Origin of the sequence: Bradyrhizobium sp. Cp5.3, from assembly GCF_000426265.1 — a bacterium.
Lineage (GTDB): Bacteria > Pseudomonadota > Alphaproteobacteria > Rhizobiales > Xanthobacteraceae > Bradyrhizobium > Bradyrhizobium neotropicale.
On sequence record NZ_KE384515.1, the window covers coordinates 1 to 100,703 of the forward strand.

A 100,703-nucleotide genomic window follows, 5' to 3' on the forward strand; every position below is an offset into this window, starting at 1 on the left:
CTGCGCGCCGAGCGCGACGGCACCGTGAAGAAGGTCCACGCCAGCGCCGGCGCGACGCTCGCGGTGGACGCGTTGATTTTGGAGTTTGAATAGTCGCTTCCACTGCACGACCAATCGGCGGTCAAACCCGACGATCTCAACGATAGCGAGGGCTCTTCGGGCCCTCGTCTTTTTACGATTCGATCGCGGCTGAATCGGAGAGCTGCTCGCCAGACGACACGGGATTGCGTTGGCGTTCATCTCTGGATTTGCCGATACGATCTATCCCGAGGTTTGGGCATTCGTGAAGGCAGCGCGCTTACTGTCTTCCGATCATGTCTTGTACAGGGCGTAGAGACTGGACTCGAAGCTCGCCTCTGCGACCCTGAACCAGGTCACGATGTCCTCGGGAAATTTCAGCCATTCGCCGTAGATTTTGCGGAAGTCGGGATTTTTCTCGGCTTCTTCGGCGTAGAGCGAGAATGCCGCGCGATATCCGCCTTCCATGATCTCGCGCGAGAACGGTCTGAGCTCGGTGCCGTTCGCGATCAGCCGGCGCAGCGGAGCCATGTTGCTCGCGTCGTAATGCGAGAGCATGTCCCACGAGGCCTCCGCGGCCGCCACTTCGAACACGCGTTGGTAATGCGGCGGCAGCGCGGACCATGCCTTCGCACCCACATAGAAGGCCAACTGACCCGTGCAGTCCCACCAGCCTGGGTAATAATAGCATTTGGCGACCTTGTTGAAGCTTCCGGCGTCAGCTGCGATACCAGCTTGCCAGATTCCAGGTGGTGACGTCCCACCCGGAGATGTCGGCCATGAGGTTGTTGGCGCCAGCGCCGACGATGTTGCGCGAGAGGAGCGGCAGGAACACGTGGGCCTCGCAGAAGGTCTCGTCGACCTTGATCAGCAGTGCGGCGCGCCTGACCGGATCGAGCTCCCTCTGCGCGGCCTTGTAGGCCTTGTCGGCCTCGGGATCGGACCAGCGCGAGACGTTCCGGCCCAGCCACTTGTTGTCCTTGGTCGCTATCTCCCAGGAGACGCACTGGTTCAAAAACCGCTCGGGATCGGGCTGCGGCTGCGTCGTGTTGTACATCTCCATGTCGGCATAGAATTTCGAGTAAGTGTCGGGGTTGCCGACGTCCGACGAGAAGAACACCGACGCAGTGACTGACTTGAGCTCGATCTCGATCCCGGCGCGCTGACAGGCCTGCTTGATGATGGCCTGCGTCTTCTGACGTGGAGCATTGGTCGAGGTCTGGAAGACGTATTTGAGCTTCTTGCCGTCCTTCTCGCGGATGCCGTCCGCGCCCGTCTTCCAGCCGGCCTCGTCGAGGATCTTGTTGGCCTTGTCGACGTCGAACGCGTATTTGAGCTTGCCCGACTTGAACTGCGCGGGCTGGTTGACGAAGCTCGCCGTCGCGATGCCGCCGCGGCCGTAGATGAATTTTTGGATCGCCTCGCGATCGATCAGGAGGTTGATCGCCTGGCGAACGGCGGGATCGGACAGCGTCGGGTGCCTGGTCTTGATGCTCGAACGCTCGCCGTCGACCTCGGTCCAGGGGTCCGTCGTGTTGAGGATGATGAACTCGACGTTCCCGGACGGCGTGACATCGACCTTGCCTTTTCCGCTGGCCTCCATGCGCTTGAGAACTTCCTCCTCAACCAGCAGGTTCCAGGCATAGTCGTATTCGCCGGTCTGCAGCACGGTGCGCGCCGCGGAGACCGCGTCGCCGCCACCCTTGACCTCGAGCGTGTCGAAATGCGGCTGGTTCCTGACGTGATAGTCGGGGTTGCGCTCGGCTCTGATCAAGTCGCCCGGTTTGAACTCGACGAACCTGTACGGCCCGGTGCCGACCGGCTTCAGATTGCCCGGCGCGTCGCGCGACTTCGCGCCGACATAGTCGCCGAAATGGTGCTTTGGCAGGATCTGGCCCACCGAGCCGACGAAGGGGTCGGCCCAGAACGGCGTCGGATTCTTGAAGTTCACCTTGACGGTGTGGTCGTCGATCTTCTCGACGTTGATATCCTTGTAGGATCCCGTGGTGTACGCCGCGGTGGCGAGATCTGCGGCGTATGTCCAGGTAAAGACGACGTCGTCGGCGGTGAAGGGCTTGCCATCATGCCACTTCACGCCCTGCTTCAGCTTCCAGATAACGCTCATGCCGTCCGCCGAGAGGCCGCCGTTCTTCCTGGTCGGGACTTCAGCGGCGAGGCAGGGGATGAGGTTACCTTCCTTGTCCCAGCCGGCGAGCGGCTCGAAGAAGATGCGCGAGGCGATCTGATCCTTGGTGCCGAGCGCGAAATGTGGATTGAGCAGGGTGGGAGCCTGCCAGAGCAGGATCTTGAGCGGGCCGCCGCTGCCAGCTTTGGTCGGCTTGTATTGCAGCGTGGCATCCGCCATCGCCACGTCGTTCCAGATCAGGATCTGGCTCGCGACCGGCGCGGCAATTCCGATCGCAGCCACCCTCTGGATGAACGAGCGTCGCGATAGCGCGCCTTCCTTCACCTCCGCGATCAAACCGCGGATGTCGTCTTCGTTCATCGGATGACCTCCACCTTCTCAAAGAAAAGTTGTCACCGGCTACAATTTACATGCACTCTAACTTGCGACGTCGGCCCCAGTGGAGTCAAAGGCAGTCTTCGACGTCAGCGCTCGATCCACACAGTCATCCCCGGCTCGAGATTTGCAGGCGACTTCTCGGGATCCAGGCGCAGGCGCAGCGTGTTGCGATCGTGATCGCCGATGACCCGTTCGGCCTGCCAGGTGGCGAACACGCCGAGCGGCCGCAGCTCGGTGACCACCGCCTTCGTGACGCCATCCGTCCCGTTCCGCACCACGCTCACCGTGTCGCTCATCGCGACGCGACCGAGGTGATCCTCGCGCACGTTGAATGAGAGCCATTGCCGGCCCGCGGCCTCGACCATCAGGATCGGTTGGCCGGCGCGGATGTTCTCGCCCACCTCCGCGGCAATGACGCTGACCGTGCCGTCAGCCGGGGCGCGCAGCACCATCTTGTCGAGCCGGCGCTCGAGCACGGTGACGGCCGCGGCCGCGGCCTGCACCTGCGCATCGGCAACGGCCCGCTCCTCCCGGGTCGGACCCGCCACCGCCGCATCGTAATTGGCCTGGGCCTCCGCGACGTCGGCACGTGCGGCCGCCACGTCGTTTTCGGCCTGGTCGAGCGTCTGCTGCGATTCGAAGCTCTGCCGGGCAAGCGTGCTGGTGCGTGTGAGCTGGGCCTGCACATAGTCGAGGCGGGCGTTCGCCTTGGCGATGGCGGCCTTCAGGGAATCGACCTGTTCGCGGCGGACGCCGGCATAGACGTTGTTGCGGCTTGCGACGGCAGACGCGAGCGCGGCACGCGCCTGGTCCGCCTGCGCCGTCAATTCCACTGCCGAGAGCCGCGCCACGACGTCGCCCTCCTTCACAGAGGCACCCTTCTCGACCGCGATCGAGACGAGCTGGCCGTTGACCTCCGGCTCGACCCTGACCTCAGTTGCGCGCACCACGCCGACGATGGCCGTGGACGGTGCCGAGTGGCGGATGACATAGAGCAGCGCTCCCGCAGCGACCAGCGCAAGCGGAATTGCGAGGAAGGCGGCAGGTCTAACGTTGCGCATGTCCCTGTCCTCTCTTGACGGCAAATGCCGAGATCACCGCGAGCGCAAAATAGCCGAGCGCCAGACTCCACAGGATCCGCCAGTCATGCGCGACCTCCCAGATGCTGGCCCCCATCTGGTTGATGCGCACGAGGCCATCAATCGCAGAGTCGGCCGGGAACAGCCGGCCGAACGCGAGGGCCACGTCGGGGATCGCTTCGCGCGGCCACGCAAAGCCGGCCAGGAAGAACTGCGGCAGGCTCGTCGCCAGTAGCAGGATGGTCGCGTTCTCGGGCCGCGTGAACCAGGCCCCGACAGCCTGTCCCATGAAGCTCGTCGCCAGCAGAAAGACAGTCGCCAGTGCGAGGATCTGCGGAAGATGGCCGAGCGTCGAAAAACCGTAGATGCGCGGCAGCACGATGACATAAAGGGCGAGGGCAGGAAGATAGATGGTCAAATGAGCAACGCCGCGGCCGAGCACGCCGGCAAACGCTCCGCCTCCCGCCGCCAGCGCGGTGCCGGTCAACATCGCCGCACCGATCAGCAGGGTCTGCTGCAGGATCAGGATGAATGCCGCCGGAACGACGTAGCTCGCATAACCGCCCACCGGGTTGAAGATCGGCTGCAGCAGAACATCGGCCGGGCTCGAACTCGCAAGCTTGGCCTTGACGAGGCTTCCATCCGAGCGCGCGCCGCGCGAAACGAGCTCGGACGTCAAGGTTCCGATCGCGGTGGCGATCCCGCTGGCGCTCGATCTGAAGACGAACAGATAGGTTGCATCAGCGTAGACAGGGATGTGGGCAGTGATGCCCTTGAGTACATCGCGCTCGGTGTTGGGCGGAATCTCGATGGCGGCAAAGGCCTGCCCGCGATCGATTGCGATGCGCGCTTCGGCAAGCGTTCGGGCGCGAACCACGACACTCAAAGCACCGCTCGCATCCAGCGTCTCGACGATCTGCCGGCTGAGATCGCTGAGATCATTGTCGACGACTGCTATGGGAAGCTTGCGCAGGATCTGGTTCAGATAGGGTTGCGGATAATAGATGCCGTAGACCAGGGGCGCGAGAAACAGGATGCTGAAGGCACTCCGCGTTCCCAGTACCCGCCGCCATTCCGCCGTGAAGGCGCCGCCGATGCCGCGCGGTGTGTGGCTGACCTCGGAGGGCTCGGCAGGCCGCGCCGTTGCAAACCAGCCCCGGCGCGTAAGGCTCGCCATGCGCAGCAGCGCAAGACCGGCAAAGAGCAGCGCCAGACCCGCAAGCGCCGCGAAGGGAATAGCGGAATCGGCGACCGGCAATCCCCGCGCCGCCTGTCCCAGCAGGACGGCCATATACCAGCGCAGCGGCAGGATCGCGCTCCAGGTGTGCGCAAAGGCATTCATGCCGATGGTGGGAAAGCCGACGCCGGCATAGCCGAACGCGGGCGAGGCAATAAGGCCTGCAAGTCCGAGCCCGGTGGCGAGATCACCGACCAGAAGCTGGAGCAGAGCTCCGAGCGACAGATAGGCAATGATCAGCAGCGAAGCCGCAGCGATCATCAACGGCAGGTCGCCCCTGAAGGGGATATCCAGCACGCCCTCCAGGAACAGCGGCTCGGCCAGCATGACCAGGAAGAAGATGCAGAACAGCGGCGCGAGCTTGCCGGCCAGCGCGACGAGCGGATCGCCGCCGGCGCTCTCGAGCCAGGCCCGCGCGTCGCGACGGCGGAATTCGGAGCCGACGGAATAGCCGGCGGCAAGCGTGATCACCACATGGATGATGGTTGGCAGCAGCGCGCGCAGCAGGAACTGCGCATAGTTCTTCTGCGGATTGACCAGTGCCATGGTCTCCGCCTTGAGCGCTCCCAAGGACGCCGGCGCAGGCGCAGCGCGACTGGCGGGAGCGGCCACGGCCGCCGCGGCGGAAAGCGAATCGCTCAGGCCCGAGGACGCGATGCCGGAGGGGGTCAGGAACTGCTGGTTATAGAATCCGACGACCTGCGGGCGCCGCGCGGCCTTCAGGTCGCGCTCGAAATCCGGCGGGATATAAACGGCCGAAATCGACTTCCCGGAGCGTATGTCCTCAACGGCCGTGGACAGCGTGCCGGACCGGTCGACGATCTTCAGGCTCGGAGATGCCGCGACATATTCCACAAGGGCGCGAGAGGCCTCCGACTTGTCTTCGTCGACGACCGTCACGCCGAGTCCGCGAATGACCGGATGGCTGAAGACCGTCGTGAGGACCACGAATGCGAACAGCGGCACGCCGAAGATCAGCAGCAGCGCCACGCGATCACCGAGTAGCCAGCGGCACTCGCGCCGCGCGACCAGCCAGAATCCAGGCTTTGGCGCCGGCCTCATTGCCGCGACCGCCAATCGAGATAGGCGCTCATGCCCGGCCGCAGCTCGGGCACCGGCGTCACGGGATAGGCGCGGATCGAGAACGTCCGCAGATCGAAATCGCCGGAGGCGCGCGTGGCGCGCCAGCTCGCATACTCGCCCTTGGTAGCAATGAGCTTGACCTCGACCGTGACGCGGCGATCGTCGAGCGCGGGGATGCGAACGTCGAAGCGGTCGCCGACCTTCAGGGTCTTGACGAGATCCTCGCGGAGATCGAAGTGAACCCAGACGTCGCCAAGGTCTATCAGGGTCACCAGCGGCACGCCGGGGGACACATATTCGCCCGGCTCGATGTTGCGTTGGTAGACCTGCGAGGCGACCGGCGCATAGACGACGAGCTGGTCGATAATGGATTGGACGCTCTGGGTATCGGCATCGGCCTTTTCGACGTTTGCCTTTGCGATCGCGCGTTCTTCCTTCGTGTAGCCGTTGACTGCCTGCTCGTAGGCCGATTTGGCCTGATCGACCGCGCGCTCGCTTTCGTGCAGGGCATCGGTCACCTGGTCCAGGCGGGCCTGTGGCGCGTTGCCCTGCTCGGTCAGGGTCCGGGTGCGGTCGAAGGTCTTTTGCGCCAGCACCACCGCCGCCTGCGCGCGCTCCATTTCCGCCTTGCGCGCGGCGATGGTCTCCACGCGTGTTCCGACCAGAACGTTGGCGAGCTGGGCGTCCGCAACGACCTTTGCCGCTCGCATCTGGTCGTGCTTCGCCAGTGTCTCGGGATTGTCGATCCGCACCAGGATGGCGCCCGCAGCAATGTTCTGGCCACGCTGGACGGGGATTTCCTTGACCCTGCCGTCGACACGCGCGGCGATATCCAGCCGCGTCGTGTCGACCTCGCCCTGGACGAGCAGCGGCTCCGGTCGCAGTAGATAGAAGATGGAGAGCGCGGCGACGGCGGCTGCCACGATAGTGACAATGATGGCAGGTGCGCGCGTCGCATTGCGCGGGCTCTTCTTGGGTCCTTCGCTGGAAGCATCGGGCGTCGCTTGAATGTTCTTGTCGGAGGTCGGCATGTCCATATCCTGATCCCCTTGGCTCATCACCGGGATAGCCGCTTTCCATGTCGTGTTTGTAAAGCCGCGTCCGCCTCGATGGCTGGCGCCGGACAGCGCCACTCATCGAGAAAGAAAACTAACACGCGGTGCCGTAAACGCCTAGGATGGCTTCTCGCGGCCAACCTCCGGCATCTCCATTCTCCATCGTCTGGCTGGGCGCCGCCTGAAGTGCGACCGAGAGATCGCTGTCCAGCGATCCAAACCCCAGCACCGCCTGTGCAGCTTGGAAGCTCTTGCTGCAATTGGGCTGGAATTGCGGTCTTGGCTGTCTCGATCCACGTGCGGTGCGCTGCTGCCAGCTCATTCGACGTGGTCTGACGATCAGTTTCGTCGGGCGGTCCAGTATCCGGAGCAACGCGCGGTGCCGGAATAGCCGCTCCAGCGTCCCTGGCCGGTGTTGCCGGACAGTCGGCCGGCGCCGGACGCGTATTTGTCCTGAACGGTGACCGAGGCGCGGACTGCGCCGGATCTTGCGACGTAGCCTCTGAACCTGACCAGGTTCGGATGTGTCACGATCCCGTTGGAAATGTTGACGGAGAAGCTGTAGCTCGGATCGCATGCACCTCTCTGCGTCACAAAGACGAGGTCCCAGGCGCCGTCGTAGATCGAATGAGCCTCAGCGCTCGAGCTCAAGGCGACGAGACAAGCTGCCGCCGCCCAACAAACGCGCTTTTTCATCACGAGTTCTCCGGGGTTGGGGTTCCGTATTCCCCGCCACAGCCCTGACAGGCTGATTAGCCGAGGTATCTGATGTTAGGATTGTCGAGATTTCCGGGGCAAGCGCAAGCACGGCGACGAACATACGGTCCGGATACGCGGTCACAGCGATTTCTGGTAGGCGGACGAGAAGCGTTCAAACAGCATGCGCGGGAGGATAAGTCCCACGGTCATGGCCATGATGATCAAAAAGGCGGTGACGCCGCTCGCCGCGATGGCCGTCAGCAGGGTCGCCGGCGCGCTCGGCCCGATTTCCACCAGCTCGACGAGGCCGGCCGCGGCGTTGAACAGGAAGAAGCCGGGCATCATCGAGACAACGGCGGAAAAGGCGAGGGCCGCAAAAGGCAGATGCAGGCGATCGGCGACCGGCGTGACGATGGTGCCGACCAGCATGCAGGCGACGAGCGCCCCGGTCCCGGCACTCTCGCCTGCGACGACGACCAGCGCCCAGCGTACGGCGTGCGCGAGCATGCCGACCGCGATTGGGAACGGCAGGAGACGCCACGGCATCGAGAAGAAGGTGCCAAAGGAGGCGACGGCGCATCCCGCCGCAATCACGTCGACGGCCAATGGCACCGGCGGGGCCGATCCGGCGGTCGCGAGCTTTGCGCCGACGGCTGCGAACCCAAACAGCAGCCCGGCGCAGATCAAGACCACGATGACGGCGGCATAGGCGAGACGCGCGACGCCCAGTGCCATGCGGGTACGGGCGAGATCGATGGCGCCGTTGAGGATATGCGGGCCGGGCACCAGCACCATGCAGGGACAGAAGGCAATCAGCGATATCGCAGTCGACAGGCCGAAGCGGCTTGCGGCTGCAGCAACGATACCTGCGATCAGCGCGGCGCAAAGTGGCTGGATCAGCGGGTTGGCGCTGAAGCCGGACAGCCAGCGCCGCACGAGCGCTCCAATCGCGGCGCTGGCCGCGATCAGCAGCAGGCTCGTCGCCTCGAGAGCGCCGAACAGGACGCCCAGCGAGGCCGCGCCGATTGCCACGAACAACGTGAAGCGCGCCGTGGAAGCCGGAGGCAGGCGACTTGCCGCGATCAGCGCAGAATGGGCTGCATCGGGCGGCAGCGTACCGTCACAGACCTGATCGATGACTGTCGTGACGGCCAACACCCTGCCCATGTCGACGCCAAGCGGCTTGGCAGCAACGATCTGCGAGATCGGCGTGCCCTCGATCTCGACGGTGATCTCGCCCCAGTAAGGTAGCACTCTGACGGTCAAGCCGAACGCGCGCCCGAGGCGCTCGGCGGCGGTCACCGTCCGTTCCGTGGTCTGCCCGTGAGCAAACAGCAGTGTCGCCGCCAGCGCGGTGGTCTTCAGTGCAGCCTCGCGGCGCGACGAATCCTGATTCGATGTTTCCATTTTGAGATCGGTCCTCGGCGTCGTTCGGCTGAATAGCCGGCTTCGAAGTATCGCGATCTACGCGATGCCGTCATCCCTGAGTTCCAGACATCGATGATCGGTTGCCCCACGGGAAAGCGCCTCATTATACTGTGTCCCGATGATTGCGACGAGGCGGGCCCGCACGCCGCTCCAGCGACAAAGGAACACGCGATGAACGAGACAATTGGCTTCCCCGATCCGGGCCTCGACCTGTCCGACGGCTTCAAGCCGCACACCTCGCACTGGGGCGTGTTCTCGGCGCGGAACAGCGAGGCCGGGCTCGAGGTCAGGCATTATGCGGGGGATCCTGATCCGAACGGCATCATCGACAATTTTCCCGGTGCGCTCCGCAACCAAGCGCGCATCGCGCAGCCGGCGATCCGCCGTGGCTGGCTCGAGCGCGGGCCCGGCCCGGACGATCGCCGCGGCCGCGATGAATTCGTCTCCGTCAGCTGGGAGAAGGCACTCGACCTTTTGGGCGGCGAGCTGTCGCGCATCCGCGATACGCGCGGGCCCGGTGCCGTGTTCGGCGGCTCCTATGGCTGGTCGAGCGCGGGCCGCTTCCATCACGCTCAGAGCCAGGTTCACCGTTTCCTCAACATCGCGATGGGCGGCTATGTGCGCTCGGTCAACACCTATTCCTCGGGCGCGTCCTCGGTGCTGCTGCCCCAGATTTTGGCGGGCTACGAAGACATCACCAAGCGAAACGTCACGTGGGAGCAGATCGCGACCGAGAGCGAGATCGTGCTGGCATTCGGCGGTATGGCGCTGAAGAACTCCATGGTGGCGGGAGGCTCGATCAGCAAGCATGTCGAGCGCGGCGCCATGGCGGCTGCGCGCCGGCGCGGCTGCGAGTTCATTCTGGTCAGCCCGCTGCGCGAGGATCTTCCCGCGGAGGCCGGCGCCGAATGGATGACCTGCGTGCCTGGCACCGACACGGCCCTGATGCTCGGCATCGTCCACACGCTGGTCGCCGAAGGCCTGCACGATCAGGCTTTCCTCGATCGCTACGCCGAGGGATGGCCGGTCTTCCTGCGCTATCTGACCGGCGAGAGCGATGGGCAAGCCAGGAGCGCCGAATGGGCCGCATCGATCTGCGGCGTCGATGCACAGACGATTCGAAAGCTCGCGTGTCGCCTTGCCGGCAAAAGGGCGCTCATCACCGTCTCGCATTCGCTCCAGCGCGCCGAGCATGGCGAGCAGCCGGTTTGGATGGGCATGGTGCTGGCGGCGGCGCTCGGCCAGATCGGCCTTCCAGGTGGCGGCTACGCCTATTCGCTCGGCGCGATCGGCTATTACGGTCGCCGTGTCAACGACGTGCCGGGGCCGACGCTCGGGCAGGGCCGCAATGGCGTCGCCGATTTCATTCCGGTGGCGCGTATCGCCGACATGCTGCTCAATCCCGGCGCCACCTATCGCTACAATGGAGAGACGCGTACTTATCCGGACATCCGTCTCGTCTACTGGGCGGGCGGCAATCCCTTCCATCATCACCAGGATATTAACCGTCTGCGCAAGGCCTTCGCCCAGCTCGATACGCTGGTCGTGCACGAACTCGCGTGGACCGCCACGGCGCGGCACGCCGACATCGTGCTGCCTTCGACAATGACGCTCGAGCGCGAGGACATCGGCTATTCCACCAACGATCCTCTCATGGTCGCCATGCACCAAATCGCCGAGCCGTTTGGGCTGGCGCGCGACGACTATGAGATCTTTGCCGATCTCGCCGAATGTCTCGGTGCTCGCGAGCCCTTCACCGAAGGCCGCACATCGCGGCAATGGCTGGCACATCTCTACGAGCCGACCCGAGCCTCGCTGGAGGCGCGCGGCCTTGAGGCACCGAGCTTCGAGGAGTTCTGGCAGCGCGGCAGCCTCGTCGTGCCGCAACAGCCCGATGACGGCGGCAGGCTGCGCCGCTTCCGCGACGATCCCGTCAATCATGCCCTGCCGACGCCGAGCGGACGCATCGAGATATTCTCCGCGAAGATCGCTGGCCATGGCGATGCGGACTGCCCGGGCCACCCGGTCTGGCTCGAGAAGACCGATGTGCCGAAGCCGGGTGCGCCGTGCTTCCTCGTTGCCAATCAGCCGGTGACGCGTCTGCACAGCCAGCTCGACTTCGGCGGACATTCGCTTCAAGCAAAACATCGCGGCCGCGAGGTCGCTCGCATGAATCCGTGCGATGCGGGCGCGCGCGGCATCAAGGATGGCGACATTATCCGCCTTTTCAACGAACGCGGCGCCTGCCTTGCCGCGGTGCATGTCACCGACGGCATAGCGCCCGGCATCGTGCAGTTGCCGACCGGCGCCTGGTACGATCCGATGGATCCCGAGGACGAGGCGCCTCTCTGCGTTCACGGTAATCCGAACGTTCTCACCCGTGACATCGGCACCTCATCCCTCGCGCAAGGCTGCACCGGTCAGCTCACCACGGTCGAGGTCGAGCGCTTCACCGGCAATCTGCCGCCGATCCGCGCCTTCGATCCGGTGTAGCGGATACGATGCGCCGCTTGTCGGAAGGAACGTTGATGAGTTGGTTCGGTGAAAATAAGCCGGTGCGGATCACCAACCGGGTGCGCGGACAGTTGCAGGTCGTGGCCTGTTCGCCGTTTCCTGACGCGGCCGGCGAGATGGTTCTCCATCCCAAATGCGAGATCGACGGCGTGATCACCGCAGAGCGACTCGCAGCAATTGCCGTGCAGTACAGCGGCTACGACGTGCCCAAGCCGAAATGGCCCCGCCCCGGATTGCTGCTCCCCGTCACCGTGGACCTCGCCGATCCCAACCGGTTCAGGATCGAATGGGATGAGGTGCCGACCGGGCGCAAGGCCGCCGAAGGACTCGCCGCGAGTTTGCGCGGCGAGCAGCAAGCGTCCGACGACCACGTATTTCCCCGCGCCTGGCGTGAGGTGGAGCATTCCGCCTCGTCGCCGACGCTGGTCAACGGCCTCACGCCGCAGCAGACGGAGATCGCGCTCGCCGGCGGTGCCGGCGCGCTCGGACTCGTTCCGACCACGGCAAAAGTGTTGTCTGCGCAGGAGGCAGGCCCGAGCAGCGCGCCGGGCGGGACATGGGACATAACTTTGCGAGTGAGCGACCCGAGCGGTGGACCGCCCTGGCAGGCGGTGACGCGCATGTCCTTCAGTAGCCCTGAGCGCAGGGAAATGCGTACCACAACGGGTTGCGAATTGCCCGTCCTCGTCGACTCCGACAATCACAATCGCATCATCATCGATATCCCGCGTGTGTCCTGAGTGGCGCGACCGTCGGCAACCGCGTGCCGACGCGCGCTTGCTTACGCCAAAATCGGCCAAGAGATGCCGCATGAGGTGATGCCCTTCGTCGATGCTGGCGGAGAGCCGGCGGTTATCGAGCTACGACAGCTTGCGGTGTAGGCGCGTGCAAAAGCTCAACGAGAGATGCGTGTATTTGCGTCCGAGGCAGTATCGGGAAAAAGTAGCAAGCGTGTGAACCGGCTCATATTTGAATCGACTCCTTTAGAACAAACATTCTCCCGTCTGATCGTCGTGCCCGGAGCAGCCTGCTCGCGCGCACGCCAATGCCGGCGACGCCTTTTGCTCACCCGCCGCACGGATATTTCGAAAGTTGGAATGTAGCGCATCGCGAATGGCGCCGGTCCCGCAGCCTCTTTCGGGCTCGGCCGGTAGGCAGCTACTTACTTAGTAGGAGTATCCCATGAAGATAAGCAATGCGGTCTTCAGCGCATTATCGGTAACAAAGCACAGCGGCAATCTTCGGATCCCCCGTTCCGGTCTGATCAAATCCGCCCATCTGCTTGAGAGGCTCGGCCTCGCAGCTGTTGGGGGCTCTTGCGGCCTCTACGTGGGTGCCATCCTGCTCCGTTACGAAAGCGGATTGTCAGAGAGCGGCTGGATCGTGTTGCTGACGATGCTCTACGGAGCCCTGAGCTACTATGTCGGGATCGATCTGGCCGGCAACAAGGCTCGGAAATCGAGTTTGAGCATCTCCGAAGAATGGGATGGCTCCGATGCGCCCGAGATCATCAGTGCAGCCGGAACGTTCGGCGCGGCGATTGCCGCAGCTCTGTCCGTCAGCATCATTGTCCTTGATCAATACGTCCCCAGCGGAGTGATCGCCGTTGTCGTCGGCTGTTGGTTCTTGGGGTCTTCGCTTCAAGTTGTCGCGGGCACCATGGCTCGCAACAATGACGCCGCCGACAAGAAGTCGTGAAAGCTGCGCTCACGATAAGGAGTTACGCAAGTGCATCGTGGCGTGAACGCAAGGCTACCTCATTGAGGTCGGCTCGCGGTCAGAAGCCGGAGACCGGCAATCATTCAACCTCGGTTTCCGGACGCTGCGCCGACAAGTTTGACGTTGCAACAGTACGCGTCGGCGAGTCCTGCTTGGAAGCGGCATCGGTACTGAGCAACCTATATTGTTATGGTCGCAAACAACGCGTGCCATGATGTCGACGTTGGGATATCGTCCCCGCACGCCGTGATCCAAAATTCTGCTAACTGCCAACCAGCGTATTGGTGGAGCCTATGCAGCAGATTGCGGAGTGGCTCGAGAACCTTGGACTTGGGCAATACGCACAGCGTTTTGCTCAAAATGGGATTGATGTAGGCGTCCTTCCCGAGCTGATGGACGATGATTTCGAAAAGCTCGGGGTTCTGCTTGGCCATCGTCGCAGAATGCTGCGCGCCATCGCCGAGCTCGATCCGGCCGCATTGATCGCATCGCCTGCTCCCCCGCACGGCGCTGAGCGGCGTCACCTCACAGTGATGTTCTGCGATCTGGTCGGCTCGACTGCGCTTTCCGCGCGTCTCGATCCCGAGGACATGTGGGAAGTGATCCGGGCCTATCGCGCGGCTTGCGCGAATGTGATCGCCGCCTATGACGGCATGATCGCCCGGTTCGTGGGCGACGGAATCCTGATCTATTTCGGCTACCCCCGCGCACACGAGGATGATGCGGAGCGCGCAGTCCGCGCGGGACTGGACGTCATCACCGCTGTCAGGCAGCTCAAAACACGCGAGCAGGTCGAAATGCGGATCGCAATCGCGACCGGGCTTGTGGTGGTCGGCGATCTCGTCAGCGGAACCGCATCCGAGGAGCAGGCGACGGTCGGTGAGACGTTGAACCTCGCTGCCCGCCTGCAGGGCCTGGCGGAGCCCGGCGCGGTCGTCGTCGCGGCATCGACGCGCCGGCTCCTTGGCGATCTCTTCGCCTTCCGCAATCTCGGCCGACGCGATGTCAAGGGTATCTCCGAACCCATCGCGGTCTGGGCGGTCGAAGGTGCGTCCGCATCGGAGAGCAGATTCGAGGCGGTCCGTGCGGCGCGCTCGATCGGTTTCGTCGGTCGCAAGGAGGAGATCGATTTCGCGCTCTCGCGCCAGCGGCTGGCCTGGCAGGGGCAAGGCCAGATGATGTTGATTTGCGGCGAAGCGGGTATCGGCAAATCGCGGATGGTTGCAACGCTGTCGGAAAGCCCCGCGTTGGGCGTGCACTGCCGGGTACGGTATCAATGCTCGCCCTACCACACCAACAGTGCGCTTCATCCCTTCGTCGCGCAGCTCGAGCGTGCCGCCGGCATCCGGCCGCTCGACGCGCCCGCGCAAAAGCTAGACAAGCTCGAGGCAATGCTGGCACTTGGAACCCAGGCAGTGGCGCAGGTGGCGCCACTCATCGCGGCTCTGCTTTCGATTCCCACCGGCGACCGCTATCCGACGCTCGGCCTCAGCCCGGCGCAGCAGCGGCGACGGACATTTGCCGCCCTTCTCGATCAGGTCGAGGGGTTGGCGCGGCAGCAGCCCGTGCTGATTATCTGCGAAGACGCGCATTGGGCCGATGCCACGACACTAGAGTTGCTTGATCTCGCGGTCGACCGAATCCGGGGACTGCCGATACTCGTGCTCGTGACGTCCCGTCCCGAGTTCGAGCCATCCTGGGTCGGCCTCGCCAATGTCAGCCTGTTGCGGCTCGACCGGCTTGACCGACAGGATACGCGCGCCCTGGTCGAGCAGGTGGCCGTCGGCCGCCAGCTGCCGCGCGAAATGATGAAGCAAATCATCGACAAGACCGATGGAATCCCGCTCTTCGTCGAGGAATTGACCAAGATGGTGCTGGAATCCGGGCTGCTCGTCGAAGACGCCGGGCGCTATCGACTCGAAAGTCCGCTTCCGCCACTCGCCATTCCCGCGACACTGCAGGATTCCCTCATGGCGCGGCTCGACCGGCTGGCTCCCGTCAAGGAGGTGGCGCAGATCGGTGCTGCGATCGGCCGCGATTTCTCCTACGCATTGCTGAGATATGTGGCGGGACGCGATGATCTGACGCTGAGCGCCGCGCTGCGGCAGCTCGAAGAGGCAGAGTTGCTGGTATGCCGCGGAGTCCCTCCGGAAGCAAACTACAGTTTCAAGCATGCACTCGTTCAGGAAGCCGCTTACGAGAGCCTGCTCAAGAGCCGACGGCAGGTGCTGCACAAGCAGATCGGCGATGTCCTGCGCGACAAATTTCCAGTCGTTGCGGCGACCGAGCCGGAAATTCTTGCACACCACTTCACGGAGGCGGGCCTCAGCGAGGTCGCCCTCGAATGGTGGCGCAAGGCGGGCCAAGAGGCTCTGAAACGCTCGGCCTATTCCGAAGCGATTGCGCATCTTCGCAAAGCGATTGCCATCGCCGATGAGCTCCCTGATCAGCCCGGCCGGATGATGAGCCGTCTACACCTCCAGATCGCATATGGCCGCGCATTGCGGGGCAGCCTCGGGCACAGCGCGCCCGAAACGGTCGCGGCATGGACGCGCGCCCGGCAGCTCGCCGCCGACATCAATGATCCGGTTGAACTTGCGCCGATCCATTCGGGCCTCTTCAACGCCTGCCTGACGCATGGCGAGATCGCTCCGATGCGGGAGTTGGCGACTGCCATCACGAGTGCCGCCGAGCGGCGGGCGGAATCGCCGGTGGCCGCTGTCCTCGCGCATTGGACGAGCGGGGTAACCTGCTGGTTCGGAGGCAATTATTTGAACGCGAGAACGCATCTCGAGCGGGCACTCGCGATCTATGATGCCGAGCCGGATCCGGCGACCTTCAAGGCGTCGGCGCTGGATCTCCCGTTCGTCATCATGAGGTTCCTTGCGCTCGTGCTTTGGCCGCTTGGAAAGATCGACCGCGCGCGTCGGCTCGCCGCAGACGCGGTGAGTGCGCCAGGAGAGAAGCGTGCGCTTTCCCAGGCGAATGCGCTCGTGCATAGGGCTGTCTTCGACGGACTATGCGGCGGAATGTTGCAGCAGACAGAGACGATCCTTGCGCTTGGACTGGCTCGCGACCACACGATGCCCTTGTATGTGGCCGCCGGGACCTACCTGAATGGCCTCGCAAAGTGGCGGGCAGGCGACCGCATGGCGGGGCTCGCGGACATGCGCCTGGGCTTGACCTCGCTGCACGAGAACGACTGCTACCTCTGTGAACCCTTCTGGGGCATGCATGTTGCCATGGCGGAAGCGGAGGCCGGTCAAGTCGAAACCGGTTTGGAGATGCTGAGAGAGTTGATCGGATGGACCGAGCATTCCGGTCAGCGTTGGCTCGATGCCGAACTGCATCGCGTGCGGGGTGAACTCCTGTTGCGGCATGATCCTCCGAGCCTTTCCAGTGCGGAAGATGCCTTCGACAGGGCTCTGGAAATCGCCCGACGCCAGCAGACCAAGACTTTCGAGCTCCGCAGCGCACTGGGACTTGCACGCATGCGCAGTTCAAAGGGCCGGGCGGCATGCGAGGGGCTCGCTGCGGTCCTTGCTGAGTTTGATACAGAGCGAGGTCTCCCCGAAATCGAAGAAGCGGAAAGGCTGCTCGGGAGTGGGCGGTAGCGCGGTCATGCTCACCGCGTCGCGCGAAACGCCAGCTCGCGCAGCCGCGGCAGGGCGGTGTTGCGGTTGTCGCTGCGCCAGATCGCGTGCAACTCGGCGAACACCGATGGTCCGAGCCTGATCGGGCGAAACACGACATTGTCGAAGCAGGCATTGCGGGTTTCGTCCGGCACGATCGCAAGGCCGAGACCTGCGCTGACCAGGGACAGGATGGCCTGTGCTTGGCTCATCGATTGCACCACTTGCGGCCGGACGCCGTTCGCGTCAAACGCCGCCGTCAACAGTGCGCGCATGTAAGGTCCGCCCGGAGAATACATGATGAAGGGCTGTCCCTCGAGATGCGACAGCTCGGGTCGGCGGCGAATCGCGAGCGGATGGTTGAGTGGCAGCGCAAGGGCAAGTCCTTCGCGGAAGACGGCCGCGCTCCTGATCGGCTCCTCAGTCTCGATCGGCCGGACCAATCCGAGATCGATCCGCCCCGATCTCAGCGCATCGAGTTGCTGGCGCGATGTCAGCTCCTCGAACGTGATCTCGATATTCGGCAACTCGTCGCGCACGCGGGTCGCGAGCCAGGGGAGATAGCCGTAGGTCGTCGCGCCGACGAAGCCGATCGACAGCGCGCCGCCTGTCAGCGATGCGGCTTGCCGGGCGGACTTCACCGCGTGCTCGCGCTGCTGAAGCAGCGTGCGGGCTTCGCTGAGGAAGGCGCGCCCGGCCGCGGTCAGCCTGACCGATCGACTGGTGCGCTCGAGGAGTTTGACGCCGAGCGTTCCCTCCAGAAGCTGGATCTGCCGGCTGAGCGGCGGCTGCGTCATGTTCAGCCGCTTGGCCGCGCGGCCGAAATTCAGCTCATCGGCGACCGCCACGAATGCCCGCACTTGGCCGAACTCGATCATTGATACCTTTTCTGGATCAATTAAATCCAAAAATGAGTTTAGACCTGAATTGATCGCTGATCTAGCTTTCTCGTGTCCGAGCGCCGCTGGCGCTTTCGGACATCCACGGTCGCGGAAGGTCGACCGGGCAAAACAAAACGGGAAAGGGCGGAGCAGCGTGACCACGGAGCAGAGGCCGTCCACACGGACGCATTATCGTTTCGTCACCTTGGCATTGATCACCATCCTGCTCGCGCTCAGCAGCGGTGATCGTGCGACGTTGTCGATTGCCGGGCCCAACATGACGAAGGCGCTAGGCATCACGCCGGTCGAGCTCGGCTGGATGTTCTCGGCCTTCGCCTGGGCCTATGTGCTGGCGCATCTCCCGGCGGGGTGGATCGCAGACCGGTTAGGTGCAAAGCAAACCATTTTGGGCGGATTGATTCTGTGGTCGCTCGTCACATTCCTGATGAGCTGCGTCGGCTGGGCCAGCTATCCGTTCCTGGTGATGCTGATCCTGCGCTTCATGCTCGGGGTCTTCGAGTCGCCTGTCGGCCCTGCGGCAGGGCGCATCATCGCTGCTTGGTTTCCCTCCGCGGAGCGGGGTATCGCCGGCGCCATCTTCAACAGCGCTCAATATGTCTCGCTCGTCATCTTCACGCCGCTAATGGGCTTCCTCGATCACCGCTTCGGCTGGGAGCACATCTTCGCCGTAATGGGCGTACTCGGCTTCCTGCTCGCTGCGGTCTGGGCCGTCGCTTACTATCCGCCGACCCGCCATCCGAGGATTGGTGCCGCGGAGCTCGATCATCTGCGTGATGGAGGTGCGCTGGTCGATCTCGGCGGTGCTTCGCCGGCAGCAATCGAGGCGCAAGGGCCGCGCAGGTCCGACCTCGCCGAGCTGTTCAAGAGCCGCATGCTCGTCGGCATTTTCCTTGCGCAATACGGCATCTCGTCCATCACCTGGTTCTTCGTCTCCTGGTTTCCGACCTATCTCGTCAAGGCGCGGGGCCTGTCGGTGCTCGATGCGAGCCTGATCGCGACCGTCCCCGCCATCTGCGGCTTCGTTGGCGGTGTCGCGACCGGCTTCTTCACCGACTGGCTGTTCAAGCGCACCGGTTCGTTCGGCATCGCACGCAAGACCCCGATCACGATCGGCCTTGTCATGACGGTGCTGATCATCGGCTGCAACTACACTGACTCCACCCTGCTGATCACGGTGCTGATGAGTGCAGCCTTCTTCGGCAAGGGCTTTGGCTCGCTCGGCTGGACCGTCGTCGCCGATACGGCGCCGAAGGAAGTGATCGGGCTTACCGGCGGCGTCTTCAACGCGATCGGCAACACCGCCGGAATCGTGACGCCGGTTGCGATCGGCTACATCCTCTCCGCCACCGGATCGTTCAACGGCGCGCTGCTCTATGTCGGTCTGCACGGGCTGCTGGCCGTGCTCTGCTACTGGGTCATCGTCGGGCCGATCGAGCGCCTCGTCATCCGCGAAGGCGGCGGGCTGATCCGCGCCGCGCCAGTTGCGGCCGAATGACCTCATCATTTCGAAATCAACTTCACGGGAGAAAGCCATGAACGTCCACACACCGGCCAATGCACGCATTATCGCCAATCCGCTCGCAGCAGGCCTTGCCGCCGGCGAAGCGACCACCGACCGCATTGCCTGGGTGCGAACCTCGCTCGTCTTCCTGCCGCTGGCGCAGGCCATCAGCGACGCCAAGGTTCTCACCGGTCGGCAGAAGCCGCTCACCGAGATCGGCTTCCTGTTTGCGGAGATCGAGACCGAGAACGGCCATAGCGGCATCGGATACAGCTATTCGAAACGCGCCGGCGGTCCGGGTCAGTTCGCGCACGCCAAGGAGATCGCCGGCGAGCTGATCGGCGAGGATCCGAGCGATATCGCGCGTCTCTGGGACAAGCTAGTCTGGGCCGGCGCCTCGGTCGGCCGCAGCGGAATGTCGACGCAGGCGATCGCCGCATTCGACATCGCGCTGTGGGACCTCAAGGCAAAGCGCGCAAAGCTGCCGCTCGCCAAGCTGCTAGGCGCCCATCGCGACTCCGTGCGCTGCTACAACACCTCGGGCGGATACCTCTCGATGCCGATCGAGGAGGTGAAGGAGCGTATCACCATGGCGCTCGAAAAGGGCATCGGTGCCATCAAGCTGAAGGTTGGACAGCCCGATCCGATGGTCGATCTCAAGCGCATCGAGGCGGTCCGCAATCACATCGGCGACATTCCCCTGGCGATCGACGCGAACCAGCAATGGGACCGCACCACGGCCTTGCGCTTCGGCCGTATTGCGGAGCAGTTCAACTTGACCTGGATCGAGGAGCCGCTCGACGCCTATGACTACGAAGGCCACGCCGCACTTGCGGCTGAGCTTGCGACGCCCATCGCCACCGGCGAGATGCTGACCAGCGTCGACGAGCATTACGAGTTGATCCGCAACAACTCGGTCGATTTCATCCAGCCGGATGCACCGCGGGTCGGTGGTATCACGCCGTTCCTCAAGATCATGGCGCTCGCCGATCATAGGAAGCTTCAGCTCGCTCCGCATTATTGCATGGAGATCCATCTGCACCTGACGGCAGCCTATGCGCGTGAGCCTTGGGTCGAGCACTTCGAATGGTCTGAGGCGATGTTCAACGAGAAGCTCGAGGTCGTGAACGGCCGCATGATCGTGCCGAACAGGCCAGGTCTCGGCTTCAGCCTGTCGGAGCAGGCGCGTGCCTGGGCTCGTGAGGTCCACGAGGTCGGCAAGCGCCCCTGACAGAAGACATGATCGTTGGCCTTGCGATCGGAGCGCATCGGTCCCGCTCCGATCGCGGGCGGCCTCACAACACCAGCGAGATTGCCATGTACGAACCAAAGACGAAGCTTAGTCCCCTCGATCCTGCCGTCGTTCGCCGGCTGAAGGATGTCTCCAGCGGTTCCCTGACTACCGAGCTGTTCAAGAAAGGGCTGCGCCAATGTTTCCTGGTCGGGCTCCTCCCGATGAACAAGGACGCGGTTCGCTTTGCCGGCGAAGCCTTCACCATGCGCATGATCCCGGCGCGCGAGGATCTCGACACGATCGAGACCCTCACGCCGCATCCGAACCCCGACAATCTGCAATGGGAGGCCGTTGAGAACATCCCGCCCGGCCATGTGCTGGTGATCGACAGTCGCAACGATCCGCGCGCCGCCTCAGCGGGCGCCATGCTGCCGACGCGCATGAAGGTGCGTGGTGCAGCCGCGATCGTGACCGACGGGGCGTTTCGTGATGGCCACGAGCTGGCCCGGCTCGATTTCCCCGCCTATGCGCGGCAGGTCACGGCATCGACACGACTGTCCTATCATCGGGTTGCCGACCTCAATATCCCCATCGCTTGCGCCGATGTGGCTGTCTATCCGGGCGACGTCATCGTTGGCGATGGCGATGGCATCACCGTCGTGCCGCGGCATCTCGCCGCCGAAATGGCCGACCTCTGCGAGAGGCGGGACGAGCTCGAAAAGTACCTGTCGTATCGCATTGGAGCCGGCGAGCCGCTCTACGGCGTCTATCCGCCGACACCAGCCGTGCGCGCCGATTTCAAGGCGTGGAAGAAGGCCGGAGCGGATCCGGCAAAGGCAATGACGATCCGGGCGGGAGCATGAGATGAGCAAGATATCGCCCGCAGCCATGGAAGCGGCGATCCGTCGCTATTTCGACGCCTGCAACGCCGCCGACTACGATGCCCTGATGGCCTGCTTCACGGCAGATGCGGTCCACTATTTTCCGCCCGGCCTGCCGGACATTCCATGGCGCAGCGCCGACATCATCGCGCGCAAGTGGATCTGGTGCGTCGAAAATCTCGGCTCGAAGTGGACGATCGAGAAGATCCTATGCTCCTCGACGGCGCCGGAGGCCGTGATTGAATGGACCCACTGGAAGCGGGCGCAGAACAGGGCGCTCCGCGGCGACGAATGGTATGTGTTCGATGAGGCGACCGGACGCATCAGGGAGATCAGGGCCTATTACGCGGCGCCCGCCGATCCCATGGCCCGGATCTGCGAGCTCGTCGACTTCGACTATCGCGGACGCGGGTATCACCTCTCTCACGAGTAGCGCCGGGCAGGCAGGTCTGAAAGCGGCCGGCGTCTGCTAGCCGCGCCCGGTGCGGGGCTTCAGCCATGCCATGATTACGGCGCACGGTGTGCGGCGGCTGCGCGGCAGCTTGTGTCGCTCGATGGCGTCTGCCGCAAAGGCGAGCGCCTGTTGTGCGGACTGTCGCTGCGTTGGGGCAAGCGCCATCCACTCGCGGATGACTGCGCGTCGTATCCTCGACTTCGTCACGTGATTGGTCTCCGGGAAGCGGCTAATCCGGCGGCTGTGCGATCGGCGCGCTTACGCCGCCTTCTGCAGTGGATAGGCTTGCGAACGTCGCGCCAGCAGCGCGCTGCCGCAGGGATGTTCGGCGCCTTGCAGGACGACGAAGCCGTGCTTCGTCACCGCGGCGCGAAGAGTCTCCTTCGCAGCCGGCTTCTGTGCATCGAGCCAGATCACCAGCACGGCGCGGAGGCTGAGGAAATCATCAAGCCATTCCATCGTCGCGTCGAGCGCGCCCAGCGTGCGCCGCCGCCAATCCACCAGCGCGACCTCGTATTGCCCAGCGGGACGGCCGCAATTGCCGGCCGCAGCGGCCAGCAGATATCCGCGCCGCTGCAACTCCATCATCAAGTCCATGCTCTTCGCGCCGACCACGACGATGCGTTGCCGCGTCGAGCAGCCTGCGAGCGCCATCATCGGATCGATGATCCTGTCGCTGATGTGAGGGATAGACATAGTTTCACCGGTTCGGTTGTTGTTGCCTGGCAGGACGCTGAATCCGACGGAGACAAGGAGTGGCGACGCGTGCATGCCGCCACTCCGATCGCCTGTCCTGCGATGTGTCACGCAGCTTTGCGTGACCGGGCCGATATGAACCGGTTGCGATATGATTTCGAGATTGGCACAGCCCCGATTGTATATGAACGGCATAGGACCAGCTTCGACCACTATGCCGCCGCTACAAACGGGCGACGCGATTCCCATCGAATTCAAATGCTGCTGGCGTCATCTTTCGGACCAGTGAGTGTCACTATGCCTTGGAGACCAGGATGACGGCTTATCGTGCATTTCTCGTGGGACGGCATGACCGCCCGATCAAGGTAGTGCAGTTCGATTGCAGCGACGATGAATCGGCGATCTCGTGCGCCGAGAGGCTGGTCGAGGGCCACGATGTGGAGCTTTGGCAGCTCGATCGGCCCGTCGCGAGGTTCGATGCGCGGTCCGGTCAGATGCGCAGAAAATGATCTTCTAGCCCGCGTCGCGGTCGGATGACGCCAGCGGACGGCTTCGCTTGAATGCCGCCTTGGTGCGCTCGCGCAGGCGCTGGAAGATCACGTAGAGCATCGGCACCAGGAAGATTCCGATCGAACTTGCAGCGAGCATGCCGGCGAATACCGCCGTGCCCACCGCTCGACGGCTGAGTGCGGCGGCGCCGGTCGCGATCACGAGCGGCAAGAGGCCGAGGATGAAGGCGACCGACGTCATCATGACCGCGCGGAAGCGCATATGGGCGCCCTGGACCGCGGCCTCATTGAGCGCCACGCCCGCCTCGCGCTGCTCCTTCGCGAACTCGACGATCAAAATGCCATTCTTGGCGGCGAGGGCGATCAGTACCACCAGTCCGATCTGGCCATAGAGATCGAGATTGAGGCCAGCGATCTTGATGCCGAGATAGGATCCGAGCACGCCGACGACGACCGACAGCAGCACCGGGATCGGGATCACCATGCTCTCATAAAGTGCGACCAGGAACAGGTAAGCGAACAACACGGCCAGCGCGAGCACGATGCCGGTCTGACCGGCGGCGCTCTGTTCCTGATAGGCGGTGCCGGTCCAGGCGAAGCTGTAACCCGTGGGCAGCACGGTATCGGAGATCTGCGCCATTGCGGCCAGCGCGGTGCCGGAGGAGATTCCGGGCGCAGGGCTGCCGTTCACCGTCACCGAGCGATAATTGTTAAAGCGGGTGATGACCTGCGGTCCGGTCACGATCTTGATGGCGGCCAGTGACCGTATCGGCACCATCTCGCCGGTGCTGTTGCGCACATAGATCCGCCAGATATCCGATACGTCGGCGCGATCGAATGCCTCGCCCTGGACGTTGACCTGCCAGGTGCGCCCGAACAGGTTGAAGTTGTTGACGTAGATGCCGCCGAGCGTCGCTTGCAAAGCGGTGAAGATGTCGTTGACCGCGACGCCCAGCGCCTGGGCCTTGCGGCGGTCGATGTCGAGATAGAGCGACGGGTTGGTCGCGGTAAAGGTCGAGAACACGCGCGCAAGCCGCGGATCGGCATTGGCGGCGCTGATCAGCGCGTTGGTGACGCTCGAAATCGCGGCCGGACTCTGTCCCTCCAAAGCCTGAAGCTGATATTCGAATCCGCCGCCGGTGGAGAGGCCGATGATCGGCGGCAGGTTGAACGGCAGCACGTTGGCCTGCCGGACCTGCGCGCCGGCCGCGAAGGTCTTGGCGATCAGCGCTTGTGCCGAATCCGCGGCCGCTGTCCGGTCGGAAAATGGCTTCAGCCGCGCCACCACCAGCGCACTGTTCGGCTCGGAGGCGCCGTCGAGCAGGGAAAAGCCGATGATCGCCAGCACGTGATCGACGGCCGGCATCCGTTTCAGGGTATCCTCGATCTGCCGCGCGACCTCGCTGGTCCGCGCCACCGACGCGCCGTCGGGCAGCTGCACCGAGGTGAAGAAGGCGCCCTGGTCCTCCTCTGGCAGAAACCCCGTCGGAGTGATCCGCGACATTCCGAAAATGCCGGCGGCAAAGACAGCCACCAGCAGGAGCGACAGGGCAGCCCCGCGCACGAGGTAGCCGACGCCGCCGCTGTAGCGATCGCGCACCCAGTCAATGCCGGCGAGCACGCTGCCCATAATGCCGCGCCGCGGTCCGCCGTGGCGCAGCAACAGCGCGCACAGCGCCGGCGACAGCGTCAGGGCGTTCAACGCCGAGATCATCATGGCTGCGCTGATCGTCACGGCGAACTGGCGAAACAGCGTGCCGGAGATGCCGGGGATGAACGCGACCGGCACGAACACCGAGAGCAGCACCAGCGTGATCGCGATGATCGGCGCGGTGATCTGGGTCATGGCCTTTTTGGCCGCCTCGGCCGGAGGCAGGTAGGGCTCCTCCTCCATGACGCGCTCGACATTCTCCACCACGACGATGGCGTCGTCCACGACGATGCCGATGGCGAGCACCATCGCGAGCAGCGATACCGTATTGGCCGAATAGCCGAATACGAGCAGGACAGCGAAGGTGCCGATCAGGCTCACCGGCACGGCGACCGCCGGAATCACCGTGGCGCGGAGATTGCCGAGGAACAGATAGACCACGAGCACCACCAGGACGAAAGCCTCGCCCAGCGTCCGCAGCACCTCCGCGATCGTGTCGCGCACGAAGCTCGTGGAATCGTATTGCACGAGATAGCTCAACCCTGGCGGAAATCGCCCGGACAGCCGTTGCATCGTGTCCGCGACCGCCCGCGCGGTCGTCACCGCGTTGGCGCCCGGCGCGAGATAGATCGCAATCGGAACGGCGGCCCGTCCGTCGATCCGCGCTTCGCTGTCGAGATTTTGCGCGCCCATCTCGACGCGGGCGACGTCCTTCACCAGCAGCGAGGAGCCATCCGGATTGGCCCGCAGCACGATGTTGGCAAATTGATCGACGCTGGCGAGCCGGCCTAAGGTCTGCACGTTGAACTGGAACTGCTGATCGTCGCTGATCGGCCGCGCGCCGATGCGGCCGACGGCAGCCTGGACGCTTTGGGTGCGGATCGCGGCGATCACGTCGGATGGGGTGAGGTTGAGGCTGGTGAGCCGCTGCGAATCGAACCAGATCCGCATCGAATAGTTCATCTTCGCGAATAGATTCGCCTGGCCCACGCCCGGTGTGCTCGCGATCGCATCTAGCACGTTGATGATGGCGTAGTTGGTGATGAAGAGCGGGTCCTGCCGACCATCGGCGCTGTAGAGAACCAGGAATTGCAGGATCGACGAGGATCGCTTCTGCACCGTCACGCCCTGCTGTTGCACCTCCGTCGGCAACTGGGACAGGGCGCTCTGCACGCGGTTGTTGACGTTGACGGTGTTGATGTCGGCATTGGTGCCGAGCGCGAACGAAACCGTCAGCGTGTAGCTGCCGTCGTTGCCGCTGGTTGATTTCATGTAGAGCGCGCGGTCGACGCCGATCACCTGCGCCTCGAGCGGCTGGGCGACGCTGCTCTCCACGACTTCGGCGGAGGCGCCTGGGAAGGTCGCGGCTACGGTGACCTGCGGTGGCACGATGTCCGGAAATTGCGCCACCGGAATCTGCATGAGTGCGAGCGCGCCGGCGATGGTGATGATGAAAGCGATCACCATCGAAAGCCGCGGACGGTCGACGAACACGCCCGATATCATGGGCTGCCGTCCGCCGGGCGCGTCGGAACTGGGCGATTGGCTGGCGGCGCCGTGTCGCTCGCCGCGCCCTTCATGCTCGACAGAATGAGTGCGCTTGCCGGATCCGGAGCGACGGTCTGGCCGGCGCGAACCCGCTGCAGCCCTTCGGCGATCACCTTGTCGCCGGCCGAAAGGCCGCTGATGACCGAGGCGATTGTAGTCGTCGATTGCCCGAGCTGAATGCGCCGCTGCTCGGCCTTGTTGTCCGTGCCGACCACGAGAACGTAATCGCCCCGCTGGTCGGACAATACCGCCGAGCGCGGGATCGCCAGCACCTCGACCGGCTGTACGCCTTCGAGTACGACCGTGACGAACTCGCCGTCGGTCAGCTCGTGGACGGTGACGCCTGCCGCAGACGGCGCGCGCAGGATCGGGTTATTGATCTCGCCCCGCACCGTGATCGTGTCGGTGTTCTGCGCGATGGTGTTGTCGACGAAATTCAGCTTGCCGGACTGGCCATACATGCGACCGTCGGGCAGCCGTAATCTGATCATCACCGCTTCAAGGCCGCCTTGCGGGCCGTATCGTTCGCGCAGCTCGAGCGCCTGGCGGAGCGGCACCGGAAATGTGACGTACATCGGATCCTGGCTGACGATCGTGGTCAGAACGCCGGAGGAGGGGCCGACGATGTTGCCTTCCGTCACCGCCGTGCGCCCGATCTTGCCGTCGATCGGCGCGCTGATCACGGTGTAGTCGAGGTTGATTTGCGAGGCCTGGACCTGGGCCTGCGCGGCCTGCACCTGAGCCTCGAGGCTGCGCTGGTTCGCGAGCGCGGCGTCGTAGGTCGACTGCTGCCCGGCCGGTCCTCCGAGCAGGGTGCGTGCGCGCTCCGTCGTCAGCCTGGCGTTCTCAAGTGTTGCCTCGAGCTGCGCCACCTGCGCCTGCTTGGCTGCCAGATCGGCTTCGAATGGACCGCGCTCCAGGCGATAGAGCTGGTCGCCCTTTTTGATCTCGGCCCCCTCGTTGAACAACCGCTGTTCCAGAAATGCGGTGACGCGGGCAGCAACGTTGACCCGATTGATCGCCTCGATCCGGCCAAGAAATTCGCTGGCCTCGGTGATCGGCCGCCGCGCCGCCTCGACGACGCCGACCGCAGGCGCCGACGGTGCGGGCTGCGTCCGCGCGCCCACGCCGGTCAACACCGTGATGAGGCTTGCCGCCAGCAGTCTAGTCGGAACGTCGGCAAGGTTCATTGTCCGCTCCTTGCTCCGGGCTCAGAACCGCCGCCGGCGTCAATGCTATGGCGTGCCTAGCGCCAACGCCATCCGCAATGACGGCGGCCGCGATGCCACCAGCACACCCAACGGCGGCGCCGGCGCGGCGGCGCCGGACGCGGCGGCGGGGCGCCCCAGCCCGGGCTGCCCCACCCGGGACCGGGCGACGGTCCCCATTGCGCCGGCATCACCGGGGCCGCTGACTCGCCGGCCCGCCCAAGATCGGGATCGACGGGCATCGCCTCAGCGACGCCAATGAGGCGAACTCCTGCGGCGCCGATCGCGGCGGTGGCAATGGCACTCGTTGCAAGGCCGAGGAAGGCACGGCGGCTGGGAGCATGCATTGCGATTGTCTCCTTAGGTCATGCGGTCGTTCGCAGCGATTGCAACGCGTAGAGCAACCATGCGAGGCCATGCGAGATCAAATCGACGCCGAGCAGGAAGCCGAGCACCCAGACGCTGATGTCGGGGAAGCCGAACAGGATGAGCACCCCGGCGACGACGGCGAAGATTCCGGAGATCAGCATCATCCAGCCATTCTGCCGCCAGTAGGCGAAACTCAGCACGCAGCGAATGACGCCCGATGCGAACAGCACGGCGCCGAGAAAATAAGTCAGGATCAGCGCGCCTGAGGCCGGCTGGGTGAGCAGGATGAGGCCGAAGGCGAGGTAGAGCGCACCGAGAACGATCCGCCACAGGAAACCGCCCCATCCCTTGGTCCAGAACGCGTGTGCGACCTCGAACCCGCCGGCAGCGATCGCGGTGAGTCCGATGAACTTGACACTGATGATGGTGGCGAAGGCGAGGTCGCCGAGCGCGAAGAGGCCGGCGGCGATCAGGACGACGCCGAGCAGTGCGCAAGCCCACAGCGGCGGACTACCGAAGGCGTCGACGGTTCCGCGGCTGTCATACACGGTCATGCGATCCTCCTGGGCGGCCAAGGCTCGATCACATCGGATCGTAACGTTGAACCCTCGGGTCCGACATCGGACGAAACCCTGAGCCGCAGGGCGGGAATGTTCTCATCTTCGCCCCATGCGCGGGGTCGCGGACGAGAGCGGTCGGATCGTGCGGGACCTCATTGCAGGAACTGCCGGAAGCGACGGAGGGACAGGAAGAACAATGAGCCGCCGATCACCAACAGGGCGGCAAGCTGCGGCCACACGACCGCTAACCCGGCGCCGCGAAACAGGACGGCCTGGGCCAGGATCACGAAATGGGTGTTCGGCGCAGCGAGCATGATGTTCTGAATGATTTCGGGCATGCTCTCTCTCGGTGTCGTGGCGCCCGACAACATTTGAAGAGGCATCAGCACCAGCATCAGGAGCAGACCGAACTGCGGCATCGTGCCAGCGGAGGTCGCGAGAAAGATGCCCATGCTGGTGGTGGCGAAGAGGTAGAGCGCCGTGCCGAACAGGAACAGCGGGACCGAACCGCCGATCCGGACCGCGAGAAGTCCCTGCACGATGAAGATCAGCGATATGCTTGCCGCGACGAGGACGACGAGGCCCATCGACCAGATCTTGCTCGCCATCACCTCGAACGGCGTCACCGGCATGACCAGAAGATGCTCGATCGTGCCGTGCTCGCGCTCTCGGATCAGCGCCGCGCCGGTCAGGATGATCGACAGCATCGTGACCGAGGAGATGATGTTGTTGATGGCTCCGAACCAGCTCTTGTTGAGCTCGGGGTTGAAGCGGGCGCGCCGCGCCAGATCGATCGGCAGCGGGGCGGCCGAGCGATAGCGGGACAGGAACTCGCTGACCTCGTCGCCGACGATCGACTGGATATAGCCGCTCCCCGTGAATGCCTGCGACATCCGGGTCGCATCCACGTTGAGCTGGATGGCGGGCGATCGCCGCGCCAAGAGGTCGCGCTGGAAGTTGGGCGGGATATTGAGCGCGAAAGTGTCGAGGCCGGCATCCATGCGGGACATCATCTCCGATTGCGAGATCAGCCGGGGCACCGTGAAAAAGGGCGGGCTGAACGCCGTGATGATGCGCGTCGCGGCGGGCGACCTGTCCTCGTCGACAATGGCGAGCGCTGCTTGGTTCAGGGTCTCCGGCTGGGCCTTGGACGCGGTATAGATCGAGACCGTGAAGGCATAGACGATCAGCACGAGCATCATGGGATCGCGGAACAGGCCACGAAGCTCCTTGATGCCGAGCTGGACGATATTGCCCGTGCGCATCTAACTCGCCTGCTTCTTGAGGAGCGCGACACCGAGCGCGAGCAGCACGGGGATCGTGACGATCAGGGCCAGGAAAGGTCCGGACAGATCGCCGAAGTCGAGCCCTTTGGAGAAGGTGCCGCGCGTGATGGTGACGAAATGGGCCGTCGGGTAGATCCGTCCGATAACGGCGCCGGCGCCCTGGAGCGAGGAAACCGGATCGACCAGCCCCGAATATTGCGTGGCCGGGATCATGGTGAGCAGTGCGGTCGCGAAGATCGCGGCAATCTGGCTCGTCATGAACGACGAGATCACGAGGCCCATCGCGGTGGTGATGATGACATACAGCAACGCGGCCGATGTGAATGCGATGAAGCTGCCCGTGAAGGGGACCCGGAATGCGAACACGGCAAAAGCGGTCAGCAGGAAGAAGTTCAGCATGGCGAGCGCGACATAGGGGAGCTGCTTGCCGATGAGGAACTCGAGCCGCGTGACCGGCGTGACGTAGAAATTGATGATCGAGCCGAGCTCCTTCTCGCGCACGACGCTCAGCGTCGCCAGGATCGCCGGGATGATCAGGAGCAGGATCGGGATCACGGCCGGCGCCATCGCGACGATGCTTCTGATGTCGGGATTGTAGAGGAACCGAACCTCGAGCTGGTAGTCGCCGGTGGTGGCGGCGTTGCCATAGAGCTGCCGGGCGCGCTGCGTCAACCATGTCGCGTGCATCGCCTGCACGTAGCTGCGCACCGTCTCCGCGCGCGACGGCATCGCGCCGTCGACCCATGCGCCGATCTGAACGTTGCTGCCGCGCGCCACGTCGCGTCCGAAGCCGGGCGGGATTTCGATGGCAAGGCTGAGCTCGCCGCTGCGCATGCGACGATCGAGATCCTCATAGTCGGTGATCGGTGCGAGCTCCGTGAAGTAGCGCGAGCCCGCGATCTGGAGGACGTAGTCGCGGCTGATCGTGGTGTCGTCGCGATCCATGACGGCGAAGGAGAGGTCCTCGACGTCCATGTTGATGCCGTAGCCCATCACGAACATCAGGATGAGACTGCCGAGGATCGCAAGGGTGGCGCGGATCGGATCGCGCTTGAGCTCGAGGGCCTCGCGCTGCGTGTAGGCGAACATGCGGCGCGGGTCGAAGAAGCTCAATGCGCTGTGCATCGCGCCGTGCGTCTTCGCGGCGGCAGCGGTGGTCGCGATGTGCGGCATGGGGGCCGCCTTCGTCGTGTCCGTCGCGGCGATTGCGTCCTTGAGGTAGGCAACGAAAGCCTCTTCGAGGCTGCCGCCGCCGCGCCGTGCCGCGATCTGCTCCGGGGTATCGCTGATCATGACCTTGCCGGCATGCATCAGCGAGATGCGGTCGCAGCGCTCTGCCTCGTTCATGAAGTGGGTGGAGACGAAGATCGTGACGTTGTCCTGTCGCGACAGGTCGGACAGGATTTGCCAGAAACCGTCGCGCGCCACTGGATCGACGCCGGACGTCGGCTCGTCCAGGATCAGGATATCGGGCGCGTGGATCATGGCGACGGCAAGCGACAGGCGCTGGCGGACGCCGAGCGGCAGCGCGTCCGGCAACGCGTCGATGACATTGGCGAGGTCGAAGCGCCCAACCATGTCGCGGACCCGACCGTCGATCGTATCGGGTGCGAGCCGGAACAGGCGTGCGTGCAGCTCCAGGTTCTGGCGGACGGTCAGCTCGGAATAGAGCGAGAACGCCTGCGACATGTAGCCGACGCGGCGCCGGACATCCATGTCACGGGGATCGACCTCGCGTCCGAACAACCGGGCTTCGCCTTCGCTGGCCGGCAGGAGCCCGGTCAGCACCTTCATGGTCGTGGTCTTGCCGCACCCGTTGGAGCCGAGAAAGCCGAAGATCTCGCCGCGAGCGATTCGGAACGTCACGTGATCGACAGCCGTGAAGTCGCCGAATTTGACGGTGAGATCCCTGGCCTCTATCGCGACGTCGCCGCCCTGGTCGCTCCGGCGGGGCGGGATCACCACCTCCTTGTGCGCCCGTCGTTTCTCCTCAGGCAACAGGGCGATGAAAGCGGCATCGAGATTGTCCGTACCGGTCTGCCGCAGCAGCTCGGGCGGCGTGCCGGTGGCGAGCACCCGTCCGTCATCCATCGCAACGAGCCAGTCGAAGCGTGCGGCTTCCTCCATATAGGCGGTGGCGACGATGACGCTCATGCCGGGACGATCCTTGCGGATCGTCTCGATCAGCTCCCAGAACTGGCGGCGCGAGAGCGGATCGACGCCGGTGGTCGGCTCATCGAGGATCAGCAGATCGGGATCGTGGATCAGCGCGCAGCAGAGCCCGAGCTTCTGCTTCATGCCGCCCGACAGCTTGCCCGCGGGCCGGTCTGCGAATGGCGCGAGACCGGTATCCCCGAGGAGCTGTTGAATCCTCTCCTCGCGCTCGCGCCGGTCATGACCGAACAGACGGCCGAAGAAATCGACATTCTCGAACACGGAGAGCGTCGGGTAGAGATTCTTGCCGAGGCCCTGCGGCATGTAGGCGATCTGCGGGCAGGTCCGCCGCCGGTGGGCGGCGTCGGCCATGTCGCCGCCAAGCACGTGAACGTGGCCGTCCTGGATCGCGCGAGCTCCGGCGATCAGCGAGAGCAGGCTGGATTTACCGACGCCGTCAGGTCCGATCAATCCCACCATGCGGCTTGCGGGAATGTCGAGCGTGATGCCATCGAGTGCGCACATCGTGCCGTAGGACAGCCCGACCGCCTCGAGGCGTATCACCGGCGCAGAGGCGGAGGGGGTGGGCCCGTGCGGCGAGTCGCTCATTTGACCAGATTTTCCGTGAGCTGCGCCGGCCACTCGGCGTCGGAATCGAGGCGAACGAAGGCGCGACCGGGTAGCCCGGTCTTGACCTGTTCGATGTTTCTCCGCAGCAGCTCCGGCGAAATATGCGCCCTGACGCGGAACATCAGCTTCTGGCGCTCCTCCTCGGTCTCGACCGTCTTGGGTGTGAATTGAGCAACACTGGCGACGAACGTCGCCTTGGCCGGGATGACCCATTGCGGCGCGGCGTCGAGCACGAGGCGGACCTCCGAGCCGATGGCCACGCGACCGGCCTGCGCCGTCGGCAGGAAGAAGGTCATGTAGACGTCGCCGAGGTCGACGAGGTTGAGCACGCGTCCGCCGGCGCTGAGGACTTCGCCCGGCTGTGCCACGCGGAATTGAACGCGACCATCGCGCGGCGCGCGCAGCGTCGAGTCGTTGAGGTCGGCCTTGATGCTCTCGATCGCGGCCTTCGCTGCCTCGACGGCAGCTTCCGCGTCGACCACCTGTGCCTTGGCCGCGCTGATCGCGGCTTCCGAGCCGGCGAGCTGGGCTTCGGACGCGGCTACGGCTGCGCGCGCGCCGTTGGCGGCCGCCCGGTCGTCGTCGAGCACCTGCTGGGACACGGCGTTGGTGAGGATCAGTTGCTCGGAACGCTGGAGCTTGCGATCGGCCGCATCGTACTGGGCGCTGCGCTGCGCGATCACGGCGGTCGCGGTCTTCTTCTCGGCCTCGCGTTGGGTCACGAGGCTCTTGGCGGTCTCGATACCGATCGTAGCACGCCGCAATTGCGCCTGGGCCTGACGGTACTGCGCCTCGAGCTGCACCGTATCCATCTGCGCCAACGCCTGTCCCGCGGTGACCAGATCGCCTTCTCGCACCAGGATGTCCCGGATTCGCCCCGGCGTCTTGGTGGCGATATCGATCTCGACGGCCTCGATGCGGCCGTTGCCACTGGCGAATCCGCTCGGAAGGCTGTCGCCCCCGAGCCTCTGCCAGGCGAAGTAACCGCCTGCGCCGAGAGCCGCGATGAGGATGGCGATCAGCCAGCGTTTTCGATTGTGTGTCATGGTTTGGGTCGTTTTCATTGAACAGCGCGCTCGCCGCGCGGTCCCAAGGTCAGATGAGTCACGCCGGCGGCGAGATTGAGCCCGATCGACCGCTCGACCGAGATCGGCTGCAGCACGATGCTCCTCCGCGAACCGCCGACCAGGACGTTGGCGCCGAGGCCGGGGCCGAGCGCGACATTGCCGCTCGCGCCGACATAGCTGCCGCGCAACGTACCGGGACCTATTCGCGAGTTCCGGGCGAAGACGGCCCAGGACAGCGTGCCGGCGCTGGTTACGCCGAGATCAAGCCCGACGCGCCTGATCCGTCCCTCGTAGACGTACTGCCGGGGCGGGCGCAGCCCGTTGAACACGCAGCGCATCGCCTGCGTCGACCCAAGCACCAATCCGACGCGTGGCTCCGAGAAGCACAGCAGCCTGCCGATCCTGAATCTCTCGGCACGCGCGGACGAGGTCACAGCGCAGAGAACAGCTATTGCGCCGATGGCTGCAAGATATCGCAATGGTCGCATTCAAGCCTCCTCCTGGTGTTTGGTTTCGGTCGATCGGGCCCGGGGGCGGCGGTCCTGGCGCAGCCAGAACGAGATGGCGAGGCCGATCAGCAGCACGGCGCCGAGCAGGAAGAAGAAGATGGACTGCTTCAGCCAGGAAATCGCCGGAACGGCCGCGCCCATCGCAAGGCCGAGAAAGGCAATCTGCAGCGACAAGAGACTCACGCCCGCGAGGAACGTGCCGAGCGCCAGCAGCGTCAGCAGCACGAGGCCGGTCGCTGGCATCGGAAGCAGCTGCTGAACCCCGGAGACCAGCATGATGTTCATCGTGACCAGGACCGCGATCCAGTGCAGCGCCTGGGTCCAGATCAGACGGATCTTTCCCTCCCGGCCTTCGGTCTCCGGCCATTTGGTGACGACGCAGACCACGCCGATGGCAAGCGCCAGAAATTCCCAATATCCGACCAGCGGCTGGTGCGAGACGTTGGTATAGGCGACGCCTGCGATGGCGAGCAGCAGCGCGACGATATAGGGAAGCTGTTGCCACAGGACGTGAGCCATCGTCGAAGGTGTTACGGGAGGCTCATGGGCGTTGCTTTGATGCGCATCAATCTCACTCATGGCTGCTCACTCACGATTGTTCGCTGCCGGCTCGAGACCGTCGCCGAGATAATCCTCGACGTAGAACCTGATGATTGCGACCCGGCCGATCGCGACGAGCGGCATCGCAAGCGCGATGCCCATGACGCCAAACAGGGCACCGAGCAGGACGATCGCAACCAGCGTCCAGGCCGGTGGTGTCTCGACCGCCTGCCGCTGGATCAGTGGGCCGATGACGTAGCCCTCGATCGACTGGATGATGGTGTAGACGACGACGGCCCAGATCAGCAGCGAGGCGCCGAGCGGCATCGCCACGAGCGCGATCGGAATCGCGGCAACGATCGGCCCGAGATAGGGGATGAAGTTCGACAGGCCCGCCTGCAGCCCAAGCACGAACGGCCCTGGCAGCCCGATCAGATAGAGCGCGAGCCAGACGCACAGCGTCATCAGGATGATGCGGATCAGTTGGCCGACGAACCACAGCCGCATGACGTTGCCCATTTCGTCCAACACCGCGCGCGTGCGGGCGCGGTAGGATTGCCTGACAAGCACGACCAGGCTCTCGCGATAGCTCGTGGGATCGAAGGCAAAGAGGATTCCGAGGAACAGGATCACGAGCACGCTGGTCAGAAGGCTCGAGGCGCCGCCCAGCAGGAATTGCGCGTGGCTGAGAAAGCGGCCCTGATCGGCGAACAGCCATTGTGCGAAGTCGCGCCCCCATTCCGGGCCGAGCAGATCGACGCCATAGGACAACAGGTGTGCCTGCAGGATATCGACTTGGGCATCCATGACCTTGAGCAGAAGGCGCGTCTGCTCCGGCAGCTTGCCCGCGCCCCAAACCAGTCCGAGGCCCGACAGGGCGCCGAGCAGCAGAAGAACGAGTGTCAGGCGCCAGACGCGACCGAGAGGGAGGACCGGCGCCAGAGCCCGCGCGGCGGCGTCCAGCAGGGCCGCGAACAGCACGCCCGCGAACACGATGAGGAGGCTGGACACCGTTTGCCACACCAGGAACAGGGCGACGCCTGCGGCGAGCAGGCTGAGACCGGTCGCGAGCAGGCTCCGCCGTCCGATATCTCCGCCATGGTCGGCGGGGCTCTCGTGCAGAACGACCTCGCGCACTCGCTCCGGTCCCATCCTGGATTCGCTCATCGGCCGGTCCATCGGCGGGAGTGGTCACGTCTCAGGTGCGAACGCGACGGCTGCCATAGTGTGGATGCGTGCCGCCGCGATGACGCCAGTACCGGTGCTTGGCCGGATTCGTGTTGGTGTTGGGCGTGGCCTTGCTTGGCGCGGCTGCGCCGGTCTCTTTCGGCGCCGCCGCGGTGTCCTTCGGCTGGGCCAGGGAGAGGGACGATGGCGTCGCGACTGCCACCAGTCCGCCCAGGATCAGGGTGCGACACACGGTCTGGATATTCATACACGCCTCCATGCGGTCAGCGACAACTGGTCAGATCGAGATGGCTCCGACAGCCAGCCCATAGATCCCGGCGCACGCGGCTATGGCGATCGCCCCGAACAGGACGGACTCGACAGGCTTGAAGAGTCTCTCCTTGCGCTCGCGCTTGGCGATCAGGAACAGCACTGTTCCGGGTGCATAGAGGATCGCGGACAGCAGGAGAAATTTTGGCCCGCCGGCATAAATCATGCCGGCTGCATAGAGCGTCGCAACGGCCGCGCCGATTCCATCGGTGGTGCGGGCGCGCTCGCCGGGATCATAGGCCTCGCCGGTCGATGCGAGCTTCAAGCCGTACGCGGCGACGAGAAAGTACGGGACCAGCGTCATTGCGCTGGTCATCTTCAGGGCGAGCGTGAAGGCATATTCGGCGAACCAGCTCACGATGAGAAACGTCTGTATCACGCAGTTGGTGAGCCAGAGCGCGCCGACAGGGACCTTGCGCGCGTTCTCGCTGGCGAGAAAGGCGGGCATGGTGCGCTGGATCGCCGCCGAGTGCAGGATCTCGGCCGCTAGCAAGGACCACGACAAATAGTTGCCGAGGATCGAGATCAGCAAGGCCACGCTGATGAACACATTGCCCCAGCGGCCGACCATCGCTTCCATCACGCCCGCCATCGACGGCGTCGGCAGATCCGCAAGTTCACGTCGCGGCACGACGCCATAGGACAACAGAGTCACGAGCACGAGAAGGCAGAGGACGGTCAGAAAGCCGGTGACCGTCGCGATGCCGATGTCGGCGCGATTCCTCGCGTAGCGCGAATACACGCTCGCGCCCTCGATGCCGACGAAGACGAACACGGTAAGCAGCATCGTGCTGCGGACCTGGCTCAACACGTCCCGGACGTCCGGCTGCTCCGTTCCCCAGAAATTCGCGGAGAATAGCCCGCCGTTCAGGGCGATCGCGGCCACGACAATGAACAGCACGATCGGGATGATTTTTGCGAAAGTCGTGGCCGTGTTGAGCGCGGCCGCGCCCTTGATGCCGCGCAGCACCAGAACATGCACGCTCCACAGCAGCAGTGACGCCGAAGCGATCGCGGTCGGCGTCGTGCCGTCGCCGAAAATGGGGAAAAATTGCCCGAGCGTGGCCTTGATCAAAATGAGGCAGGCGACGTCGGCGAGGCAACAGCCGATCCAATAGCCGGCGGCGGACGCAAAGCCGATATAGTCACCGAAGCCGGCCTTGGCGTAGGCGTAAATGCCGGCATCGAGCTCTGGCTTGCGCCGGGACAGCGACTGGAACACGAAGGCCAGCGTCAGCATGCCGGTGCCCGCAATCATCCAGGCGATGATCGCACCGAGAGCGCCGGTGGTTCGTCCGAACTGGGCCGGCAATGCAAAGATGCCGGAGCCGACCATCGATCCGATCACAAGCGCAATCAGTGCGTTGCGCGAAAGTCTCTGATCGGCCTCGTTCGCCGAAGCAGCCATGATGGATGGCCTTCCAATCCGAGGCGGCCGCACATCCGGCCGACCCCGGCGAAGACCTTAGAGGTCCGCCCCGCGGGCGCACATCAGGGTTTCTCTGTAGGCAGCAGGGCAGGAAATCGGCGGGCGCGCGGGGCCTCAGGGCTTTGGAAGCGATGCGGTCGCGCTGTCCTCGTTCGCGCAGCGGGAGGCGGATACCGCACTCTGCGCGACAAGAACGAAACTGCCACGGAAGAATTCGCCGGACTTGGCAAGCTCGGCGGCGAGGCGCCTGGCATGCTGGACAGCTGCGTCCTGCCCGGCGTATTCGCATCCGATCCCGTCGGCCGAGAGGCCGTATTTGTCGGCGATGTGGAAGAAAAAGCGCATGCCTGCCGAATAGGCCGGCCCGCGACCGCCCTCCAGTGACAAAGGTGTAAGGTGCCTCAGCCAAAGGGCGTAGGGCGCTGAGAAGGTTACCGGCTTGCGGATTGGTAACGCGATGCTGCGGCCGCTCGGGCGCCGCCGGCGACTGCATCTGAAGAGGGTGGTTTTCACCGCGCGAGTTCGGGTGATTGTCCTATGTTCCCTCACGGGCGGGCAGCCTAGCGTGGCCTCGCAGGGCGGGCACCAGAGGAGGCAAGCGATGTCGAATTACGATCACAATTTGACGGCCGCGGATACCGCCAGCCGCCAGATCGCGGTGGACGCCGGACTGCGCGACTACATGCTGCGAATCTACACCTACATGGCCTCAGGCGTAGGCTTGACCGCCGTCGTCGCCGGGGTGACTTATCAAGTCATGGGTCCTGCACTGCTGCAGAGCCCGCTGATGTGGGTTTTCATCCTGGCGCCGCTCGCGCTGGTGTTCTTCATCGGCACGCGCATCAACACGCTGTCGGTGTCGACGGCGCGGCTGGTGTTCTTCCTTTATGCAGCACTGGTCGGCATATCGCTCTCGATATTGCTGCACATCTATACCAGCTCGTCGATCACCCGCGTCTTCTTCATCGCAGCCGCGACGTTCGGGGCGCTCAGTCTCCTCGGCTACACCACCCGGCGCGACCTCTCGGGATTTGGCACCTTCCTGTTCATGGGCCTGATCGGAATCATCATTGCGAGCTTGGTCAACCTGTTCCTGCAGTCGACCGGGCTGGACTGGCTGATCTCGATCGTGGGCGTCGGCGTGTTTGCGGGACTTACAGCCTACGATACGCAGCGGATCAAGGCGATGTACGACAGCACGGATGACCACACCACAGCAGGCCGCAAGTCGGTCATTGCCGCGCTGTCGCTCTATCTCAATTTCCTCAACCTGTTCCTGATGCTGCTGCGTCTTGCAGGCGGCCGCCGCTGAGACCGGAGGTGCGGCGGCTCACGCCGCCGGCCGCTCCACCGCGCTGGCGAGTGCGTCGCGCAGCATCTTTTCCTTGGTCTCATCAAACGATGTCTTGAGCACGACGCCGCCGGCGTCCTTGATCTCGTTGATCACCTTGTCTGCGGTCATGTGCTTGATCAGGACGAAAAGGGCCGCGCTGCCGGGCTGGAGGCTGGCTGACAGGCTCTTCATGAAGGAATCGTCGATGCCGAAGTCCGTCAGCGCGCCGCCCAGCGCACCCGACGCCGCGCCCACGGCGACCCCGAGAATCGGATTGAGAAAGAGGACACCGATGAGGAGGCCCCAGAAGCTTCCTGTCATCGCGCCCATGGCGGTCGTGTTGACGAGCTGATTGAGCTTGATGCCGCCCTGATCCGTTTTCACGGCGATCACGGCGTCGCTGATCGTGATCAGATATTCCTTCTGCAGCTTGAGCAATCGCTGGCGTACTTCTTCTGCTTTCGCCTCGGACGGATATACGATCGCGACCAGATCGGACATGGAGACCTCCCGTTGGGTCGAGAAAAGGCGGATCGGAACATTCTCTCGCTGACGGTACCGAGCAAGCGGCACTTCCGCGATCGGAGGAAACCCTTGGCCGTCGCGGATGAATGTCCCAATGCACGAATGCGCAGAAATCCCTTGGTTCCACGGGCTCGGTCGAGGTGTCCTCAATTCACCGCCAACATCAATGCGGCGAGCAGCAACGCCACGACGAGCAGGGAGATGCCCGCCATGGGCCACTGACGAAGGACGTCGTCACTTCGTTCGACAAGCCTGCCGAATTCAATACCGGCGCGCCGCAACGGACGGGCTGCGCTCGCGAGCGCCTTCCAGGTCGTTGAAGATGCGAGCGGATGCGGCCAGGGACTGAGCAGAATCGCCAGCACCGCGCCCCCGAGGACAGGCAACAGCAGTTTGGAGAGCGATTCGATGCCGAAGACCTTCGGTGCCGTAGCAAACGGAACGGGCAGATACGGGTCCCAAGGCACGAGGCCGAGCAAAAGCGAGCAGAGCGCCAGGGCAAGCGCCGCCAGGTCCTGATTGCGCGATGCCGGACCTGTCACGGCAATTGACACGTCCGAAGCCGCCAGCGCGTGCGCCAGAACCAGCACGACATAAGCGGCCGTAAACATCCCGCCCGCCTGGAGCACGACCGCCCACCACCACTGCCCGCTCTCCTCTGCTGCCTGGAGCAACAGATCCTTCGCAAGGGAAGCACCACTCGGAGGTACGCCCATCAGCGCGATTCCTCCCAGCGCAAAGGCCAGCAAGCTCATAGGCCGTGCTCGCGCGATGCCGCGCAACTCCGTGATGCGATCGTGACCCAGTGCCACGTAGATCGATCCGACGGCCATGAACATCGCCGCTTTTGCGGTGGCATGGGAGACAGCCTGCAGCAGACCGCCTGCCAAGGCTTCGTCACTCTCGAGCCTCCCCGAGGCATCGAATGCAAGTGGGAACATCAAGAAGAGATATCCGATCTGCGCCAATGTCGAATACGCGATGAGGAGCTTCAAGCGTTCTTGCCACAGAGCGACAACGCTCCCGAATACGATTGCTGCCGTTCCCAGCGTCGCGAGCAATTGCGTGGCGGCGAAGCCGGGCAAGGCGGGCATAACGTTGAACCAGAGCCGTATGATGATGAAGAAGGATCCCTTCACGACCAGGCCAGACAAGATCGCGCTCGCCGCCGCCGGTGCACCGGCGTGAGCGGGCGGCAGCCAAAGATGCAGCGGAAAGAGCGCGGTCTTGGCGAGAAGACCCGTTGTCATCAATGCCGCCGCGACGAGTGCGGCCGCCTCCGCACTGACGCGCCGCGACAACAGCACGATGTCAAGTGTGCCGTAGAGACCATAGAGCAGTGCCGTACCCAGCAAGTAGAGAACGGAACCGAGCAGCGCGAAGATCAGATATCGCAGCGCTGCTCGCAGCGTCTCGGCGCGGCCATCGAGCGAGACCAGCGGCACGGCGGCAAACGTCAGCAGTTCGAGGGCAACATAGAGCGTGAAGAGGTCCCCGCCGATGAAGATCGTGTTCAACGCCCCCCAGATCGCCAGCAGCAGGACCCAGAATGCGAACGGCGCGCGTGTTTCGGCTGCCGCTGGACAAAAATCGGTCGTGGCAAAAACGGCAATCGCTGAGATTACGAGTGCCGTCGTCGCGAGCATCACAGCTGACAAGCCGTCCCCGCGCAGCGCCACACCCAGCGGCGGCGGCCAGGCGCCGAGCAGGTAGACGAGGGGGCCATCGCTCTGCGGGAGGATCGCGAGGGTGGCTGCGGCAATCGCCAATCCAAGCGGAACGACTGCGAACGCGACCAGCCGGACGTAACGGTCGCCGAGAACGAAGGCCAGCAAAACGCCTGACACCGGGACCACGATCGATAGCACCAGCAGGAAACCGCCCGTAGTTGTTGCCGCCTCCAGTGCTGTGGGATGGAGTAGCATCAGTCACCGGATGGATCGGGGCCAGCCCCCGTAGGTGCGCCACTGCGCAGCGTCGTGGAGCCAGCGGTCTGGAACAACCGCAGCAACAAGGCGATCGCCAAAGCCGTCGCAGAAAACGCGACGACGACGCCGGTAATCACCAGAGCCTGTGGCACCGGATCATTGCCAAAGCCCGCTGCCGCGCCCCGCCGTCCTATGATTCCGAACAGAAGGAATACGCCGCTGCCCAGCAGGTTGAATGCGATGATCTTGCGAAGCGGCTGCGGATTTGTAATCAGGCCATATAGCCCAAGCCCGACCGCGGCGGCAGCGCACAATCCGAATACCGTCACGCTGCTCATCGTTGCTCGCTCCGTTCCGGTGCGCCGGCGAGCAGCAGGCCAAGCGTTGCCGCGATCGTCAGGATCATGGCGACCTCGATACCGAGAATCAGGGGCTTGGCTAGCGCGAGCGGATAGGCAAGGAACGCCGGACCAAGACAAAGCCCTCCGATGCCAACGACAAGGAACAGGCCAGGTCCGGCCACCAGGATGAACCGTAGCCGCCGACTGCTCACCGGTGGCGTGTCCGTCAATCCGGCCATGACGACGAGAAGCCACATGGACGCGAGAATCGCGCCACCCTGAAAAGCTCCGCCGGGGTGGTCGGCTCCCGTCCAAAAGATATAGATGCCGACGACGATACCGACTGACGGCAACAGGCGCGCAAGAAAGGCGAGAACGCCATGGGGATCGGCCTCGTGGCGCGGCCCCGGACGGCCTCCCCAGGCCGGGTCCGACGCAAGCGACCAAACACCGACGATGGCCAGCAGGAGCACGACTTTCTCGAGCATGGTATCCATCGCGCGGAATGCCATGAGCACGTTGGTCACGGGGTTGGCCAGTCCTGTCGCCCATGCTTTCGCGACGGCGGCCGGAGCAAGCGTTGGTGCCGGATCGGGCAGGAGCAATATCGCGGCGGCGAGTGCCGCCGCGATCAACGAGGACAGTGCGGCCGCGCACAGGCGCACCAACTTGCACGGCGTTTCCACGGCTGTCGGATCGGCATTCCGCAGCCGTGCGGCTGCGCCCAACAGCAGTACGCCACCCAAGCCTCCGCCAATTGCGGCCTCCGTCAGCGCGACATCGACGGCGTCGAGACGCACCCAGATCAGCGCGACCAGCAATCCGTAGGCAACGAAACCGACCGTTGCCGAATAGGTTTCGGGGACGGCGATAGTCCAGATGGCGAGGCCCAGTACCACGGCGGCGAGCACGATCTCGAAGACCGTCGCGATGCTCATGGTGCCGGCCCGCCTTGACGCGCGGTGCGTGCGATCAGTTGGGAGACCGTCGCGCCCGCGAGGAGTCCGAGCAGCCAGATGCTGATCAATTTCAACCCGCCGCGGAGACTCCCTGCTTGCGGCAGCAGCCCAAGCACGACAAGACCCAGGCCGAGATTGTCCGCTTTGGTGAGTGCGTGCAGACGAGTAAGCGTATTGGGGAAGCGAAGCAGGCCGACGGTGCCGGCCAGAAAGAAGAACGCGCCGGCCGACACTGCCACAATCGTCATCATGTCGCGTGCGAGGCTCATTTGTCCTCCGTTGATCCGGCTCCATCGGCTTCGAAGCGGGAAAGCCCCTTCTTGACGAACGCGATGGACGCGAAGGTGGCGAGGAGTGCCAAAGTCAACGCCACGTCGATTGCAGCGGGTACGCCCGCTATGGTGCCGAGCAGAAGCAGTACGGCAATACCTGCGGTCCCGATCAGCTGCGCGGCCATCATGCGGTCAGCGTCTCCCGGACCACGGAGGATCGACACGAGCCCTAGAGCCAGCATTGCCAGAATGAAACCGACTGCGGCAGTGAGGAACTCAGTCATTGTAGAGCGCTCGGATCAAGGCCGCTTCCTCTGCAGCAAGCTCTGTCATCACCGGCTGTTCAATGTCGAGGCAGTGATAGATGAGGTGATCGTTCTCCTCTCCGGTTGGCACAGTGCCGGGCAGCAGGCTGGTGAGCGTTGCGAACACGTTGCGACGTACGCCGCGTGAAAGACGGGTTGGATAGGCCGCAAATCCCGGCCGCAGGGGCAATCGAGGATCGAGCGCGCGCCTTGCGACGTCTGCTCCGGCAACGACGGAGTGGTACAGGAAAAGCAACGTCAGTCGAGCGATGGCGCGAGGTGAGCGCCGCGAGGTGCTGGGCTCCAGCAGGTACAAGCTAGTCCAGGTCGCTGCGACAACGGCGGCTGCGGCGGCAGGAATATCTCCGAAATTGGCGCCAGCTAGCACGAGCCAGAGGCACAGGAACCACGCCGCTCGGAAAGTCGCGCTCGCCCACAATGACCCCATGGATCTCCCACTCCATTTCCAGGGACGGGACTATCTCGCGCCTGGCGCTCAGCGCAAATTCCGTGGTCAGCTCCGCCGATGACATAAGGCATCATCTGCGCGCGGCTGGCATTGCCTCGCGGCATCGCTTCACTTGAAGATCGAACCGTGCGCTTTCGATGTGACCGGGGATATCGGGTGATTGCCTGATCACGCATCGGGAATCCCCTGAGCGGCTGACCACGATTGCATCCGGCCGCACTGGGTAGATTTACTGATGTCTGCGCCCGCCCCCTTCGGTAAAAATACCCGGGACGATACCGGGAAACTGTAATCTCCGGAAAGGCTCACCTGCCTGGCAACGTGTCCGGAACGCGGAGGGGCTGACGATGATTATGCGCGGCAGGCGAAGGCCGTCTCGACAGCTCTCGATATTGGCACTTGCCGCAGCGGCAACCTCGCTGCTGCTGGCAGCCTGTGGAAGGGAGGCCGAAACGAACGCCGCACCTTCGCCACGCCCGGTTCGGACCGCGACTATCGAGAAGCGCGAGTCGTCAACGCCGCTGACGTTTACAGGCCGGATCGAAGCCGAGGACGAAGTGAGTCTCGCGTTCCGGATTTCCGGACGCGTCCACGAAAATGCGACCAAGATTGGCGATCGGGTCAAGGCCGGGCAGGTGCTGGCGCGACTGGAGTCCCAAAACGAACTCAACACGCTGCGGCAGGCGCAGGCGGCACTTGCGGCTGCTCAGGGCCAGTTGACGCAGGCCCGCAATCATTTCGATCGCCAGGAGACATTGCTGGCACAGGGATGGACCACGCGCGCCAACTACGATGCCGCAACTCAGGCCCGACAGACCGCGCAGTCGCAGGTGGACGCCGCCGAGGCGCAACTCAACTCGGCGCATGATCTCGTCAGTTTCACCGAGCTCATGGCCGACGCGCCGGGTGTGATCACCGCGACGGGCCCAAGCGCTGGCGAAGTCGTCCAGGCCGGGCAGATGATAGCCAAGATCGCCCGGCAGGACGGCCGCGATGCCGTCTTTGATGTTCCCGCTCAACTGATCCGATCCGGGTCGGTTGATCCGAAGGTCACAGTCAATCTGGTGGATGATTCGAAAATAGCAGCTCAAGGACGGATCCGGGAGGTCGCTGCGCAAGCCAGCCCCGTCACCCGGACCTTCGAGGTGAAGGTCGGGTTGACGGACCCTCCCGTGGCGATGCGACTTGGTGCGACCGTTGTGGGGCGGGTCGAAACCAATGCCGGACCGATGATCGACATTCCGTCAACGGCCCTGACCAAGATGAATCAACAGCCGGCCGTCTGGATTGTCGATCCATCGACCAGCACGGTGTCGATCCGCAATGTTGATGTGTTGCGGTTCGATGAGGCGCAAGCGACTATCTCCCAGGGACTGGATACCGGCGAAGTCATCGTCACAGCGGGAGTCCAGACACTTCATCCGGGACAGAAAGTCCGCGTGCTCGGGTCGACGCCATGATCGGAGCGAACCTTTCCGATTGGGCCCTCAAGCACCGCTCGCTCGTCGTCTACATGATGATCGTTGCGGTGGTTGCGGGCGCGCTGTCCTATTTCCGGCTTGGCCGGAACGAGGATCCCGCCTTCATCATCAAGACCATGGTCGTCCAGGCGGCTTGGCCGGGCGCATCCGTGGACGAGACGATGAAGCAGGTAACGGAGCGGCTCGAACGCCAGCTTCAGGAAACGCCTCATCTGGACTTTCTGCGCAGCTTCACCCGGGCAGGCGTTACGACCATCTTTGTCAACTTGAAGGGGAGTGCCAGCGCCAAGGAGGTCTCCGACACCTGGTATGAGGTTCGAAAGACGGTTGGCGACATGAGGCACACGTTGCCCGCGGGAGTTATCGGACCCGGCTTCAACGATGATTTCGGCGATACGTTCGGCATCATCTATGGCTTTACCAGCGACGGCTTTACACAGCGCGAACTGCGTGACCGCGTCGAGGATATCCGCTCCAGGCTGCTCTTGGTGCCCGACGTGTCGAAGATCGAGCTGCTGGGAGCGCAAGACGAGGTGATCTTCGTCGAATTCTCCAAGCAGCAGCTCGCGACTCTCGGGATAGACCGGTCGGCTCTGATCGGTGCACTGCAGGCGCAAAACATCGTGCGTCCGGCCGGAACGATTGAGACCGGTTCCGAAAGCATTTCGCTTCGGGTGTCGGGAGGTTTTTCGTCCGAGCAAGATATCGCCAACATCAACTTTGCCGCCGGCGGGAAAATGCTCCGGCTGAGCGATATCGCCCGGGTACGACGCGGTTACGCCGACCCGCCCCAGCCGATGTTCCGCGTCAACGGCCAGCCGGCAATCGGGCTTGCGATTGCAATGCGGGAAGGCGGCGACATTCTCGCGCTCGGCGCAAACATCAAGAATGTGATGGCGCAGATCACGGCAGACCTGCCGATCGGGATCGAGCCGAGCCTCGTCGCAGATCAATCCGTCGTCGTGCGCACGGCGATCGGCGAGTTCATGACGTCGCTGCTGCAGGCGATCGCGATCATACTCGCCGTGAGCTTCATCAGTCTCGGCGTTCGTCCCGGCCTCATTATCGCGCTCGCCATACCATTGACCCTCGCGATCGTGTTTCCGGTCATGGAGATCGCCCGCATCGATATGCAGCGAATATCCCTGGGCGCATTGATCATCGCCCTTGCATTGCTCGTCGACGACGCGATGACGACCACGGACGCGACGCTCACCCGTCTGGCGCAGGGCGCCAGCAAGGTCGAGGCGGCGACCTACGCTTTCCAGACCCACGCCTTCGCCATGCTCGCGGGGACGCTGGTGACGATCGCCGGGTTCATTCCGGTCGGGTTTGCGGCCAGCTCGGCGGGCGAATATACGTTCTCGCTGTTTGCCGTGGTCGCCATCGCGCTGCTCGTGTCCTGGTTCGTCGCGGTCATCTTCACGCCGTTGCTCGGAGCCGTCATTCTGGCTCCGCCAAAGCAGAAGAGCGACGATGCTCCCGGGAGGATCTACCGCCTCTATCGGAGTTTCCTCACATTTGCGATGCGCGCAAAATGGCTGACGATTCTTGTTTCGCTGGCACTCTTTATTGCATCTCTTCTCGCGCTGCCTCTCATCCCGCGCCAGTTCTTTCCGTCGTCCGATCGACCGGAGCTGCTCGTCGATCTTAGTCTGCCGCAGAATTCATCCATCTATGCAACCGAAACGGCCGCCAAGCGCCTGGACGCGAAGTTGACCGGCGATCCGGATATCGCGCACTGGAGCAGTTATGTGGGGCGCGGCGCAATTCGCTTCTATCTGCCGCTCAACGTCCAGCTGCCCAACGATTTCTTCATGCAGGCGGTTGTCGTTGCAAAGGATGTTGCGGCCCGCGAGCGGTTGCATGCGAAGCTGGATAAATTCCTGGCAGAGGAGTTTCCGGACGCCATTTCATCTGTTTCTCCACTCGAGCTCGGGCCGCCGGTTGGCTGGCCGGTGCAGTATCGGGTCAGCGGTCCCGACATAGGGCGAGTGCGTGAAATTGCGCTCAAGGTCGCGCAGATCGTTTCCGGTTATCCCGGGGCCAAGCAGGTGAATTTCGACTGGATGGAGCCCGACCGCCAGGTGCGCGTTCGCGTCGACCAGGATGAAGCGCGCCTTCTCGGATTGAGTTCGCAGGCGATAGCCAGCGTCCTGAACACGGTCATATCGGGCACCCCGGTCACCCAGGTTCGCGACGATATCTATCTGGTCAACGTCGTGGCACGCGCAACCGACGAACAGCGTGTCTCGATCGCCACGCTCCGCACCTTGCAGGTGCCGCTGCCGAGCGGACAGACGGTCCCGCTCAACCAGTTTGCATCCTTCGAGTATGCACAGGAATTTCCCCTGATCTGGCGGCGTGACCGCGTTCCAACTCTCACGGTCCAGGCTGCCATCGCCGGCGACACTCTGCCGGAAGCGGTGGTGGGCGCGCTCTCGCCTGCCATCGAGGATCTGAAAAAGACCCTGCCAGCATCGTACAATGTAGTTGTCGGCGGCACGGTGGAAGAGAGCAGGAGGTCGCAAGCGTCCGTTCTGGCCGTGGTGCCCATGATGCTATTCGTCATGTTCACGGTTCTCATGATTCAGCTGCAGAGCTTCCCGCGATTGTTCATGGTCGTGAGCGTGGCGCCGCTCGGTCTGATCGGCGTGATTGCGGCGCTGATGCTGTCCGGCAGACCATTGGGGTTCGTTGCCATCCTCGGCGTTCTGGCGCTGCTCGGCATGATCAGCAAGAACGCGGTGATCCTGATTGGCCAGATCGAAGCCGAGCGCGCGCAAGGAAAGGAAGCCTGGGAGGCCGCGGTGGACGCCAGCAGTTCTCGCTTCCGTCCGATCATGCTGACGGCCGTGTCGACCGTTCTCGGCATGATCCCCATCGCCCCGACAGTGTTCTGGGGACCGATGGCCTTTGCGATCATGGGCGGCTTGTTGGTCGCGACCGTTCTGACCCTGGTCTTCCTGCCTACATTGTATGTGGCCTGGTTCGGAGGAAAAGAGCGTACCGACGCACGCGCTGCATCCGGCCAGGCGTGATGGCGGGGGCGTGCGGGGGATTCCCGATCCTCGACTAGGTAATCACCCGATATTCCGGGCCATTCCGCAGGCGCATGGTTCAAAGCGCGGGACGAGCTGACTGGTCGAGATGTTGCTCTCCGCTTGTGGATCGAGGCCTTTCCATGACTGGGACGTCATCGCCCCAAAAGCTTTCATTGTTTGCACTGACGGCAATGGTGGTCGGCTCCATGGTCGGCTCGGGTATTTTTTCGCTGCCGCGAACGTTCGGCATCGCAACCGGCCCGTTCGGCGCCATCTTCGCCTGGTGCATCGCAGGCGGCGGCATGTACACGATGGCGCGCGTGTTTCAGTCTCTGGCCGAGCGAAAACCGGATCTCGACGCCGGTGTCTATGCCTATGCGAAGGCAGGTTTTGGCGATTATCCCGGCTTCCTGTCGGCGCTTGGCTACTGGACGGGCAGCTGCATCGGTAACGTTTCCTACTGGGTCCTCATCAAATCGACGTTGGGTGCGTTCTTTCCCGTGTTTGGTGACGGCAATACGGTCATCGCGATCATCGTTGCCTCGATCGGGATCTGGCTGTTCCATTTCATGATCCTGCGTGGCGTGCAACAGGCCGCGGCGATCAACACCGTCGTCACCATCGCTAAGATCGTGCCGATCCTGATCTTCATCGGCATCCTGATCTTCGCCTTCAAGGCCGACCTGTTCCGCGCCAACTTCTGGGGCGGCGAGGGTATGCCGGACAAGAGTCTCTTCGAGCAGATCCGCGCGACCATGCTGGTCACGGTGTTCGTGTTTCTCGGGATCGAGGGGGCCAGCGTCTATTCCCGCTATGCCAAGGAGCGATCCGACGTCGGTGCCGCGACGATCCTGGGCTTCGTGACCGTCACGAGCCTGATGGTGCTCGTCACCATGCTGCCCTATGCCGTACTGCCGCGCGCGGAGATCGCCGACATGCGACAGCCGTCGATGGCGACGGTGCTGGAGGCAGTGGTCGGACATTGGGGCGCCGTCTTCGTCAGCATCGGACTTCTGATCTCGGTGCTAGGCGCCTATCTCGCCTGGTCGCTGATCTGCGCCGAGGTGCTCTCCGCCGCCGGACGGACCAGGGACATGCCGCGCGTGTTCGGCACCGAAAACGCCAACAAGGTGCCGGCTGCCGCGCTCTGGCTGACCAATATCGTCGTACAGCTGTTCGTCATCAGCACCTATTGGTCCCGGGATGCCTTCGCCTTTATGCTCAATCTGACGAGCGTCATGAATCTCATTCCGTTTTTCCTGGTCGCCGCCTACGGGTTCTTGCTGGTCAAGCGAGGCGAGACCTATGAAAAGCGCCCGGACGAGCGCAGACGCGACCTGATCTTTACCGGCATCGCCGTCATCTACACGCTCTTCCTGATCTATGCGGCCGGGATGAAATACCTGCTATTGGCCGCAATCCTCTATGCCCCCGGCACAGCGCTGTATCTCTGGGCGCGCCTCGAACAGAAGGCGAAGATATTCACTCCGATCGAGTGGGTCATCTTCATCGTGGCCGCGATCGGCGCAGTGGTCGGGGTTCATGGATTGGCCACCGGCTACATCACCATCTAGGTAAGACCATCGAGCAAGGCATCTCCCATGACGACAAAGCAGACGTCGGAAGCCCCGATACCGTTCGGTGTTCATTCGGAAGTCGGCCAGCTGCGCAAGGTGATGGTCTGCGCGCCGGGTCGCGCGCATCAGCGCCTCACGCCCTCGAACTGCGACACCTTGCTGTTCGACGACGTGCTGTGGGTCGACAACGCCAAGCGCGATCATTTCGATTTCGTGCAGAAGATGCGCGACCGCGGCATCGACGTGGTCGAGATGCACAATCTGCTCGCCGACACCGTGGCCATTCCGGAGGCGAAGAAGTGGATTCTCGACAATCAGGTGGTTCCCAATCAGGTCGGGCTCGGCCTGATCGACGAGCTGCGCGGTTATCTTGAAAGTCTCAAGCCGCGTGAGCTGGCGGAGACCCTGATCGGCGGATTGTCGACCCACGATTTCCCCGAAGCACACGGCGGTGAGACGCTCAGGCTGATCCGCGAGGCGGCGGGCATGACCGAATATCTGCTGCCGCCGCTTCCGAACACGCTGTACACGCGGGACACCACCTGCTGGATCTATGGCGGCGTGACGCTGAATTCGCTGTTCTGGCCGGCGCGCCACGAAGAGCCGATCCTTGCCACGGCCATCTACAAGTTTCATCCGGATTTCGCCGGCAAGGTCAATGTCTGGTGGGGCGATCCAACGCAGGATCACGGCCTCGCCACGCTGGAAGGCGGCGACGTGATGCCGATCGGCAAGGGCAACGTCCTGATCGGATTGAGCGAGCGCACGTCGCGACAGGCAATCAGCCAGCTTGCCGCGACCCTGTTCAGGAAGAAGGCGGCCGAGCGCGTGATCGTGGCCGCCATGCCCAAGCTCCGCGCGGCGATGCATCTCGATACCGTCTTCACCTTCGCCGACCGGGATTGCGTGCTGATCTATCCTGATATCGTCAACAGTATCACCGCATTTTCCTATCGGCCGGCCGACAATTCCTCTGGCATCGAGCTGCGCAAGGACGAGAAGCCCTTCGTGGACGTCGTCAAGGAAGCGCTTGGCCTGAAGAAGCTCCGCGTCGTGGAAACCGGCGGAAGCGCCTATTTGCGCGAGCGGACCCAGTGGGACAGCGGTGCGAACCTCGTCTGCGCCTCTCCCGGCGTCGTGTTCGCTTATGACCGCAACACCTACGCCAACACGCTGCTGCGCAAGGAGGGCATCGAGGTGATCACCATCGTCGGCGCGGAACTCGGACGAGGTCGCGGCGGCGGTCACTGCATGACATGCCCGATCACCAGGGACGCGGTCGATTACTAAGTGTCTCGGCGGAACCCCGGGGCCTTTACGAAACGCCGATTGATCGCATCAACCAGTGATTTAGAACAAGAACATTAACACGCCATAATCGCCGCGCAGCCTCGAGCGAATCCCGGTGTGCGTAGCAGCATCGGAGGGGGCGCGATGCGAGGGTCTGGATTTCTTCTGCCGATCGTCGGCTTGCTCGGCGCGGGTACGGCCGGGGCGGCCGACGTTGATCTCACCGAGTTCAAGACGACCGCGAGCGTCCCGCCATATTACTCCGCTCGGTCGTATTCCGCTTCGTCCTGGAGCGTCGTCGGCTCCATCTCGCCGACCTTCACCGACAATGCCCTCTTCACCCGCGACAACCGCAGGCCGGATGTCTACTACGAGCCCGACGTGAGCGTCAGGCTGGACGGAAACCTCACCAATGATCTGTCATACCGGCTCTATGCGCGGGCCCAGTACGAAGCCTTTTCGAGAGAGAAGAACAGCAACTTCTCTGTCGCGCGCATGGGCGCGCGTTTGACAGAGAATTGGGACGGCTGGCGCTTCTCCGCCATCTATGAACACCGATATGATTTCGACGGTATCTACCGCGACGTCGCCTTCGTCTCCGATGACGTGATGGGCTCGGTGGCGCGCGACTTCCACGTCAACAACGCGGCATTTTCGCCGCTATTGCTCCTGACCTATCGATTCTCCGATCTGCCGGAAGCGCGCCGCTGGCGCTTTGACGCCGTGCTCGGGATCGAAGTCAAGCTCGATCCCAGATGGTCGATCGTGAGCACGCCGCTGTTCGAGGCCTACTGGTTTACCGACGGGCTCAATACCGGCCGTCGCGATCAGCTCTATTCGGTCGACCTGGGGCTGAAGTATAATTTCGCCAGCAACGTGTCGCTCACGACCACCGTACTTTACGAGGCGCGGACGTCGAACGTTCCGCTGCGGCGATACAGGGACCTTCGTATCGGCCCTCGCCTGGACTTCGCCTTTTGAGAGGTGCCTGAAAGATGCCAGCAAGACGCCTCTTGATGCTGACGTGCATCGTCATCGGAAGTATGGCGGCATCCGTCGCGCTGGCCGATCCGCGCGATGCGGTCGATCGTGGTCAGCGTCTGGATACCGATGCGCTGCGGGACGATGCCGCAACGCATCGTCTGCGGCAGCCATCTCATCCTCTCGATATTGCACCGCATCGGCCCGCACCAAACGCGAAGGCGACAAAGAAGAAGTCGGGCATGAGCAGCAGCCGCTAGCCCGGTCGGGCGTGTCGACGGCTGCAATGAGTTGCCAATAGCGCCGCTGATACGCGATCGACGCGTGCCGAGCAGAAGTGCAACCTCGTTGGCTCAATCGTCCTGTGGAATCCGAATTGTGTTTTTAGTCTTTGTTACATCAGATTTGAGCGTCGCCGGCGTGGCACAAACTGCATATCGGGCGTCGCCGGAGTGCGCCTCACGAATTCGAGATTTTATTTGCGCAATATTACTACCTGATGGTGTGGGCGTGTCGCGGGGTGTATGATTGGTCAGCCCCAGAGGCGCGCGTCTTCCGGATCCGGTGGTGGATGTCTCGCCGGCGGGGTGGGGAGGGGACTCTCGATATTGTCATCGTCACCAATATCGGGCGTCGCCGGAATAGAGTGAGTGCGTACCGTGAAGCCACGTGGCTCTCCCGCCAGCGTGTCCGATCGAACCAGTCTCGGGAACTGGCTGCGAATAGGTTCGCAAGACACGATCGACGGACTCTATTGGATGTGTTCGGCGGATCTTCTCTTCGCCGTGCGCCCGTCCTTCCGCGGACACTTCGCCTTTGAAGGGATCAATCCGGCATTCGAGTCTCGGCTCGGCCTGTCGTCGGAAGACATCCGCGACATCGATATCTTTGATTGCATGAGTGGGGACGACGCCAGATCAATCTGCGAGGCGCTTCGGGCGGGCCTTGCGGAAGGCGCAGAGGTCAGGATCCGTCAGCGTCTCGCCCTGGGCGGTCCGGCCCGGGCGATGGAAACGACGGTGACGCCGATCGTGGACCCTGTGATCGGCTCGGTGGTCCGGTTGATCGGCTGTCACCGAGAAATGCGCAACACCCTCTTCGAGAACACGGCCAAAGGGGGCGAAGGGCTCGATACCAACCTCGGCCTGGCGTCCATTCAGGAGGGAATCCAGCAACGTATCGCCTCCGATCTCCACGATTCCACCTGTCAGCATCTGATTGCCGCCAGCCTTGGCCTGATGCGGATTCGAAGCAGCCTGGGCGATCCAGCCTCGGCCGAGCGCCTCTGCGATGACATCGATGCGTCGATCGATGAAGCCCTCCGGGAACTCCGCGCTTTTGCCTATCTCTTGCACCCACGGAATCTCGCGGGCGAGGGATTGAAGGCCACGATCGAGCGGTACGCCGAGGGATTCTCGGCGCGCACGTCGCTGCGCGTGACCGTCGACATCGTGCCGGATGTCGATCGGCTGCCGTATGAGACGAAGCGCTCGCTGCTGCGTGTCGTTCAGGAAGCCCTGACGAACGTGTTCCGTCATGCGAAGGCGACGGAGGTGGCTATCGCCTTCGAAATCGCCGACGGCCGTTTCCAGCTGACGATCAGCGACAATGGACGCGGCCTTCCCGCCCCCGGCAAGCGCGGCACTAAGGCTGCGTCGATCGGGGTCGGAATTCCCGCGATGCGGGCGAGACTGTGCGAAATCGGGGGTACGCTCGACATTCGGTCAGATCGCACGGCGCCGCATACCGGCACCGTATTGTGCGCCGTGTTTCCGCATTCTCTCGCGGCGAACCGGCGCAATCGGCGCAGGACCACGACGGTCATGAGGGCCAATGCAGGCACACAGTCAGCGAAAGAACACTAGCCCGCGGCGGCAGGCCGAAAGGTGGCCGAACAGCGGCGAAGAATTTGGAGTGTGCTGCCATGAAACGAATTCTCATAGCCGACGATCACGAAGCGGTGCGGTCAGGCTTGCGGGCGGTGCTCGAGCAGCGGGCGGACTGGGAGGTGGTGGCCGAGGCCACTGACGGCGGCAAGGCCGTCGCCGCGGCGATCGAGAGCCGGCCTCACGTCGCCATCCTCGACTTCTCGATGCCGCGCATGACCGGCGTGGAGGTGGCGCGGCGGATCAGGGACTATCCGCTGCAGACCGAGGTCCTGATTTTCACGGTGCACAATTCGGGGCTGATCGCGCAGCAGGCATTTGAGGCCGGGGCGCGCGCATTCCTGGTCAAGTCGGACGCGAACAAGTTGCTGCTTGCGGCGGTCGAGGCGCTGCTGCTGCACCGGCCGTTCTGCACGCAAAGCTGTGTGACCGAATTCGATAGCGGGTCGCGCGCCGACGGCGAGAGGCACCATGAGCTCACGGCCCGCGAGCAGCTCGTGGTCAAGCTGGTCGCCGAGGGCTACAGCAACAAGGGCATCAGCGCGATCCTCGACCTCAGCGTCAAGACGACCGAGGCACATCGGGCGGCTGCAATGCGTAAGCTGGAGGTGAACTCGACGGCGGGCTTGGTCCGATACGCAATCCGGGCGGGATTGGTCGAGGCCTGAACGGTGACATCGGCGGGCCGCGGGGCGTCAGTACCTTCGCCGGGATTTCTCAGGGTTTTGTTGGATAACCCTTCCCGCCGGGCGCCGTATGATCGGCCGAATTTGCGGCCGGTCACCGCCGTTGTCCGCCCGGTCGGGCGGGGGCCGGCAAACGGGAACGACGCCGTGAAACGCATCTTGATTGCGGATGATCATGAAATCGTGCGTTCCGGGCTTCGCGCGATCGTTGAAACGCGCTCCAACTGGATCGTGAGCGGAGAGGCGACCAATGGCGAGCAGGCGGTCGCGCTGGCGCTCGAGACCAGACCGGACATCATGATCGTCGACTACTCGATGCCGATCATGAACGGTCTGGAGGTCAGCCGCCGCCTCAAGGCGCTGCACGTGAAAACCGAAGTGCTGATCCTCACGATGCACGAAAGCGAGGAGCTCCTCACGGAGGCCATCCTGGCCGGGATCCGCGGCTTCCTGTTCAAGTCCGATGCCCGCAAGCATCTGATCTCCGCCGTCGAAGCCTTGCTCGACGGCAGGCCCTACTTCACCAGCGTGCTGCTGGAGAAGCTTCTCCACGACTACCAGGCGAACAAGCAGAACCGGGCCGACATGCTGCTGACCTCGCGCGAGCAGAGCGTGGTCCAGCTGATCGCGGAGGGCCACACCAACAGGTCGATCAGCGCGATCCTGAAGCTGAGCGTGAAGACCGTCGAGACCCACCGCGCCTCCGCCATGCGCAAGCTCAGGATGTCGTCTACCGCCGAGCTGGTTCGCTATGCCGTACGCAAGAAGCTGGTTTCGCCGTAGCGGATGCTTAGCGCAACGAAGCATCCCCTTCTTGCACAATGATGGCAATGGAACTCGGTATTGCGATGGCTGTTCCATCCATAGGCGCGAAGATCGGGAGAATCGCATGGGCGATGGAGCAGACTATTTCGCAAAACTGCTGGGGCGCGCCGCCATGGAGGTGTGGGGCGACATGCCCCGCGATATCCAGGAGGCGCTGTTCGAGGCCGCCATGAAGGGGCGAGACACCGAGCGCGAAGATCTCGCGCGGCTGCTGCACGAGCGCCATCCGCGCACGCTGCATCCGGCGAGACCGGGTTGACAGGGGAGATCATTATACCGCGCTGACTTGCCAGCATCCAGGAACGTTTGCAGAGGCACCCGGTTGGAAATCTGTGCGCGGGCCAACGCTGACCAAGATGCGAATGAGCGCCGCGCTCAACTGGTTCAACGACGTGAGTTGTCAGCGTGAGCGACATGAATATCGGAAAATGGTACGATCCGATCACACAGCGATGGATTGTACCGCGCGAAGCGAATCCAATCGCGATCTTCTCGCAAGCGAACACTGAGAAGGGAATGGACCGCCACGAGAGTGCGGAGGCTCAGCGCATCTGGGAGCTGCTGGTCGATTGCTGTGGGCGCGGATAACGCGCCTGAAATTCCCAGCGATTGGCCGGAAGGCTATCGCGAGGTCGGGCACAGGATGTGCCCTGATATCACCGCCCGCGGGCGAGATTGACCGCGGCCTCTACCGCGTCCTCCAGGATCTCCTCCGACAATTGTCTGTCATTGACCGCGCGCGACAATTGCAGCGCACCGACCATGGTCGCGTAGATCGCGATCGCCTTGCGTCGTCGCTCGCCTGACGAGCCCTGCCGGATCTGCGCTGCCATCAGTGCGATGATATCCGAAATCTTTCCGGTGAAGGCGTCGCGCGTCGTCTTCGGATGCCGTGCGACCTCGGCGACGAGCGCCGCGGTCGGGCAGCCGGTGCCGGCGCGGTCACGATGGCGCGGCGAGAGGTATTCGCGGATCGTCGTCACGAGCTCGACACCATTTTCGAGATTGTCCTTGTGGCGCTCTTCGCGCCGGGACAGCGCGTCGAGCAGGACCTCGCGCACCAGATCCTCTTTGGACTCAAAGTGGGTGTAGAAGGCGCCATTGGTCAGGCCGGCCTCCGACATGATCCCGGCGAGGCCGACCGCCGCGATGCCGCTCTCGTGAAACTGTGCGGAGGCGACGTCCAGGATGTGACGGCGCGTCTCGTCCTTATGTCCCTTCTCGTAGCGCACCAATTGTTGCCTCCTGCCAACCGGCCGCGAGCCCGGCCACAAAATCGTGAGGGTTGACCCATTGCATTACGATCATAATAATGAATTATGAGCATAATGCAATGGGGCGGCCGAAGGCGGCGGTCCTTTTGACTTGAGAGGATTGCACGCATGTCAGTCGAGGACGCCGCTCCGCCGGCCCCGTCCGCCACGCAAAGCGCAGCCCGCGCCATTGCTCCGCTTCGCCGGGCGGCCCCGTCCGACCAGAGCGCGAGCGAGCGGAGGCGCGCCGCGCTCCTCGTCGCGCCGATCCTGCCGACGCTGGTCAAGCTCGCGCTCCCGACCGTGACCGTCCTGGTGGCGCAGACCGCGGTCAATATCGCGGAAGCCTACTATGTCGGCTTCCTCGGTACGGATGCGCTGGCGGGCGCCGCGCTGGTATTCCCGATCTTCATGCTGATGACGATGATGTCGAACGGTGGGTTCGGCAGCGGCGTGGCGTCTTCGGTGGCACGTGCAGTCGGCGCCGGCCGCCGCGACGACGCCGATGCCGCCTTGTTTCACGCCGTGGTGCTTGCCATCGTGGCGGGCGCCTTGTTTACGCTCGGCGCGGCTCTCGGCGGTCCACATCTGTTTCGCGCCCTTGGCGGCCGGGACGGGGCGCTCGCTGCCGCCGTCACTTATTCCAACTATCTCTTCGCCGGTGCCATTCCGGTCTGGATCGTCAATCTCCAGGCGGCGGCACTGCGCGGCTCCGGCAACGTCAAGGTGCCCGCGCTGGTGACCTTGATCGGCGCGATCGTGACCATCCCGGTCTCGCCGGTGCTGATCTTCGGCTTCGGTCCGTTTCCGCAACTCGGTATCGGCGGCGCCGGCGTTGCGTTCGGCCTTTATTACGGCGCCGCGATGCTATTTCTGCTGCGCTACATGGCCTCCGGCCGATCCGGCCTCAACTTGCACATCGTGCGGCTGCGGGCGGCGATCTTCGCCGACATGCTGAAGGTCGGCATTCCCACCGCGCTCAATGCGGTGCTCACCAACCTCACCGTCATCCTGGTCACCGCCGCCGTCGGCCTGTTCGGCACCTCCGCGCTTGCGGGCTACGGCATCTCCTCGCGGCTCGACTACATCATGATCCCGCTGCTGTTCGGCATCAGCACGGCGACCTTGACCATGGTCGGCGTCAACATGGGGGCAGGTCAGATGGCGCGGGCGCGGAGGATCGGCTGGATCAGTGGCGTCCTCGGTATGGTCATGACCGGCACGATCGGTATCCTGGTTGCGATCTTCCCGACCGGCTGGCTCCATCTCTTCAGCCACGACACGGAGGTGGTGCGCGAGGGCATGACCTATTTGCGCATTGTTGCTCCGGCCTATGCCGCGCTCGGCTTCGGCTTCGTTGCGTCCTTTGCCGTCCAGGGCACCGGCCGCGCGATGGGGCCGCTCGCCTCATCGATCGCGCGAATCCTGATCGCGGCCGGCGGCGGCTGGATAGCCGTGACCAGCTTTGGTGCGGGGATGGCGGGGGTCGCCGGCATGGTCACGGTATCGCTGATAGCCTATGCGGTGATCTGTGCCTTGATCATGCTGTGGCCGTCGACGTGGCGGCCCGAGTGACCATGCCAAGGCTTTCCATTTCCCGATTGGCCACGCGGAGAGAAGCAGCGTCCCGCCGCGGGGCCAAATTTGAATTTCCATTTCATTGATTTCGCGCCACGTACGGGAGAAGACGACATAGGTTATTGCCGGTTCCATGGAGACCAAGATGTCGTTTCGCCTCCCCCTGATCCTCTCAACCTTGCTCGCCGTCTGGTCGGTGGGAGCCGCGGCCGAGACCATCAAGATCGGCGTGACGCCGGGCCCGCATGCGCAGATTCTCGAGGCGGTGAAGCCGATCGCGGCGAAGAACGGGCTCGATATCCAGCTCATCGAGTTCTCCGACTACGTCGTGCCGAACGCCGCGCTCGATGCTGGCGACATCCAGGCCAATTCCTTCCAGAACCAGCCCTATCTCGACAACCAGAAGGCCGACCGCGGCTACAAGATCGAGTCCGTCGGGCTGACCGTGAACTTCCCGATCGGGGTCTATTCGAAGAAGCACAAGAGCTGGGCCGACATTCCCGACGGCGGCAAGGTCTCGATCCCGAACGATCCGACCAATGGCGGGCGCGTGCTGCTGCTCCTGCGCGACAAGGGCGTGATCAAGCTGAAGGACGGCGTCGGCTTCAAGCCGACCGTGCTCGACATCGCCGAGAACCCCAAGAAGCTGAAGTTCGTCGAGGTCGACGCGGCGCAGGCGCCGCGCGCGCTCGACGACGTCGATGCCGCCGCGATCAATACCAATTACGCAACCCAGGCCGGACTCGACCCCGTCAAAGACCCGATCCTGCGCGAGGATCCGAAGGGCCCCTACGTCAACCTGATCGCGGTCCGGACCGCCGACAAGGACAAGCCCTGGGTCAAGATCCTCGTAGACAGCTATCACACACCCGAGGTCAAGGAGTTCGTCCTGACCAAGTTCAAGGGCGCAGTGCTGCCGAGCTGGTAGGCAAACTGCCAAAACTCCGGCGGAGGACCCGGCGACGTGGCAGCCTTGCGCGCCGCTGGCTTGCCTCGGGCCGCGGCAACCGACATCATCGGGGCCGTGGCAATCCTCGCCCGACAGGGGTCGTATGAAACGCTTTGCAAACCTGAAACGACTGGGGTTCTTCACGCGGCTTCTCGATGAGGCACCCCCGGCGGACCGATACCGCTTCGCGGCGGAGCAGATCGTGCGCGCGGAAAAGGCGGGTCTCGATTCCGCGTGGATCGCGCAGCATCATTTTCACGAGCGCGAGGGCGGGCTGCCTTCGCCCTTTACCTTCCTCGGCTACGTTGCGGCGCAGACCTCGCGCATTCGCCTCGGCACCGGCATCGTCACCCTCCCGCTGGAGAACGCGGTGAGGGTGGCGGAGGATGCTGCTGTCCTCGATCTTCTTTGCGACGGCCGGTTCGAGCTCGGCGTCGGCACCGGCGGCAATCCGTCGGCCTTTGCCGCCTTCGGCCTCGACAGTGGCCAGCGCAACGAGATTTTCGCACGTAATCTGGACGTCGTCCGGACCGCGCTGGCCGGCAAGCCGCTCACCGGCGGCGACACGCTCTATCCGCTGCGGCCGCAATTGTGCGACCGGATATGGCAGGCGACATTCTCGGTGGCCGGTGGCGCGCGCGCCGGCAAGGCGGGTGACGGTCTCCTGTTGTCGCGTACCCAGCCTCGTACCAAGGAAGCGTCGCGCGCGACGCTCGCCGAGATCCAGAATCCGATCATCGACGCTTATCTTGAGGCGCTGCCGCCGGGATGCGAGCCGCGGATCATGGCATCGCGCAGCGTCTTCGTCGCCGAGGATCGCGCTGAGGCGATGCACCTCGCCGACATCGGGCTGCGGCGCGCACTCCCACAGTTCATGAAGGGCGGCCACGCCAAACCGGGCGAGACGCTGGAGGAGATGATCACGGCATTCGATACGCATGTCGGCGCGGCCGACGACGTCATTGCCTCGCTCCGCGCCGACGCCACGCTGGAGCGGGTGACTGATCTCGTCTTCCAGGCGCATTCGGTTGATCCGCCGCATCGCTACATCCTGCGATCGATCGAGCTGGTCGCAGAGAAGGTTGCGCCCGCCCTGGGCTGGACCCGGACCGCTACGGCTGACGTCGCGCTGGCGGGCTAGCCGAACATTGCACGAGGCTGAATGATGAGCACGACGGATATCATCGACACGCTTGCCGGGATCGAACCCGGATCGAGCCTGGACGCCATTCGCGCGAAGCGCGCGCAGGCGCGCGAGAACGCACAGAAGAGCTATCTCGCGCTGTTCGAGCCGGTTGACGCCAGCGATTTCCCTCTCGCGGAGCGCGCGACGGTCGCGCTCTTCGTGATCGGCCTCCATGGCGAACCCAACGTGACCGCGTTCTATCGGGCGAAGCTCGCTGCAACCGACGGAGCGGGCCTGGTCGAAACGATCGAGGCCGAAGTCACCCGGGGCAGGACGTCTGGTCCCTATGGCGCCTTTCCGGCCGGGCCGCTGTCGATCGAGGACAAGGCCGGCCTGGTCTACCGCGTGAGTGCAGATCGCAAGTCCGCCCTCGGCACGCGCCTCGCCGCGGCGCTCGAACATGCGCATCTCCTGGTATTCCGGCCGCGCGATGCGGCATCGGCGGATATGAAGGCGCTGCTGGGCGCCGGCTGGTCGAACACCGGCATCGTCACCTTGTCCCAGCTCGTCGCTTTCCTGTCGTTCCAGGTGCGCGTCGTGAGCGGCTTGCGCACGCTTGGCGCGGCGAGCGCGTAGGAGACCGCAATCATGAGCGCTGCAAACACCGTCAATCCGCCGGTCGTGTTCACCCAGGACGAACTGGGTTGGGTGGCATGGATCGATCCGCTGCCCGAGACTGAGCTGACCGAGCGGCATTTTGCGGGCCTCGTCGATCGCGCCCGCGCCAAGTCCGAATATTTCCGCCTCCTGGTGCGCGATCCCGAAGTGCTGGAAGCCCGGACCAAGACCGACAAGGACATCTTCTACAATACCGCTGACGGCCTGCCGCGCGCCGAGCGCGAGCTCGCGGCGGCAGCGACCTCGCGCTACAATGGCTGCATCTATTGCGCCTCCGTGCATGCGCGCTTTGCCAGCACCTATTCCAAGCGCCGCGACGACGTGCAGCGCCTGCTCGACGAAGGCATAGGTGCGGATCTCGGCGAGCGCTGGAACGCGGTGGTCAAGGCGTCGGTGGCGCTCGCCGCAACGCCGATCGCGTTCGATCAGGATAACATCGAGGAGCTGCGCCGCGCTGGGCTCGACGATGCCGAAATCGTCGACGTCATCAACGGCGCGTCATTCTTCAACTGGGCCAACAGGCTGATGCTCTCGCTCGGCGAGCCGACGAAATAGGCATCTTCACTGGCACGGAACTTGCGACAAATATCCAACATCTGAGCGGATGGAGCCGAGCTTGAGCAACATGGATCGTCGTACCCTGGTGAGGGGTTCACTTGCCGCCATGATGGCGGGAGCGGCCTTCTCCCGCGCCGCCTTCGCGCAATCGTCCGAGCCGATCCTGCTCGGCGTCAGCGGTCCCCTGACCGGGCCGAACGCGCAATACGGCACGCAATGGAAGCAAGGTTTTGATCTCGCGCTCGACGAGATCCAGGCCGCCGGCGGCATCAACGGGCGTAAGCTCGCGTACAGCTTCGAGGACAGCCAGAGCGACCCGCGCCAGTCGGTGGCGATCGCCCAGAAGTTCGTTTCCGACTCCAGGATCGTCATGGAGCTCGGCGACTTCTCGAGCCCGGCCTCGATGGCGGCGTCTCCGATCTATCAGCGGGGAGGGCTGGTGCAGTTCGGCTTCACCAACTCGCATCCCGATTTCACCAAGGGCGGCGACTTCATGTGGAGCACCTCCGTCAGCCAGGCCGACGAGCAGCCGCTGCTGGCGCAATATGCTGTCAAGCGCCTCGGCCTCAAGAAGCTCGCAGTGTTGCACCTCAACACCGATTGGGGCCGCACCAGCCGCGACTATTTCGTCAAGGCGGCCAAGGAATACGGCGCAGACGTCGCGATCACCGAAGGATACATTGCGGAAGAGCGCGACTTCCGCTCGACGCTGGTGCGGGTGCGCGATGCCAATCCGGACGGACTGATCCTGATCTCCTACTACTCCGACGGCGCGCTGATCGCGCGCCAGGCACGCCAGGTCGGGCTGAAGCAGACGATCTGCGCCGCAAGCTCGGTGTACTCGCCGAAATTCTTGGAGCTCGGCGGCGAGGCGGTCGAAGACGTCCATCTCGGCACGCGCTATTTCCCGGAAGATCCGCGGCCCGAGGTGCAGAAGTTCATTGCCGGCTTCAAGAATAAATACAACGGGCAGGAGCCCGACGCCTTCAACGCCTATGCCTATGACGCGATGAACATGGCGGCCGCGGTCGTGAAGATCGGCGGCACCGACCGGCGCGCGATCCGTGACGCCTTCACGAAAGTGAAGGATGTCTCGAGCGTCATTTTCGGGACGGCGACGTTCGACGTCGAGACCCGCCGCGTCAAGGGCGCCATGAATGCCGAGCTTGTCGTGCGCAAGGGCCAGTTCGCCCTTTGGGACGGCAAGCCGACCTGACATCATGGCCGAAGTAATCGCTCCGGCCGCTTTCCTCTCATTGGGACCATCGCGTGGCTTCCTGGCTCGACTACACGATCAACGGGCTGATCGTCGGCAATGTGTACGCGCTCGTTGCGGTCGGGCTCGCGCTGATCTTCGGCGTCAGCCGCCTGATCAACTTTGCCCAGGGTTCGATCTATCTCGTCGGCGCCTATATCGGCTGGGTGGCGGTGGTGCAGTTGCACACGCCGCTGCCCCTCACCATTGTCGTGGTCGCAGTCGCCGCCGCGCTGGTCGGACTGATCATCGAGCGGTTCGGCCTGCGACCGCTGCAGAACTCGGCGCGCATCGCGCCGCTGCTCGCGACGATCGGCATCAGCTTCGTGCTCGATCAGCTCGTGATGCTCACCTTCTCGCCCAACCCGCGCGCGCTGCCGAGCCAGTTGCCTGACGTGCGCTTCCAGGTCGGCAACGGGACGATCGGCCCGCTCGACCTCCTGATCGCCGGCGTCGGCCTCACCAGCGCGCTGCTTCTCTTTGTGTTCCTGCGCTACAGCAAGCTCGGCTGGGCGGTGCGCGCCACCGCGCAGGACCGCGACGCGGCGATGCAGATGGGCGTCGACGTCAATCGCGTCAATCAGGCCGTATTCGGCATCGCCGCGGCGCTCGGCGGCGTGTCCGGCATGCTGGTCGGCATGTACTACAACCAGATCGACACGGCGATGAGCCTGCAGGCGACGCTCAAGGGCGTCGTCGCCGAAGTCGTCGGCGGCGCCGGCAACGTGCCCGGCGCCGTGGTCGGCAGCCTGCTGCTGGGACTCGTTGAAAGCTACGGCGTTGCGGTGTTCGGCACCAGCTATCGCAATTTGTTCGCGTTCCTGCTGCTGGTGCTGGTTCTCGTGCTGCGGCCGAACGGCCTGTTCGCGAGCGCGCGGCAGGCACCGCCCGAGCCGCTCACCGGCACCTTCATCGCGCCGAGTCGCCCGTTGCGCATTCCCCGCTGGGCCTTGGCTGTCGCAGTCGGCGGCTTTGCCATCCTGCCGCTGTTTCCGGTCTCGTTCTACGTGCTCCAGACGCTGATCAACGCCTGGCTGCTCGGCATGCTCGCGCTCAGCCTGACGCTGGTTGCGGGCACGATCGGGCAGGTCTCGCTCGGGCATGCCGCACTGCTGGCGATCGGTGCCTATACCTCGGCGCTGTTGTCGCTGAGCCTGTCCGTTCCCGTCGGTCTCGCCGTCATTGCCGGAGGCCTGATGAGTGCGGCGCTGGGCACGACCCTGATCTCGCCGTCGTTCCGCCTGCGTGGGCATTACGTGTCGATCGCGACGCTCGCGATCGGCGAGATCGTGTCGCTGGTGATCCTGAACTGGGAGAGCGTGACGCGTGGCCCGATCGGCATCTCGGGGATTCCGCCTTTGTCACTGTTCGGCTACGACCTGATCAGCGCATCGTCGGTCTACTGGTTCAGCTTTGCGGTGATGGTCGTGCTGGCGCTGCTGCAGGGGCGGTTGCTCACATCGCATCTCGGTCGCAGCTTCCGCGCCATTCGCGACGACGACATCGCCGCGCGCGCCTATGGCCTCAGCCTGAACCGCTACAAGTCGCTCGCCTTCATCTTCGGCGGCTTCGCCGCCGGCGTCAGCGGCGCCATCGCCGCGCATCTCTACTCCTACATCAATCACGAGACCTTCAACACGCAGCAATCGATCCTGGCGCTGACCGTCGTGATCCTCGGCGGCCTCGGCAATGTCGTCGGCGCGATTCTCGGATCGGTCGCGCTGGTCGGCTTGCCCGAAGTCTTCCGCATTGCTGCGGAGTACCGCATCCTGATCTACGGCATCGTGCTTCTGCTCCTAGTGCGGTTCAGGCCGCAGGGCCTGTTGGGGACGATCTGATGGCCGAGCAGAACGCACCCATGTTGTCCGTTCGCGGCCTGACGCGGCGCTTTGGCGGCCTCACTGCCGTCGATGCCATCGATCTCGATCTCGCGAGGGGTGAGCTCGTCAGCATCATCGGCCCGAACGGCGCCGGCAAGACGACCCTGTTCAACCTCGTGACCGGGCACGATAGGCCCGATGCCGGCGAGGTTCGTCTCGAAGGGCGCGACATCACTGGCCTGGTGCCGGAAACGCTGGCAGGGCAGGGGATTGCGCGCACCTTCCAGCTCGGCCGCGTCTTCGGTAATCTCAGCGTCATGGACAACGTCCTGATCGGCGCGCACACGCGGCTGCGTGCGGTCAAGCCGGCCGTGCCGGTGATCGGCCCGCTGCTGGAGCTGGGGCTGGCGCTGCTGCGTCCCGCAAGCGTCAGGGCCGAGGAGGAGCGGCTGCGCGAGGAGGTGAAGGTCATTCTCGCGCGCTTCGGCGAGCGGCTGCTGCCGCGGATCGACCAGCCGGCCTACAGCCTGTCCTATGCCAACCGCCGCCGCGTCGAGATCGCGCGCGCGCTCGCGCTGAAGCCGCGCCTGTTGCTGCTCGACGAGCCCACCGCCGGCATGAATCCGACCGAGACCGCGGAGATGCAGGCGCTCGTCGCCGAGCTGAAGGCGGAAGGCCCGACCATCCTCCTGATCGAGCACAAGCTCGAGATGGTCATGCGCCTCTCCGACCGCGTCATGGTCATGGACGAGGGCAAGAAGATCGCGGAAGGCTTGGGCGAAGACGTGCGCAACGATCCCAAGGTCATCGAGGCCTATCTCGGCCACGGCCTGTCGCGGTCCGAGGATGAGCAGGAGACTGCGGCATGACGAGCACCGCACCCGGTCCTCTCCTCGTGCTGTCGAACGTCAACACCTTCTACGGCCAGGCGCAGGTGCATTTCGATCTGTCGATCAGCATCGGGCGCGGTCATATCGTCTGCCTGCTCGGCGGCAATGCCAGCGGCAAATCGACGACGATGAAGATCATCCTGGGCCTCGTGAAGCCGCGTTCGGGCGAGGTGACCTTCGATGGTTCTTCGTTGCTCGGGCTGACCACGCCGCAGATCGTTCGCCGCGGCATCGCCTCGGTGCCGGAAGCGCGGCGGCTGTTCGCCGACATGAGCGTCAGGGAGAACATCCTGATGGGCGCGTTCGTGCGCAACGATCGCGCTGAGGTCGCGCAGGATCTGGAGCGGATGCTCGCGCTCTTCCCGAAACTCGGCCATCGGCTGTCGCAGCGCGCCGGCTCGCTCTCCGGCGGCGAGCAACAGATGGTCGCGATGGCCCGCGCGCTGATGAGCCGGCCGCGCATGATCGTGATGGACGAGCCGACGATGGGCCTGTCGCCGCTCTATGTCGACCGCGTGCTGGAGCTGATCTGCACCATCAACCAGGAAGGCGTGTCGGTGTTCATGGTCGAGCAGAATGCCAGCCTCGCGCTCGAGATCGCGCATGAGGCCTATGTGCTGCAGACCGGCAAGATTGTGCTCTCCGGCCCGGCGCGGGCGCTGAAGGACGATCCCCGGGTGCGCGACGCCTATCTCGGCGGCTCCGAGGCGGCGTAACGCGGACACAACTTGTCCCGCGATGTGCTCAGTGCTCTGATATTTCCGCGTCGTCATGGCCGGCATAGCCGTAAGGACGGCGTCGCTTTCGCTCGCCTATGTCCCGGCCATCCACGCCTTTGCCTCCCCATGGTACGAAGAACGTGGATGCCCGGGACGAGCCCGGGCATGACGACCTCCTGCAAATTCGTATATGCGATCACCCGGCGATGAGCCGGGATTGCACTAGCCAGTGTGACCATTCTATGAAAAGATCATACTGCAGGTGCGATGGACGGGAATGGTCGCGTGACGAAGTGGTCTTTGCGGGTCGAGCCCAAACTGGTGCTGCTGTTCGGCGGGCTCGTCGTTGCCAATATCGCGGCCTGGGCCTGGGCCTTCGCGCTGTTTGCAGACCGGCCCGCGGTGATGGCGACTGCGCTGCTCGCCTGGGTGTTCGGCCTGCGCCACGCGGTGGACGCCGACCACATCGCCGCCATCGACAATGTCGTGCGCAAGCTGATGCACGCGGGCGCGGCGCCGCGAAGCGCCGGCCTCTATTTCGCGCTCGGACATTCCACCGTTGTCGTGGTCGCGACCATGCTGCTGGCGCTCGGCGTGGTGAGCCTTGGCGGTGACAGCCTGCTCAAGACCGTCGGCGGCCTGATCGGCACCTCGGTCTCCGCGATCTTCCTGCTCGTGATCGCGATCCTCAACCTCATGATATTCGCCGGCCTGTGGCGGACGTTTCGCATCGCCCGCGAGCAGGGCGTCCATGATGCAGAAGGGCTCGATGCGTTGCTCGCCAATCGCGGATTTCTCGCGCGCATGCTCGGCCCCATGTTCCGCCTGGTGACAAAGCCCCGGCATATGTATCCGCTTGGGTTGCTGTTCGGGCTCGGCTTCGACACCGCAACCGAGATCGGGCTGCTCGGCATCTCCGCCACCGAGGCCGTGCGCGGCGTTTCGCTGGCGCATGTCCTGGTCTTCCCTGCGCTGTTCGCCGCCGGCATGGCGCTGGTCGACACCGCCGACTCCGTGCTGATGGTGAGCGCCTATCGCTGGGCCTTCGTCGATCCCTTGCGCAAGCTCTGGTACAACCTGACCATCACCGGCGCCTCCGTCGCGGTTGCCCTGTTCATCGGCGGCATCGAGGCGCTCGGCCTGATCGGCGACCGCCTCGCATTGTCCGGTGGGCTGTGGACGCGGATCGATTCCCTCAACGAGTCGCTCGCGAATTTCGGCTTGGCGGTGATCGCGCTGTTCGTGATCGCCTGGCTCGTCTCGGTCGTGCTCTATCGTCGCATGTTTACGGGCGACAGGCCCATTCCAGCCAACGGCCAAGCCGTGACGAAGCCGGCGGCCGCGCAAGCGTCGACCGCCTGATCAGGCAGAAGCTGCGCTCTGCGCCTGCTTCACCGGCTGGTCATCGCCGTTGGGATCGCCGGGCGCGGTCGCCCAGGCGAGCTCGACCAGCGTCACGATCCTGCGTCCGCCGCCGTCGAGCTGGCAGACGATCAGGCCCTGCTCCTCCATGTAGCCGAGCAGCCGCTGCGCGCGACGCAGCGAATGCGAGCCATAGGCGCGCGCGATCGCGGCGTCGCCCGGACACGGCCAGCCCTCCTTGGCCGCGCGAGCCATCATCATGAACACGCCCTGCATGTCGTCGGGCAGGATGGAGGCGCGCAGCGTAACCTCCTGCCAAGCGTCGTCCTCGGCCAGCTCGGCGCCGAGCCCCGCACGCGCACGGGTCAGCATGCGGCGGAATTCGTTCAGATCCGGCACGGCCGACCCGAGCCCCTCGATGCGGCATCGGACCACGAACTCCTGATAGAGCACACCGATGGCGCGGAAGCCGGCGTCAGGCTCGGCCAGTACGGCGCGTAAAGTTCGATCGACGCGCTCGCGCCGTTCCGCAAGCTCTTCGGCGCTGACCGGTAGCTCGATCGGCTCGGGGCGGGTTTCCATCGCGGCGGATTTCGCAGCCCTGAGCTGCTCGAGCAGATCCGGCGCTGGCCGGCGCTGCGGGCGGCTCGCCTCCAGCGGCGGTGCCGCAAGGATCACCGCACGCGCGTCCTCCAGCGTCGCCTCGGGCAGCGGCAGCAGCCGCGGCGTAGCATTGCGCGGCTTGGTATCGGTCGGGCCGATGTGCAGGCGCAAGGGCCGGCGCGAGAGCGCCGGGCCCAGCGCCATGAACTGTCCGCGCTCGAGATCGCGAAAGGTCTCCGCCTGCCGCCGCTCCATGCCGAGCAGATCGGCGGCGCGGGCCATGTCGATGTCGAGGAAGGTCCGGCCCATCAGGAAATTGGAGGCTTCCGCCGCGACGTTCTTGGCGAGCTTGGCCAGCCGCTGGGTCGCGATGATGCCGGCAAGCCCGCGCTTGCGGCCGCGACACATCAAATTGGTCATCGCGCCGAGCGAGAGTTTTCGTGCTTCGTCCGATACTTCGCCCGCAACAGCGGGTGCGAATAGCTGCGCCTCGTCCACCACCACGAGCATCGGATACCAATGGTCGCGATCGATGTCGAACAGTCCGCCGAGGAACGCCGCCGCGCGCCGCATCTGGTTCTCGGCATCGAGCCCTTCGAGATTGAGCACGGTGGAGACGCGATGTAGCCGCGCGCGTTCGCCGGCGACCTGAAGGCCGCGCTCGGTATGATCCTCGGCGTCGATCACGAGGTGGCCGAAGTGCTCGGCCAACGTGACGAAATCACCCTCGGGGTCGATGATGGCCTGCTGCACCCAGGGCGCGCTCTGCTCCAGGAGCCGTCGCAAGAGATGCGACTTGCCGGAGCCGGAATTGCCCTGCACCAGGAGGCGGGTGGCGAGCAGTTCCTCGAGGTCCATGGCCGCCGCGGCGCCCGCCGTGGTCTGCCCCATCTCGATCGCAACCGTCATGTCCCGACTCAAAGCCTTCCCTTCGCGGCAAGCGGCTTACCAACCCGATCGCGGCGCGTCGAGCGGTGCATCGCGAATCACGCGGCGTTGCCCACGGCTGCGTTCAGGGAACACGTCGACGCATGCTCAGGTGTGGTCGCGCGGTTCAGGCGCTCGCGTGATTCGACAATCGCAGCAGCGCGGGCCGGTAAGGCGGTTGCGGGTCGTCATCCTCGTTCTCAGGGATGGCGCAGGAGCCGAATTCCTGCCGGATGCGCTCGATCTCGGCAACGCGCGCATGCAGCCGCTGCAAATGCTCGGGCGACTTCGCCTTCCAGAATCGGAACGTGTCTGACGTCAGGGGCAGGAAGGCGGTGCCGAACAGCGTCGGATCGGGGACGATGGTGCGGCCGAGCAGGAGGAATTTGTCGGGGCCGGAGACGACGAGGGTCGCATAACCGCGGTTTCCGATCCGCTTGATGCCGTTCAGCGACCATTCGCTGAGCTTGCTGAAGTAGGGCTCTTCCCGCCAACGATCGGGGCAATGGTCATCGACCGTGACGTTGACCGCGTCCTGGCTGAAATGCACGATGAGCCCCGCCTTCTCGGGAAACCAGTCGTCGTCGAGATGGCCTTGCAGCCAGGCGCAGACAAATGAGCGGCACATCTGCGGACGGCGGTCATAGATGGTGCATCCCGTGCCGGTTTGCCAATGCCTGCACAGTTGGTTCACCGGCTTGTCGACGGCAGCCACCTCGAGAATGTCGCAGCAGGCATTACACGATCCGCATTGCCGGGAAGGCGGCGGCGGTGCCTGTCGACCGGCGACCCGAAAACCCTGGCCATCGCGAATGAGGAGCTTCTGCTTCTCCAGCGCGTTCAGCGCGCGCTCGACCTTGAGGCGGGACAATCCGGTCGCGTCAACGATACCCTTCATCGTCGTCGCGCCGGCCTCCACCGCGCGAACGATCTGCAGCGTCGCCTGATCCATCGTCGTCTACTTGTTCTTCCGTCTTCTATCCGGCTCACGCCGGCCGGGAACCTGCGGCCCCAGGGAACCGGTATCCGGACCTATCGCAGGGCGGGGCAATTCGGCACCCCGCTCATAGCTAGAAGTCGCATGTATGCGATGTTTGCGCAAATGGCGCAGCACCCGTGATGGTCCAGTTCGGACCAAATCACGATGGAATTGGAGGCCACGCCCAAGGCCGACCCGGTTCGCATCAGGAAACCGGGCTGATGAGGTTTGGTGCAAATTGGCGCGGCTTCGCGGCTGCGCCATTCCTCGTTACTGCGCGCCCGATCCGCCCTGCACGATCCTCTCGTTCAGCTTCTGATCCACGATCTCGACCGTGCGGTCGATCTCGGCATTGGGCACACCTAACTGATGCGAGATCAGCTTCACCAGCAGATCGACGCGCTCGATGAAGGGCGCGCCGCTTGCGACCGCTCGCGCCGCCGATGACGGCTTGAGCAGACTCTCGGCGGCCTTGGCGTATTTGGCAAACGGCACCTGGTCCTGCGGGTCGGCGCCGAGGCGCCGGGCGATGGCGTCGACATGATCGTAGATCGTCTGCGAGCGCGTAAGATCGCTGTGCACGGCGTCGCGGATCGACTGCGGATCGTTCGGCGTGATGCAGCGGTAGTTGCCGGTCAGCAGCATCGACCATTTCGCCAGTGGCACGAATAGCGAGTCGAACACCCTCAGCTTCACCGGCACGTCGTGGCCATCGAGCGTGACGGCATCGATGTCGGCTTCGAGCTCGCGCAGCACCTTGTTGTGCTTCTCGTCCGCGAACGCCGACGCCTTGAAGTTCGTGGGCAGGCCGACATGCAGCACGTTCGCCGCTTCTTCCGGCGGACGGAATGCTTGCGGGTCGGGCGAGCAGAGTGTCACCAGGCCTGGCTCGAACCGCTCCCACACCTGCGCATTGGTGTAGGCCTCCTCGAGGTCCATGTCTGCCAGCGTCGGGATGCGCTTGAGATAGGGTAGCGGCGGCATGTTCATGATCGAGAGGCACGGCAGCTTCGCCGCGGCGATCTTGACCATCAGAACGCGGACGGTGTGGTTGGTGTATTGCGGCTCCTGCATCGCAAGGCCCACCATGTCGTAACGGGAGACGTCGACATTGGCCGGCGTCACAGCATCCAGCTTGCCAGGTAGGTCGCGCGAGAAGATCGCGCGATGCACCGCCTCGTCGCGCAGCTTGATGCGCACCTCGGTACCGTCGCGATTGATGAGCTCCGCGGTCTTCGCGCGGCAGACCAGGGTCACGTTGTGCCCCGCCATCAACAGTTTGGTGCCCAGCAGCGAGCCGTAAGAGGCCCCCAGGATCAGAATGTTGCGCGCCATGGCTTTCCCCTCTGACAAATCGTGCCATTTTCCACCCCGGACGTGCCGTCTGGGGCGGATTTGAGCGGCATGTAAAGCGAAGTGCCTCGGGATGGCAACTGGGATAATGCATACAAGGCGGTCGCCGCGATTCCTGCTTCGTTCGCCTTCTAGAGGGCGCACCGGCCAGCGCTGTCCCTCGCCTGGATGGCGCGAAGCCCAATCCGGGATCGCTGCGTCCGTTTGAAGAGCCCGGATTTCGCTGAGCCTGTCATCGGGGGCGCTTCGCGCCGACCCGTTAAGGTGGCTCTACTTCCAGAACAGTAGCAGCGCCAGCAGCACGACCGGTACAAAACCGAGAACGACAATGAGGACTCGAAGCAGGACTTCATTCGACATCCGCGCTGGTTACTTAAGGTCAAGCTGGATGGGATATGCAGTCTGTGCCAGTTGCGGTTAGTACGGTCATTACAATGTCTTTGGGTGCGAACCAAAGATCTCGAACCGAGGCGCGACCATAGAGGCGGCGGTCGCCACGTTGCCCGACGGGCAAAACACCGACGCCGCTTCCGAAGTCTGTCAAGTCATACGCGCGAAAAGATTCCGCTTTACCGAAATTCGGATTTATCGTATTTGTCGTCCATCCTGGTCCACCAAGAGGGGCGATCGTACGTCGTCACGATATCGCGGGCCGGGTTGCGGTGGACGCGGCAGCGTCGGCACGAGAGGCGCGGGCAGGGCGGGTAGTCCCTGTGAGCCCGAGGCAGCGTGCAGACGAGCGGCGCTGACGGTTCGCTTCGCCAACATTTCCGGTGCGCGTGCACACCGCCGGAGACCCTGTGGCGATCGACGAACGCGCGTACGGCAAAACCGTGTGGTCCTTGCTGCAAGGGCTATTTTCCCGGCGCTGGGAATGAAAGAAACCGCTGCAGTACAAGGGTTTTTGTAATATCGCCGGAGACGGACCGGGTGACCCGGAAAACCGCTAGGCCCCAATAGGCCCTATTTCACGTCCCTCCCGCGATTTTGGTGACAACAACTCGGCTCAGAATGCATTTTAGGGACGATAACTCGGTTCCGAATGCATTTTGGCGACAACAACTCTCCCGTTCAACTTTTCTGAAGGTGGCGAACAGCGCAAACTGAAAGCGCTTGAAACGTTCGGGAATGAAACGGGTCGCACCATGACCGCACACTCCACCGCCACCGCCGTCGCCGCCTTGAACATCGCCGAGCTGGAGAAGGCGGGTCTCCGGAAGATGCTGAGCGAAGCAGAGCTTTTGCGCATCATCCCCGTCAGCCCCACAACGTTGTGGCGGATGTGGAAGAAGGACCGGTTTCCGCGTCCGACCTACATTTCCCCGAACAAGCGGGTTTGGTACCTCGACGAAGTCATCAAATGGCAGGCCGAGGTTAACGGACGCGGACGCGGACGAAGGTCGAGAGAACAGCCGGCGCTGGGAACGAGCCGCGAGCACGAAGCAGACAGCATCGCATAATGAGTCGGCCCCGGAGAGCGAATCCGGGGCCGTTTGTTTTTCCGATCCGGGCGAGGGATCGGGGCGAACATCACCCCCGCATCATAAGCCCGGACCATCCCAACGCAAGAGGGAGGTACGGCGATGCACGACATCACTACGGCGAATGAGGTCGCACCATGACCTCCTTCTTCGTCGTCCCTCCACGTCGTCCGCCGAAGCCGATCAAGCTCTACAAGCTCGTCAACGGCCTGATCTGGCGCGTGCATTGCGTCGTCGCCGTCGCGCTCGCGGTGGAAGGACCGCCGACCCTCGTCACCGATTGCGCGATGAAGGGACTGGTCGATGCGTTGCGTGACGCCGCCAACCGGCTTGAGAGGCAGATGGAGCAGCACAGCGCCGAGCGCCGCGCCGAGAAGAAGTGAGCACAGCCATGGACGCCGCGAACATCACCGTCGCCGATCTGAAGCCGAACCTGGAGCAGATCAGCGCGCACCTCTACGCGCTGTTCGCACCGGAATTTGTCGCGGCATATCCCGACGCGTGGATCGAAATCGCATACATGCTGCCGGCCAGCGGTGAGCTGAACCAAGCGCAAAACTTCTCGGCCTTCGACTTGAAGGGGGCCGCCGAGTTTGCCGCCGCCAAGAATGAAGCGGGCTATAACGTCTACGTCGGCGCTGCCCTGCGCCATGGTAAGGAGCCGAGATCGGGGCGCGCGAACAGCGGTCACTTCCTCGCCGCGAGATTTGCATGGATAGAGTTTGACCAGCTCCGCGACTATGAGCGCATCGCTATGACCTGCAGCCACGAGTCGGTATTTCCGGCGATGACGGTGATCACCGGCACCACGCCGCATCGGCGCGCCCATCTTTATTTCCTGAACGCCAAGCCGATCACCGATGCCGCCGAGCTGGTCGAGGTCAACACGGCGCTGCGCGACAGGTTCGGCAGCGACGATGTGCAGGATGCCGCCCGCGTGCTGCGGTTGGCCGGGACGACCAACTATCCGAAGCCGGACAAGATTGCGAAGGGATACGCCACCGAACTGGTGACACTGCGCGTGCAGCGGGATGCGCCTAGCTACTCGGTGGAAGCATTGCGTGCACTGTCATCGGCGAAGCCGCCAGCTAATCCGTTCACCGCCTACGCCGAGGCGCACGCGACCACAACAGGCAAGAGCGATGACGAGCTGCTTGCGCTGCTGAAGGCAACCCGAGTCCCGCATTGCTGGCACAACAGCATACGCGATGCGATTGCGTCGATGGTTGGCAAAGGCTGGTCCGAACTGGCGATCAAGTTGGCTTGTTCGCTCTATGCCGAAGGAGGTATCGATGATCCTGACGTGCAGAAGCTGATCGATAGCGCGGTCGCAAAGTACGGCGAGGCTAATAATGGTGACAATGTAACCATTAAGGCTGCCGAACCTCCAACACCTCCACAAAGATTTCTCACCCTCGACCAATGGCGACAGCGCGATCTCCCGCCGCGCGATCTCTTGATGGGCGAAGTGTTCTCGACCACCAGCCGCGCGCTGCTGTTCGCAAAAACAGGATTGGGGAAGACGAACTTCGCGCTCGCCATGGCGATGCGCATGTCGGCGGGGATGTCGTTCCTGCACTGGCAAGGACATCGCAAGTGCCGGGCGCTGTACATCGACGGTGAGATGTCGCGGTCGCTGCTGAAAGAGCGACTGGCAGCGGAGGAAGAACGCATGCTCGGCGAAGTCAGCGAGCGCGTGCGCGATCAATTCCGACCCGATGGGTTTCGCGTGCTGAACACCGAGGACATCGAAGGATTCCAGCCGCTCAATACACGGCAGGGACAAGCCGCCATCGACGGCATCATCGCCGAGATCGGCGGCATCGACTTCATTGTCCTCGACAACATCATGTCACTGATTCCCGGACCGCAGCGCGACGAAGAGCCGTGGCAGAAGACGATGCGATGGGTTCACGCTCTCACCAAGCGCCGCATCGGACAGATGTGGGTCCATCACGCCAACGACGACGACAAGGTCTACGGCGACAAGACGCGCATGTGGGAGATGGATGCCGTGATCGCGCTCACCGAGGTGAAGCGCGACGACACCGACATCTCCTTCAACCTGTCGTTTGACAAGGCGCGCGAGCGCAAGCCGGATAACCGCGCCGACTTTGACGATACCTACGTCTTCCTCCTCGACGACCGGTGGTGTTCCGACAAGGCAAGGGCCGGTCCGTCCAAACCGCCGTCACCTTTGGCGACGAAGTATCTCGAAGCCCTCACCAATGTGGTCGCCAGCGGCGGCGGTGACAGGATGAAGCGGCTTCACGGTCTGGTGGCCGTCCACAATGACGACTGGAAGGCCGAATGCGAACTGCTCGGACTGCTTGACCCCAAGGGGCCGGCAAACATCCAGCGGGCCAAGTTTTACAAGTACCGGACGGAACTAGTCGCGGCCAACCTGGTGGCCTGCGAAGGGGAATTTACATGGCTCAGGACCAGCACCCAAAGATCATAAGCTGCGCTGCAGCACAACCTCTATGACATCGGTTGCTCACCCCCCTGAGCAACCGTCGAGCAACCATCGAAAGAGCAACCATGAGCAACCGTCGAGCAACCATCGAAAAACGGCGAGCAACCGATGAGCAACCATCGAGCAACCATCGCCCGAGGACCGAGAGCAACCAGAGCAACCGTCCCCCTAAGGGGACGGTGCATGGTTGCTCGTCCCACCAGGGGCAAGAACGGTTGCTAGAAGGGATCGTTGAAATGCCCCGCCGACCGCCACGCAATCCACCGCCGCCGGGCGACCGAAAGGCGTCCTACCGGCGGCGGCTGAAGGCAGGCAGGATGTGCGAGACGGTGGTGCTCGGCGTCGAGCACATCGATCTGCTGGTTCACACCAAGAACCTTCCGCCGGGCCGGGATGTGTACACGCGACCAGAGATCAGGCAGGCGCTGCAGCGCATGCTTGACGACGCGGCTGCCGCCGATGCCGCCGAGCATCGTTGACGGGGACGCGTACCCATCGGCCGTTCTCAAGTCATGGCATCCTGCGCCGATCAGGAGGTCCGTCATGAACGCCGAACGCACAGCCCGAGATCAATTCCGGCCAGCGCCAATTCCGTTGCGGCCTGACTTCAATCACGCCCGCGAGGCCTCGCTGCGCTCCATCACCCGCGCCGCTATTCATCTGGCGCGCCATGCCAGCGACAGGAATCGACCGCCGCTCGGCGACGACCACATCGGCGGTCTGGTCCTGCGCAGCGCCACCGCACCGCTCAAGCTGTCCGATGCGCAAGGCTTGGCGCAAGTCGCGCAGCATTTCGTCGCATCGCTGCAACCGACATCAGCCTCGGCCCAAGTGTTGGCGAAGTCGTTGAGCGTTTCGCTGGATCAGGCCGCGCAAGTGTCGGTCCCCGGAATTACGCTGCCGCTCGCGGCATGGCTCGCCGAAGCTGGGCCGATCCCCGTGCAAGCTGGCACCACATCGACCGGCGCGGTGATCGACCCACACAAGCTCGGAATGATCTTGACGCTGACCGGCGAAATGTATCGCTCGTCAAACGCCGAAGCGGTGTTTCGGCAAAACATGATCGAGTCGGCTGGTCCGACACTCGATAGCGTTTTCTTTTCGACCGCTGCTGGCGTCCCCGGTCAACAACCGGCCGGGATTCTCAACGGCATTGCGTCGCTGACGCCGACACCGTCGGGTCAGAACGCGATGGCTGAAGACCTTGGCAACATCGCCACGGCCTTGGCACCCGTAAGCGGCTCAGGCCAACCGATCATCGTCGCATCGCCAGCGCAAGCCATGGTGCTCAACGTCGTGGCTGTGAATCCCGGTACGGTCTATTCGTGCGCGTCACTGCCGGCAAAAACCGTTGTCGGCCTTGTGCCCGAGGCCGTCGTTTCCGCAATCGAAAGCCCGCGCATCGAGCTTGCCGCATCCGGCACGCTGCACATGGCCGCACCCGCGAACGACATCGTCACGGGCCCGAGTCCCGGCGTCGTCGCCGCGCCGACACGGGAGCTTTTTCAGACCGACACCGTCGCACTGCGACTCGTGTGGCCGGTGACATGGTCGCGTCGAAGCAACAGCGCTGTTTGCTGGATTCAAAATTGTAATTGGTGAGATGAAGCCATGCCTTCAGCCGAAGAGATCGAGCGCTCCCGCCGCGAGAGCCTAGACGCGATCAGGCGCGTCGATCGGATGCGGTCCCATTCGCCGACAGAGTCGGTCGAGACCGTCGCCGCATTCGAGCCGCGCATCGAGCGCACCGAGACCACCAACCAAAGGCATGCTCGCGAGATCACCGAGCAGGAAGAGAAGTTTGCGCAGGAGCGCCGAGAGAGAGAGCAGCAGCAAGAGCGCACCCAACGGGAGCAACAGCTTCAAGATGAGATCGACGGCCTGATCGCGCAGAGCACCGTGATTGAGCAACTGCTGCACGATGGCCTCCACGCCAGCTCGCAGTTCGCCGACGCCGTCGAGCGCGAGCTGCGGGAATTGCGGTTGCAGGTGACCGAGTCCGAGACGAGGTCGGCGCAATTGGAAGCCGAGGTCGCCAAGCTGAAGCTCCAGATCATCGAGGTCGGCGCTGGTAAGGCGATCGATCTGCCAGCGTTGCCGACACGGATGCAATGACGACGCGCGATGGCAGTAGCAAGAGAAAATCGGACGTTAACGGCCGATTTGACTTTGAGGGGCTGGGGGGAGCTTCGGTTTTAGGGAAGTTCTCTAAAATTCCAGCGCGACGGCACTGAAATTTACGTCCAAATATTCGGTTTTGGGTAAAGCGCCCGATCAGCAGTAGCATCAGCCCATGGCAGCCGAAAAACCCATCCCTCTCGTCACCTATCGGCCGGGAATCACACCGGAACCGCCGCCGCAACTGGATGTCATCGCCTCCGAGCTGTGGCGCAGCATTCTCGCCGAGTGGGACGTGCCCGACCGGGCCGGCCGCGCCCTCTTGGAGCAGGCTTGCGCGGCCTACGGCATGGCGGAGCGCCTGCGCCGGCAGATCGCCGTTGATGGCGACATGATCGAGACCGGCAACGGGGTCGGGATGAAGCTCAACCCGATGATCATGGCCGAGATCGCCGCGCGAGGCCTGTGCGCGCGATTGCTCCGCCGGCTTGGTGTTCTAGACACCGAACCTAAACGAGGCCCCGGCAGGCCTCCCAAGCCCGGCGGCTGGTGATGGCGCAGAGACGCACGATCACCGTCACCGATGAGATGGTCATTCTGTTCAAGCGCGGCCTTGAACTGCAGGCCGCCGGCCATGACGACGTTGACGACAATAGCCCCGAGGCCGACGAGTTCGCGCGAATCGACAAGGAGCTAAACTGGCAGTTGCTAAAACTGCCGGCGCACATGGTCAGCGTACTCGATCCCTTGCTGGATGGCTCGATGCCGAAATACATGCCGTGCCTTGCCGCCGGTCGCGACTGGGGCTCGTCGGTGCAATGGCGACGGGCACTGCAGGCCGCGCTGGATGCACGACGGAAATGACCGCACCTTTCTGGTGATTGACCGAGTTACCGTCCGCGAATTAGAGAAACGACGGAACGATTCACGCGCGCAGGAATCTTTTCATTTTATGATGGACAACTCGCGTAACCCGCACTTGGAAGGGGCCATACAGACGCTAGTCTGGGCAATTGAAGAGATCGTGAAGACCGGCAACAAAGAAGCCGAGCACCACGCGCGCTTGGCATTGAAGCACCTCCAGCCGCCGAACGACCAAGCATCCTCACGCGAACGTCGCTGACTGACGTTATGCAATGTGGCGTGAGCTGGGCATGCTGCCGGTGCACCGCGATCACGATGAGGGCATACTGGATGCGATCTGGCGCGGCGAGCGCTGAACAGAAAAAGGCCCTTGGGGTTGCCAAGGGCCTGTACTCTTGGTGGGGCAGCAGCAAAGCCCCTCGTAATTGATGAATTAGGCTAGAAGCCACGGATCCTGTGGCATCGTGACGATTGTGCCGTCGAGTAGCGTGACGGTGTTGTCTTGGTGGACCGAGATATTCGGGATGCTGGTAACTCCGTCTGTCAGGACGGTATCGACATTGAAACCACCATTAAGGTGAAGAACTTGAGCACCACCTCCAAAAGTCTGTGCTGCAAGATCCGCAAGCTGCCCCGTTGGACCGCTAATGCTGGGCGAAACATTGATAAAAGCAATTTCGTCCAACCCCGGCTGGAAACCCTGGATATGGTCGACGATCCCGACGTTTGGATCGAAGGTGCCATTCGCTACCATTGCAGCGATATCGAACACGAAAACATTGTGCTCTCCCGCTATGCCAGTATCGACGTTGCCGGTGGTCAATGGATTGTCCCAAACGAAATTCGTTTGAATAGGAAGAAGCCTGGTTGGGACATGTTCCTGTGCAGTGTGTGACATATGGTCAATAGCTGCTTGAGGTAGAGTAACATGATTATTAGCAGTCAATGTACCCTCCAAAGTATGAGGCGGTGGTAATTCACCGCCCCACAATGGTAAAGCGTATGGCACCGGATCACAACCGGGAGCCGCTCACTGCCGACGGTGAGAAGCAAGCCGACTAAAGAGACCTCTGGTTGAACTGTTTGCCTGGGATTACAACCATGAAAGAGGGGCGTCGGACTTGACCGAGGGCACCCCGGTTGTTGTTAGCAGCAGTAGGTCGTGCAACTGGAATCGCCGCCGCCCCGACTGGCGTCGCCACAGCAGCGCGCCCCGTGGATCGTCGAAGCCCGCACCAACCCCCGCGACCGGTGTTTCGAACACGCTGATCGTCCGTCACATCCTGCGAATAAGGCTTTTGATCCAGATCATGGAGTTTTCGATAGCCCAGTTGGTCTGGTGATCGGTGAGGCTGGGCATGGGCGCGGCACCGGGACCGTGTCCGAAAGGATTGCGGACCTTCGTAAAGAAGTACTTCAGCGCCTCCATCTCCCAGACCTCGATGAGTTTAGCGCCCATCAGGTTATCGATGTAGTTGTGAGCGCCTTTCTCCTTGCCCGTGGTCAGCAGCTTTTCGTCCGAGATGATCTTGATGGCGCTCTCCAACGAGCGCGCTGCATAGAAGGCCGGATCGCGCCCGCCCGTATCACGCAGATCGATCGCCTCCTTCATGTCGTGATCCACGTTGTGCCACTTCGGCTCCGCCACCAGCTTCCAAAACGGCGTCTCGATCTCTTGCGCGACCGTTTGATCCTCAGAGATTTGGATAAAGCCGTTGTGGTAGTGCAACTGGCACTGCGCTCGCCGAAAACGGGCATTTAGTTCGTTCACTGCCTCTTGAAACTTAGCGTTCAAACTGGCGTTTGCCGCTCGTACCCCATCGGCAGCGTTGCCGGGGACCCGAATGCCTTTGCGTTCGCCTCGCTTGTCAAACAATTCGGCTTCCGCGATTTTTTCCGGAAGTTTGGCGTTCAGTCCGGCCACGTAATTCTCGCGCTGACGGAAGCCGATTTCGACTAGGCTGAGACGCTCTTTGATAAAGCGGTCAGCCGGTATCTTGCCGTCGAACGGCGTAAGCATCCACGTCTCACACATCTTCGCCGTGGTGTTTTGACCGCTCATCCAGTACTTTTGCGGGGTGTAGAAGCCCCAGTGCTGTGGAGATAGTTCCTGCAAGCCAAGCTCTCTCGCAAGCAAGTCATGTATTCGCGTCCAAAACTCCTTCCCGCCCTTATGCTCATTGCCATCCACATAGTAGGGACAAATGTCATTCAGGAGTTGGAAGCCTTGCACGAGAAGGCGGCGCGGCTCCTCGTAGAACGTCTCCCACATTCGGGGCTGCGCGTAACGGAAAGCGAAAATATCAGTCAGCATTGGTAGTCCGCCCCGGCCTCCTTGCGAATCGGGAGAGCTTACGGTGGCACAATGCAAGGTAGTAGTGCGAGGATTGGAGCGTTTGTCCCGATTATTCACAGGGCCGTGCATGCACGAGCGGCAAGAGGGAACGGTTCTGACGCGCCGTTGTCCACGTCCCGCCGGGATGCTACCAACTTCCAATGGCCGAAGGTGATCCCATCCGCATCATCCCCCACCGCGGCGTAGACGACGACTGCAGAAGCCTTGAGGTGTGGTTCGCGGATGGTCGGAAGTCGGTCCGGTTCTATTGGGACAACCTCGTCTCGCGGCGGTTGAACCCCAGCACCCTCACGCGACAAGACGCCATCGAGAAAGCCACGGCGCTGGCGAAGGCCGAGATGGACAAGCTGGACAACCCCGAGTGAACAGCCGCACGCGGTTCAGGCCTTCGGAGGATTGACCGGCTTATTAGTTAGTTGCAGTTTCCCTACCTCTGGATGGTGTCCTAATATGGATTGGTTGTCTGCGAGTGTGTCCACTGCCATCGTGGTCTTTGTTTTGCGTGAGTTGTTTGAACTCATGCGACGACGAGCAGCGACCGGCCGACAAATCGAAGCGTATAAGATCATTCTAAGGCGCGAATGCGAACTGAACGCATGGGCCGTTACAAGGCTTCGAGAAACCCTTGAGGCCATGAAGTCTAACCCGGGTCACTTCAAAGTATTCAAGACAGAGTTTGATCTACGATTTGAATTTGAGAGCGAAGGTGGGAGGAATAGCTGGCCCATTCCGAGCGTATACTTGGACGATATAAAGGGTTCAATGTTGGCCGTTGCTGCTTTGCAAAGCGACATCTTCGAGCGCCTCGAACGCTGTTACGAGGCGTGTCTAGACCTAGTGAACCTACGGCAACACACTGTCGAATATCTTTTTGGGCAAGCCGACGGCTACGATGTTGAAGCACTTCACGACTATGGATCACGAGAACTGAAGGATATTCATACGGCATTAGATCGATTGTATCGGGCCTGCACTAACGGCGAAGAGCTCGGGGCAGGCATTCCTTACTGATAATCGCCGCGACGCTTGCCCGGAGCGAGTGTCAAAATGAAGACCCGGTCAGCGATGTGCTGACCGGGTTGCTCAATTTGCAATATGGTGGGTTTAGGCCTGATCAGGCCGCGAACCGCAGGTCAGGCCGTTCGACGGCCTCTACAGTAGGCTCACCGATAATCCGCCGCAGCTCCAATGCGACCCCATCCAGCACCGCGCGCTTCTCCTTCATCCGCTTGGAGTGGTTGTAGACCTTGCCGGTGACGGTCGGCACGATGACGTCGCCTTTCTTGGTCACGGCATGGTCGAGGCACTTGGCGATGACGGTATCATCGAAGCCGAGATCGCCGGCTAAGGTGGCCGCCGTCCTGCGCAGGTCGTGCGGCGTGAACGGGCGCAAGCCGAGCAATTGGCAGATGCCGGGCGTCCGCACCACGCCCTTGCGCTTGTCGCCGCGCAGCGCGTCCGCCATGGCCTTGCGATGCAACGGCTGATCGCCGAGCGGCGAGGCGAAGACGAATTGCTTGTTCGATCCCCGCAGCGCTTCCTCGATGATCTCGACCGCGAGATCAGACAGCGGCTGCTGGATGACCCGCCGCTTCTTGACCCGCTTCAGCGGCACGTCAAAGCGCGCAGTTCTGCCGTCGAGGTCGAACAGCTCGTCCCGGTGCGCGCCGAGTAGCTCGCGCGACCGCAACATGCTCACAAGCTCGAACTTCAGCGCCAGCCGGGTCCGGCGGTCCCATGACGCCATCAATTCGTGGCGGTCGAGGCCGTGCCAGAGTATCCTGATCTCGTCCTCGGTGAGCACGCGGGTGCGCGGGTGCTCCGGGTCGAGCTTCGGCAGGTTGATGCAGGGCGAGGCCGTGACATAGTCGCGGCCGGCCTCGGCCGCCCAGTTGAACAGGCCGGAGGTCGCCTTACGCATGTGCCGGGCGTTGCTGACCGAGGGGCGGCCGAACAGGCCCTTGGTGATGTCGTTCGAGAGCGTCGCGATGTCGTGCTTGGTGACCTCGCTGGCGAGCTTCTTGCCGAGCCGGGGCCGCAGGAAGCGGTTGAGCTGGCGCGCCGTCTCCTCCCATGCCTCCAGCCGGGGCCGCATCTCGCCGTCCGGCTTCCGGACTGGCGTCTTCATCCAGTCGATTCGCTCCTCGATGATTTCGGCGACGGTCTTGCCGCGCTTGGCCTTGTCAGCCTTGTGCTCGCGGAAGGTCTCGGCTAGCGCGGTGCCGCCCATGCCCTTGAGGCCGTAGACCTTGCTGCGGGCGTCCTCAACCTTGAAGGTCTCCGGATTGTAGACGCCGAGCCACGCGGTGCGCTGCTTGCCGGTCTGCCGGTCGGTGAACTTGAAGGAGAAGGTCGCGACGCCGGCCGTGGTGATGCTGATGTAGAGGCCGGGGCATTTGCGGTCGTAGAGTTTGGTTCGCTCCTCGACCCGCTTGAGGCAATGCCGGTCGGTGAGAATCGCGCTGTTGCGCTTGCGCCGGCCCTTGGCAACGGGCTCGACGGTCGTGATAGTGTTGCTCATGGTTTCAGCTCCAAGGTTGGGACCATGGGCCCGGCTCCGGCCTTTCAGTCTGTCGTGCGGACGATGAGAGGCTTAGGGCCGGGCCCCAGATTTGGCGAAGCGCGCGCTGAAGCCGATCAAGAGGTTAGATGAAGACCCCTTATTTTAAAGGGTTTTCTTTATTTCAGCGGCTTTCACCGCCCATCAAAATATAGACGTGTGGTCCTGGCCGTCGTTGCTACGGTCAAGCCTTTCGCGGAGGTGCAAGCGAGCCCGACCGGGCGGACTGCATCGTCAATTCGCGAGGCGAGGGAGGCCAGAAGGAACTCGGCTCCCGGGAGAGCACGGCATAAGCCGTCAATCCACTGCGCAGGGAAGGCCGCGTGTTGGGCTTCACCTGTATGCCGCTGTGCAGTTTCTGATTGCGCTACATGCGCACAGCGGACCGTGGGTGCCAGCCGGCACCCGGTCTTCCCTGCGCCCTCTTGATTGAAGGGGGTGGAGAGCAAAGCTCGGGCGAAATCAGCCGCGAGAATGCGAAGGTGTGTCTGCGATTTCGAATGTAAGCCGAAGACCGACGATGCCGGACCTTGCTCCGTCATTGCGAGGAGCCCTTGCGACGAAGCAATCCAGAGCCCCTCCGCGGGCGCATTTCTGAATTGCTTCGCTGAGCTCGCAATGACGAGTGTGTGGAGACAATGTGCACAATGTCTCACTAACGTCGTCCTGGTCGAAAGCCAGGGGACCCATTACCCCAGGGCGTAGTTTGGCGAAGACTCGTCGTTCGGTACCCCACCGTCCGGAATCGATAGATTCCGCGTTATGGGTCCTGGCCTTCGCCAGGAGGACATCGGAGGCATAGCCATTCGTTAAGGCTGTCTCACCGGTGATGCGAGCGCATCATCTCGCGAAATTTTCCGTAAAATCTGTTCGTGCTATTCGCCCGGAAATTGCGCGTCCGGCGCATCAGTCCGCAGCCTGTCGCGTCACCCCTGGCTGGCGACGCGGGCGCGATCGAGATGTTCCTCGATCTTCGGGCGGTCGCGGGTGCGCTCGAAGCTGGTGCAGAGGAGTTCGGTCTCCTCGAGCGAGATGGGCGCGCGATACAGCCGGCACATGAACTCAGCGCTCGCGCGTGTCTTGCCCGTCGCGGGACCGCGCTCGGCGAGAAACATGCAGTCGCGGCAGATGCTGGCGTTGAGCCGCTGATGCGTCGCATCGAGGTGATTGAGGATCTTCGTCAGCGAGTCGCGCAGCCTCATGCACTCCTCGGTGCCGAGCGCGGCGACCGCGTTCATGACGTGATTGATCGGATCATGCTGGCTCAGGCACTTCTCGCCCTGCGCGGTGACGTGGAGCACGACGGAACGCTTGTCCTCATGCGAGGGCTTTCGCACCAGGAAGGATTTGCTCTCGAGCGTCTTCACGATTTGCGATGCGGTCGCGCGCGTAGCACCGATGAGACCGGCGAGCGCCGACGGCGTGCGCGAGAAGCGGTTGGCGCGCCCGAGGAAACGCAGCGCCATCCATTCGCGGTCGCGCAATCCATGCTGATTGCCTTCGAAATACCAGGCCCTCGCCGCTTGAACCAGCAGCTCGACCGCTTCGCGTGCCAATGGCATGGATCTACCTCGCCCCGGGAATCTCGCCTGCGGCGCCCCGAAGCCGCTTTCCACCATCGCGCACGAATCCTTCGCGAGAAGCTGGATAGCCGGCAACATCCGGTGAGCACATCGTGCCCGGCTCCCGCTCAAAGACATGCATCGCTACGAAGCTGGTCCGGCCTGCTGCGCGCCGCGGAATCCGGCACGAGAAGCTGCGTCGCTGATGGCATGCCAATCGCGACGTCGTCGAACGGGGACCCGAGTTGCCGTCACTACCGGACGATGGATCGGAATTGCTCAACCGAAGCCCCTGAGTTCAAGTCACAAGCAACGTTTCTTATATTCCGCCGAAACGATGAATGAGCTTCTCAACAAAATCAAGTAGAGACGCTCTTGGAGTGGATGTCGTTGCAAACGTTGATGACGTTCAACTCTATCTCGCTACGGAGAACACATGATGGTGAACGATATTCTCTATGTATGAAGCGAGATGCTGTGAACTATACGACAGTTTGATTGCACGCATATTGTTGGCCCCTGCTGACGCAAGTTGATCAGAGCTTGTGCATGACGAAGATGTACGCCGCTCCGTCATCCACAACTTGCGCAATCGGGTTGCAGAATCGGCGAGGGAATATGTACGAATTACACGCGGCGGTTGTTCGCATTCTGCGAGAGGGGGCGGATTGTCGGTGGTGTCCCCCGTAATGCAATCAACCGAACGGATGAGGCTATTGGCGACGGAAGCCCTGCGTATTTTTGCGGGCGCATTCCGCACTGGCCCAGCCACGGCCCCAGCGATCGCGCTGAAGCGCCTATGGCTTCGCCGCGCGGCGGAATAGGCGGCTAGTCGCCCTTGAGCATGTCCCGCAGCTCGCGGAATGGATCGGCGCTTGGTGGAGCCGACGTGTCTTGCCGCATTGCGCTGTAGATCCGCGGGACCATATCGACCGCCTGATCGAGGCCCGAATCACGCCCGGACTGGTACCCCCCCATCAGGCGGAGGTCGCGCGTGTCCTCGTATTTGGCGATCATGGTGCGCAGCTTGCTGACGAGCTCACGCTCCTCCGGATCCCAGACGTTATGGGCGAGGCGGGAGACGGAGGCCAGCACGTCCACGGCCGGATAGCGCGCCTGGTCGGCAATGTGACGGCTAAGCACAATGTGCCCATCGAGCGTGCTGCGGATGGTATCGGCGATCGGCTCGTTGTGATCGTCGCCGTCGACCAGGACGGAAAAAATGCCGGTGATACTGCCGGATCCCTCCTCACCCGGGCCTGCCCGTTCCAACAGGCGCGGCAGATCGGTGAAGACCGTCGGCGCGTAGCCGCGGGCGACCGCGGGCTCGCCGGCGGCGAGTGCGACCTCGCGGGCGGCGTGCGCGAATCGGGTGATCGAATCGACCACGAGCAGGACAGATTCGCCCCGGTCGCGAAAATATTCGGCGACCGCCATCGCCGTCTTCGGCGCCAGCCGCCGCATCATCGGGCTTTCATCTCCCGTCGATACAATGGTGATGGCGCGCGCGCGGTCATTGCCCAGCACGTCCTCGATGAATTCGCGCACCTCGCGGCCGCGCTCGCCGACGAGCGCCAGCACGACGGTGTCGAATCCCTGGCTGCGGGCGAGCATCGCGAGCAGCGTCGATTTGCCGACGCCGGAGCCGGCGAAGATGCCGACGCGCTGGCCGGCGCAGATCGGCGCAAAGAGGTCGATGACCCGCACGCCGGTGCGCAAGGGTTTGTGGACGCGGGCCCGCTTCATCGCCGGCGGCGCCTCGGCCTCCGCCGACACCGCCCGCGATCCAGGGGTGAGTGGCCCCTGTCCGTCGAGCGGTGCGCCGAGCGCGTTGATGACGCGGCCCTTCCAGCTCGGATCGGGCGCGAAGGACAATGGCGGCATCCGGTATGCGATCGAGCCGAGGCCGCCGGAGAACTGCCGGTCGAACGGTTTTGCGATGATGCCGTCGCTGTCGATCCGCACCACCTCGCCGATCTGGGGCTTGCCTGCCGAATTGACGCCGATCAGCTCGCCGAGCCTGACGAACCGCGACAGGCCGGAGACGCGGAAATGCGTCGGGGCGATCTCGGAGATCGCGCCACTGACGCTTGCAAGGGGGGTGCTCTGCTGAAGCTCCAGCAGCGCCCACTCAAGTTGCCGGAGAGCGTTCAAGGAAATTGTCCACCGTCATCGCGCGCGAGGCGCAGTCTACTTGCCGGGCTCGCCCAGCGTCCGGATTGCGTTCTGGAGCGAGCTCTCGGTGCCCTCGATCATCGAATTGGTGCTGTCGAAGGCGCGCGAGGCCGACATCAGCTTCGTCAATTCGAGCATCGGATTGGCACCGGAGCCCTCGACATAGCCTTGCTTGAAGCCGTCCCGGGTGAAATCGGAGATCGCGGTCGCCGGACGATCGGGGACGACGCCCGAATTGCCGTAGCGGTCGAGACTGGCGTCGGCAGGGATGTTGAACAGGCCGATGGTGCCGATCTCGTTGTTGTCCTGGGTGATCGCGCCGCTGCGCGAGATCGAGACCGGTCCGCCGTTCGGATCGAGCGTGAGCTGCGCACCGCCCGCATCGATGATGGGAAAGCCGCTCACCGTCTGAAGGTCGCCATTGGGGGCGATCTGGAGCCGGCCGTCGCGCGTATAGACCGTACCGTTGGGGCCGGCGAAGGCGAGCCAGCCCTGTCCGACGACCGCGACGTCGAGCGGGTTGCCGCTCTCGGTGATATTGCCGGCCTCGCGCGAGATGATGTTGTCGCCGGGCGAGGAGAAGGCGACGGGATTGGCGCCCGCCTTCGACAGCACCGTCTCGAATTTCACCACGTCGGTGCGGAACGCCGCCGTGTTGACGTTGGCGACGTTGTTGGCGATCGTCTGCAGGCGCTTTTCGAGGGCGACCTGCGCCGACAATCCCACATAGAGAGCCGATTGCATGACTTACTTCCCGAACCGGATGGACTGAAGCTTCGAGAGCATGTCGGTGTCCATGCTGGCACTCGTCGACGCGCCGCCGATCAGGACCAGCGCGGGATTGGTCGAGTTGTCGCTCTGGGCCTGGCTCGCATCCCACATTGCGGCAAAGCGCTGCACGAACTTGCTCACCTTGGTCGGGTCCTGGAAGTCGGTGATGTTGATCTTGCTCGTGATCATCTTGGCCTGGGCGTCGATGTCGGCCGAGCTGACGGTCGCCGACAGGCCGAGCGCCGTCTGCACGACCTGCGTCAGCGCCTTGTCCGCGAGGATCTGGTAGGCGTTGGTGATCGTGGAGGCCTTGCGCGTGAAATAGAGCGCCAGCCGCAGGCCCTCGTTCTGGTCGCCGGCGTTCTGCTCCATCGTCTGCGTGACATATTGGGTCGCCGTGCCGGTCGTGGCTTGGGTGGTCTGGGTCGCTTGGGCGCCGAGGGCGGCGAAATTGAACGCGGCGGCGAATTCCCGGTAGCGGGAGTCGGAGAGCTTGTTGGCGAAGGCGTCCTTGGTCGCGATCCCCTCGGTCAGAACCTTCCGCATGAATGCCTTGGCGTAGGTCATGTCGCTAAGGCCATAGGCTTTCATCGCGTAGGAATAGAGCCGATAGTCCTTCAGGAAGTCGTCGATGGTCTTCACCTTGCCGATGTTGGCGAGGAAATAATCGGTCTCGCGACTGACATCCGGCTGCTTCGCGACCAGCGTCAGCGACTTGCCCATGTCCTTGGTTATTCTCGTGTAGTCCGCGATTGTGGACAGCATGGCACACCTCCGGCCGCGATTGCGACATGGTCCCAAGCTGCCGCGGATTGCTTGCGCGGGGCTGGCGAGGGGGAAGCCAGCTTCGCGCAAGCGTCGGCGCATAGATGTTGCCGATGGGATCGGCGATGGAGCGGCGTGTTGGGCAGTTTCGTGGGGATTTTCATCACGGTTGCGGCGCTGCTCGGCGGATTTGCCGCCATGGGCGGGCATCTGGCCGTGCTGATGCAGCCGTGGGAGTTCGTGATCATCATGGGCACCGCGGTCGGCACCTTCATCGTGGCCAATCCTTGGAAGGTGGTCGCAGACACCGGGCTTGCGTGCATGCAGGCCATCACCGGCGCGGTGCCCAGTGAACGCTATTATCTCGATCTGCTCGGTGCTCTGCATGCCCTGATGCGCGAGCTGCGCGGCAAGGGCCGCAACGAGGTGGAAGCCCATATCGACGACCCCTCGTCCTCGGAGATCTTCAAGGCGTTCCCGAGCGTGCTCGGCGACCCGTCGCTGCTTCAGTTCATCTGCGACTATGTGCGCCTCATCATCATGGGAAACGCGCGAACGCACGAGATCGAGGCGCTGATGGACGAGGAGATTCACACCATCGTGAAGAGCAAGCTGGCGCCCTACCATTCGCTGGTGACGGTGTCCGAGGCGCTGCCGGCGCTCGGCATCGTTGCCGCGGTGCTCGGCGTCATCAAGGCGATGGGCGCGCTCGACCAGTCGCCGAAGCTGCTCGGCGGCTTCATCGGCGCGGCCCTGGTCGGCACCTTCGCCGGCATCTTCCTGTCTTACGGCATCATTTCGCCCTTCGCGATCAAGATCAAGATGACGCGCGAGAAGCGCTGCCGGCCCTACATCATCGTCAAGCAGACGCTGCTCGCCTTCATGAACGGCGCCATGCCGCAGATCGCGGTCGAGCACGGCCGCAAGATGATCTCGAGCAACGAGCGTCCGTCGATCGACGTCGTCGAAAACGAGACGATTGCGGGTCCCAAGGCGGTCGTGACCGAGGCTGAACCGAAGGCCGCGCGCGCATGACGATGGAAGACCTCGACGTCGATCAACGGAAGCAGCTGCCAAACTATCTGCTGGACGCCGCCGGCATCTCGATCGAGCGGATGCCGATGCTCAATGTGATCTTCGATCGCATGGCGGCATCGTGCACCGACAGCCTCCAGCCGATGGCGGGAACGCCCTGCTACTTCTCGGTCAATGGCATCACCAATGATCGCGTCGGTGACATCATCAAGGATTACGAAGCCAACGCGGTCGCCGCCGTGCTCTATGCCGAGCAGTGGGACTCCCGCGTCATCATCATGCTCGACCGCGACTTCGTGTTCACGATGGTCGAGGCGATGTTCGGCTCCGACGGCGCCGAGCCGCCGATCGACGTCGAGCGCTCGTTCTCGAACATCGAGCTCCGCCTGGTGCAGGCGCTGTTCGAACGTTTTGCCAAGTCGCTGCAATCTGCCTTCGCCGGCACCTCCGAAGTCACGTTCCGCCTGGAGCGGGTCGAGACCGCCATGGCGTCGCTGGCGATCGGGCGCAGCGGCAACATGTCGATCTGTGCGAACATCATGCTGCAGGCACTCTACCGCGGCGGCCAGATGTTCCTGATCATTCCGCACTCGGCGCTCAATCCACTGCGCCAGAAGCTCGCTCACGTCGTCGTCAGCGACGGCCGCGCGGCCGATCCGCACTGGCGCGAGCAGATGGAGAGCGAGGTCCACCGAACCGAGGTGACGCTGAGCGCGGTGCTCGACGAGAAGATGCTCTCGCTCGGCGACGTCGTGAAGTTCCATGTCGGGCAGGTGCTCGAACTCGAGGCCACGCCGCGCACGCTGGCCCGACTTGAGAGTAACAACCAGGTGCTGTTCTGGTGCCAGATCGGCCAGCTTGATGGCTACTACGCCATGCAGGTGGCAGATCCCGTCGATCAGAAACGGGAGTTCGTCGATGATATCCTATCTCGTTGATGTCGTGCTGCTGATCGCGCTCGCTTTCACCAGCATGCGGGTGACCAGGATGCACCGCGAGCTGGCGCGGCTGCGCAGCTATCAGGGTGAATTCTCCACGATCGTCCATGAAACGGCTGGCGCCTTCGATACGGTAATTACCGCGGCGCACGATTCCACGGCCAATCTCGGGCGACTCGCCAATGTTTTGAGCGCGAAGATTGATCAGGCGCACGACGCGATCGCGGCACTCGACGCACGGCGCGGGTTCATGCCCGCAGCGGCCACGGGGTGCGACAAGGACAAGCATTGAGGCGGGGGCCTGTCAGGCGCGGATGACCGGAACGTCAGCCGGCGTCGGCGCGAGGGCAGGGGAATGATTCCGGAGCCGCGCTTCGGAAGGGGTTATCAAGAGGCGATACAAGATGGCGCAACCTTTCGACTACGAGTCCAATCGAGCACCGGCGTCCGAAGGACATGCCGACACCTCTTCGCTGGAGAGGCTGGCGGAGATCGCCGCGCGCACGGCCGAAGAGACCGGCAAGTTCGCCAATGTCGACGCGATCCTGCGCATTCCCGTCACCATGCAGGTGGTGCTGGGCTCCGCGACCATTCCGGTGGCGAACCTGATGAAGCTCGGCCGCGGCGCCGTGGTGCCGCTGGATCATCGGGTCGGCGAGCCCGTCGATGTCGTGGTCAACGGTCGCATCGTCGCGCGTGGCGAGGTGGTCGTGGTCGAAGAGGACAATTCCCGTTTCGGCGTTTCGCTGACGGAGATCGTTGGACCGCTGGGGCAGGGTGATACCTGACCATGGCGGCACAGGTCGGCATCGCTCCCATCAAGCAGCGAGGCGTTGCCACGCTGGGCGGGACGCAAAAGGTTGCGGCGCTCCTGCTTGCCATGGGCCGGCAGGCCGCCGCCAGCGTGCTGCAGCAGTTCGAGCCGCAGGAGATCCGCATCGTCACCAAGGCAGCGGCGGAACTGCGGCCGATTACGGCGCAGGAGCTGGAGGGGATCGTCGAGGAGTTCGCCCAGCAGTTTTCGATGGGCGCCAACATCCTCGGAACGCTCGGTGGCCTCGAGGCGGTGCTCGGCGACGTCCTTCCGGCGGAGCAGGTCTCGCAGATCATGTCGGACCTGCTCGGCAATTCGAGCGGCTCGGTCTGGGACCGCGTGTCCTCGGTGTCGGAAAACTCGCTCGCGAGCTATTTGACCAAGGAGCATCCGCAGACCGCCGCGATGATCCTGTCCAAGGTCAAGCCGGCCTGCGCGGCGAAGGTGATGAGCCAGCTTCCCTCGAGCCTGCGCAACGAGCTGATGCGGCGCGTGCTCAGTCTCAAGCCGATCGTCGACGATGCGATGCGCATCATCGAGAAGACGCTGCATGAGGATCTGACGCTGAACTTCGCCCGGAATCTCGGCGCCGACACCTATGCCCGCGTCGCCGACATCATCAACAAGATGGAGCGCGGCCATATCGAGGACATGCTGAAGAGCCTGTCGGAGAAGCGGCCGAAGTCGGCGGAAGTGCTGAAGGAGCTGTTGTTCACCTTCGACGACGTCGTGAACCTGACGCCGAAGGCGCGCACCATGATCTTCGACCAGGTGCCGACCGATCGCATCGTCGTCGCCCTGAAGGGAACCGACAAGGGTTTCCGCGAGCTGATCCTGTCCTCGGTCGCCTCACGCGTCCGTCGCGTCGTCGAGCACGAACTCGCCATCGGCGAGCCGTCGAACCAGCGCGACGTGCTGGAGGCGCGCCGCGTCATCACCGATCTCGCACTCGACCTCGCGGAGAAGGGCGAAATCGAGCTCAACCCCGAGCAGGAGGATGAGCTGGTCTTCCGCTGACCGCTGAACAGGCATGGCAGAAACATCCGACCAGGAGAGCAAGACAGAAGAGCCGACCGAGAAGAAAGTCCGTGATGCGCTCGAACAGGGCAAGATCCCGGTCTCTCGGGAGGCGTCCATCTTCGCCTCCATGGCGGCGCTGATGGTGATCCAGGCATTCCTGATCGGCCAGGGCGTGCAGCAACTGACGCCGACCCTCAAGAGCTTCCTCGACGATCCCGACGGCTTCCCCCTCAGCACCGCGGCGGACGCGCAAAATCTCCTCACTGTGGTAGGCCTGCAGGCGATGCGCTTCCTGATTCCGCTGGTGGTCATCCTCGCCGTGTTCGGGCTTGCGGCATCGTTGCTGCAGAACGCGCCGCGTCTGGTGCTTGAGCGCATCCAGCCGGATTTCTCGCGCATCTCTCCCGCCTCCGGTTGGAGCCGGATATTCGGAACCCAGGGACTCGTGGAGTTCGCAAAATCGCTGTTCAAGCTCGTTTCGGTGAGCCTCGTCGTCGGCTTCGTGCTGCGTTCCTCCGAAGCGAAGGCGTTCGAGGCGATGTACACCGATCCGGTGGCGCTGCCCGAGATGATCCTCACCATCGCGATGCGGATCGTCTCGGCGGTCTGCATCGCGACGATCGTGCTGGTCGCGATCGATCTCGCCTGGGCGCGCTTCCACTGGCGGCGCGAGCTGCGCATGACGCGGCAGGAGATCAAGGACGAGCACAAGCAGGCGGAAGGTGATCCGCTGGTCAAGGCCCGCCTGCGTTCGCTCGCACGCGACCGCTCGCGTCAGCGCATGATCGCGTCCGCATCGCGCGCGACGCTGGTGATCGCGAACCCGACGCATTTTGCAGTGGCGCTGCGCTACAAGCGCGATGAAAACCCGGCGCCGATCGTGTTGGCCAAGGGTATGGATGCGATCGCCCTGAAGATTCGCGCAGTCGCCGAAGAGAACAGGATCCCGGTGATCGAGAACAAGGCTCTTGCGCGTGCGCTTTACGATGCCGTGCAGGTCGACCAGGTGATCCCGCCCGAATTTTTCCGTCCCGTCGCAGAGATCATCTACTTCCTGCAGTCGAAGCAGTCGCCGCGCGCCGAAAAGGTTCAGTGAATTTTTGAGGACAGCGCCCCGCGCATCAGCCTGGGGAAAGCTTGCGATCCTAAGATTCTCCCGAATAGACCAGAATGGGACTATCGTGGGACCGCTTTATCTCTTCGAACTCGCATCATCGCAGGCGCGCTGGCTCGAGCTCCGTCAGTCGACGATCGCCACCAACGTCGCCAACGCCAATACGCCCGGCTTCAGGGCTCGCGACGTCGAGCCGTTCAACAAGGTGCTCGACGGAACCCCGGTGCGGCTCGCAATGACGTCGCCCTCGCACATGCAGCTTTCCGCAGCAGAGACCGACACGCGCGCGACCGCGAAGAAGGATAGCTGGGACGTGGTTCACTCCGGCAACTCCGTGAGCCTCGAGCAGGAGATGATCAAAGGCAGCGACGTCAATCGCGATTACTCGATGAACTCGGCAATCGTGCGGTCGTTTCACCGCATGCTGCTGTCGAGCGCGAAGGCCTGAGGTGAAGTGACATGCTGGACTCGCTGAGTGCATCTCTGACGGTCGCAAGCTCCGGGCTCGAAGCGCAGTCGACGCGCATGCGCATCGTCTCGGAAAACCTCGCGAACGCGACTTCGACGGGGCGCACCGCCGGGGCCGATCCGTATCAGCGCAAGACCATCACCTTCGATGCCGCGATGGATCGCGCCTCGGGCGCACAGCTTGCGAAGGTCAAGGAAATCGGGGTCGATACCACGCCGTATCGTGTGGAGTACGATCCGGGGCATCCCGCTGCCGACAAGGCCGGCTACGTCAAACTGCCCAACGTCAACATGATGATCGAGATGGCCGACATGCGCGAGGTCAATCGATCCTACGAGGCCAATCTCCAGGTCGTGAAGCAGGTGAGGTCGATGCTGGGCATGACCATCGATCTCCTGAGGAGCTGACAATGTTAGAGGCGATATCATCCACGGCGATTTCCGCGGGCCAGGCTGTATCCCGCGCGACCGAGACGCAAGTCATCTCGCCCGCAGCGACCGCGATCCAGTCGGGCGACGACGTCGGCTTCGATTCAGTGATGAAGCAGGTGACCACGGACGCGATCGGAACGTTGAAGGCAGGCGAATCGGCATCGATCTCGGCGATGCAGGGCAAGGAGTCGACGCGGCGCGTCGTCGAGGCGCTGATGTCGGCCGAGCAGGCCCTCCAGACGGCGGTCGCGGTTCGCGACAAGGTCGTGCAGGCCTACCAAGAAGTCGTTCGGATGTCGATTTGAGCTGAGGGAGTGACGCTGTGAAATCGCTTGCCATCGCGGCCACGGGCATGAATGCCCAGCAGACCAATATCGAAGTCATCGCGAACAACATCGCCAATATCAACTCGACGTCGTTCAAGCGGGCACGCGCGGAATTCACCGATCTATTCTATCAGATGGACCGCATGCAGGGCGTCTCGAACGTCTCGGGTTCATCTCCGATCCCGGAGGGTGCCAATCTCGGCCTCGGCGTCAAGTCGGCGGCCATCCGCAAGCTGCACATCCAGGGTGCGCTCACGCAGACCGGCAATCCCTACGACCTGGCGATCAACGGCCGTGGCTGGTTTCAGGTGTTGGGGCCGAACAACGAAGTGCAATATACCCGCGCGGGTTCATTCAACACCAATGCCAACGGTCAACTCGTCACGATCGACGGTTACCTGCTCGACCCCGCAATTACTGTGCCGCAGGGAACGGTCCAGGTCACGGTCAACCAGACCGGGCAGGTGTTTGCCAAGCTGGATACGGAAACCAATCCGCGGCAGATCGGCCAGCTCAACCTCGCCAACTTCGCCAACGAGGCGGGCCTCGAACCGCTGGGCAGCAACCTCTATCGTGAGACCACGGCTTCCGGCACGCCGGTCGTCGGGCTGCCGGGCGATGCCGGCTACGGCAAGATCAACCAGCAATATCTTGAGGCTTCGAACGTCGATCCGGTCAAGGAGATTACCGAGCTGATCTCCGCCCAGCGCGCCTACGAGATGAATGCCAAGGTCATCCAGGCCTCGGATGAGATGGCCTCGACGGTGTCGAAGGGACTTCGCTAGTTTCGGTGTATCCATGTTGAACAGGGTGGGCCTGATCGCGCGTGGGTTGGCCGCCGCGCTGCTCGTTCTCGCCTCTGCGCGGATGGCCGCGGCCGAGGAGCGGCGGCTTCCCGTGCCGGCCGTGTCGATCCGCGTCGGCGAGGTGATCAGGGACGACATGATCACGGAGCGTGCCTTCGCGCCGAACATTCTCGGCGTAGCCATGTTCATCGAAGGACGTCAGGTGCTTGTCGGCCGCATGGCGCGGCGTACGCTGCTGCCCGGTCAGCCGATTCCGACCAATGCGGTTGAGGATCCCTGGACCGTCGCCCGCGGTGCCATGGTCAAGGTGGTCGTCGAGGACAGCGGCCTGTCGATCGTGACGTACGGCTCGGCGATGCAGTCGGGTGCGGCCGGTGCGCTCATCCCGGTCCGAAACACCGACACCGGCGTGATCATCAGGGGCATCGTCCAGCCGGACGGCACCGTCAAGGTCGTGGACGGGTCATGATCAGATTTCTGCTTGCGCTGATCCTCGTCGTTGCCGCGGCCGGTGCCCAGGCCGCCGTTCGCATCAAGGACATCGCTGACATCAAGGGACTGCGCGAAAACCAGATCGTCGGTTACGGCCTCGTCATCGGCCTGAACGGCACCGGCGACACTCTGCGCAACGCGCCGTTTACGGAGCAGTCGCTCCAGTCGATGCTCGAGAACATGGGCATCAACGTCAGGAACGAAGCCACCAGCACGAACAATCCGGCGCGGCCCACGACGCTGCGCACGCGCAACGTCGCCGCCGTCATGGTGACAGCGGATCTGCCACCTTCGATGGCGCCGGGCGAACGCATGGACGTGACGGTATCGTCGCTCGGCGATGCGACGTCGCTGCTTGGCGGCACGCTGGTGATGACGTCACTGCGCGCTGCCGATGGCGCCGTCTACGCGGTGGCGCAGGGGGCCGTCACCGTCGCCGGCTACAGCGTGGGCGGCCAGGCCCAGAACGTCAGCCAGGGCACGCCGACCGCCGGGCGCATCCCGAACGGTGCGCTGGTCGAGCGGGAAGTGCAGGGAAGTCTCCATGAGATGGAGTTCCTGGTGCTCGAGCTGAAGAACCCCGATTTCGTCACCGCGACACGCATTCTCGATGCCATCAACCGCTACGCCGGCGGCCGCTATCGCGCGCAGATCGCCTTCGAGCGCGATTACCGGACGATCGTGCTGTCCAAGCCGCGCTATATCGGTCCGGTCCGCTTCCTCGCCGAAATCGGCGAGCTGACGGTCGAGCCGGATACACCGGCGCGCGTGGTGATCAACGAACGCACTGGCACGGTGGTGATCGGACGGGACGTAAGAATATCGACCGTTGCGGTGACGCACGGCAATCTGACGGTCCGCGTCACCGAGATGCCCGTGGTATCGCAGCCCGCGCCGTTCTCGCAAGGGAAGACGGTCGTCGTTCCCCAGACCATCGTCGAGGCCAACGAAGCAGGCGCGCAGGTTGCGATCCTCAGCGGCGTCGATCTCCAGCGCCTCGTCCGCGGGCTGAACCAGATCGGATTGAAGCCGTCCGGCATCATCGCCATCCTCCAGGCGATCAAGACGGCAGGCGCGCTCCAGGCCGATGTCATTGTGCAATGATGCATAAGCGTCGTGCAAGCTTGGTCGCTCAATGCTCTCAGGACCGAGAATCGCACGCGGCCCGATGCTGAAGCTGGATCACAAAGCAAAAGTCCTTCTCCTGGTCGCTGCGTCCGCGCTGGCGGGCGCTTCGCCTGTGCTGGCGCTCGATGAGGCCAGGCCGTCAAAGCCGCTCAACCTGCTCTCCTTCGCGCGCGCACGTGCTCCGGGCTCGCAGAAGCCGCAAGGGCTGGCCGCATCGTTGCCGAACGACGCCGCCTCCTCCAGGGCGACCGCCTGGGCGGCGGAAGACACCGGACCTGCGATCACCGGCGCGGTGCCGGCTCCCGAAACGCCACCGCCGGCGCCTCCGCCAACTCCGCCTACGCGTCCCGCCAAAACCGGCAGTGTCGCCGCGCCGGCGAAGCCGACTTCGCCTGCTGCGGCCGCGCAACCGGACAACGAGGTCGCGCTGTTCTGCAGCAACGTCGCCGACCCCGCCGTCGATGCAAGGCTCGCCTGGCAATTGAAGGAACTGGAGAAGGCCGAGAACCTGCTTCGCGAGCGGATCGCAGAGGTCGAGGCCAAGCGGGCCGAATATGAGCAGTGGATGGCGCTGCGCGACGAGTTCCTGAAGAAGGCCGAAGCGAACGTGGTCGAGATTTATTCGCGCATGAAGCCGGAGGCTGCGGCCACCCAGATCGCGGGTATGGCGGACGAGACGGCAGCCGCGGTGCTCGCCAAGCTCGGCCCGAGGAACTCGAGCGCGATCTTCAATGAGATGGATTCGGCACGCGCGGCGCATCTCGCCGACCTGCTTGGCGGAATGCGTCGTGTGGATGACGGAAAGACCAGATAGATGAAGAAGCCGATGCTCATCCTCTCGCTCGTGATCCTGGGCGGTTGCGCCCAGGATCCGTCCGAGGTGCTGTACGGGCCGCAATTGTCGCCCGTCGGTAGCGGCCTGAGGACGCCGGCCGATCCTATCCCGGTGTCACCCCGTTTCCGCACGCCCGTCAGCTATCGATCGACCTGGGACGACGGCACCGATCTCTACCGCGACCCGCGCGCCAGGCGCGTCGGCGACGTGATGACTGTGATCATCTCGATGCAGGACAAGGCGAAGCTCGACAACAAGACCGGCCGCTCGCGCGATTCGCAAATCAAGTTCGGTCTCGACTGGCTGATGGATGCAGCAGGGTGGACCGATAAGGGCCAGACCAACGCCAATCTCAGCACCAACACCCAGATCAAGGGCAACGGCCAGATCGATCGCGCCGAGGACATCAAGCTCTCGATCGCCGCGATCGTCACCGACGTATTGCCGAACGGCAATATGATGATCAGCGGTTCGCAGGAGTTTCGGGTCAATACGGAGATGCGCGTCCTCAACGTCGGAGGTATCGTGCGTCCACGCGACATCTCGCGTGGCAATACGATCACCTATGACAAGATCGCCGAGGCGCGCGTGTCTTATGGCGGTCGTGGAAATCTGTCTGACGTGCAGCAGCCTGGATGGGGACATCGGATCTATGACGCCGTGGCGCCATTCTGACGAGCTGGCAAACCGGACCGTGCTGCGGGGACAGGGAATGTCATGCGCCTGATCGCAGCCATCGTGGCCTTGACCCTGGTCGCTATCGCGACCGGCGCAGTCGCAGGGCTGCAGCTTTTCGCGAGCGCGCAGCGCGTCGCCGACGCGAAGAAGAGCGCTACCCCGCCGCCGCTTGCGTCGAGCTACGCCGGCAGCGCGCGGCTCAGGAAGCTTTCCCCGATCGTGACCAATCTCGCCGCGCCGGCCAACAACTGGGCGCGGGTCGAAGCCTCCATGGTGACCGACAGCATGAGCGACGAAGACGCCGGCATCCTGGCTGCGCATATCAGCGAGGACATCGTCATCTATCTGAGGTCGGCGTCGGTTTCGCAGTTCGAGGGCGCCCGCGGACTCCAGCATCTGCGTGACGACCTGTCCGAGCGCGCCAATATCCGTTCGTCGGGCAAGGTCCGCGAATTGATCATTGAGACATTGGTGATCCAGTGAAAGTGAGAGTCCTGCTGCTGGCGTTGCTGCTGGTCGTCCTGCCCGAGGTTGCGTTCGCCCAGATTCCGGATCTCAATTCGCTGCTGCCGCCGGGCAACGGCTCGACCAGCGGCCGCATCATCCAGCTGATGGCGCTGATCACAGTGCTGTCGGTGGCGCCGGGGCTGCTGATCATGGTGACGAGCTTCACGCGATTTGCCGTCGCGCTGTCGTTTCTGCGTGCCGGCCTCGGCCTTCAGACCACGCCGGCCAATCTGGTGTTGATCAGCCTCGCACTGTTCATGACTTTCTACGTCATGGCCCCGACCTTCGACCGGGCCTGGGAAACCGGCGTGCAGCCGCTGATGAAGAACGAGATCTCGGAGGAGCAGGCCTATTTGCGGATCACCGATCCGTTCCGCGAGTTCATGCTGGCCCATGTCCGCGAGAAGGATCTTCAGACCTTCGAGTCGCTCGCGGCTGAGAGCTTCCGCAAGAAGTTCGACGACAAGCGTATCGACATGCGCGTCATCATTCCGGCCTTCATGATCTCCGAGCTACGACGTTCGTTCGAGATCGGATTCCTCATCATCCTGCCGTTCCTCGTCATCGACATGATCGTGGCGACGCTGACCATGTCGATGGGCATGATGATGATGCCGCCAACGATCCTCGCGCTGCCATTCAAGATGCTGTTCTTCGTACTGATCGACGGCTGGAATCTGCTCGCCTCCGGACTGGTGCGATCGTTCTCGTAAGACCCGCGATCGTCGGCGGAGCGGCTGGTTATGGTTAGCGGAAAGTAATATTAACCATATGATTTTGCAGCGAAATTCAAGGCGGTCTTAATCTGGAAGCAAGATTCGGCGTGCTACCAAGACGGTACGGCGGGTTGGACCTCACCCACATCAGTCCAAAGGCATGATGCCGCCCCTCCGTACCGGTGAAAGCCCGGTATGTCCCCTCGTGAAAATGTAACGCGTACATAAAGGGACATTCGCAATGTCAAGCCTGCTTACGAACTCGACCGCCATGACCGCGCTCCAGACCCTGCGGTCTGTGAGCTCGCAGCTCTCCAACACGCAGACCCGGATCTCGACCGGCCAGCGCGTCTCGACCGCCTCCGACAACGCCGCCTACTGGTCGATCGCAACGTCGATGCGCTCCGACAACGCCGCGCTCTCCGCCGTCTCCGACTCGCTCGGTCTGTCGGCTGCGACCGTCGACACCGAATATACCGCTCTGACCTCGGTGATCGGCGACAAGAACTCCGGCCTGACCAAGCTCCAGGCGCTGCTGGTCGAAGCCAAGACCGCCGGTATCGACCGCACCAAGATCCAGGCGGACATCACCCAGATCCAGCAGCAGATGAGCAGCACGGCCAATGCCGCGACCTTCAACGGCATCAACTGGCTGAGCATCAACACCTCGGCCACGACCCTGGCCACACCGGCGACCTTCA

98 protein-coding genes and 1 pseudogene are annotated in these 100,703 nt (G+C 63.5%); 59 read left to right on the forward strand and 40 right to left on the reverse strand.

Annotated elements, in window-relative coordinates:
* Positions 1-312 precede the first annotated feature (312 nt).
* The 7 genes from K289_RS0140920 to K289_RS0140950 all read right to left on the reverse strand — a co-directional run bounded on the left by K289_RS0140920 (position 313) and on the right by K289_RS0140950 (position 9,102).
* Positions 313-816: a hypothetical protein gene (locus tag K289_RS0140920; RefSeq protein ID WP_084788966.1), complete on the reverse strand. Its 504-nt coding sequence runs from the start codon at positions 814-816 to the stop codon at positions 313-315.
* Positions 737-2,524, reverse strand: a complete 1,788-nt coding sequence (locus K289_RS0140925; RefSeq protein ID WP_027556555.1) for a peptide ABC transporter substrate-binding protein — start codon at positions 2,522-2,524, stop codon at positions 737-739. The genes K289_RS0140920 and K289_RS0140925 overlap by 80 nt, the downstream gene beginning before the upstream one ends.
* Before the next feature lie 104 nt (positions 2,525-2,628).
* Positions 2,629-3,603, reverse strand: a complete 975-nt coding sequence (locus K289_RS0140930) for an HlyD family secretion protein (RefSeq protein ID WP_027556556.1) — start codon at positions 3,601-3,603, stop codon at positions 2,629-2,631.
* Positions 3,590-5,920 carry an ABC transporter permease gene (locus tag K289_RS0140935; RefSeq protein WP_027556557.1) on the reverse strand — a complete coding sequence of 777 codons (2,331 nt, stop codon included), beginning with the start codon at positions 5,918-5,920 and terminating at the stop codon, positions 3,590-3,592. Before K289_RS0140935 ends, K289_RS0140930 begins: the two co-directional genes overlap by 14 nt.
* Positions 5,917-6,972, reverse strand: coding sequence for an HlyD family secretion protein (locus tag K289_RS0140940; protein WP_245284158.1), 1,056 nt, complete (start codon positions 6,970-6,972; stop codon positions 5,917-5,919). The genes K289_RS0140935 and K289_RS0140940 overlap by 4 nt, the downstream gene beginning before the upstream one ends.
* A gap of 363 nt (positions 6,973-7,335) precedes the next feature.
* On the reverse strand, positions 7,336-7,692 hold the full coding sequence (locus tag K289_RS0140945) for a hypothetical protein (protein WP_035688195.1): 357 nt from the start codon (positions 7,690-7,692) through the stop codon (positions 7,336-7,338).
* A 141-nt stretch (positions 7,693-7,833) separates the two neighbouring features.
* Entirely contained in the window at positions 7,834-9,102 is a 1,269-nt protein-coding gene (locus tag K289_RS0140950; RefSeq protein WP_084788967.1) for a threonine/serine exporter ThrE family protein, read from the reverse strand.
* Positions 9,103-9,294: 192 nt separating this feature from the next.
* Between K289_RS0140950 and K289_RS0140955 the strand changes: the two genes are divergently transcribed.
* The 4 genes from K289_RS0140955 (at position 9,295) to K289_RS0140970 (ending at position 16,970) form a co-directional block, all read left to right on the forward strand.
* Positions 9,295-11,616 (forward strand): molybdopterin guanine dinucleotide-containing S/N-oxide reductase, encoded by a 2,322-nt coding sequence (locus tag K289_RS0140955; RefSeq protein ID WP_027556561.1) that lies wholly within the window; start codon positions 9,295-9,297, stop codon positions 11,614-11,616.
* Positions 11,617-11,651: 35 nt separating this feature from the next.
* Positions 11,652-12,377 carry a hypothetical protein gene (locus K289_RS0140960; RefSeq protein ID WP_245284159.1) on the forward strand — a complete coding sequence of 242 codons (726 nt, stop codon included), beginning with the start codon at positions 11,652-11,654 and terminating at the stop codon, positions 12,375-12,377.
* 442 nt (positions 12,378-12,819) lie between these two features.
* Positions 12,820-13,335, forward strand: coding sequence for a hypothetical protein (locus K289_RS0140965; protein WP_027556563.1), 516 nt, complete (start codon positions 12,820-12,822; stop codon positions 13,333-13,335).
* A 314-nt stretch (positions 13,336-13,649) separates the two neighbouring features.
* Positions 13,650-16,970: an adenylate/guanylate cyclase domain-containing protein gene (locus K289_RS0140970; protein WP_035688198.1), complete on the forward strand. Its 3,321-nt coding sequence runs from the start codon at positions 13,650-13,652 to the stop codon at positions 16,968-16,970.
* 11 nt (positions 16,971-16,981) lie between these two features.
* On the opposite strand, the gene K289_RS0140975 is transcribed toward K289_RS0140970, so the two are convergent.
* Entirely contained in the window at positions 16,982-17,866 is an 885-nt protein-coding gene (locus K289_RS0140975) for a LysR family transcriptional regulator (protein ID WP_027556565.1), read from the reverse strand.
* A 157-nt stretch (positions 17,867-18,023) separates the two neighbouring features.
* Here K289_RS0140975 and K289_RS47405 point away from each other — a divergent pair, with 157 nt between their 5' ends.
* The 4 genes from K289_RS47405 (at position 18,024) to K289_RS0140995 (ending at position 21,939) form a co-directional block, all read left to right on the forward strand.
* Positions 18,024-19,385: an MFS transporter gene (locus tag K289_RS47405; RefSeq protein WP_035688201.1), complete on the forward strand. Its 1,362-nt coding sequence runs from the start codon at positions 18,024-18,026 to the stop codon at positions 19,383-19,385.
* Between the two features lie 37 nt (positions 19,386-19,422).
* Positions 19,423-20,622, forward strand: coding sequence for a mandelate racemase/muconate lactonizing enzyme family protein (locus K289_RS0140985; RefSeq protein ID WP_198024900.1), 1,200 nt, complete (start codon positions 19,423-19,425; stop codon positions 20,620-20,622).
* An 86-nt stretch (positions 20,623-20,708) separates the two neighbouring features.
* Entirely contained in the window at positions 20,709-21,488 is a 780-nt protein-coding gene (locus K289_RS0140990; RefSeq protein ID WP_027556567.1) for a ribonuclease activity regulator RraA, read from the forward strand.
* 1 nt (position 21,489) lies between these two features.
* Positions 21,490-21,939, forward strand: coding sequence for a nuclear transport factor 2 family protein (locus K289_RS0140995; protein ID WP_027556568.1), 450 nt, complete (start codon positions 21,490-21,492; stop codon positions 21,937-21,939).
* Positions 21,940-22,218: 279 nt separating this feature from the next.
* On the opposite strand, the gene K289_RS0141000 is transcribed toward K289_RS0140995, so the two are convergent.
* On the reverse strand, positions 22,219-22,656 hold the full coding sequence (locus K289_RS0141000; protein WP_156918477.1) for a hypothetical protein: 438 nt from the start codon (positions 22,654-22,656) through the stop codon (positions 22,219-22,221).
* Positions 22,657-22,970: 314 nt separating this feature from the next.
* Here K289_RS0141000 and K289_RS0141005 point away from each other — a divergent pair, with 314 nt between their 5' ends.
* Positions 22,971-23,165, forward strand: a complete 195-nt coding sequence (locus K289_RS0141005; protein ID WP_027556570.1) for a hypothetical protein — start codon at positions 22,971-22,973, stop codon at positions 23,163-23,165.
* 4 nt (positions 23,166-23,169) lie between these two features.
* On the opposite strand, the gene K289_RS0141010 is transcribed toward K289_RS0141005, so the two are convergent.
* The 13 genes from K289_RS0141010 to K289_RS52785 form a co-directional block, all read right to left on the reverse strand.
* Positions 23,170-26,322, reverse strand: coding sequence for an efflux RND transporter permease subunit (locus K289_RS0141010; RefSeq protein WP_027556571.1), 3,153 nt, complete (start codon positions 26,320-26,322; stop codon positions 23,170-23,172).
* On the reverse strand, positions 26,319-27,554 hold the full coding sequence (locus K289_RS0141015) for an efflux RND transporter periplasmic adaptor subunit (RefSeq protein WP_027556572.1): 1,236 nt from the start codon (positions 27,552-27,554) through the stop codon (positions 26,319-26,321). Before K289_RS0141015 ends, K289_RS0141010 begins: the two co-directional genes overlap by 4 nt.
* A gap of 56 nt (positions 27,555-27,610) precedes the next feature.
* Positions 27,611-27,919, reverse strand: coding sequence for a twin-arginine translocation signal domain-containing protein (locus tag K289_RS51340; RefSeq protein ID WP_145928128.1), 309 nt, complete (start codon positions 27,917-27,919; stop codon positions 27,611-27,613).
* An 18-nt stretch (positions 27,920-27,937) separates the two neighbouring features.
* A complete protein-coding gene (locus K289_RS0141020) occupies positions 27,938-28,495 on the reverse strand; it encodes an HdeD family acid-resistance protein (RefSeq protein ID WP_027556573.1) in 558 nt (185 codons plus the stop codon).
* A 158-nt stretch (positions 28,496-28,653) separates the two neighbouring features.
* Positions 28,654-29,766, reverse strand: coding sequence for an ABC transporter permease (locus K289_RS0141025; protein ID WP_027556574.1), 1,113 nt, complete (start codon positions 29,764-29,766; stop codon positions 28,654-28,656).
* The gene (gene rbbA / locus K289_RS0141030; protein ID WP_027556575.1) at positions 29,767-32,550 is read right to left on the reverse strand and encodes a ribosome-associated ATPase/putative transporter RbbA; all 2,784 of its coding nucleotides are present in this window, start codon (positions 32,548-32,550) and stop codon (positions 29,767-29,769) included.
* A complete protein-coding gene (locus K289_RS0141035) occupies positions 32,547-33,617 on the reverse strand; it encodes an HlyD family secretion protein (protein WP_027556576.1) in 1,071 nt (356 codons plus the stop codon). Before K289_RS0141035 ends, rbbA begins: the two co-directional genes overlap by 4 nt.
* 14 nt (positions 33,618-33,631) lie before the next feature.
* The gene (locus K289_RS0141040) at positions 33,632-34,126 is read right to left on the reverse strand and encodes a DUF992 domain-containing protein (protein ID WP_027556577.1); all 495 of its coding nucleotides are present in this window, start codon (positions 34,124-34,126) and stop codon (positions 33,632-33,634) included.
* On the reverse strand, positions 34,127-34,726 hold the full coding sequence (locus tag K289_RS0141045; protein WP_027556578.1) for a hypothetical protein: 600 nt from the start codon (positions 34,724-34,726) through the stop codon (positions 34,127-34,129).
* A gap of 6 nt (positions 34,727-34,732) precedes the next feature.
* Positions 34,733-35,854 carry an AI-2E family transporter gene (locus tag K289_RS0141050; protein WP_027556579.1) on the reverse strand — a complete coding sequence of 374 codons (1,122 nt, stop codon included), beginning with the start codon at positions 35,852-35,854 and terminating at the stop codon, positions 34,733-34,735.
* 31 nt (positions 35,855-35,885) lie between these two features.
* Positions 35,886-36,122, reverse strand: coding sequence for a hypothetical protein (locus K289_RS0141055; protein WP_027556580.1), 237 nt, complete (start codon positions 36,120-36,122; stop codon positions 35,886-35,888).
* A gap of 30 nt (positions 36,123-36,152) precedes the next feature.
* Positions 36,153-37,592, reverse strand: a complete 1,440-nt coding sequence (locus tag K289_RS0141060) for a basic amino acid/polyamine antiporter (RefSeq protein WP_027556581.1) — start codon at positions 37,590-37,592, stop codon at positions 36,153-36,155.
* 135 nt (positions 37,593-37,727) lie between these two features.
* Positions 37,728-38,126, reverse strand: a complete 399-nt coding sequence (locus tag K289_RS52785; protein WP_245284160.1) for a hypothetical protein — start codon at positions 38,124-38,126, stop codon at positions 37,728-37,730.
* An 88-nt stretch (positions 38,127-38,214) separates the two neighbouring features.
* Here K289_RS52785 and K289_RS0141070 point away from each other — a divergent pair, with 88 nt between their 5' ends.
* Positions 38,215-38,925 carry a Bax inhibitor-1/YccA family protein gene (locus tag K289_RS0141070; RefSeq protein WP_027556583.1) on the forward strand — a complete coding sequence of 237 codons (711 nt, stop codon included), beginning with the start codon at positions 38,215-38,217 and terminating at the stop codon, positions 38,923-38,925.
* Between the two features lie 18 nt (positions 38,926-38,943).
* On the opposite strand, the gene K289_RS0141075 is transcribed toward K289_RS0141070, so the two are convergent.
* From K289_RS0141075 to K289_RS47410, 7 genes are all read right to left on the reverse strand, one after another.
* On the reverse strand, positions 38,944-39,447 hold the full coding sequence (locus tag K289_RS0141075; RefSeq protein ID WP_027556584.1) for a DUF1269 domain-containing protein: 504 nt from the start codon (positions 39,445-39,447) through the stop codon (positions 38,944-38,946).
* 170 nt (positions 39,448-39,617) lie between these two features.
* A complete protein-coding gene (locus tag K289_RS0141080) occupies positions 39,618-41,396 on the reverse strand; it encodes a complex I subunit 5 family protein (protein WP_035688214.1) in 1,779 nt (592 codons plus the stop codon).
* The gene (locus K289_RS0141085; RefSeq protein ID WP_027556586.1) at positions 41,396-41,737 is read right to left on the reverse strand and encodes an NADH-quinone oxidoreductase subunit K; all 342 of its coding nucleotides are present in this window, start codon (positions 41,735-41,737) and stop codon (positions 41,396-41,398) included. Before K289_RS0141085 ends, K289_RS0141080 begins: the two co-directional genes overlap by 1 nt.
* Positions 41,734-42,678, reverse strand: a complete 945-nt coding sequence (locus K289_RS0141090) for a hydrogenase subunit MbhD domain-containing protein (protein ID WP_027556587.1) — start codon at positions 42,676-42,678, stop codon at positions 41,734-41,736. Before K289_RS0141090 ends, K289_RS0141085 begins: the two co-directional genes overlap by 4 nt.
* Entirely contained in the window at positions 42,675-42,968 is a 294-nt protein-coding gene (locus tag K289_RS0141095; RefSeq protein ID WP_027556588.1) for a monovalent cation/H(+) antiporter subunit G, read from the reverse strand. Before K289_RS0141095 ends, K289_RS0141090 begins: the two co-directional genes overlap by 4 nt.
* On the reverse strand, positions 42,965-43,255 hold the full coding sequence (locus K289_RS0141100; RefSeq protein WP_027556589.1) for a monovalent cation/H+ antiporter complex subunit F: 291 nt from the start codon (positions 43,253-43,255) through the stop codon (positions 42,965-42,967). The genes K289_RS0141095 and K289_RS0141100 overlap by 4 nt, the downstream gene beginning before the upstream one ends.
* Complete coding sequence (locus K289_RS47410; RefSeq protein WP_035688221.1) at positions 43,248-43,724, reverse strand: Na+/H+ antiporter subunit E; 477 nt, start codon at positions 43,722-43,724, stop codon at positions 43,248-43,250. The genes K289_RS0141100 and K289_RS47410 overlap by 8 nt, the downstream gene beginning before the upstream one ends.
* A gap of 374 nt (positions 43,725-44,098) precedes the next feature.
* On the opposite strand from K289_RS47410, the gene K289_RS0141110 reads away from it, so the two are divergent.
* The 11 genes from K289_RS0141110 to K289_RS51345 all read left to right on the forward strand — a co-directional run bounded on the left by K289_RS0141110 (position 44,099) and on the right by K289_RS51345 (position 56,103).
* Positions 44,099-45,205 (forward strand): efflux RND transporter periplasmic adaptor subunit, encoded by a 1,107-nt coding sequence (locus tag K289_RS0141110; protein ID WP_027556590.1) that lies wholly within the window; start codon positions 44,099-44,101, stop codon positions 45,203-45,205.
* Entirely contained in the window at positions 45,202-48,267 is a 3,066-nt protein-coding gene (locus K289_RS0141115) for an efflux RND transporter permease subunit (RefSeq protein WP_027556591.1), read from the forward strand. The genes K289_RS0141110 and K289_RS0141115 overlap by 4 nt, the downstream gene beginning before the upstream one ends.
* Before the next feature lie 143 nt (positions 48,268-48,410).
* Positions 48,411-49,844 (forward strand): basic amino acid/polyamine antiporter, encoded by a 1,434-nt coding sequence (locus tag K289_RS0141120; protein ID WP_027556592.1) that lies wholly within the window; start codon positions 48,411-48,413, stop codon positions 49,842-49,844.
* Positions 49,845-49,871: 27 nt separating this feature from the next.
* Positions 49,872-51,137 carry an arginine deiminase gene (gene arcA, locus K289_RS0141125; RefSeq protein ID WP_027556593.1) on the forward strand — a complete coding sequence of 422 codons (1,266 nt, stop codon included), beginning with the start codon at positions 49,872-49,874 and terminating at the stop codon, positions 51,135-51,137.
* A 144-nt stretch (positions 51,138-51,281) separates the two neighbouring features.
* Positions 51,282-52,118: an outer membrane beta-barrel protein gene (locus tag K289_RS0141130; RefSeq protein WP_027556594.1), complete on the forward strand. Its 837-nt coding sequence runs from the start codon at positions 51,282-51,284 to the stop codon at positions 52,116-52,118.
* Between the two features lie 35 nt (positions 52,119-52,153).
* Positions 52,154-52,378 (forward strand): hypothetical protein, encoded by a 225-nt coding sequence (locus K289_RS0141135; RefSeq protein ID WP_035688223.1) that lies wholly within the window; start codon positions 52,154-52,156, stop codon positions 52,376-52,378.
* A 498-nt stretch (positions 52,379-52,876) separates the two neighbouring features.
* Positions 52,877-53,983, forward strand: coding sequence for an ATP-binding protein (locus K289_RS0141140; RefSeq protein ID WP_245284161.1), 1,107 nt, complete (start codon positions 52,877-52,879; stop codon positions 53,981-53,983).
* A gap of 59 nt (positions 53,984-54,042) precedes the next feature.
* A complete protein-coding gene (locus K289_RS0141145; protein ID WP_027556597.1) occupies positions 54,043-54,672 on the forward strand; it encodes a response regulator transcription factor in 630 nt (209 codons plus the stop codon).
* A gap of 165 nt (positions 54,673-54,837) precedes the next feature.
* Positions 54,838-55,473, forward strand: a complete 636-nt coding sequence (locus K289_RS0141150; RefSeq protein WP_027556598.1) for a response regulator transcription factor — start codon at positions 54,838-54,840, stop codon at positions 55,471-55,473.
* A 106-nt stretch (positions 55,474-55,579) separates the two neighbouring features.
* Positions 55,580-55,774 (forward strand): hypothetical protein, encoded by a 195-nt coding sequence (locus tag K289_RS0141155; RefSeq protein ID WP_027556599.1) that lies wholly within the window; start codon positions 55,580-55,582, stop codon positions 55,772-55,774.
* A gap of 146 nt (positions 55,775-55,920) precedes the next feature.
* Positions 55,921-56,103, forward strand: coding sequence for a hypothetical protein (locus K289_RS51345; protein ID WP_156918479.1), 183 nt, complete (start codon positions 55,921-55,923; stop codon positions 56,101-56,103).
* 68 nt (positions 56,104-56,171) lie between these two features.
* Here K289_RS51345 and K289_RS0141165 read toward each other — a convergent pair whose 3' ends face one another.
* Positions 56,172-56,747 carry a TetR family transcriptional regulator gene (locus K289_RS0141165; protein ID WP_035688229.1) on the reverse strand — a complete coding sequence of 192 codons (576 nt, stop codon included), beginning with the start codon at positions 56,745-56,747 and terminating at the stop codon, positions 56,172-56,174.
* A gap of 150 nt (positions 56,748-56,897) precedes the next feature.
* Between K289_RS0141165 and K289_RS0141170 the strand changes: the two genes are divergently transcribed.
* The 10 genes from K289_RS0141170 (at position 56,898) to K289_RS47415 (ending at position 67,703) form a co-directional block, all read left to right on the forward strand.
* The gene (locus tag K289_RS0141170) at positions 56,898-58,343 is read left to right on the forward strand and encodes an MATE family efflux transporter (protein ID WP_027556601.1); all 1,446 of its coding nucleotides are present in this window, start codon (positions 56,898-56,900) and stop codon (positions 58,341-58,343) included.
* Positions 58,344-58,479: 136 nt separating this feature from the next.
* Entirely contained in the window at positions 58,480-59,274 is a 795-nt protein-coding gene (locus K289_RS0141175) for a MetQ/NlpA family ABC transporter substrate-binding protein (protein ID WP_027556602.1), read from the forward strand.
* Between the two features lie 124 nt (positions 59,275-59,398).
* Positions 59,399-60,436, forward strand: coding sequence for a putative FMN-dependent luciferase-like monooxygenase (locus K289_RS0141180; RefSeq protein ID WP_027556603.1), 1,038 nt, complete (start codon positions 59,399-59,401; stop codon positions 60,434-60,436).
* A gap of 24 nt (positions 60,437-60,460) precedes the next feature.
* Positions 60,461-61,057, forward strand: a complete 597-nt coding sequence (locus K289_RS0141185; RefSeq protein WP_084788977.1) for a CMD domain protein — start codon at positions 60,461-60,463, stop codon at positions 61,055-61,057.
* A gap of 12 nt (positions 61,058-61,069) precedes the next feature.
* Complete coding sequence (locus K289_RS0141190; RefSeq protein WP_027556605.1) at positions 61,070-61,654, forward strand: alkylhydroperoxidase domain protein; 585 nt, start codon at positions 61,070-61,072, stop codon at positions 61,652-61,654.
* A 61-nt stretch (positions 61,655-61,715) separates the two neighbouring features.
* Positions 61,716-62,873, forward strand: a complete 1,158-nt coding sequence (locus K289_RS0141195; RefSeq protein WP_027556606.1) for an ABC transporter substrate-binding protein — start codon at positions 61,716-61,718, stop codon at positions 62,871-62,873.
* 53 nt (positions 62,874-62,926) lie between these two features.
* Positions 62,927-64,750: an ABC transporter permease gene (locus K289_RS0141200; RefSeq protein WP_027556607.1), complete on the forward strand. Its 1,824-nt coding sequence runs from the start codon at positions 62,927-62,929 to the stop codon at positions 64,748-64,750.
* Positions 64,750-65,601 (forward strand): ABC transporter ATP-binding protein, encoded by an 852-nt coding sequence (locus tag K289_RS0141205; protein ID WP_027556608.1) that lies wholly within the window; start codon positions 64,750-64,752, stop codon positions 65,599-65,601. The genes K289_RS0141200 and K289_RS0141205 overlap by 1 nt, the downstream gene beginning before the upstream one ends.
* Positions 65,598-66,338, forward strand: coding sequence for an ABC transporter ATP-binding protein (locus tag K289_RS0141210; RefSeq protein ID WP_027556609.1), 741 nt, complete (start codon positions 65,598-65,600; stop codon positions 66,336-66,338). The genes K289_RS0141205 and K289_RS0141210 overlap by 4 nt, the downstream gene beginning before the upstream one ends.
* A gap of 288 nt (positions 66,339-66,626) precedes the next feature.
* Complete coding sequence (locus K289_RS47415; protein ID WP_245284162.1) at positions 66,627-67,703, forward strand: HoxN/HupN/NixA family nickel/cobalt transporter; 1,077 nt, start codon at positions 66,627-66,629, stop codon at positions 67,701-67,703.
* Here the strand turns inward: K289_RS47415 and K289_RS0141220 are convergent, their stop codons facing one another.
* The 3 genes from K289_RS0141220 to K289_RS0141230 form a co-directional block, all read right to left on the reverse strand.
* Entirely contained in the window at positions 67,704-69,215 is a 1,512-nt protein-coding gene (locus K289_RS0141220) for an ATP-binding protein (RefSeq protein ID WP_027556610.1), read from the reverse strand.
* Between the two features lie 145 nt (positions 69,216-69,360).
* Entirely contained in the window at positions 69,361-70,185 is an 825-nt protein-coding gene (locus K289_RS0141225) for a YkgJ family cysteine cluster protein (RefSeq protein WP_027556611.1), read from the reverse strand.
* A 297-nt stretch (positions 70,186-70,482) separates the two neighbouring features.
* The gene (locus K289_RS0141230; protein WP_027556612.1) at positions 70,483-71,547 is read right to left on the reverse strand and encodes a ketopantoate reductase family protein; all 1,065 of its coding nucleotides are present in this window, start codon (positions 71,545-71,547) and stop codon (positions 70,483-70,485) included.
* Between the two features lie 1,067 nt (positions 71,548-72,614).
* Here K289_RS0141230 and K289_RS47420 point away from each other — a divergent pair.
* The 9 genes from K289_RS47420 to K289_RS47425 all read left to right on the forward strand — a co-directional run bounded on the left by K289_RS47420 (position 72,615) and on the right by K289_RS47425 (position 78,763).
* Positions 72,615-73,025, forward strand: coding sequence for an AlpA family transcriptional regulator (locus tag K289_RS47420; RefSeq protein WP_035688232.1), 411 nt, complete (start codon positions 72,615-72,617; stop codon positions 73,023-73,025).
* Positions 73,026-73,183: 158 nt separating this feature from the next.
* On the forward strand, positions 73,184-73,429 hold the full coding sequence (locus K289_RS0141240; protein WP_027556613.1) for a hypothetical protein: 246 nt from the start codon (positions 73,184-73,186) through the stop codon (positions 73,427-73,429).
* Positions 73,430-73,437: 8 nt separating this feature from the next.
* On the forward strand, positions 73,438-75,507 hold the full coding sequence (locus K289_RS0141245) for an AAA family ATPase (protein ID WP_027556614.1): 2,070 nt from the start codon (positions 73,438-73,440) through the stop codon (positions 75,505-75,507).
* Between the two features lie 251 nt (positions 75,508-75,758).
* On the forward strand, positions 75,759-76,001 hold the full coding sequence (locus K289_RS0141250; protein WP_027556615.1) for a hypothetical protein: 243 nt from the start codon (positions 75,759-75,761) through the stop codon (positions 75,999-76,001).
* A 64-nt stretch (positions 76,002-76,065) separates the two neighbouring features.
* A complete protein-coding gene (locus K289_RS0141255) occupies positions 76,066-77,124 on the forward strand; it encodes a hypothetical protein (protein WP_156918481.1) in 1,059 nt (352 codons plus the stop codon).
* Positions 77,125-77,133: 9 nt separating this feature from the next.
* Positions 77,134-77,637: a hypothetical protein gene (locus tag K289_RS0141260; protein WP_027556617.1), complete on the forward strand. Its 504-nt coding sequence runs from the start codon at positions 77,134-77,136 to the stop codon at positions 77,635-77,637.
* 178 nt (positions 77,638-77,815) lie between these two features.
* Complete coding sequence (locus tag K289_RS0141265; RefSeq protein ID WP_027556618.1) at positions 77,816-78,193, forward strand: P27 family phage terminase small subunit; 378 nt, start codon at positions 77,816-77,818, stop codon at positions 78,191-78,193.
* Entirely contained in the window at positions 78,193-78,504 is a 312-nt protein-coding gene (locus tag K289_RS0141270) for a hypothetical protein (RefSeq protein ID WP_027556619.1), read from the forward strand. Before K289_RS0141265 ends, K289_RS0141270 begins: the two co-directional genes overlap by 1 nt.
* Entirely contained in the window at positions 78,488-78,763 is a 276-nt protein-coding gene (locus K289_RS47425; RefSeq protein WP_035688234.1) for a hypothetical protein, read from the forward strand. The genes K289_RS0141270 and K289_RS47425 overlap by 17 nt, the downstream gene beginning before the upstream one ends.
* Positions 78,764-78,937: 174 nt before the next feature.
* Here the strand turns inward: K289_RS47425 and K289_RS0141285 are convergent, their stop codons facing one another.
* Both K289_RS0141285 and K289_RS0141290 read right to left on the reverse strand, forming a co-directional pair.
* Positions 78,938-79,450 carry a hypothetical protein gene (locus tag K289_RS0141285; protein WP_156918482.1) on the reverse strand — a complete coding sequence of 171 codons (513 nt, stop codon included), beginning with the start codon at positions 79,448-79,450 and terminating at the stop codon, positions 78,938-78,940.
* A 330-nt stretch (positions 79,451-79,780) separates the two neighbouring features.
* Positions 79,781-80,818 carry an AbiJ-NTD4 domain-containing protein gene (locus tag K289_RS0141290; RefSeq protein ID WP_027556621.1) on the reverse strand — a complete coding sequence of 346 codons (1,038 nt, stop codon included), beginning with the start codon at positions 80,816-80,818 and terminating at the stop codon, positions 79,781-79,783.
* A 182-nt stretch (positions 80,819-81,000) separates the two neighbouring features.
* Between K289_RS0141290 and K289_RS0141295 the strand changes: the two genes are divergently transcribed.
* Both K289_RS0141295 and K289_RS0141300 read left to right on the forward strand, forming a co-directional pair.
* Positions 81,001-81,225 carry a hypothetical protein gene (locus K289_RS0141295; RefSeq protein ID WP_027556622.1) on the forward strand — a complete coding sequence of 75 codons (225 nt, stop codon included), beginning with the start codon at positions 81,001-81,003 and terminating at the stop codon, positions 81,223-81,225.
* A gap of 106 nt (positions 81,226-81,331) precedes the next feature.
* Positions 81,332-81,871 carry a hypothetical protein gene (locus K289_RS0141300; protein ID WP_156918483.1) on the forward strand — a complete coding sequence of 180 codons (540 nt, stop codon included), beginning with the start codon at positions 81,332-81,334 and terminating at the stop codon, positions 81,869-81,871.
* A 103-nt stretch (positions 81,872-81,974) separates the two neighbouring features.
* Here the strand turns inward: K289_RS0141300 and K289_RS0141305 are convergent, their stop codons facing one another.
* The 5 genes from K289_RS0141305 to K289_RS0141325 form a co-directional block, all read right to left on the reverse strand.
* Positions 81,975-83,381, reverse strand: a complete 1,407-nt coding sequence (locus K289_RS0141305) for a site-specific integrase (RefSeq protein WP_027556624.1) — start codon at positions 83,379-83,381, stop codon at positions 81,975-81,977.
* Between the two features lie 965 nt (positions 83,382-84,346).
* Positions 84,347-84,982, reverse strand: coding sequence for a MarR family winged helix-turn-helix transcriptional regulator (locus K289_RS0141310; protein WP_027556625.1), 636 nt, complete (start codon positions 84,980-84,982; stop codon positions 84,347-84,349).
* 828 nt (positions 84,983-85,810) lie between these two features.
* The gene (fliI, locus tag K289_RS0141315; RefSeq protein ID WP_027556626.1) at positions 85,811-87,136 is read right to left on the reverse strand and encodes a flagellar protein export ATPase FliI; all 1,326 of its coding nucleotides are present in this window, start codon (positions 87,134-87,136) and stop codon (positions 85,811-85,813) included.
* 36 nt (positions 87,137-87,172) lie between these two features.
* A complete protein-coding gene (gene flgF / locus K289_RS0141320; RefSeq protein WP_027556627.1) occupies positions 87,173-87,901 on the reverse strand; it encodes a flagellar basal-body rod protein FlgF in 729 nt (242 codons plus the stop codon).
* Positions 87,902-87,904: 3 nt separating this feature from the next.
* A complete protein-coding gene (locus tag K289_RS0141325) occupies positions 87,905-88,693 on the reverse strand; it encodes a DUF1217 domain-containing protein (RefSeq protein ID WP_027556628.1) in 789 nt (262 codons plus the stop codon).
* 138 nt (positions 88,694-88,831) lie between these two features.
* Here K289_RS0141325 and motA point away from each other — a divergent pair, with 138 nt between their 5' ends.
* From motA to K289_RS47430, 17 genes and pseudogenes are all read left to right on the forward strand, one after another.
* A complete protein-coding gene (gene motA, locus K289_RS0141330; RefSeq protein ID WP_027556629.1) occupies positions 88,832-89,728 on the forward strand; it encodes a flagellar motor stator protein MotA in 897 nt (298 codons plus the stop codon).
* Positions 89,725-90,666 carry a flagellar motor switch protein FliM gene (locus K289_RS0141335; protein WP_027556630.1) on the forward strand — a complete coding sequence of 314 codons (942 nt, stop codon included), beginning with the start codon at positions 89,725-89,727 and terminating at the stop codon, positions 90,664-90,666. Before motA ends, K289_RS0141335 begins: the two co-directional genes overlap by 4 nt.
* A complete protein-coding gene (locus tag K289_RS0141340) occupies positions 90,647-90,958 on the forward strand; it encodes a hypothetical protein (protein WP_027556631.1) in 312 nt (103 codons plus the stop codon). The genes K289_RS0141335 and K289_RS0141340 overlap by 20 nt, the downstream gene beginning before the upstream one ends.
* 112 nt (positions 90,959-91,070) lie before the next feature.
* Complete coding sequence (gene fliN / locus K289_RS0141345) at positions 91,071-91,454, forward strand: flagellar motor switch protein FliN (protein ID WP_027556632.1); 384 nt, start codon at positions 91,071-91,073, stop codon at positions 91,452-91,454.
* 2 nt (positions 91,455-91,456) lie between these two features.
* Positions 91,457-92,497 (forward strand): flagellar motor switch protein FliG, encoded by a 1,041-nt coding sequence (locus tag K289_RS0141350; RefSeq protein ID WP_027556633.1) that lies wholly within the window; start codon positions 91,457-91,459, stop codon positions 92,495-92,497.
* A gap of 13 nt (positions 92,498-92,510) precedes the next feature.
* The gene (flhB, locus tag K289_RS0141355; protein ID WP_027556634.1) at positions 92,511-93,596 is read left to right on the forward strand and encodes a flagellar biosynthesis protein FlhB; all 1,086 of its coding nucleotides are present in this window, start codon (positions 92,511-92,513) and stop codon (positions 93,594-93,596) included.
* An 85-nt stretch (positions 93,597-93,681) separates the two neighbouring features.
* Positions 93,682-94,062 (forward strand): flagellar basal body rod protein FlgB, encoded by a 381-nt coding sequence (gene flgB, locus K289_RS0141360; protein ID WP_027556635.1) that lies wholly within the window; start codon positions 93,682-93,684, stop codon positions 94,060-94,062.
* Between the two features lie 11 nt (positions 94,063-94,073).
* Positions 94,074-94,490, forward strand: coding sequence for a flagellar basal body rod protein FlgC (gene flgC, locus K289_RS0141365; RefSeq protein ID WP_018641261.1), 417 nt, complete (start codon positions 94,074-94,076; stop codon positions 94,488-94,490).
* Between the two features lie 2 nt (positions 94,491-94,492).
* Positions 94,493-94,819: a flagellar hook-basal body complex protein FliE gene (locus K289_RS0141370; RefSeq protein WP_027556636.1), complete on the forward strand. Its 327-nt coding sequence runs from the start codon at positions 94,493-94,495 to the stop codon at positions 94,817-94,819.
* Positions 94,820-94,836: 17 nt separating this feature from the next.
* Positions 94,837-95,625, forward strand: a complete 789-nt coding sequence (gene flgG / locus K289_RS0141375) for a flagellar basal-body rod protein FlgG (RefSeq protein WP_027556637.1) — start codon at positions 94,837-94,839, stop codon at positions 95,623-95,625.
* Positions 95,626-95,638: 13 nt separating this feature from the next.
* On the forward strand, positions 95,639-96,115 hold the full coding sequence (gene flgA, locus K289_RS0141380; protein WP_035688236.1) for a flagellar basal body P-ring formation chaperone FlgA: 477 nt from the start codon (positions 95,639-95,641) through the stop codon (positions 96,113-96,115).
* Positions 96,112-97,242, forward strand: coding sequence for a flagellar basal body P-ring protein FlgI (gene flgI, locus K289_RS0141385; RefSeq protein ID WP_027556639.1), 1,131 nt, complete (start codon positions 96,112-96,114; stop codon positions 97,240-97,242). Before flgA ends, flgI begins: the two co-directional genes overlap by 4 nt.
* A 64-nt stretch (positions 97,243-97,306) precedes the next feature.
* A complete protein-coding gene (locus K289_RS0141390; RefSeq protein ID WP_027556640.1) occupies positions 97,307-98,080 on the forward strand; it encodes a MotE family protein in 774 nt (257 codons plus the stop codon).
* Positions 98,081-98,776: a flagellar basal body L-ring protein FlgH gene (flgH, locus tag K289_RS0141395; protein ID WP_027556641.1), complete on the forward strand. Its 696-nt coding sequence runs from the start codon at positions 98,081-98,083 to the stop codon at positions 98,774-98,776.
* A gap of 42 nt (positions 98,777-98,818) precedes the next feature.
* The gene (locus K289_RS0141400) at positions 98,819-99,262 is read left to right on the forward strand and encodes a flagellar basal body-associated FliL family protein (RefSeq protein ID WP_027556642.1); all 444 of its coding nucleotides are present in this window, start codon (positions 98,819-98,821) and stop codon (positions 99,260-99,262) included.
* Positions 99,259-99,999 (forward strand): flagellar type III secretion system pore protein FliP, encoded by a 741-nt coding sequence (gene fliP / locus K289_RS0141405; RefSeq protein WP_027556643.1) that lies wholly within the window; start codon positions 99,259-99,261, stop codon positions 99,997-99,999. Before K289_RS0141400 ends, fliP begins: the two co-directional genes overlap by 4 nt.
* 244 nt (positions 100,000-100,243) lie before the next feature.
* Positions 100,244-100,703 (forward strand): annotated as a pseudogene (locus K289_RS47430) (flagellin); the annotation flags it as partial.

Excerpts from the sequence above, each read along its gene's own strand:
- K289_RS0140925 (WP_027556555.1), bottom strand. The coding sequence starts at position 2,524 with ATGAACGAAGACGACATCCGCGGTTTGATCGCGGAGGTGAAGGAAGGC.
- K289_RS0140930 (WP_027556556.1), bottom strand. The coding sequence starts at position 3,603 with ATGCGCAACGTTAGACCTGCCGCCTTCCTCGCAATTCCGCTTGCGCTG.
- K289_RS0140935 (WP_027556557.1), bottom strand. The coding sequence starts at position 5,920 with ATGAGGCCGGCGCCAAAGCCTGGATTCTGGCTGGTCGCGCGGCGCGAG.
- K289_RS0140940 (WP_245284158.1), bottom strand. The coding sequence starts at position 6,972 with ATGCCGACCTCCGACAAGAACATTCAAGCGACGCCCGATGCTTCCAGC.
- K289_RS0140945 (WP_035688195.1), bottom strand. The coding sequence starts at position 7,692 with ATGAAAAAGCGCGTTTGTTGGGCGGCGGCAGCTTGTCTCGTCGCCTTG.
- K289_RS0140950 (WP_084788967.1), bottom strand. The coding sequence starts at position 9,102 with ATGGAAACATCGAATCAGGATTCGTCGCGCCGCGAGGCTGCACTGAAG.
- K289_RS0140955 (WP_027556561.1), top strand. The coding sequence starts at position 9,295 with ATGAACGAGACAATTGGCTTCCCCGATCCGGGCCTCGACCTGTCCGAC.
- K289_RS0140960 (WP_245284159.1), top strand. The coding sequence starts at position 11,652 with ATGAGTTGGTTCGGTGAAAATAAGCCGGTGCGGATCACCAACCGGGTG.
- K289_RS0140965 (WP_027556563.1), top strand. The coding sequence starts at position 12,820 with ATGAAGATAAGCAATGCGGTCTTCAGCGCATTATCGGTAACAAAGCAC.
- K289_RS0140970 (WP_035688198.1), top strand. The coding sequence starts at position 13,650 with ATGCAGCAGATTGCGGAGTGGCTCGAGAACCTTGGACTTGGGCAATAC.
- K289_RS0140975 (WP_027556565.1), bottom strand. The coding sequence starts at position 17,866 with ATGATCGAGTTCGGCCAAGTGCGGGCATTCGTGGCGGTCGCCGATGAG.
- K289_RS0140985 (WP_198024900.1), top strand. The coding sequence starts at position 19,423 with ATGAACGTCCACACACCGGCCAATGCACGCATTATCGCCAATCCGCTC.
- K289_RS0140990 (WP_027556567.1), top strand. The coding sequence starts at position 20,709 with ATGTACGAACCAAAGACGAAGCTTAGTCCCCTCGATCCTGCCGTCGTT.
- K289_RS0140995 (WP_027556568.1), top strand. The coding sequence starts at position 21,490 with ATGAGCAAGATATCGCCCGCAGCCATGGAAGCGGCGATCCGTCGCTAT.
- K289_RS0141000 (WP_156918477.1), bottom strand. The coding sequence starts at position 22,656 with ATGTCTATCCCTCACATCAGCGACAGGATCATCGATCCGATGATGGCG.
- K289_RS0141005 (WP_027556570.1), top strand. The coding sequence starts at position 22,971 with ATGACGGCTTATCGTGCATTTCTCGTGGGACGGCATGACCGCCCGATC.
- K289_RS0141010 (WP_027556571.1), bottom strand. The coding sequence starts at position 26,322 with ATGATATCGGGCGTGTTCGTCGACCGTCCGCGGCTTTCGATGGTGATC.
- K289_RS0141015 (WP_027556572.1), bottom strand. The coding sequence starts at position 27,554 with ATGAACCTTGCCGACGTTCCGACTAGACTGCTGGCGGCAAGCCTCATC.
- K289_RS51340 (WP_145928128.1), bottom strand. The coding sequence starts at position 27,919 with ATGCATGCTCCCAGCCGCCGTGCCTTCCTCGGCCTTGCAACGAGTGCC.
- K289_RS0141020 (WP_027556573.1), bottom strand. The coding sequence starts at position 28,495 with ATGACCGTGTATGACAGCCGCGGAACCGTCGACGCCTTCGGTAGTCCG.
- K289_RS0141025 (WP_027556574.1), bottom strand. The coding sequence starts at position 29,766 with ATGCGCACGGGCAATATCGTCCAGCTCGGCATCAAGGAGCTTCGTGGC.
- rbbA (WP_027556575.1), bottom strand. The coding sequence starts at position 32,550 with ATGAGCGACTCGCCGCACGGGCCCACCCCCTCCGCCTCTGCGCCGGTG.
- K289_RS0141035 (WP_027556576.1), bottom strand. The coding sequence starts at position 33,617 with ATGACACACAATCGAAAACGCTGGCTGATCGCCATCCTCATCGCGGCT.
- K289_RS0141040 (WP_027556577.1), bottom strand. The coding sequence starts at position 34,126 with ATGCGACCATTGCGATATCTTGCAGCCATCGGCGCAATAGCTGTTCTC.
- K289_RS0141045 (WP_027556578.1), bottom strand. The coding sequence starts at position 34,726 with ATGAGTGAGATTGATGCGCATCAAAGCAACGCCCATGAGCCTCCCGTA.
- K289_RS0141050 (WP_027556579.1), bottom strand. The coding sequence starts at position 35,854 with ATGAGCGAATCCAGGATGGGACCGGAGCGAGTGCGCGAGGTCGTTCTG.
- K289_RS0141055 (WP_027556580.1), bottom strand. The coding sequence starts at position 36,122 with ATGAATATCCAGACCGTGTGTCGCACCCTGATCCTGGGCGGACTGGTG.
- K289_RS0141060 (WP_027556581.1), bottom strand. The coding sequence starts at position 37,592 with ATGGCTGCTTCGGCGAACGAGGCCGATCAGAGACTTTCGCGCAACGCA.
- K289_RS0141070 (WP_027556583.1), top strand. The coding sequence starts at position 38,215 with ATGTCGAATTACGATCACAATTTGACGGCCGCGGATACCGCCAGCCGC.
- K289_RS0141075 (WP_027556584.1), bottom strand. The coding sequence starts at position 39,447 with ATGTCCGATCTGGTCGCGATCGTATATCCGTCCGAGGCGAAAGCAGAA.
- K289_RS0141080 (WP_035688214.1), bottom strand. The coding sequence starts at position 41,396 with ATGCTACTCCATCCCACAGCACTGGAGGCGGCAACAACTACGGGCGGT.
- K289_RS0141085 (WP_027556586.1), bottom strand. The coding sequence starts at position 41,737 with ATGAGCAGCGTGACGGTATTCGGATTGTGCGCTGCCGCCGCGGTCGGG.
- K289_RS0141090 (WP_027556587.1), bottom strand. The coding sequence starts at position 42,678 with ATGAGCATCGCGACGGTCTTCGAGATCGTGCTCGCCGCCGTGGTACTG.
- K289_RS0141095 (WP_027556588.1), bottom strand. The coding sequence starts at position 42,968 with ATGAGCCTCGCACGCGACATGATGACGATTGTGGCAGTGTCGGCCGGC.
- K289_RS0141100 (WP_027556589.1), bottom strand. The coding sequence starts at position 43,255 with ATGACTGAGTTCCTCACTGCCGCAGTCGGTTTCATTCTGGCAATGCTG.
- K289_RS47410 (WP_035688221.1), bottom strand. The coding sequence starts at position 43,724 with ATGGGGTCATTGTGGGCGAGCGCGACTTTCCGAGCGGCGTGGTTCCTG.
- K289_RS0141110 (WP_027556590.1), top strand. The coding sequence starts at position 44,099 with ATGCGCGGCAGGCGAAGGCCGTCTCGACAGCTCTCGATATTGGCACTT.
- K289_RS0141115 (WP_027556591.1), top strand. The coding sequence starts at position 45,202 with ATGATCGGAGCGAACCTTTCCGATTGGGCCCTCAAGCACCGCTCGCTC.
- K289_RS0141120 (WP_027556592.1), top strand. The coding sequence starts at position 48,411 with ATGACTGGGACGTCATCGCCCCAAAAGCTTTCATTGTTTGCACTGACG.
- arcA (WP_027556593.1), top strand. The coding sequence starts at position 49,872 with ATGACGACAAAGCAGACGTCGGAAGCCCCGATACCGTTCGGTGTTCAT.
- K289_RS0141130 (WP_027556594.1), top strand. The coding sequence starts at position 51,282 with ATGCGAGGGTCTGGATTTCTTCTGCCGATCGTCGGCTTGCTCGGCGCG.
- K289_RS0141135 (WP_035688223.1), top strand. The coding sequence starts at position 52,154 with ATGCTGACGTGCATCGTCATCGGAAGTATGGCGGCATCCGTCGCGCTG.
- K289_RS0141140 (WP_245284161.1), top strand. The coding sequence starts at position 52,877 with ATGTGTTCGGCGGATCTTCTCTTCGCCGTGCGCCCGTCCTTCCGCGGA.
- K289_RS0141145 (WP_027556597.1), top strand. The coding sequence starts at position 54,043 with ATGAAACGAATTCTCATAGCCGACGATCACGAAGCGGTGCGGTCAGGC.
- K289_RS0141155 (WP_027556599.1), top strand. The coding sequence starts at position 55,580 with ATGGGCGATGGAGCAGACTATTTCGCAAAACTGCTGGGGCGCGCCGCC.
- K289_RS0141170 (WP_027556601.1), top strand. The coding sequence starts at position 56,898 with ATGTCAGTCGAGGACGCCGCTCCGCCGGCCCCGTCCGCCACGCAAAGC.
- K289_RS0141175 (WP_027556602.1), top strand. The coding sequence starts at position 58,480 with ATGGAGACCAAGATGTCGTTTCGCCTCCCCCTGATCCTCTCAACCTTG.
- K289_RS0141180 (WP_027556603.1), top strand. The coding sequence starts at position 59,399 with ATGAAACGCTTTGCAAACCTGAAACGACTGGGGTTCTTCACGCGGCTT.
- K289_RS0141185 (WP_084788977.1), top strand. The coding sequence starts at position 60,461 with ATGAGCACGACGGATATCATCGACACGCTTGCCGGGATCGAACCCGGA.
- K289_RS0141190 (WP_027556605.1), top strand. The coding sequence starts at position 61,070 with ATGAGCGCTGCAAACACCGTCAATCCGCCGGTCGTGTTCACCCAGGAC.
- K289_RS0141205 (WP_027556608.1), top strand. The coding sequence starts at position 64,750 with ATGGCCGAGCAGAACGCACCCATGTTGTCCGTTCGCGGCCTGACGCGG.
- K289_RS0141210 (WP_027556609.1), top strand. The coding sequence starts at position 65,598 with ATGACGAGCACCGCACCCGGTCCTCTCCTCGTGCTGTCGAACGTCAAC.
- K289_RS0141220 (WP_027556610.1), bottom strand. The coding sequence starts at position 69,215 with ATGACGGTTGCGATCGAGATGGGGCAGACCACGGCGGGCGCCGCGGCG.
- K289_RS0141225 (WP_027556611.1), bottom strand. The coding sequence starts at position 70,185 with ATGGATCAGGCGACGCTGCAGATCGTTCGCGCGGTGGAGGCCGGCGCG.
- K289_RS0141230 (WP_027556612.1), bottom strand. The coding sequence starts at position 71,547 with ATGGCGCGCAACATTCTGATCCTGGGGGCCTCTTACGGCTCGCTGCTG.
- K289_RS0141240 (WP_027556613.1), top strand. The coding sequence starts at position 73,184 with ATGACCTCCTTCTTCGTCGTCCCTCCACGTCGTCCGCCGAAGCCGATC.
- K289_RS0141245 (WP_027556614.1), top strand. The coding sequence starts at position 73,438 with ATGGACGCCGCGAACATCACCGTCGCCGATCTGAAGCCGAACCTGGAG.
- K289_RS0141250 (WP_027556615.1), top strand. The coding sequence starts at position 75,759 with ATGCCCCGCCGACCGCCACGCAATCCACCGCCGCCGGGCGACCGAAAG.
- K289_RS0141255 (WP_156918481.1), top strand. The coding sequence starts at position 76,066 with ATGAACGCCGAACGCACAGCCCGAGATCAATTCCGGCCAGCGCCAATT.
- K289_RS0141260 (WP_027556617.1), top strand. The coding sequence starts at position 77,134 with ATGCCTTCAGCCGAAGAGATCGAGCGCTCCCGCCGCGAGAGCCTAGAC.
- K289_RS0141265 (WP_027556618.1), top strand. The coding sequence starts at position 77,816 with ATGGCAGCCGAAAAACCCATCCCTCTCGTCACCTATCGGCCGGGAATC.
- K289_RS0141270 (WP_027556619.1), top strand. The coding sequence starts at position 78,193 with ATGGCGCAGAGACGCACGATCACCGTCACCGATGAGATGGTCATTCTG.
- K289_RS47425 (WP_035688234.1), top strand. The coding sequence starts at position 78,488 with ATGCACGACGGAAATGACCGCACCTTTCTGGTGATTGACCGAGTTACC.
- K289_RS0141290 (WP_027556621.1), bottom strand. The coding sequence starts at position 80,818 with ATGCTGACTGATATTTTCGCTTTCCGTTACGCGCAGCCCCGAATGTGG.
- K289_RS0141295 (WP_027556622.1), top strand. The coding sequence starts at position 81,001 with ATGGCCGAAGGTGATCCCATCCGCATCATCCCCCACCGCGGCGTAGAC.
- K289_RS0141305 (WP_027556624.1), bottom strand. The coding sequence starts at position 83,381 with ATGAGCAACACTATCACGACCGTCGAGCCCGTTGCCAAGGGCCGGCGC.
- K289_RS0141310 (WP_027556625.1), bottom strand. The coding sequence starts at position 84,982 with ATGCCATTGGCACGCGAAGCGGTCGAGCTGCTGGTTCAAGCGGCGAGG.
- flgF (WP_027556627.1), bottom strand. The coding sequence starts at position 87,901 with ATGCAATCGGCTCTCTATGTGGGATTGTCGGCGCAGGTCGCCCTCGAA.
- K289_RS0141325 (WP_027556628.1), bottom strand. The coding sequence starts at position 88,693 with ATGCTGTCCACAATCGCGGACTACACGAGAATAACCAAGGACATGGGC.
- K289_RS0141335 (WP_027556630.1), top strand. The coding sequence starts at position 89,725 with ATGACGATGGAAGACCTCGACGTCGATCAACGGAAGCAGCTGCCAAAC.
- K289_RS0141340 (WP_027556631.1), top strand. The coding sequence starts at position 90,647 with ATGATATCCTATCTCGTTGATGTCGTGCTGCTGATCGCGCTCGCTTTC.
- fliN (WP_027556632.1), top strand. The coding sequence starts at position 91,071 with ATGGCGCAACCTTTCGACTACGAGTCCAATCGAGCACCGGCGTCCGAA.
- K289_RS0141350 (WP_027556633.1), top strand. The coding sequence starts at position 91,457 with ATGGCGGCACAGGTCGGCATCGCTCCCATCAAGCAGCGAGGCGTTGCC.
- flhB (WP_027556634.1), top strand. The coding sequence starts at position 92,511 with ATGGCAGAAACATCCGACCAGGAGAGCAAGACAGAAGAGCCGACCGAG.
- flgC (WP_018641261.1), top strand. The coding sequence starts at position 94,074 with ATGCTGGACTCGCTGAGTGCATCTCTGACGGTCGCAAGCTCCGGGCTC.
- K289_RS0141370 (WP_027556636.1), top strand. The coding sequence starts at position 94,493 with ATGTTAGAGGCGATATCATCCACGGCGATTTCCGCGGGCCAGGCTGTA.
- flgA (WP_035688236.1), top strand. The coding sequence starts at position 95,639 with ATGTTGAACAGGGTGGGCCTGATCGCGCGTGGGTTGGCCGCCGCGCTG.
- flgI (WP_027556639.1), top strand. The coding sequence starts at position 96,112 with ATGATCAGATTTCTGCTTGCGCTGATCCTCGTCGTTGCCGCGGCCGGT.
- K289_RS0141390 (WP_027556640.1), top strand. The coding sequence starts at position 97,307 with ATGCTGAAGCTGGATCACAAAGCAAAAGTCCTTCTCCTGGTCGCTGCG.
- flgH (WP_027556641.1), top strand. The coding sequence starts at position 98,081 with ATGAAGAAGCCGATGCTCATCCTCTCGCTCGTGATCCTGGGCGGTTGC.
- K289_RS0141400 (WP_027556642.1), top strand. The coding sequence starts at position 98,819 with ATGCGCCTGATCGCAGCCATCGTGGCCTTGACCCTGGTCGCTATCGCG.